We start from the raw sequence: 112,721 nt of genomic DNA, 5'->3' as shown, positions 1-112,721 counted from the left end.
AGCGAGCTGGCGGGCGTTGCCGACGTCGTCGCTGATGACGACACCGTCGAAGCCGAGCCGCGAGCGCAGCAGCGTGCGGATGATCGTGGGGGAGAAGAGCGCCGGGCGGTCGGGGTCGATCTTCGAGTAGCACGCGGAGGACATCATGACGAAGGGGGTGCCCGCGTCGACCGCGGCGGCGAAGGGGGCGATGACCCCCGAGGTCGTCGTCGTCACCGAGTCGGTCACCCCGCTCGTCGTGTCGGTGTTGCCCCGCACCCGGCCGAGCCCGGGGAAGTGCTTGACGGCCGTGGCGACGCCGGCCCGGTCCATCCCTGAGCGGAAGGCTCCCCCCTTCGCCGTGACGGTGGTGGTGAGGGGTCCGAACTCGCGGTCGTACCGTCCGATCGGCTCATTCGTCGCCTTGTCGGCCGTCGGGACGGTGTCGAGGACGGGCGCGAGGTCGGTGCTGACGCCTGACCGGCTGAGCTGGGTGCCCCAGCGCAGGGCGTCGGCGCGCAGGGCCGAGGTCGACCGGGTGCCCTGGACGAGCGCGGTCGGCATCGTCGAGTAGCCGGGGCCGCGCAGCACCTGGACCTGCCCGCCCTCCTGGTCGGCGGAGACGAAGGCCGGCACGCCGGCGGTCGCGGCGCTCGGCTCGGTCAGCCGCTGCACGGCCGTCGTCACGGAGCGGATGTGGTCGGCCCCGCGGGTGCTGCGACCCATGAGGATGACGTTGCCGACGTGCTGCCGCGCGACGACGTCTCGCAGTCCGCTGCTCACGGTGTCGGCTGGGGTGGCGACCATGAAGAGCTGGCCGATCCGCTGGTCCAGGGTCATCGCTGCCTGCACCTGCTCGGCGCGTGACGTCGCCGGCGCCGGCGACGTCGCGCTCGCCGGTCGGGCGGTCGAGGGATGCGCCGACGCCGTCAGGCACCCGCCCCAGAGCAGCGCCACCGTCAGCGGTCCTGCGGCCAGCCGCCGCGTGCGTCTCATGCCTCCACTGTGGACCCGCCGCGGTCACGACGCCAGGTGTCCTGACCTTGGTCACGACCGCGTCATGGGCTCCCCACGAGCCGGTCACGGGTTGGTGAGGGAGGCTGCCGCTGGTCGCGAAGGGCGACCGCTCACCTCGCTACCGGGCGGTCACCCCTTCGCCCGGGCGCGCTACCGGGCGGAGCCTGCGAGGACCACCGACAAAGGAGTCGACGATGGACCAGACACCCGAGAAGATGCCCAGCACCCTGCCCCGTCGAGCCTTCCTCGGGGGCATCGGCGTCTCTGCCCTCGGCGTCGCGACCGCTGGCGGCGCGGGTGCCTTCACCCGCTCGCCGCAACCGACGACGACCCTGTCCGGCGCGGCCATCCCGGCCGCCGACATGGACCCGCTCGACCTGCTCCAGCGGATGCTCTCCTTCGACACGCAGAACAGCGGCCAGGGCGGCAAGACCCGTCCTCACGCCGAGATGCTCAAGGCCGTGTGGGAGCGCGCGGGCGTGCCCGTCGAGATCATCGACACCCCGCAGCCCGACAACGTGCACCTCATCGCCCGGATCCCCGGGACCGGTGAGCAGGAGCCGCTGCTCCTGCTCGGTCACTCCGACGTCGTGCCGGTCGAGAGGGAGAACTGGGACGTCGACCCCTTCGCCGGTGAGGTCGTCGACGGCGAGGTCTACGGCCGCGGCGCGCTCGACATGAAGGGCGCGAACTCGGCGATGATCACCGCCCTCCTGCGCCACCTCGACGAGGGCGCGCGCTTCGACCGCGACATCATCGTGCTCACCGACTGCGACGAGGAGGCCGGGTCGTACGGCTCGGGCTGGCTGGCCGAGAACTACTGGGAAAAGATCGACGCGGGCAGCGTGCTCACCGAGGGCGGCTGGTTCATCGCCCAGAGCGACAAGACCTCGCCGATGCTCATCTCGGCGACCCGCCAGGACAAGGTCTACTTCAACCTCGAGCTCGTCGCGACGGGCACCGCCACCCACTCCTCGAAGCCCATCCCCGACGACTCGGCGATCGTCTCGATGTCCCGCGCGATCAGCGACCTCGGACGCTACGAGGCGCCCGTGCACCTCACCCGGGTGACCCGCGACTACTTCGAGGCCCTCGCGAGGGCGACCGACGACCGCCGCCTCGCCGCGGCCATCCGCCTGCTGCTCCGGGCCCGCAACGACCGGATGCGCGAGCGCGCGGCGAAGCTGGTGGAGCACCTCTCCGACTACCCCTACCTGCACCGGGCGCTGCTGCGCACGACGCACGCCTTCGTCATCCAGGAGGCGGGGTACAAGGAGAACGTCATCCCCTCCGAGGCGACGACGCGGATCAACTGCCGCGGCATCCCCGGTGGAGAGAAGCCGCGCGACTTCGTCGCCTCCGTGCGCCGGCTGCTGCGTCACCGGGACGTCGAGGTCCGGGTCGTCGGCACCCCCGGCGAGAGCGAGGCGCAGACCCTCGCCCGGCTCGACAAGACCTGGGCGACGCCCCCGGCCGACCTCGACACCGACCTGTGGCGCGCGCTGTCCGGTGCGTCGCGCAGGACCTACGAGGGCACGCCCTTCACGCCGGCGCTCTTCGAGGCCGGCACGAGCCTGGGCCCGTGGCGCGAGAAGGGGGTGCCGGGCTACGGCGTCTACCCCTACGTCATCAGCAACGAGCAGCTCATCGGCATGCACGGCAACAACGAGCGGATCTTCGTCGAGGCCCTCGAGCAGGGCAGCGCCTACATGTACGAGGTCTTTTCGGCCTTCCGCACGAAGGGGTGAGCGCGAGTCCTGGTCGCTGGCTGAGGTGCGAGGGCCCGCCAGGGCCCGAGCCTCGAAGCCACTCCGCAACGCCAGGTCACATCTGCGTCGAGACGAAAACCACGAGCAGCAGGCCGCCGAAGAGGACGGCGGCCAGCAGCGGGATCCACACGACGAGCATGATCAGGGGCTCACGCTTGTCCTCCAGGTACTGGGCGACCCACCCCTTCCGACCCGGCTCGCTCATCGCTGCTCCTCTCGCTCGGCCAGCTGCGTGTGGGCCATGATGCCCTGGCGGCCAGGTAGGTGCAGTGCTCGCGCGACGCGGTCGGCTACTCGCAAGCGACCCCGTCGTCGTCGCCGTCCATCCTCGAGGCGTATCCGGGATCGCCCCGGTGCAGCGGTGCGGCGCCCGCAGCACGGGCGGCGTCGCAGTTCTCGTAGCTCACAGTGCCTGTGGGAACGGGCGAGGAGGTCGGCGCGGGCGCGACCGGTGACGGCCGGCGCGACGGGGAGGTTGCCCCCTTCGCCCCGTCCACAGGCGGGACGGCTGTCGAAGCTGCCGTCGGCAGCCGCTGGCCCGGGCAGGTCGTGAGGACGCGCCGCAGCGCGTCCCGCTCGGGAGCGGTGACCCACAGGTGGTAGCGCTGCTTCACGGCGACCTGCCGAGCGGCGTAGGTGCAGCGGAAGGTCTTGCGTGGCGGGAGCCAGGTCGCGGCGTCGCCGTCCCCCTTCTGTGCGTTGAGGCGACCCTGCACGGCGAGCAGGTTGAGCGGGTCGTTGGCGAGGTCTTGGCGCTGCTGCACGGTGAGGTGCTGCGCGCCGGTCTGCCACGCGTTGGAGAGCGCGACGAGGTGGTCGACCTGGACGAGGCTCGACGTGCCGGGCCCGCGCTCGAAGTCGACGACCGCCCCGCCGAAGGGGTCGCGCAGCGCCCCGGTGAGGACGACGCAGCCGTTGGTGCCCGGCTTGAGCACGACGTCGGTGAGATCGCGGCGCAGGACGTCGTTGCGGGTGTCGCAGCCGTTGCGCCCGCCGCTCATCGCGTGGTCGTCGCTCCACGCCTGCCCGAACACCGCCCGGTCGTACCCGGTCTTGGGTGCGCGGCCCTTGAGCGGGAGGGCCGCGAGGACGGCGAGGGCGGGGGAGGAGGTCGTCGGCGAAGGGGGCGTGGCCCGGGTCGTCGAGGTAGCGGTCGGCGCCGAGACGGTGATGGTCACCTCGGGTGCCGAGACGGTGCTCAGCGCCCCGCACCCGGTGAGGGCGAGGAGCGCCGAGGTGACGGTGACGAAGGGGTACCAGCGGCGGCGCGTGGTGGGCGCGCCGGGCTGGGTCAGCGCTTCTCGCAGGCCACGCCGTCCTTGTCGCGGTCGTGCTTCTTGTTGGCGTTGTAGACCTTGGTGTTGACCCGGAAGTTCGTCACGGGCTTCGTGCCGCTCTTGGTCTTGTCGCGCGCGCCGGCCTTGCCGACGCCGTGCTTGTAGGTCTTGTTGAGCTCGGTGCAGTTCTTGTAGACCTTCACGCCGGCGGACGCGGTGGTCGGGGCCGGCGCTGCGAGCGCGACGGCGGCGGGGGTGAGGCAGACGAGAGACGCGGTGAGCGTCGCGAGGGTGCGGCGCATGAGGTGAGCGTAGATGCAGTGTGAACGGTGCGTCTGGCGTTTGCGCAGATCGGCGGCTCGTCAGGCCTTGTGATCCGACCGGGCTGTCACGTGTCGCAGCACCTCGGTAGCTGAAGGTGGGGTGTCGCGGTCCCACACGAGCTCGAAGGCTTGCTGGACGAATGGCCAGACCCTCTGCTGCCCTTCAGCGGCAGAGGTGATCGCCTCCGCGGGCGCACCTGCGAGCACGAACTCGTGGGGGATGACTCGCCCGGCGCTGTCGCGCCTGCCCAGGGGGTCGTCGATACGAAGTGCACGGGTTTGATCTGGGCCCTCATCGACGCCCGGTCCGTCGGGCATTGACGCGAAGGCGGCCTCGTATGTCGGGAGGGGGTCGACGTGGCCGCCGTCGAGGAGGAAACGGAAGCCCCAGGTGCGTCCACGGGTTGCCCAGATCAGCCCGCTGGGGATCTCGTCCGAGGTCACACTGCCGTCCTGATCACGCTGTCGGCTCGACCCTCTTCCAGGTCCTGCTTCATCTGGGTGAGCGTCGCGCGGAGGTAGTCGTGCTGAGCCCTCGCCTGCTCGTTCTGCTCCCGAAGGGCTGGGCCAGCCATCTTCGCTGCCATGGCCAGGAGCGGCGTGCCTCGCGTGATGACCTGACGAGCAACTCTGACCCGGCGGTCGGGCAGCATCGACAGTGCTTTGTCGAGCTTCGCGAAGTTGGATCCCGTGATTGCTTTGGCGATGAGATCTGCCCCGTCGGCGAGTGAGTCCAGGACCTTTCGTGGGACATCCATCTTCGAGGCCCACAGGACCCGTCGTTCGAGCGGCAGGAGGGACGCCACTGGAAGCACGAGATCAAGACCGACCCGTGCCGTGGTGTCGATCGAGGTGGTGTGCTGCGGGCCCTGGTCCAGCGAGAACTTCGCGGACGACAGGAGGAGGAAGTCCTCACCGAGCGAGAGCGCGTCGGGGGTCTCGACCAACTCTTGGATCGTCGACCTCAGCCTTTCGATGTCGTCAGCCGCGTTGAGGACGAGCAGGTCGCGGAAGTTGTCGACGTCCCAGTCTGGGTAGAGGTCGGCTTTGGAGAGAGCCAGGATCCAGATGCGTGGGAACTCCACAAGCCGGCCTTCCTCAGCGAGGAGGTCGTCCTTCAGGCGAAGCATTGCCTGGCGGAAATTGCCGAAGAGAGACTTCAGATAGCGGGCTTCCTCCCCTCGATGGTCAGCCAGCTTCTGACCGTCGACGAGCAGCAGGGCGACGTCTGAGCGAAGAAGGGACCGGAAGGTGTCGGTGCGTCGAGTCGCCTCGCTGAAACTGCTCGGCTCTGACTCGAACCACTCACCCGGGTAGTCGTGCCAGGCGAGACGGATCACGTCGAACGGACGCTTGTCTCGCGCCCGGTCGCCTGCGCTCTTCAGCTTGACCGAGAAGTTATACGTGTCGCTGGCGAAGCGGGTCGCCGGTGGCGCGACCGCCTTGTCACGCATCCCCAGGTAATTCTTGAGGAGTCGGTTGCCCTGACCGGCGTCATCGGCAACGAGATCCCAGAGGTCGCTCGCACCGGACGCGGACTGCGACGGGCCGAAGAACGAGGACACCAGGACCGTCTTCCCTGATCCGCTCTCACCGAAGACCGCGATGTGCTGCTCTTTGACCCGGGGGTATGTTGCCACACCGAGAACGTAGCCCAACCTATTCGGGTACACCCAGTCGAAACACGGGGATTTCGTCGGAGAGTGCAGCCTTTGAGAGCACTGCCCGGTCAGTGTTGAACGAGGCCCAGTCGCGCTCTTCGCTAGGCTCGATGTCGCGGTGCCTAGTACCCCTCGGCGTCCCGATCCACCACGAACACCTGACGTAGTGGAATTCGAGAGCGCCACCTTGGCGGGAGATCCGTGTAGTGGTCGAGCGTGAGGTCCACGATTTCCTCAGCGCCGAGCAGACGGAGGTCGTGCCGTTGGCGTTCAACTGCACGGGCCTGAGCCGAGTAGCCGCCTAACGAGACGAACAGCCCCGTCTCGCCCTGGCTCAGCGTCCCGGTCAGCTGGTTGACCTCGGGGATGCCCATCGTCGTGTTCGTCCTCTTGCACTGGACCTTGATGACCCCTTCAAGACCGAGCAGGTCTCGGTGGGCCACGACGTCGACACCCCCATCCCCTGAGTACTGCGTGACACGGGCTCGGTATCCGGTGGCTCGCAGTAGATCGGCGGTGAACTGCTCGAATTGGGCGGGTTCCAGTGTCAGGAGGGTACGAAGAACAAGGTCGCGTGTGTATTGCTCGACTCTCGCAGCGCTGGGCTCCTCGTCGGCGGCCCGTGTGACAGGAGAGTCGGCCCCGCCGGCGTCATCGTCGCCATGACCCTCCTCAATCACTGGGTCATCTGGCGTGTTCCCTGCGAGGAAGGCTTCGAAGAGGTGCCGGTTGTTGCGGACCTCGAACATAGTGACGGCGCTGCCGATCTCGTAGAGGGCCGGCTGCGGGAAGGTTGATCGGGGTACGTCGGTCTCCAGCCACTCGACTCGTCGGCGGTGCCGTTGAACCGCTCCGGACATAGCCCACTCGTAGGGGCCGACTAGTCGACCGAAGTTCACAGTGCTCTTGGCGCGGTTCGGAGCGATGATGAGGTCACCCGGTGCGGCGACGAAGGCGAAGCGGCGGAGAAGGCCGGCCCAGACCGGGATTGCCCCGGGTTTGGCATGGGGGTAGCGCTCGGAGACCGCACGCTTCATCGCGGCCTGATCGTTTCCGATCTCTCGTAGGTCTCCCATGTCGTCCCAACCGATTGCCACAAAACCTCGCTCGACCAATTCGTCGGCAGGAATGGTGTCGTTATGGATGCCCCACATCTGGGTCACGGGCTTGCTCCTCGGCGTCGGGGGTGTCACTTCATCCTTGCCGATTGGAAGGGTTGGGGTGCTGCTGACACCTCTGTAAGAAGTGATCCGGTTCTGCGCCGCGACCGATCTGGCGATCCTACTAGGACAGTGTTTTCCGCGCGTCGTCGCTTATCGCAACGGGCAGCTGACGACTTAACGCGCGATGCGGCGCGTATGGGTGGGCCATCGACTCAGCCGCGCTGTACGGCGTCGGGTGGACCCGGAAGGTGTCGTCGAGCGGCACGGTGGTGATGACCTTCACCTACCCGCACCAGGTGGCAGATCACGGGTGGGTGATCGAGTCAACCCGGTACCGGTGGAGCAACGGGGCGTGGGCGCGGACGAGCAGCGACATCCAGGTCATGGCCTCGGACCGCGCCGCGTACGACGCGATGGGCTGGCGAGTGCCGTACCTCAAGAGGTTCCCGACCTTCTGACCGGGCCTCTTACCCTCGGGACTTGCATCCGCCCGCGGCCCGCTCAGTCGATCAGCCGGGCCGCGCCCGGGTCAGGTCCGCCCACCCGGTCAGGGTGCAGGATCCCGGCCAACGCCTCCACCCCGTCGACGACCCGCGGCCCGGGTCGCGCGTAGGACCCGTTCGCGTCGACGGCCCACACGGGCACCCCGGGGAAGCGCTCTGCGACGACAGCCGCCTGCTCGGCAGCGCCGTCGAGGTCGTAGCCGCACGGCGCGCAGATGACGACGTCGGGTGCGGCGTCAACCGCGGCCTCCCACGTCGTCTGCTCCGACCTCTCGCCGGCGACCCCGAGCACCGGCTCGCCGCCCGCAGCGACGACCATCTCCGGGATCCAGTGGCCCGGCGCGAAGGGAGGGTCGGTCCACTCGAGGACGAGCACACGAGGTCGCTCGGCCCCGGCCACCGCGTCGGCGACAGCAGCCAGGCGCTCCCGCAGCGACCGGACCAGTGAGTCGGCCTCCGCCCGCCGTCCCACGGCATCGCCCACCGAGATCACCGAGGCCAGCACCTCGTCGATCGTGTGCGGGTCGAAGGTCAGCACATCCGCCCGGCACCCCAGGTAGGCCATCGCCTCGTCCACCGCGGTGACGTCGATCGCGCACACGGCGCACAGGTCCTGCGTGACGACCAGGTCGGGGTCGAGCTCGGCCAGGGCGTCGGCCTGCAGGTGGTACAGGTCGTCGCCGCGCCCCAGCGAGGCCTTGACGAAGTCGTCGATCTCCCGGGGCGACAGGCCCTCGGGCATTGCCGAGGTCGAGACCACCCGTCGCTCCCGGGCCTGCGCCGGGTGGTCGCACTCGAAGGTGACCCCCACGACGTCGTCTCCCGCGCCCAGCGCGAAGAGGATCTCGGTGGTCGAGGGCAGCAGGGAGACGACACGCACGAACCGATCCTAGGGACCGACCACCCGGCCCCCAGCCACCCGACGCCCCCTCAGGACCTCGCGGGGGCGGGGGACGCCCCTTCGCCCGGCTGGGCCGCTCGACCCGCGCTCTGAACGAGCTCGTCGATCTCGCCCCGGAGGGGAGAGGTGGCCGGCCCACGACGCGTCACCGCGATCGCCGCAGCGGCCGCAGCCCGTCGGACCGCCTCGAGGAGAGGCTCTCCCGCCACGATCCCGGCGCAGAGCACCCCCGTGTGCGCGTCACCTGCGCCGTTCGTGTCGACGGGCACCATCTCGAAGGCCGGCACGTGCACCGGCTCGGTCCCCGGCGCCGCGACCCAGCAGCCGTCGCGGTTCACCCGGACCACGACCGTGGCGTCGAGCGCCGCAGCCGTCTCGGTCGCGATCCCGGCGGGGTCGGACGTCGTGCCGATGCCGAGACGCGTGTGCAGAGCGCGGGCCTCCTCCTCGTTCGCCGTCCACAGGTCCGCGCGGGCGGCGATCAGGGCGAAGACGTCCGACGGCACCTGGGCGATCATCGGCGACGTGTCGACGACGACCATGACCTCGGCGGGCGCCCGGGGGAGCCACAACGTGATCGCCGCCGCGTTGCCCGGGTGGTAGAGCCCGTACCCGCTGACGTAGACGACGTCGCCCTCACGGACGTGCGCCTCGTCGAGGTGCCGCGCGTCGAGCTCGCCCTCGGCGCCCACCGTCGAGACGAAGGTCCGCTCGGCCGTCGCGTCGACGAGCGCGACGCAGAAGCCGGTGTCGAGAGCCGCCTCGGCCGCGTTGACGACCTCGACACCCTCCTCCTCCATCGCCGCCCGCACGATGTCGCCGAAGCGGCCGGTGCCGTGAGCCCCGGCGTAGACGACCTCGGCGCCGTCCCGCCGGGCGGCGGCCATGACGTTGAAGCCGCCGCCCGCGGTGAGGGTGTAGCTCGAAGCGAAGACGTCCTGCCCGGCGGCCGGCACCTCGTCGACGCTCATGACGAGGTCGACGATGGCCTGGCCGACGTGGACGACGCGGCCCGTCATCGTCGGGCGCTCTTCTCGCCGCGGGCCACGGCGCCCGCGCCTCGCGCCCCGCCGAGGGCGAGGTAGATCCCGCCGGCGACGACGAAGGACATGACCCAGCCGAGGCCGTTCTGGCCAATCCACGTGTCGTACAGGGCGCCGGTGAACCAGACCTCGTCGGCGGTGACCTGGGCGCGGGTGAAGAGGTAGCCGAGCACGATGGCCACCGCCCACGCGGTGAGCGCTCGCCACTCGACGCCTCCGCGGTACCAGTACGCCGAGCTCCGGCTGAGGTCCATGAGCCCCGCGGAGTCGTAGTCGGCGCGACGCGTGAGATCCACGAGGAAGACCGCGACCCACGCGGTGACCGGCACGGAGAGCAGGGCGATGAAGGTGATGAAGGGCCCGTAGAAGCTCGAGGCGAAGAGCATGAAGTAGATCGCCCCGGCGGTGGTCACGACGACGTCGACGATGACGGCGTAGACGCGCTTGATGCGGATGCCGAGGGTCAGCGTCGTCAGGCCGGCCGAGTACACGGAGAGGTGGTTCGACAGCAGCAGACCGCCGAAGGCCGCCAGCAGGTAAGGGACCGCGACCCACTCGGGCAGCAGGTCACGGATGGCCGCGACGGGGTCGCTCGCGGAGCCGAGCGAGGGATCGCCCACGGAGAGCAGGCTGCCGAGACCGATGAGCAGGACGAGCGGGATCCCCGCGCCCGCCGACGCCGATGCGACGAGCTGACCCGCCCGGACGCGCGGCGCCTGGTAGCGCGACATGTCGGCCCCGGCGTTGGCCCAGCCGATACCGGTGCCGCCGGCGATGATCCCCACGCCGACGACCATCGCGACGGCCGGGCCGGCCGGGGCGGACGTGACCGCCGACCAGTCGACGGTGGCGACGAGGAAGGCGGCGACGAAGACGTTGAGCGCGCCGAAGGCCCACGTGGCGTACTTCTGCACCCGCACGAGGAAGGAGTGACCCATCCCCGACACCGCGACGGTGAGGAAGACGAAGATGAGGATGCAGGCGATGGCGAGGACGGGCACCTGGTGCGCGTCGGCGTCGGTGCCGAAGAGCAGGGCCGAGAGCGAGAGCAGCGCGAAGGCGGCCGTCGCCGTGTTGACGGTCTCCCAGCCCAGGCGCGAGCCGAGGGACACCAGCGTCGGCAGGACGTTGCCGCGGACGCCGAAGACCGCGCGGCTGAGGGTCAGGCTCGGTGCTCCGCCCCGACGACCGGCGATCGAGATGAGCCCGACGAGCGCGAAGGAGCCGAAGGCGCCGATCGCCGCGACGACGAGCGCCTGCCACAGGTTGAGCCCGAGCGCGACGAGGGTGGCGCCCAGCGGGATGCCGAGGATCGAGATGTTCGCGGCGAACCACACCCAGAAGAGCTGCAGCGGGTGGCCGTCACGCTCCTCGACGGGCACCGGCTCGATGCCGCGCTGCTCGAAGGACGCGCGGACGCGAGTGCGCCCGCCGTCGTCTACCGGGGTGCTGACCTCATGAGGCGTGGACATGCGTGTGCTCCTTTGCATACGGGTGTGGCGGGCGGTCCGAAGGGGGATCGCGCCCGGGAGAGTCAGGAGGGGCGGGGTGCGGAGTCTCGGAGACGGGTGAGGGCCAGAGCCCTGGAGGCGAGGTCGACCTGCGACACGCGGAGCACGTCGTCGACGACCTCGGCCGGTGCGGGAGGGGCGTCGGCCGTGGCGCCGAGCATGGCGCCGGCGATGGCGGCGACGGTGTCAGTGTCGCCGCCGACGCTCGCCGCCTGGCACAGGGCCTCGAAGGGGCGGTCGACGAAGTGGTGAGCGAGGACGATCGCGGCGACGACCGACTCCTGGCTGCTCACGGAGGTGCCGATGATGTCGACGACGAAGTCGACGCACTCGTCGTCCGAGCCGAAGGTCTGGGCCAGCGCCCATCGAGCCTTGGCCGGTACCGATGCCCCGGCGCGCCAGTGGCCTCGCGCGAAGGCCGCCTCTCCTGCCCTCAGGCCGACGTCGAGCGCGGCGTCGAGGTCCGCGCCGTCGATCCCGGCGCTGATGACGGCGGCGACGGTGGTGGCCGCCGACAGGGCCAGACCGGTGTTGTGGGTCGGCCGGCTGGCGGCGACGACCGCCTCGAGCAGGGCGGCCGGCTCGCCGAAGGCGATGCCGACAGGCGCGATGCGCATCGCCGCGCCGTTCGTCGTGCCGAAGCGGCCGCTCTCCTCCGGCGAGGCGCCGGCGGCGAGCTCGACGAGCGCGGCCTTGGTCGACGGCCCGAGCAGGTCCGACGAGCCACGGGCGCGCATGTCGTCCTCCCATGCCTGGAGGGCGTCGGCGAGCGCGCGGGGCTCGAAGGTCCCCCCGCCCTCGACGAGGAGGTCGGCGAGGAGCAGGGCCTGCTCGGTGTCGTCGGTGATCGAGCCCGCCGGCATGCCCGGGGCGATGGGCTGGTCGGGGGCGCCGTCGAGGAGCCGGTCGACCCGCCCGTACCGTGCGGCGATGTCCGCCCGGCTCATGCTCTGGGTCGGCATGCCGAGGGCGTCGCCGACGGCGAGGCCGACGAGGGTGTTGAGGGCGCGGGTCATGCACGGTCTCCGAAGGTCGTGTGGAGGCGGAAGTGGCGAGGGTCGAGCGAGGAGACGACGTGCTCGACGACGTCGCCGCGCGCGCTGCGCGAGGTCCGCACGGAGCGCAGGAAGGGCTCGCCCTCGCTCCGGCCGAGCAGCTCGGCCTCGCGGGCGGGCAGCTCGACGAGGCTGACCTGCTGGTCGCCGCCGGTGGCGCGCAGGCCGGCCTGGGCGAGGGTCTTCGTGATCGACCCCTCGACCAGACCTGTGCGGGGGAGGTCGCGCAGGATCCCGGTGGCGGGGACGGACGCGCACTCGAAGGACACCGCCGTGCCGTCGCCCAGACGTCGCACACGGCGCACCGCGACGGCCTCGTCGAAGCCGATGTCACGAGGCGCGTCCGGGATCTCCTCCACCGAGATGAGGTCGATCGACAGGATGGTCACGTCGAGGTCGACCCCTCCGACCGCGAGCGCCTGCGCCCAGCCCAGGGGGCTGTTGAGCGCGACGCCGTCGAAGGTGACGAAGGAGCCGACCCCCATCTGGGTGTCGACGAGGTTCTGCCGCTGCAGCTCGGCGATGGCCTGGCGCACGGTCCCGCGGCTGACCCCGAGATCACGGGCGAGCTCGGCCTCACCGGGCAGCTTCTCGCCGTCGCTGAGGTCGCCGACGTGGATCTGCTCCCTCAGCAGGGAGGCGACGCGCTGGTACTTCGCGTTCACGGTGCTCCGTCCTGTCCATACCTGTCTATACCTGAATAGTCCTGACCAGGCGCTCGGTTGTCAACGGGGTCCCACGAATCTCTCTGCGAACAGCGAAGAGCCCGCCAGTCCTCTCGGACCGGCGGGCTCTCGTGCGGGGGTGGGGTCAGGCGTCGCCCTTCGCGCCCTTCCCGGCACGCTGGACGAGACCGGCAGCCGCCTCGCCGGCGGCCTGCTGGACCCTGCGGGCGCTCGGCGGCGGGGGCGTGGTTTCGAGGCTCGTACCTCGCACCTCAACCGACGAACGACGCGAGCCACCGCCCTCAACCATCGAGGGGAGGAGCTGGGCCATGAGCAGCGTCGAGAGCGCGGAGCTGTCCCCGCCAGACCCGTCGGTCTGCACGATGACCGGGCGCGGCGCCTGCTCGGCGAGAGCGGCACCGACGTCGAGCCGGCGACGGGCGAGCTCGTACCCGAGCACCGCGCGGTTGTCGCGGTAGGCCGTGGCGAGCTGCTCCTGGGCCTTCGCCTCGCCCTGGGCGGCGACGAGGTTGGTGCGCGCGCGCGTCTCGATCTCATAGCGCACCTTCTGCGCCTCGGTCTCGCGCTCCTCGAGCATCTGCGCGACGTCCTTGCGCGCCTTGTTCAGCGACGCCTGGACCTCGACGATCTTCGCGTCCCGCACCTTCTTCGACCGCTCGATCTCCATGAGCAGCGTGTCGATCCGGCGCTTGCGGGTGAGCTCCCACTCCTTCTCGTACGCGACGAGCTCCTTGGCCACGCGCTCGCGCGTCGCGAGGTGCTCGCGGTACTGGTCGGGCAGCTGCACGTCGGGGATGTTGCAGCCCATGATCTGCACGCCGTAGCGCGTCAGCTGCCGGTTGAGCAGGTCCTGCATGTCCTTGACGTCGCTGCCGCGCAGGTCATAGGCGCTCTCCGTGCGCACCTGGCGGCTGCGCTGGCGGATCGCGTCCTGCACCGAGTTGCTCAGCACGAGGTCGAAGTTGCCCGCGCCGATCGTCTGCACGAAGCGGATCGCGTCGACGATGCGGAAGCGCAGGAAGAACTCGATCGACTTCAGCGGCACGTTCTCGTGCGTCGGCGAGCTGAGCACCGGTGCGGTGTAGGGGATCTCGGTCGTGACATCGACGACGTACGCGACGCGCGCCCACGGGTGCCACAGGTAGTGCCGGCCGGGGGAGAGGCCCGGTCCGGAGATCGCGCCGAACTTCGTCAGCACCCCGACCGTGCCCTCCTCGATCTCGACGATCGAGCTGCGCCACCACCACAGGGCGGCGAGGACGAAGGAGAGCAGCGCGACGAAGATCGCCAGCCCGCCGAGACCGCCGTGGTCGACGGTCGTGAGGAGCAGCCCGCTGATGGCGGCCCACAGCCCGAACCACACGAGCGAGGTCCACCGCAGCCCGCGCTGGTCCTTGGGGATGACGACGGGCACGATCGCCCCGCCGTCGCCGCCGCGCAGCAGCCGTGCGACGTCGCCCCACCCGGAGACGGCCTCCTTGATCGAGCTCATCCCGCGGCCGCGCGCGGTCATCGTGTCCATGATCTGCTGGCTCATCGGGTGCCCCCGTCGTCAGTCGTGGCGGGAGTGGTCGGCGCGCCCTGCGGCGTCGCCGGAGGTGAGACCGGGGGACCGGACGGCGGCGAAGGGGGACCGCCCGCGGCCTCTCCCATCTGGGCCGCGACGGCCTCGTCGGTCACCGACTCGCGGATCTTGGCGATGGCCTCCTCGCCCTCGGGGCCGTCGGAGACCTCCGAGGCCGGGAGGATCTCGACGTCGGTCTCCTCGGGCGCCTGCAGCAGGTCGCCGATCTCCCCTTCGCGCTGCGCGACGCGCTCGGCGATGGCGCCGTGACGGTCGCGGATCGCGGCCATGTCCTCGTCGGTGAAGAGCGCGCCGCCCTGCCCGCCGACGAGCTCGCGAGCGATGCGCAGGTAGTCCACGCCGTCGCCCTGGTCGCCGACGCGCACGATCTGCGGCAGCGAGTCCGCGACGCTCTCCATCTTGTCGAGCATGTCCTGCTGGTAGCGGTAGTCGAGGATCTCGGGGGCCTGGGCCGCGCTCAGCGCACGGATGTCGAGCGCCTGGGCCTCGAGCAGCGCGGCGTTGGCGTTGGCCGTCGACTCCGACTCGACGAAGCGCTGACGGGCGAGCGCGTTCGCGCGGTTCGTCTCGCGCTCGAGCGCCGTGTCCATCTGCGCCTGGTAGCGCGCGATGTCGGCCTGGATCGCAGAGAGGCTCTCGTTGAGCGAGGCGAGGTCCTTGTTGAGATCTCCCTCGTTCTGCTCCTTCTTCAGCCCGAGCTCGTAGTCGTAGGTGTACGCCTCCTTCGCGACCCGGATCATCTCCGGCGCCGCGAGGTCCATGCGGTACTCCTGGGCCGAGGGCTCGGCGTGGGTGATGTTCGCCGTCGTCAGCTCGACCGCCGGCTGGAACTGCGCGTTGAGCTGCTCGAGCAGCCGCGCGGTGCTCTCGCCGACGAGGTCGTAGATGCCGCTGGCCTCCTGGTCGTAGATGAGCGAGCGCGTCGTCTCCGAGATCGCGTTGTTCAGCTTGTCCTGGAAGCCCTGGACGGCGCCGAGGACGAAGACGAACTCGCGCGCGTTGGCGATGCGGAACTGGAGGAAGAGGTCGACGCTCGCCTGCACGCCCGACTTCGTCGGGGCCTCGCGGATCGGGGCGTTGAAGGGGTACTCCCGCGTCGTGTTGACGATGTAGGAGACCCGCTTCCACGGGTTGAGCAGGGTGACGCGGCCCGGGCCGACCTCGGCCTCGACCTTGCCGAATCGGCTGATGAGCGCGGTGCACCCCTCGGGGACCATGACCATGCCCTGGCGCCACCACATGAAGGCGGCGAGCAGGAGCACGAGCAGCCAGTAGTGCGGCCCGAAGATGCCGAGCACGAGCCCGTCGAAGGGCAGCAGCACGATGCTGCCGGCGATGCCGAGCAGCGCGAGGGCGATGACCGGGAGCATCGCGCGCAGGCGGCGACCCTTCGGCATGACCATCGGCGTGATGACGTGGACCGGGCCGGCTGCGCCGGCCTCGTAGTGGCTGCGGCTCAGCGCCTCGGCGGCGTCGTCGAGGCTCACCGAGGCCGAGGTGATGCGGGTGCCGGCCGATGCCCCTTCGCCCCGGGCCGCCGGGAAGTCCGCGGCGTTGAGGTCGAAGCCGTCACCACCCCCGCCCGCGGCGCGGCCGACGGCCTGCCGGACCCCTGCGTTGCCGGCTGCCTGCCGGGCCATGTCCATGAACTGCTGCGGTGCGTTGCTCAAACCGTCTCCCCTGAAGGCGGTGGTGGGCTGGTTGCGCCCTACCCAACCACACGGCGACCCATCGATGGTCGAGGTGCGAGGGCCCCCAGGGCCCGAGCCTCGAGACCACGACACCCAGGGGCACCCGTTGTAGGCGACGCGTTCGCGCGAAGGGGGTGACATCGCACGGTCCGGGGTGCGACGTTGGTCCGATGGACGTGCTGCCGATGTTCCCGCTGGGGACGGCCCTGCTCCCCGGGCAGCCGCTGCCGCTGCAGGTCTTCGAGCCGCGGTACGTCGCGATGATGCGAGATGTCGTCGGCAGCGACCGGCGCTTCGGCGCGGTGCTCATCGAGCGAGGCTCCGAGGTCGGCGGGGGAGATCAGCGGTTCACGGTCGGCTGCGTGGCGAGCGTCGAGCAGATGGGCCGGCTGCCCGACGGCCGGCTCGTGCTGCTGGCCCGAGGGCAGGAACGCATCGAGATCGCACGGTGGCTGCCCGACGACCCGTACCCGCGGGCCGAGGTGCGTCCCCTGCCGGACCTCACGTGGACCGACGACGACGACCAGGGGCTCGCCGACACCGAGCGCGTCGTCAGGAGGGCCCTGGCGGTGATGAGCGAGCACCGCTCGCAGGTCTGGCCGGCCGACGTCGAGCTGGCCGACGACCCGGTCGCCCGGTGCTGGCAGCTGGCCTGGCTCTCGCCCCTGGGCTCCCTCGACCAGCTGACGCTGCTGCGCTCGACGTCGCCTCGCGAGCTGCTGGAGACGACGGCGCGGCTGACGAACGACGCGGTGGAGCTGCTGCACCTGCAGATGCCCGACGACCCGGCCTGAGCGTGGGCCGCGGCCACGGGGCGTCGCCCGGCGACTCTCCCGCACACTGGTGGCACCCCACCTCGAGGAGACCTGGATGGACCGCAAGACCGTCGTCATCACCGGTGCCAGCGACGGCATCGGCGCCGCCGCCGCGCGCGAGCTCGCCGAGCACGGGCACGAGGTCGCCGTCGTCGGGCGCTCCCGGGAGAAGACCGAGGCGGTCGCCGCCGAGGTGGGGGGCACCCCCTTCGTCGCCGACTTCGCCCGCCTCACCGAGGTGCGGGCGCTCGCCGACGCGCTCGGTGCGCAGTACCCGCGGATCGACGTCCTCGCGAACAACGCCGGGGGAGTCCTCGGCAGCCGGCGATTGACCGAGGACGGCTTCGAGGCGACCTTCCAGGTCAACCACCTCGCCGGGTACCTGCTGACGCGGCTGCTCCTGCCGACCCTCACCGCGAGCCGCGCGAGCGTCGTGCAGACCTCGAGCCTGGCGTCGCGGGTCATGGCGCGCTACGACCCCGACGACCTGCAGCTCGAGCACGGGTACTCCGAGCGCCGCGCCTACGGCAACGCCAAGCTGGCCAACATTCTTTTCACCCGCGAGCTGCAGCGACGGCACGGGGGAGACGGCATCTCCGCCGCGGCCTTCCACCCCGGCATCGTCGGGACGAACTTCGCCAGCGAGTCCTCCGTCGTCATGCGCGCCCTCTACCGCACGCCCCTGTCGAAGGTCCTCATGACCTCCCCGGCGAAGGGGGCCGACCAGCTCGTCTGGCTCGCCGAGGGCGAGCCGGGCATGGACTGGCCGGTGGGTCAGTACTTCGACGGCCGTCGCGTCTCCCGCACCTCCCGGGTGGCCTCGGACGAAGGGGTGGCCGCCCGCCTCTGGGACGAGTCCGCCGCGATGGTCGGCCTCGAGCCGTAGGTCGTCTCGCTGGTCGAGGTGCGACGAAGGAGCCTCGAGACCACGCCCTACGCCTCGGCGCCGCCGGCCTCCGCGGCCCGCGCCCGCGCCAGCTCGAGCAGCATGGCGTGGCTCTCCTGCACCTTCGCGGCGAGGACGAGCAACCCGTAGACGAGACCTGCGACCCCGGCGACCGCACCCCCTTCGCTATGGTCGTCGCTGACGCGGGGTGCCGCCTTCGAGCGGCTGAGAGCACACCCGTGGAACCTGATCTAGCTCGTACTAGCGAAGGGACGTCACCCATGAGCGTCGCCCTGCCCACCACCGCGCCGAGCGCGCACGACCTCGCCGACTGCTGGTCGCGCCTGCGCGCGGAGTCACCGCTGACCCAGTGCCTGACCAACATCGTCGTCGCACCCTTCACCGCGAACGTCCTGCTCGCCGCGGGAGCGTCGCCGGCCATGGTCGACAACCCGCACGAGGCGGGCCAGCTCGCCGCCGTCGCCGGAGCGGTCCTCGTCAACCTCGGGACCCCGTACGACGACACGGCCGCGGGCGCACGCGAAGGGGTGTCCGCCGCCCTGTCGTCCGGGACCCCCTGGGTCCTCGACCCCGTCGCCGTCGGCGGGCTCACTTGGCGCACGGGGCTGGCGCACGAGCTGCTCGCGCTCGGCTCGCCCGCCGTCATCCGGGGCAACGCCTCGGAGGTCCTCGCGCTCGGCGGCGGCAGCGGCGGCCGGGGAGTCGATTCCACCGACGACACCGCGTCCCAGGCCGTCCAGGACGGCGCCGGCGCGATCGCCCGCCGGCACCGCTGCGTCGTCGCCGTGAGCGGCGCGGTCGACCACCTCACCGACGGCGAGCGCACGGTGCGGCTCGCCCACGGCGACCCGCTGATGACACGGGTCACCGGTGTCGGGTGCGCGCTCGGCGCCCTCGTCGCGGCGTGCTGCGCGGCGACATCTGACCCGCTCGTCGCCGCGGCGACCGCGACGGCCGCGCTCACCCTCGCCGCCGACACCGCGGTGCAGACCGCGCGCGGGCCGGGCTCCTTCGCCGTCGGGCTGCTCGACGAGCTCGCGGCCCTCACGCCCGATCAGCTCGAGGAGCGGGTGGGGCTGTGCTGACCCGCCCGGTGCTCGACCTCGGCCTCTACCTCGTCACCGACCCGGTGATGACGCAGCGCCACGGGCTCCTCACCACGGTGAGCGCGGCGATCGACGGGGGAGCGAGCGTGGTCCAGCTGCGTGACCCCGACGCCGGTGACGACGAGGTCGTGGCCATGGGCCGGCTCGTGCTCACCGTCACCCGGCCGGCGGGCGTGCCCCTCATCATCAACGACCGGGCCCACCTCGTCGCCGAGATCGGCGCCGACGGCGCCCACATCGGCCAGGGCGACCTCGACGCGGTCGAGGCACGCCGGGTGGTCGGACCGCATGCGTCGCTCGGGCTGTCGTGTGCGCGGGTCGAGGAGGTGGAGCGGGCCGCGACGCTGCCGCCCGGCACCCTCGACTACCTCGGTCTCGGCCCCGTGTGGGCGACCCCGACCAAGCCCGACCACGACCCGGCGGTCGGGCTCGAGGGCCTGCGCGCGCTCGCCGCCGCGAGCCGGCTGCCGAGCGTGGCCATCGGAGGGATCGACCTCGACCGGGCGGCCGAGGTCATGGCCACGGGGGTCGACGGCGTCGCCGTCGTCAGCGCCGTCTGCGCCGCCGACGACCCACGGGCCGCCGCCGCGCGGCTGCGCGCCGTCGTCGACGGGGGTGCGGCATGAGCGTGCCCAACGTCCTGACGATCGCCGGGTCGGACCCGTCCGGCGGCGCCGGGGTCCAGGCCGACCTCAAGACCTTCGGCGCGCTCGGGGCGTACGGCTGCGCCGTCCTCACCTCGCTCACGGCGCAGAGCACGAAGGGGGTGACCGGGGTCCATCACGTACCGGCAGGCTTCGTGCGCGAGCAGGTCGAGACCCTCGTCGACGACGTCGAGCTCGCGGCGACGAAGATCGGGATGCTCGGCTCGGCCGAGGTCGTCGCCGTGGTGGGCGAGCTGGTGTGCAGGGGCGGGCTGGGCGAGGTCGTCCTCGACCCGGTGATGGTCTCGACGGCCGGCTCGCGGCTGCTCGACGAGGACGCCGTCGAGGGGGTGCGGGCCCTGCTGCCCGTCGTCGACCTCGTCACGCCCAACACCGCCGAGGCGGCCGTCCTGCTCGGCCTCACCCCGCACGCTGCGGCGCGCGACCTCGACGAGATGCACCGGCACGCGCAGGCGCTGCTCGACCTCGGGGCGGCCCGGGTGCTGCTCAAGGGCGGGCACGTCGCCGGGGACGAGTCGGTCGACCTGGTCGTCGACGGCACCGGGGTGCACGAGCTGTCGGCCCGACGGGTCCCGACACGTCACACCCATGGCACCGGGTGCACGCTGTCGTCGGCGATCGCCGCGCTGCGGCCGCGGGGGGACGCGTGGGCCGAGACCGTGGCACAGGCGAAGGACTGGTTGACCGGCGCGCTCACCCACGCCGACGAGCTCTCCGTCGGTCACGCAGCGGGCCCTGTGCATCACCACTGGGCGCTGTGGCCGCGTGGTTGACTGACGAGGCGGTCGTCGACCGACCCGGTCCGACCGCCACGCGATGACGGGAGTCACCATGGGTTTCCTCGACAAGCTCTTCGGACGGTCCGACCAGACGCAGCAGCACCAGCAGGCGTCGGGAGGCTACGGCCAGCAGGGGTACGGGCAGCAGGGGTACGGCCAGCCCGCTCCGGGGTACGCTCCCGGCCCGCCGGCCCAGGGGCAGCAGCAGGTGAGCGACGAGCAGGCGCTCGCCCGCTACCGCTACCTCCTGCGCACGGCCCCGCCCGAGACCATCGAGCAGACGCACGCCGAGGCCTTCGCGCAGCTCACCCCGGAGCAGCGCCAGCAGGTCCTCGCCCAGCTCTCGCAGGACCTGCCGCAGGGCGAGGCACCGCGCTCGGACGACCCGCGTGACATGGCGCGGGCCGCGACGCGCGCCGAGATGCGCCAGCCCGGCTACCTCCAGTCGAGCCTCGGCGGCATGGGCCGTGGCGGGCGTGGGGGCGTCATGGGCGGCGGCTTCGCGGGGTCGATGCTCGGCACCGTGGCCGGTGTCGTCGTCGGCTCGATGATCGCCAGCGCGATCTTCGACGGCTACGGCGACTCGCCCGAGGCGCAGGAGGCCGGCGACAGCGGCGAGGGCCTGGGGTCCGAGGGCGGCCGCGAGGGCGCCCTGCCCGACGACGGCGGGTCCGGTGACGCAGGTGGGGACGCCGGCGGTGATGCCGGTGGCGATGCAGGCTTCGCGGACGCCGGGTACGACGCCAGCGGTGGGGGCGGCGACCTCGGCGGTGGCGACTTCGGTGGAGGGGACTTCGGCGGTGGCTTCGACTTCTGAGGTCGGGCGCGTCCACTACCGCTGCTGACACCGGCGGAGGATGATCGAGGGACACGACGAAAGGTGTGGTGATGCAGGTGAGCGACGCAGCCATCCGGATCTCGACCGGTGACATCGACCCGGAGCACCTGCGCGGGGCGCAGATCATGCTCGGCGACGTCGAGCTCGGCCGCTTCGACGGCGAGAGCTCGGTGACGTACGACATCCCTGCCGGACGTCACGTGCTCATCATCCGCGAAGGGGTCGGCTGGGTGACGGCGACGAAGCTCGTCGTGCGCCACGGCTACTGCGCGAACCTCCACCTCGCCCGGCGGGACGACCCGGACGGCGTCGGCATCTCGCTCATCGGCGCGCACGTGCTCCGGCGAGACGGGCAGGAGCCGATTGCCGAGAGCGACGAGCCGGGCGCCGAGCTGCTGCCGCACGACGTGGCCTGACCCGTCGCCGGCGGGCACCGCCACGCTCCGGTGGACAGGTCTGCCCCGCAGGAGGAAGGTCGGCGCATGCGCCACCTCGCCGCCGCCGCGTCCGCCCTCGCCCTGGCCCTCGGGGTCACGACCGCGGCGACCGCGTCGCCGGGCAGTCCCCCTTCACCGCCGGGCGCGAAGGGGTGGCAGACCCAGGTCGTCGACACCGACCAGAGCTTCCGCGGGCTGGACGCGGTCGACGGGCGGACCGCGTGGGTCACCGGCGGGAGCGTCAGCGACGGGGGAGCCGGCTCGGTCTACCGGACCACCGACGCCGGCCGGACGTGGCAGGACGTGCGCCCTCCGGGGTCGCAGGGGCTGGCCTTCCGCGACGTCGAGGCGCGTGACGCGCGGACCGCGTCGGTGCTCGCCATCGGCCCCGGCGAGGCGTCGCGCATCTACCGCACGACCGACGGCGGGCAGACCTGGCGCGAGACCTTCCGCAACCGCGAGGAGGCCGCCTTCTACAACTGCATCGCCTTCGCGCCGGGCGGGCGGGTCGGGCTCGGGGTGAGCGACCCGGTCGACGGGCGCTTCCGGATCATCCGCACGACGGACGGCGGGGCGAGCTGGCGGGTGCTGCCGTCACGCGGGATGCCGGACTCGACCGGTGAGGCCAACTTCGCGGCCAGCGGCGACTGCCTGACGATGTCGGGCCGCACCGCCGTCTTCGGGTCGGGGGGAGAGCGATCGCGGGTCTTCCGCTCCGACGACCTCGGCACGACGTGGCGGGCGAGCAGCTCCGGCATCCCCGCCAGCGAGGCCGCGGGGGTCTTCGCCCTCGCGCTGCGCACCCCGCGGCAGGGCGTCGCCGTCGGCGGCGACTTCTCCGACCCGGCGGACGGCTCGCGGGCGAGCTCGGTGACGCGCGACGGGCGCACGTGGCGCACGGCGGGCGACCTGCCTCACCTCGGCGAGGACGTCGAGTGGCTCTCGCGCCACCGCCTCCTCGTCGTCGGCGAGGGCGGCGGCATCGGGGGCACCAGCGCCAGCGACGACGGCGGCCGCACCTGGCGTCTCGTCGACCCCACCGCCTGGCACACCCTCGACTGCGAGCGCGGCACCTGCTGGGCCGCCGGCGGAGGCGGTCGCGTCGGCCGCTGGTGACCCGCCGCTCCTCGCACCTCACGGGCGCTAGCTGGTCGAGGTGCGAGGGCCCCCGGGCCCGAGCCTCGAGACCACCGACCCGGGCCCAGGCGATGATGACCCCATGCGCGTGACTGACATCCGTCTCTACCCGGTGAAGTCCCTCGCCGGGCAGGCCGTGACCTCGGCCGCCGTCGAGCCGTGGGGGCTGGCGGGGGACCGACGGTGGGGGCTGGTCGACGAGAGCGGCCACAAGGTCACAGCGCTCATGGACCCCCGCCTCCTCGCGCTCAGCTCCGAGCCCCTCGCCGGCGGCGGCGTGCTCGTGCGCCACGCCGAGCAGAGCCGCCGGGTCCACCCACCCCGCGGCGTCACCGCCCGGCCGATCGGCGGCGCGGTCGGTGCGCACGCCGTCCCGGCCGACCCGGAGGTCGACGCCTGGCTCACCCGACGGGTGGGGCGCCCCCTTCGCCTCGTGTGGCAGCCCGACCCGGCCGCCCGGGGCATCCCCGCCGAGCGCGGCGGGCAGCCGCCGGACTCGCTGAGTCTGGCCTGGTCCTCCCCGCTCGTGCTCACGACCCAGCGCTCGCTCGAGCGGCTGCAGGAGTGGGTCGACGAGACCGCCGACGAGCGGGGCGAGCGGCGCGCCGAGCGCCTCGTCATGGAGCGCTTCCGGCCCAACGTCGTCGTCGACGGCGACGCCCCCTTCGCCGAGGACGGCTGGTCGCGGGTACGCATCGGCGACGTGGACCACCGGGTGAGCGCGCTGTGCGACCGGTGCGTCGTCACGGGCGTTGACCCGGTCACCCTGCGCACCGGCGCGGAGCCGCTGCGCACCCTCGCCGCCCGTCGACGGTGGGACGGAGCGCTGTGGTTCGGGGTGCGTCTCGTGCCGCTCGGGACGGGCGAGGTGCGGGTGGGGGACCCCGTGCGTGCAGTGGCTGCACGACCGACGCCTACGCTGGATCAGGCCCCCACCACCGTCTGAAGAGGCACGCGCATGAGCACCGGTCCCGCCGATCTCGACCTGGGTGGCCCCGGCGGTCTGCGACCCTCACGACGTACGGTCGTCTCGACCGCGGTCGTCCTCGTCGTCGTCGCCATCGGCCTCAGCTGGGCGAAGTGGTGGCCCTACGCGCACAAGATCGACGGTCTCGTCGGCACCGGTGCGTGGGAGGGCAGCAGCCCGCTCGACGTCGCACGTGACGCGCCGTCGGTGTGGACGGGCGCGTGGGACTTCACCGTCGCCTACACCCAGGCGGTGTGGAAGGCGCTGCTCGTCGGTCTCGTCCTCGCTGCCGGCATCGACGCGCTCGTGCCGCGGCGCTGGGTGCAGCGTCTGCTCACCCGTCGCTCGACGACGTCGAGCGGCCTGCTCGCCGGCGCGCTGTCCCTGCCGAGCATGATGTGCACCTGCTGCGCCGCGCCGGTCGCGGTCTCCCTGCGCCGCAGCGGGGTGCCCGCCCCCTCCGTCGTCGCCTACTGGCTCGGCAACCCCGTGCTCAACCCGGCCGTCCTCGTCTTCCTCGCGCTCGTCGGCCCGTGGCAGTGGGTCGCCGCCCGGCTGCTCGTCGGGCTGGGCCTCGTCGGCGGCGCGGCGGTCCTCGCCGGCCGCCTGCTGCCCGGGCGGGTCATGCCCCCTTCGGGTCTCGTCGAGGAGGCGAAGGGGGAGGACGACCGCCCCGGTGGTCCGGTCACCCGCTTCGCGCGCAGCCTCGGGCGGCTGTCGATCACGCTCGTGCCCGAGTACCTGCTGCTCGTGGCCCTCGTCGGCGCGGGCGCCCACCTCGCCCCGGCCGATCTCGACCTCGGCGCCGGTCCGCCCGCGCTCGTCGCGCTCGCCGTCGTCGCGCTGCTCGTCGTCATCCCGACAGCCGGCGAGATCCCCGTGCTCCTCGCCCTGGCCGCCGCCGGCGCCAGCCCGTGGGTCCTCGGGCTCGCGCTCCTGCTCCTGCCCGCCGTCAGCCTGCCCTCGCTCGCCATGGTCGGTCGCGCGCTCACCTGGCGGGTGACCGCCGCGGTGGCCGGGCTCACCGTCGTCTCGGGCGTCGCCGCCGGGGCCGTCATCGCGGTGCTGTGATGCCGATCTGGGCGCAGGCCGGGCTGTGGGGTCTCGTCGCGGGGGGTGCGCTCGTCGTCGGTGCGCTCGTCGCGTGGTTCGTCGACGTCCCCCGTCGGGTCGTCGCCTCGGTCATGGCCTTCGGTGCCGGGGTGCTCATCTCGGCGCTGTCCTTCGACCTCGTCGACGAGGCGGAGACGACCGGGGGCCTCGTGCCCACCGTCATCGGCTTCCTCGTCGGCGCCGTCCTCTACCTCCTGGCCAACATCGCGCTCGCCCGGCGCGGTGCGCGGCACCGCAAGCGCGCGGGCGACGAGCAGCCCGGCGAGGACGAGCAGGAGGGCAGCGGGTCGGCGATCGCCGTCGGCGCGCTCCTCGACGGCATCCCCGAGTCGGTCGTCCTCGGCCTGTCGCTGCTCGGCGGGGGAGGCGTCGGGGTGCCGGTGCTCGCCGCGATCTTCATCTCCAACCTGCCCGAGGGCCTGTCGAGCGCGGCGGGCATGAAGCGCAGCGGGCGCTCGGCGCGCTACGTCTTCGGGGTGTGGGGCGGGGTGGCCGTCGCGAGCGGCCTCGCCGGGCTGCTCGGGTGCCTGCTGCTCCAGGGTGCCTCGCCCGAGGTCGTCGCCGCGATCACCGCGCTCGCCGCCGGCGCCATCCTCACGATGGTCGCCGACACGATGATCCCCGAGGCCTTCGAGCGCACGCACATGTATGCGGGGCTCATCGCGACGCTCGGCTTCCTCACCGCCTTCGTCATCGGCCGGGCCGGCTGAGACCAGTGCGGTGAGGAGAGCCGGGTCTGTCAGAAGGTGCCGACGGCGAGACCGAGGCCCATGACGGCGAGGAGGCCGACCACCGGCACGACGACCGTCACGACGAAGATGTCCTTGTACGCCTCGCGGTGCGACAGCCCGCAGACGAGCAGCAGCGTGATGATCGCGCCGTTGTGGGGCAGCGAGTCGAAGCCGGTCGACGCCATCGCGGTGACGCGGTGCATGAGCTCCATGGGGATGCCCTGGTCGGTGGCCATCTGCGCCAGCTGCTCGCCGAAGGTCTGCAGCGTGATGGTGAGGCCGCCCGAGGCCGAGCCGGTGAGGCCCGAGATGCCCGAGGTTGACACGGCCGACACGACCACCGGGTTGTCGCTGATGCCGAACATCCCGTCGCGGACCACGGCGAAGACGGCAAGCGAGGCGATGACCGCCCCGTAGCCGACCTCGCTCGCGGTGTTGAAGACCGGGAGCACCGCGTTGCGCGCGCCCTCTGTGATCGCCTTGACGTAGGTCTTCCATGCGGCGACGCGCAGGACGAAGACGAGCGCGATGCCGGCGAGCATGGCCACGGTCACCGACCAGACGCCCGTGAGGGCCTCGACGGTCGTGCCGCCGAACTTCTCGTCCGCGAGGTAGCCGAATTCGAGGGCGGGGAGGACCACGTAGGTGCAGAGCGCGTTGACGAGGACGATCGCGAGGACCGGGCTGAGCCCGAGGAGCCCGGCGGCCGCGCCGGGGGCGGGCTGCGCCGGCGTGGTCGAGGTCGACCGCACGGCCGTCAGCGTGGCCGCAGGGGTCCGCGCCGCGCCGTCGGAGGCGGGCTCGTCAGGGTCGACCTGGGTCGCAGGAGCAGGCGTGGTGCCGCCGCCACGGCGCGCTGCGTCCTCCTCGAGCTCGGCGAGGGTGGGGTCCGAGAAGGACTCGCCGGCGGCGGCGAGCTGCTTCTGACGACGGTCCAGCCACAGCATGCCCAGCCCGAAGACGAGGACCGCGCCGAGCACGCCCAGTCCCGGCGCGGCGAAGGTGTTGGTGCCGAAGAACTTCGTCGGGATCGTGTTGTGGATCTGCGGCGACCCGGGCAGCGCGGCCGTGGCGAAGGTGAAGATGCCGAGCGCGATGGCCGCCGGCATGAGGCGACGCGGGATGTCGGCCTCGGCGAAGAGGGCGGTGGCGATGGGGAAGATCGTGAAGACGACGACCCAGGCGCTCACCCCGCCGTAGGTGAGCAGCGCCGTCGCGAGCACGGTCACGAGGATCGCGAAACGCGGACCGAGAAGCCCGGAGATCCACCCCGCGAGGTCCTGGGCGTACCCGCTGACGGTCATGAGCCGTCCGAAGATCGCACCGACGAGGAAGAGCGGGAAGAAGGCGGCCATGAAGCCGCCGAGCGCGGGCATGAAGATCTGCGTGTAGCTCGCCAGGAGCGGGGCCCCCGACATGATCACCGCGACGGTGGCGGCCAGCGGAGCCACCGCGATGACGGAGTGGCCGCGGTAGGCCAGGGTGATAAGGAGGGCCAGGGACAGCAAGATGCCCAGGAGTGCAAGCGTCATCGGTTGCCTTTGGTCGAAGGGGGGAGAGGGGGAGTCGGGTCAGAGGCCGAGCACGAGGCGGTCGCCCGCGGCGCGAGAGCAGCAGGCCATCATCCGGCTGCACTCCCGTCGCTCGGCGGCGGTGAGGACGACGTCGCGGTGGTCGACGTCGCCCCGCAGGACGGGCACCTCGCAGGTGCCGCACAGCCCCTCCTGGCAGTTCGAGGGGATCTGCACGCCGGCGTCGCGCAGCGTCTGCAGCAGCGTGCGGTCGCGGGGCACGACGAGGTCGACGTCCGAGTCCTCGAGGTGCACGGCGAACTCGTGCTCGTGCTCGGGGTCGAGCTCGCCGAGAGCAGACGCGAAGTGCTCGACGACGAGAGCGTCCTCGGGCCAGGTCTCGGTGCTTGTCGTGAGCACGTCGATCATGCGCTGCGGACCGCACGCGTAGACGTGCACGGCACCGTCGCGGGCGTCGTCGTCGAGATCGGACATGAGGGCCCGCAGGTCAGCGCGTGTGCCCTCTGAGGAGCAGTGCACGTGCAGGCGGTCGCCGTGCTCGAGGAGGAGCTCGTCGAGGAAGGCCATGGCGCTGCGGTCACGGCCGAGGTAGTGGATCTCGTACGGCACACCGTCGCGACGCGCCTGGCCGGCCATCGACCGGATCGGTGTGATGCCGATGCCGCCGGCGACGAAGACGTACCGACGGGCAGCCGAGGGCAGTCGGAAGTGGTTGCGCGGTCCGCGGACCGTGAGCACATCCCCTTCGGCCACCTCGTCGTGCACCCACGCCGAGCCGCCGCGCGACTCGTCCTCGCGTGCGACGGCGATCTCGTAGCGGTCGGGGCGGGGCACGTGAGGCAGCGGGCACCCGGGCGGCTGGACGGGCGACGGGGGCGTCCCGCACAGGGAGTACTGCCGCACGACCCCGGTGTCGCCGCACTCGACGTCGACGTGGGAGCCGGGGGTGAAGGCGGGCAGGGGGGTGCCGTCCGCGCTCTCGAGGACGAGGTGGCGGACGCCCTTCGCGACGTCCGCGACGCGCACGACCCGCATCGGACGGCTGTGGTGCGCGGACGTCGGCTCGCCGATGTTGACCTCGACCCGCGGCTGCAGCACCGTCGGGTCACGGCGTTCGGGGTTGGCCGTCGGGTCCCACTCGACCCAGAGGTGCTCCGGCCCGCGGAAGCTGGTGTTCGGCACGTAGGTGAAGTCCTGCTCGGCCAGCCTCATGTGCGGCAGCCGACCGGTGAGCTCCTCGAGGAAGATCTGCATCTCCATGCGGGCGAGGTTCTTGCCGAGGCACTGGTGGGCGCCGTACCCGAAGGTGAGGTGGTCGGCGGCGTCGTCACGGCGCACGTCGACGAGCTCCGGGTCCTCGAAGCGACGCGGGTCGTGGTTGCCCGACGCAGACACCATGAGGATGCGCGCCCCCTCGGGCAGAGCCACGCCGCCGACCTCGGTGGGCCGGGTGGTGATGCGCCGCCACGCCGCCTGCGACCCGTTGTGGCGCAGGCACTCCTCGACCGCGTTCGGGATGAGGCTCGGGTCGGCGCAGATCTGGTCCCAGACCTCGCGGTTCTCCAGCAGCAGCTTGACGGCGTTGGCGATGCCGTTGGCCGTCGTCTCGTGGGCCGCGACGATGCCGGCCATCATCATCGAGTGCAGATAGGAGTCGGTGACGACCTCGGGCAGCTCGCGCTGGGTCCGGATGCCGTACTGCATCCACCCCGTGTCGTCCGGGCGCTCGCGCATACGGTCGAGCACCTCGCCGGCGTACTGCCAGAAGTTGCCGACCGCGTGGGCGACCGCGACCTGCTCCTCGGGCTGCGGGCGGCCCCACGTGTTGACGGTGTGCGCGACCGAGTACTCCCGCAGCGTCGGCTTGTCGTCGTCGGGCACGCCGAGGAACTCCAGGGCCACGGTGAGCGGGATCTCCCAGAACATCTGGTTGACGAGCTCGGCTCGGCCGTCGTCGACGAAGCGGTCGACGTGCTCGCGCACGAGACGACGGACCATCGGCTCGTGGTGGGCGAGGTGCTCGGGTGAGAAGGGGCCCATGAGCGCCCGGCGACGCTCCATGTGCGCCGGCTCGTCCTCGTTCACCAGCGTGCGGGCCATGCCGTAGTCGTAGGACCGCAGGACGTCCTCGGCCTCGCGGCTCGTCGGCGTGATCTTCTCCAGCGCCACGGCCGGCGAGAAGGTGATGTTGTCGCGGAAGATCGCCTTGATGTCGTCGTAGCGCGTGACGACCCAGTAGTCGAGCACGGGGCTGTAGAAGACCGGTTCGCTCTCGCGCGACCACGCGACGTAGCCGGGTGGGTCCTGCTGGTATCCGTCGCCGAAGGGGTCGAAGGCGGCGGCGCGGCCTGAGACCTCGGTCGTGACAGGGCAATTCGTCATGCGGGGCACTTCCTTGTGCGGATATTGCACTTCTGTGTGCGTTCAGCGCACAACGTAGTGCGCGGGGAGTGCACCGTCAAGGGTGGGGACGTGCGGCGGGGGCCTCAGTACAGCCGGGCGATGCGCGCGCTGGCCTCGCGCAGGACCGGGAGCAGGTCGTCGACCGGGAGGTCGTCGGGCGAGCCGAGGGTGATGACGCCGATCGAGCTCTCGACCTCGGTCACCGAGGAGCCGCCGGTACCGACCGCGACGCCTGCGGTGCCGGGCTGCACCTCGCCCCGCGAGATCGCGTACCCGCGCTCGCGGGCCGTGCGCACCGCGTCACCGTCGGACGGGCCGGCCGGACGCTGGGCGAGGATGGCCACGCCGTCGGCGCCCTGGGTCAGCGGGTGGCGTCCGCCGACCTGATAGCTGATGCCGATCGAGCCGCGAGCGGCCGGCTCGGCGACCGCGATCGCGACCGACTCCTCACGGTCGGCGATCGCGACGAAGGCGGTGTGCCCGGTGCGGTCCGCGAGGTCCTGGACCACCGGCTGCGCCGCAGACCGGTACTGGCTCATGAAGCGCCCGGCGACGACGAGTGCCCCGCTGCCCAGCCGGTAGAGGCCGTCCTCCCCCTTCGTCACGAGGTGGCGCTGCTCGAGGGTGGCGAGGATGCGGTAGGCGCCGGCGCGATGCACGCCGAGCGCGTCCGCGAGGGCGGCGGGCGAGACGCCCCCGGCCCGGCGCGACACGATGTCGATCGCCTCGAGACCGCGGTCGAGCGTCTGGAGGGTGCTCATGGTCTGCGTCGTCCTTCCGCCGGCACGAGGCGGAGTCTACGCAGCGGCCTCGGGCGCGCTGCGGTGGTCGTCTCAGGCGTCGGCGCCGGCCTCCTGCGCGAGCAGCTCACGGACGCGGGGAGCGACGCTCGTGCCGAGGAGCTCGATCGAGCGCATCATGTGCTCGTGCGGCAGGCGGCCGTGCGAGTACTTGAGGTCGAAGCGCTGGACGCCGAGCAGGCGCACCGTCCGGGCGATCTTCTGCGCGACCGTCTCGGGGGAGCCGACGTAGAGAGCGCCGTGCTCGACCTCGCGCTCGAAGTCTCCCGGCTGGGCGGGCGGCCACCCGCGCTCGGCGCCGATCGTGTCGCGGTTATTCGTCCAGTGCTCGCGCAGCTCGTCGCGCGCCTGCTCGTCGGTGTCGGCGACGTGGCCGGGGGAGTGCAGACCGACGGGCAGCGCGGGGTTGCCGAGCTGGGCGTTGGCCTGGTGGTAGAGCTGGACGAAGGGAGCGAAGCGCTCGGCGTCGCCGCCGATGACGGCGAGCATCAGGGGCAGGCGGTAGCGCGCGGCCCGCACGACCGACTCCGGCGAGCCGCCGACGGCGATCCACGCCGTGAGCCCGGCGGCGGTGCGGGGGAAGACCTCCTGGTCGACGAGCGGCGCTCGGGTCGAGCCCTGCCAGGTCACCGGGGTCTCCTCGAGCAGCCGGGTGAAGAGGTCGAGCTTGTCGCTGAAGAGCTCGTCGTACTGGCGCAGGTCGTGACCGAAGAGAGGGAAGGACTCGGTGAAGGAGCCACGCCCGAGGATGACCTCGGCCCGTCCGCTCGAGATCGCGTCGAGGGTGGCGAAGCGCTGGAAGACGCGGATCGGGTCGTCCGAGCTGAGCACGGTGACGGCGGTGCCGAGACGGATGCGCTTCGTGGCGGTGGCCAGACCGGCGAGGACGACGTCAGGGGCCGAGATGGCGTAGTCGGGTCGGTGGTGCTCTCCGACGCCGAAGAAGTCCAGCCCCACCTGGTCGGCAAGGACGCCCTGCTCGACGACGTGCCGGATCACGTCCGGGTAGGTCTCCGTGCGCCCCTGCGCGTCCTGCGTCACGTCGCCGAAGGTGTCGATGCCGAGCTGCAGGCCGGCCCCCGTCTCGCTCGTCTCAGTCATGGCGGCCAGAACGGTGGCGGGGCCCCGCTCATTCCTCGCCGGGCGCCGGGTCGGCGGCGGCGGGGCCACCCCGACCGGTCGTCCGGGGCCTCTCGTAGCCGCCCTCGGGCGGCACCATCTCGGCTCGGATGCCGAGCAGCCGGATGGGTCGGTCGTCGTCGAGCGCGCGGAGGAGGTCGGCCGCGGTCTCGGCGATGACGAAGGGGTCGTCCGTCGCCGCAGCCAGTGTGCGGATGCGCGTCGTCGTGAAGAAGGGGGCGAAGCGCACCTTGAGGTGCACGCGCTGGCACGCGCGGCCCTCGGCCCGGATGTCCTCGACGACGTGCTCGGCGAGGGTGTGCAGGGCGGCCTCGACCTCGGCGGGGTCGGTGAGGTCGTGCTGGTAGGTCGTCTCGCGCCCGTGGGCGCGGGGCACCCACGGGGTGTCGTCGACGACGTCGGGTCCTTCGCCGCGTCCGAGCCGCCCGTAGTGCGGGCCCATCCGGGGTCCGAACTCGCCGGCGAGCACCGCGTCGTCGGCTGCGGCGAGCTGGTCGACGGTCTCGTAGCCGTGGGTCGCCAGGCGCGAGCCGATCCGGCTGCCGACGCCCCACAGGGCGGTCGTGGGGCGGGCCCCCATGACCTGCGACCAGTTACGACGGGTGAGGAGGAAGACGCCGCGCGGCTTCCCGAGGTCGGTGGCGATCTTCGCGCGGACCGTCGTGTCACCGACGCCGACCGAGCAGTGCAGCTGGGTGGCCTCGAGCACGGCCGCGCGGATCGCCTGGGCGTACGCGACCGCCTCTGCCTCGTCCTCCTCGACGTCATCCCCCTTCGTCGCGATGCCGACGAAGGCCTCGTCCCACCCGAGGACCTGCACCGTGGCTCCCGGCTGGGCGCGCAGGGTCTCCATGACGACGGCGGACGCGGCGTCGTAGGCGGGTGCGTCGACGGGGAGGAAGACGGCCTGCGGGCAGCGGCGGACGGCGATCTTCAGCGGCATGCCCGAGCGGATGCCGAACTCCCGTGCCTCGTACGACGCGGTCGAGACCACGGCCCGCTCGCTCGGGTTACCCCGCCCGCCGACGACGACCGGCAGCCCCGCGAGCTCGGGGCGCCGCAGCACCTCGACCGCCGCGATGAACTGGTCGAGGTCGACGTGGAGCACCCAGCGCGCCATGGGAGTCAGTGTGCCCCGAGCGCCCCGGCCCCACCCCCTCTCGCGAGGTATGGAGATCGGTCGTCAGATGGTCTGGATCTCGACCGATTGCCATACCTCGGCGAAGGGGGAGGGGCCGGAGCGCGGAGAAGGGCGGCGAAGGGGGGCGGCGGGCACGACGAAGGCCCGGCCCCCCCAACGGGGACCGGGCCTTCGTCAGCACTGCTCAGATGCTCGACTCAGATGTCGAAGTACATCTCGAACTCGTGCGGGTGGGGACGCAGCTGGAGCGGAGCGACCTCGTTCTCCTTCTTCCAGGTGATCCACGTCTCGATGAGGTCCTGGGTGAAGACGTCGCCCTCGAGCAGGAACTCGTGGTCTGCCTCGAGCGCGGCGAGGACGCCGGGGAGGGTCGTCGGGACCTGCTCGATGGCCTCGTGCTCCTCCGGGGGGAGCTCGTAGAGGTCCTTGTCGATCGGGTCCGGCGGCTCGATCCGGTTGCGGATGCCGTCGAGGCCGGCCATGAGCTGCGCGGCGAAGCACAGGTAGGGATTGCTCGACGGGTCCGGCACGCGGAACTCGACGCGCTTGGCCTTGGGGTTGCTGCCCGTGATCGGGATGCGGATGCAGGCCGAGCGGTTGCGCGCGGAGTACACGAGGTTGACCGGGGCCTCGAAGCCGGGCACGAGGCGGTGGTAGGAGTTCGCCGTCGGGTTGGTGAAGGCGAGCAGCGCCGGGGCGTGCTTGAGCAGACCGCCGATGTACCAGCGGGCGATGTCGGACAGGCCGCCGTAGCCCTGCTCGTCGTAGAAGAGCGGCTCGCCGTCCTTCCACAGGGACTGGTGGGTGTGCATGCCCGAGCCGTTGTCGCCGAAGATCGGCTTGGGCATGAAGGTGACGGTCTTGCCGAGGTCCCACGCGGTGTTCTTGATGACGTACTTGAACTTCATGACGTCGTCGCCCGCACGGAGCATCGTGTTGAAGCGGTAGTTGATCTCCTGCTGACCCGCGGTGCCGACCTCGTGGTGACTGCGCTCGACCTCGATGCCGACCTTGGCGAGGTTGACGCACATCTTGTCGCGGATGTCGGCGAAGTGGTCGACCGGCGGGACGGGGAAGTAGCCGCCCTTGAAGCGGGTCTTGTAGCCCTTGTTGCCGCCCTCCTCCTCACGACCGGAGTTCCACGCGGCCTCGATCGAGTCGAGGTGGTAGAAGCTGCTCTGCGCATCGGTCTTGAAGCGCACGTCGTCGAAGGCGTAGAACTCGGCCTCGGCGCCGAAGAAGGCGGTGTCGGCGATGCCGGTCGACTTTAGGTAGGCCTCGGCCTTGGCGGCGATGTTGCGCGGGTCGCGCGAGTACGGCTCACCGGTGAAGGGGTCGACGATGGAGAAGTTCATCACCAGCGTCTTCTCCTCGCGGAAGGGATCCACGAAGGCGGTCTTGACGTCGGGCACGAGCTTCATGTCGGACTCGTGGATCGCCTGGAAACCCCGGATGGAGCTGCCGTCGAACATCTGCCCCTCGGTGAAGAAGTCCTCGTCCACAGTCTCTGCCGGCACGTTGAAGTGCTGCATGATGCCCGGCAGGTCGCAGAAGCGGATGTCGACGAACTTGATGTCTTCGTCCTTGATGTACGACAGGACCTCGTCAGCGTTGCTGAACAATCCATCCTCCTGGTGATGTCGGCTGATCTGTCGGCCAGCCTCGCGTTGATGCGACCACCGTAGGTCGGGGCAGTTACCCGACCATGACTCGTGTGTTTCACAGGTGTTACGTGAGACGGCGGTCCCGATCCGTGAGACACACAGTACCGAGGAGGGGCCTGCGAAGGGGGAGCGGTCCCGTCATCCGGCACGGCTACCCTTCGTAGCCGTGACCTCCTCGACCTCCACGCCCCGGCCCGCGGGCCTCGGACGACGTCTCGTCGGCATCGTCATCGACTGGGCCGCGTGCCTGGCCATCACCTTCGGGCTCATCGGGCAGGTCGTCGACATCACCCCGACCGGGCAGAGCTTCTACCCGCTGCTCGTGCTCTTCGTCGAGCACGTGCTGCTCGTGACCTTCGCCGGCGGGTCCCTCGGGCACCGGGTGCTCGGCATGCAGGTCGTCCCGGTCGCCCGCCCCCGGATCTCGATCATCCAGGGGGTCGTGCGCGCCGCGCTGCTGTGCATCGTCATCCCCGCCGTCGTCACCGACCGCGACAACGTCGGCCTCCACGACCGCGCCGCCGGCACGAGGCTCGTCCGCGTCTGAGTCTTCGGTGGTCTCGAGGCTCGGGCCCTAGCGGGCCCGTCGCACCTCGACCAGTAGAAGGCCGCGCACCTCGACCAGCAAAAGACGAAGCCCCAAGACCAACGGTCTCGGGGCTTCGTCGACGTGCGGTGACGGTCAGCGGCCGCGGAGGGCCTTGCGGTTCATCCGGGCGGAGGTGGGGTCGACGCCGGCGGGGATGCCCTGGCGGATGCCGGGCAGCGACTTCAGGCGCTTGTTGACGACGATGAGCTCCTGCTTGGACAGCGCCGGCTTGAGGCGGGTGAGGGTCCAGCGCATCTTCTGCACGGGGAGCTCGCCCTCGCCGGTGCCCACGTGGTACGTGTACACGGGCACGCCGGGGGCGACGCGCACGACCTTCTTGCGCTCCTTCTCCAGCAGCTTGGCCGCGCGCCCCTTCGGGCCCTCGGCGAGCAGGACGACGCCGGGACGACCGAGCGCCCGGAAGACGATGGCCGCGTTGTCGAGCTCCTGGGCGCGGGCCGCGTCGGCCGCGACCGGCTCCTGGTCGTAGTACCAGCCACGACGCAGCGCGGACAGGCCACCGAGCGCGGCGCCCTTCTGGCCCTCCATCTGGCGGAAGGCGGCACGCTCACCACGACGGGCGAGGACGATCATCGCCGCGAGCATCGCTGCCGGTAAGGCGACGATCATCGTCAGCCACGGGTGGCCGAAGGCGAAGCCGATGAGCAGCCCGACCGCGATGACGAGCACGAAGGCCCCGAGCATCCACAGCGTGATCTTCGGGTCGATCGTGCGCACGGTGCGGTGCACCTGCGCGATGCGCTTGAAGGGGTTGCGGGTCTCGCTCGGAGCTGCCGGGGTGTCCTGTCGTGCCATAGTGCGCCCGATCCTACGCGGTGGCCGCGCCGGTCTTGCCCGCCGCGAGGAGAGACGAGGCCTCCTGGCGAGCGGACCCGGTGTCCTCGGCGAGGTGGGCGAGCTCGGCGGGGATCTCGCGACCCCAGCGGCGCATGGCCCCGACGTAGAGACGGCCGGCGCGGTAGCTGCTGCGCACGAGCGGCCCGGCCATGACGCCCTTGAAGCCGATCTCCTCGGCGAGCTCGCTCCAGTGGACGAACTCCTCGGGCTTGACCCACCGGTCGATCGGGTGGTGGGTCGGGGAGGGGCGCAGGTACTGGGTGATCGTGAGGATGTCGCAGCCGGCCTCGTGCAGGTCGCGGATCGCCTGCTCGATCTCGTGGTCCTCCTCGCCCATCCCGAGGATGAGGTTGGACTTCGTCACGAGCTCGGCCTCGCGGGCCATGGAGAGCACCTTGAGCGACTTGTCGTAGGTGAAGGCCGGGCGGATGCGCTTGAAGATGCGCGGCACGGTCTCGAGGTTGTGGGCGAAGACCTCGGGCCGGGCGTCGAAGACCTGGCCGACGAGCTCGGGCTTGGCGCCGAAGTCGGGCGGGAGGATCTCGACACCGGTGCCGGGGTTGAGCGCCTTGATCGCGCGGATCGTCTCGGCGTACAGGCGCGCGGCGCCGTCGGGCTGGTCGTCGCGGGCGACGCCGGTGACGGTGGAGTAGCGCAGACCCATCTGCTGAACGGACTCGGCGACGCGGCGCGGCTCGTCCATGTCGAGGCTCGTCGGGCGACCGGTGGCGATGTCGCAGAAGTCGCATCGTCGCGTGCACACGTCACCGCCGATGAGGAAAGTCGCCTCGCGGTCCTCCCAGCACTCGAAGATGTTGGGGCAGCCCGCCTCCTGGCAGACCGTGTGCAGGCCCTCGGACTTCACCATCGAGCTGAGCGCGGTGTACTCGGGGCCCATCTTCGCCGTCGTGCGGATCCAGCTCGGCTTGCGCTCGATCGGCGTCTCGGCGTTGCGCGCCTCGACGCGCAGCATGCGGCGGCCTTCGGGTGCGACGGTCAACGCAAACCCTCCTGGGTAGATCGGGTGTGGGCGGCGAAGGGGGTTCGTGGCCCAGGTCACCAGGGTACGCCCGGTGGGGGACACCCCTTCGCCCCGCGGTCGCGGAGCAGCCCGACAGGTACAGCGTCGACGGGGTCGCAGATCTTCCCTCCTAGTACTACAGTACGTAGTACTAGGAGGGACCCAGTCGAGGAGGCACCTGAGATGACCGACGTCACCACGAGGCTGAGCAGCCAGGAGTGCTGGGGGCTGCTGCGCCGTCACGAGCTCGGCCGGCTCGCCTTCCACCTCGCCGGAGAGGTCCACATCACCCCGGTGAACTACGCCGTCGACGGCGAGACGATCCTCTTCCGCACCGCCGAGGGCAACAAGCTGCTCGGTGTCGTCATGGACAGCGACGTCGCCTTCGAGATCGACGGGATCGGCGCGCACGAGGCCTGGTCGGTCGTCGTGCGCGGCTCCGCCCGCGTCCTCGAGGGCCAGGAGGCCTACCGGGCCGAGTCGATCCCCCTTCGTCCGTGGGTCGGCAGCGACAAGCACACGGTCGTCGAGATCTCCGCCGACGAGGTCACCGGACGACGCTTCGCGCTCGACAAGCCGTGGGAGCACATCGGGCGCGGCTGACGGTGGTGCGGCATAGCGTGGCCGCGTGAGCGAGCCGATCCCGCTGAGCCGTGTCGTCGAGGTCTCCCGCGCCGTGGGGGCCACCCGGTCGCGCACGGCCAAGACCGAGCTCGTCGCGCAGGTGCTGCGCGAGACGCCGCCCGCCCAGGTGCGCACCGTCGCCTCCTGGCTCGCCGGTGCCCTCCCGCAGGGACGGGTCGGCGTCGGCTGGCGCAGCCTGGCCGACCTCCCCGCGCCCGCGGCCACCCCCTCGCTCACGGTCGGCGAGGTCGACGACACCCTCTCCGCGCTCGCCGGCACGACGAGCCGCACCACGCGCACCCAGCTCCTCGCCGACCTCTTCGGCCGGGCGGGCGAGGACGAGCAGGACTACCTGCGCCGGCTGCTCCTCGGCGAGGTGCGGCAGGGCTCGCTCGAGGGGGTGCTCCTCGCGGCGGGTGCGCTCGCCGCCGACGTGCCCGAGCCGACGCTGCGACGTGCGGCGATGCTCGCCGGCGACCTGCCGCTCGCCGTCGAGATCGCGCTGACGTCGGGGGAGGAGGTCCGCCTCGAGCCCGGTCGGGCGATCCAGCCGATGCTTGCCGGCTCGGCCGCGGAGATCGAGGAGGTGCCCCAGCTCGTCGCCGGCACGCCGGTCGTGCTCGACACGAAGGTCGACGGCATCCGGGTGCAGGTGCACAAGGACCCCGCGGGCCGGGTGCGGGTCTACACGCGCAGCCTCGACGACATCACCGAGCGCGTCCCCGAGGTCGTCGAGGTCGCCGAGGCGCTCGACGCCACCACCCTCGTCCTCGACGGCGAGGCCATCGCGCTGCACCCCGACGGCCGGGCGCGTCCCTTCCAGGAGACCGGGGCGCGGACCGCGTCGAGCCGCTCCGTCGAGGCGCTGCGCGAGGCGACCCCGCTGACGACCTTCGTCTTCGACGTCCTGCACGTCGACGGCCGCGACCTGCTCGACGAGCCGTACGCGACCCGGCGCGAGGTGCTGCTCGAGCTCGTGCCGGAGTCGTCACGGGTGCCGGGGCTGCTCACCTCGGACCAGGGCGAGGCGCGGCGCTTCTTCGACGAGGCCGTCGCGTCCGGCCACGAGGGCGTCGTCGTCAAGGACCTCGACGCCCCGTACGCCGCCGGGCGGCGCGGCAGCGCGTGGACGAAGGTCAAGCCCCGCCACACCCTCGACCTCGTCGTCCTCGCGGTCGAGTGGGGCAGCGGCCGTCGTCGTGGGCTGCTGTCGAACATCCACCTCGGGGCGAAGGGGGAGGACGGCGAGCTCGTCATGGTCGGCAAGACCTTCAAGGGGATGGCCGACGAGACGCTCGCGTGGCAGACCGAGCGCTTCCTCGCGCTCGAGACCGGGCGTGAGGGCCACGTCGTGCACGTCGACCCGGTGCAGGTGGTCGAGATCGCCGTCGACGGGGTGCAGACCTCGCGGCGCTACCCGGGCGGGGTCGCGCTGCGCTTCGCGCGGGTGCTGCGATACCGCGAGGACAAGACCGCCGAGCAGGCCGACACCATCGAGACGGTCCGGGCGCTGGGGTAGCGCGTCACGGCGAGGGCGGGTGGTCTCGAGGCTCAGGCCTGGCGGCCCTCGCACCTCGACCAGCCAGGCCGCTCAGGACCGGCGGAGGACCGCGCAGGCGTCGGCGGGGACGACGAGGGTCGAGCCCTCGAGGCTCGCCTCCCACGCCGCGAGCAGCTCGACGTCACCGACCTCGAGACGCACCGGCTCGGTGCCGAGGTTGACGACGACGTCGCACGCGCCGCGGTGCATCGTCACGACGTCGCCGTCGCGCTCGACCGATCCGCTCGTGAGGTCGGCGTCGGAGAGGTCCGGCACGCCGCGGCGCAGGCCGACGAGGGTGCGGTACCACTCCAGCACCCGGGCGTGCGGCTCCTGCGTCGTCTCCTCCCAGCGCAGCTGCGAGTCGCGGTAGGTCTGCGGCGACTGCGGGTCGGGCACGTCACCGCCCCAGCCGTGCGCGGAGAACTCCGTCGCCCGACCGCGCGACACGGCCTCGGCGAGCTCGGGCTCGGTGTGATCGGTGAAGTACTGCCACGGGGTCGAGGCGCCCCACTCCTCACCCATGAAGAGCATCGGCGTCCACGGCCCGGTGAGCAGCAGCGCGGCCCCGCACGCGAGGCGACCGGTGCTCACGAGGTGGGTGAGGCGATCCCCCTTCGCGCGGTTGCCGACCTGGTCGTGAGTCTGCAGCGAGGCGACGAAGCGCCAGCCCGGCGTCCGCTCGGGGTCGACCGGACGCCCGTGCGTGCGCCCGCGGAAGCTCGAGTACGTCCCGGCGTGGAAGAAGGGGGTGGCGACGAGGGTGTCGAGAGCCTCGGGCGCGGCGAAGTCCTCGTAGTAGCCCTGGGTCTCGCCGGTGAGCAGGACGTGCAGCGTGTGATGCACGTCGTCGGCCCACTGCCCGGCCAGGCCGAGCCCGCCGAAGCCCCCGGCCGACCGCGGCACGACCGTCGCGGGGTCGTTGCGGTCGGACTCGGCGACGAGCAGCAGCTCGCGGCCGAGCTCGTCGGCGAGGTCGTCGACGGCCTCGGCGAGCTGCTCGAGCACGTGCACCGCGCTCTCGTCGACGAGCGCATGGACGGCGTCGAGCCGCAGCGCGTCGACGTGGAAGTCGCGCAGCCACATGCGCGAGTGGTCGACGAGGTAGCGGCGGACCTCGTCGGCGCGGGGGCCGTCGAGGTTGAGCGCCGGCCCCCACGGGGTCATGTGGGTGTCGGTGAAGTACGGCCCGAAGCGGATGAGCGTGTTGCCGCTCGGCCCGAGGTGGTTGTGCACGACGTCGAGGCAGACGGCGAGCCCGCGCGCGTGCGCGGCGTCGACGAAGCGCGCCAGCGCCTGCGGCCCGCCGAGGTCGGGGTGCACGGCCCAGATGTCGACGCCGTCGTAGCCCCAGCCGTGGTGCCCGGGGTAGGTCGCGACCGGCATGAGCTCGACGACGGTGACGCCGAGGTCGACGAGGTGGTCGAGCCGCTCGACCGCGGAGTCGAGCGTGCCCTCGGGCGTGAAGGTGCCGACGTGCAGCTCGTAGATCACGGCACTGCGAAGGGGGACCCCCTGCCAGTGCTCGTCGGTCCACGTGAAGGCGGAGGTGTCGACGACCTGGGACAGACCCATCGGCCCGTCCGGCTGCGCGAGCGAGCGCGGGTCGGGCGAGGTCTCGCCGCCGTCGAGCGCGAAGCCGTAGCGCTCGCCGTCGACCCGGTCGGCATCGCTGCGCCACCAGCCGCCCTCCTCGCGGACCATCGGCTCGCGGGTCTCACCGTCGTCACCTGCACGCACGAGCTCGACCTGCTCGGCGTCCGGCGCCCACACGCGGTGGGGGCCGAGGTCGGCCGGGGTCTGCTCCTGCGCGGCGGCGGCCGCGGTGCCGGTGGTGGCGACGTCCGCGTCCGGCTCCTCGAGCACCAGCAGCGCGACGGGGGCCTGCGCGAAGACGTCGGCGCAGCGCAGCGCACCGCCGTCGTGCACCGCACCGCTCAGCACGTCGGTCCACCGACCGGGGGAGAGGTCGACCCCTTCGTCGCCCCACCCGCCGGCGTGCTGGAGCCGCCCGGGCGCCCGGGTCACGAGGACCGCGACGCGGCCCGAGCGCACGAAGCCGGTGACGTGCTCGGAGCCCGTCGTGACCGGCTCGTACGTCGCCTCGCCGCCGAAGAGCTCGGGGTGGTCGTGCCGCAGCCGCAGGGCGGTCGCGGTGAGGTGCAGCTTCTCGAGGTGCAGGCTCGCCTGTGGGTCGGTCTCGGAGGCGTCGAGGTCCGCGAGGTCGGCGAAGCGACCGGCGAAGTCGACGGGGCGACGGTTGTCGGGGTCGACGAGGGAGAGGTCGACACCGGCGCAGCCCTGGTAGACGTCGGGCATGCCCGGCAGGGTGAGCTGTAGGAGCTTGGCCGCGAGCACGTAGGCGCGCACGTCGTCGCCGAGCTGGTCCTCGGCCGCGTCGAGCGCCTCGCGCACCGGACCGCCGCGGTTGGCCCGGGTCGCGAAGTCGATGACCCGCGCCTCGTGCTCGGGGTCGCCGTCGACCCAGGCGGTGCGCTCCTTGCCCTCGCGCATCGCCTTCGTGAGGTACTCGCCGAGGCGCTCGTCGGTGAGACCGCGCGCCCCGAGGAGGGTCTGCCACACGAGGTGCGCGGTGGGCCGGTCGACGCCGGCCTCGTCGGCGGCGCTCGCCGCGACCTCGGAGAGCCGGCGCCACAGCTGCGGGCGCCCGGAGGCGGCGAGCACGCGGGCTCGCACGTCCTCGCTGCGCTTCGTGTCGTGGGTCGACAGCGTCGTCATCGTGCGCGGCCAGTGGGCCTGCGCGTGCCGGGCCCAGTCGTGCATGAGCTCGGGAGAGGCGTCCGCGACGACGTCGGGGTCGCTGCCCACCTCGTTGAGCGCGACGAGACGGTGCCAGCGGTAGAAGGTCGTGTCCTCGATCCCCTTCGCCATCACCGGGCCCCACGTCTGCTGCAGGCGCACGCCGAAGTCCGTCGCCGCGGCCTCGTCGTCGGCGAGCAGGGTGAGGGGGCGAAGGGAGTCGAGCTCGGCCGCGAGGTCGGGGCGGGACGCGAGCGCCCGCTCGAAGGCCTCGTCGATGCGCTCGCGGTCGCCCGGCGCCGGGCGCTCGTCGGGCCGCACGTAGGCGCGGTAGACCTCGCCGGCGACGAGGATCTCGACGACGGCGGCGCGCAGCCGGTCCGGCGCGAGACCCGGCAGGGCCTCACGGGCGCGTCGGGTGAGCCGCTCGACCTCGGGGGCGAGCGAGCGGTCGACGACGTGCCGCTTCGCGGTCTCGACGGCGTCGTCGAGCGAGGCGGTGCCGCCGGTCGCGGCCCACGTCTCGTCGAGCGTCGGCGCCGAGGCGGGGTCGGTGAGCGCGGCCTGCACGACGCGCAGCGCGTCGTAGCCGGTCGTGCCGGCGCAGCGCCAGTCGTCGGGCAGGCGCTCGGTGCCCTCGAGGATCTTCTCGACCCAGATGGGGGTGCCGGGGCGGCACGCGGCGGTCAGCTGGTCGAGGTACCCCGTGGGGTCGGCCAGACCGTCCGGGTGGTCGACGCGGAAGCCGTCGATCGCCCCTTCGTGGTGGAGCTCGAGGAGCAGCGCGTGCGTCGCGTCGAAGACGTCGTCGAGCTCGACGCGCACGGCGATGAGCTGGTCGACCTCGAAGAAGCGGCGGTAGTTGAGCCACTCGTCCTTGTGCCGCCAGTGCTCGAGCCGGTAGTGCTGGCGCGAGAGCAGCTCGGGCAGGTCCTCGGTGTCCTCGCTGCCGAGCACGAGGGGCAGGACGTGGTCGCCGTAGCGGATGACGGGGCGACCCTCGTGGACGTCGCGGGTGATCTGGCCGTCGGCGACGAGCTCCTCGAGCGGGGCGCCGAGGACGGGCAGGCCGAGACGACCGCCGCCGGCCTTCCAGTCGATGTCGAACCAGTGCGCGGTCGGGGCGTCGCGCCCCTCGGTGAGGACCTGCCACAGCGGGGCGTTGAGGTGCTCCGGCGAGGGCAGCGCCATGTGGTTGGGGACGACGTCGACGACGACACCGAGGTCGTGCTCGTGGGCGGTCGCGACGAGAGCGCGGAAGCCCTCGACGCCGCCGAGGTCTGCGCTGACCCGGGTGTGGTCGACGACGTCGTAGCCGTGGGCGCTGCCCGGTGAGGCCTGGAGGATCGGCGAGAGGTAGAGGTGGCTGACGCCGAGCGTCGCGAGCATCGGCACCTGGGTCGCCGCGTCGGCGAAGGTGAAGCCCGCGTGCAGCTGGAGTCGGTAGGTGCCGGTGACGGGCCGGCTCACGCGGCGCCCGTCGCGGAGGCGGTGGCGGTGGGGGCCGACGCGGTGGCGTCCGGCGCGGTGCTGATCTGACTCGACCAGTCGAGGACCTCGGCGAGGTGGCGCTCGACGAGCGGCAGCACCTCGGCGACGGTGATCTCGCGGCCGGCCTCGCGGGAGAGCGTGGAGACGTCGGCGTCGGGGATGCCGCACGGCACGATCGACTGCGCCCAGGACAGGTCGCAGTCGCAGTTGAGCGCGAAGCCGTGCATCGCGACGTCGCGGCTCACGCGGATGCCGATCTGCCCGACCTTGCGGTCACGGCCGCGCTCGTCGGCGAGCACCCAGATGCCCGAGCGACCCTCGACGCGGGTCGTCTCGACGCCCACGTCACGCGCGACGCGGATCATCATCTCCTCGAGCCGGCGCACGTAGGCGACGACGTCGACGGGGTCGGGCAGGTGGACGATCGGGTAGCCGACGACCTGGCCCGGCCCGTGCCAGGTGATCTTGCCGCCGCGGTCGACGTCGATGACCGGGGTCCCGTCGAAGGGACGCTCGTGCGAGACGGTCCGCTTGCCGGCGGTGTAGACCGCGGCGTGCTCGAGCAGGAGCACGGTGTCCTCGCGCTCGCCGGCGACGACCTGCGCGTGCACCTGCTTCTGACGCTCCCAGGCGTCCATGTAGTCGACGAGATCAGGGGAAAAGCCGAGGTGCTCGAAGCGCATGTCTCGGAGCCTACGCCGCTACCGGGCGGTCATCTGCCGCCGTCTACCGGGCAAGCTCGACGGTCGGCAGCGCGACCTCGACGGCCGCGCCGTCGTCCCCCTTCGTCACGCGGTAGCAGCGCGCCCCGGGCCGCTCCGTGACGCACCCGACGAGCTCGGTGCCCTCGTAGTGCAGGCCGGCGCCGTCGTCGGTGCAGTGCGTCTCGCCGAAGGTGCCGTCGGCGACGAGACGGTGGATCGTGGGGCGCCGGCGTGCCTCGGAGTCGTGGTGCACGCCGTTGTCGAAGGGGAGCAGCCCGAGACCGTCGCGCACGGCCCGCAGCTCGGGGCCGAAGGAGTCGGTCGTCCCGCCGCGGAACCAGCAGATCGAGCCCGCGCTCACCCCGGCGAGGACGACGCCCGCCTCCCACACCCGGCGGAAGGTCTGCTCGAGCCCGTGGACCCGCCACACCGCGAGGAGGTTGGCGACCGACCCGCCGCCGACCCACACGACGTCCTGCGCGAGGAGGTGGGCCTCGACGTCGTCGAGCGTCGGCATGGGGAAGAGGTTGACGTGGGTGAGCTCGACACCCGCGCGAGAGGCGGCCTCGCCGAGCTGGGCGTTGAAGGAGCGCTGGTCCCCGCTCGCCGTGCCGAGGTGCGCGACCCGGGGGCGACCCTGCGGGCGGGAGAGCCCGATGGCGTGGTGGACGAGCGGGCCGAGGGCGAGGTCACCGCGCTCGGGACGGGCGTAGCCGCCGGAGGTGGCGAGGATCGTCGGCTCGGCAGCGGTCATGCTCCTGTCCTACCAGGCCTGTGGATGACTCCGCGGCGAGGTCGGCCCCCTCGGGCAGCCTGGAGGCATGGACGAGTCGCCGCACCCCGTGAGCACGCTCGACCCCACCGCCGACCTGCCGCACGTGCCCGGCTACCGGGTCACCCGGCGGGTGGCGCGGGGCGGCACCTCGACCGTCTACCGCGCCCGGCGCGAGAGCGACGACTCCCTCGTCGCGCTCAAGGTGCTCGACGCGAACGCCGACGAGCGCGCCCTGCGCGAGCACGAGCTGCTCGCGCAGAGCGCCCTGGAGCACTGCGTCGGCGTCCACGGGTGGGCGACGACGCAGGGCGAAGGGGGACCCCGCCCCGTCCTCGTCCTCGACTGGATGGCGGGCGGCAGCCTTCGAGACGTGGTCGGCGCTCGCGGCTTCCTCAGCGCGGGGGAGTGCGTGACCGTGCTCGTGCCGCTCGCCACCGCGCTGGGGCAGCTGCACCGGCGCGGCGTCGTGCACGGCGACGTCAGCCCCGGCAACGTCCTGCTCGACTCGACCGGGCGCCCGGTGTGGTCTGACCTCGGCTGGTCGCGGCTCGTCGGGGTCGACCCCGGTGAGGCCGACCTGTGGGGCACCGAGGGGTACGTCGCGCCCGAGGTGACCCTCGGCCGGCAGCCCTCGGAGGCGAGCGACGTCTTCGGGCTCGGCGCGATCGCCTGGGCCTGCCTGACCGGCGCGGCTCCGGGCCACCGGGCGACCCGGCCGGTCCTCGCCGAGGTGGCGCCGCAGGCGCCGCCGGAGCTGCGGGCCGTCGTCGAGGAGTGCCTCGAGCCGGACCCCGCCGCCCGGCCCGACGTCGACGACGTCGCCGCTCGGGTCTTCGCCGCTGCGGACGCGGAGCCGCTCGTCCTCGTCGTGCCCTGCGACGTCGACAGCTCGCTCACCCGGCGCATCCGCGAGGCGGCGGTGGCCGACATCCACCCCGACGACCTGCCCGTGTGGGAGCGCGACCTCACCCTCGAGGAGCCGCGGCGCTGGTGGCGGCCCTGGCGGCGCGACGACGAGATCGACCTGAGCCGCGACGAGCCGGCGCCGGCGTCGACGTCACGGACGGGTCGGCGGCCCGCTCCGGCCGGTCGGCGTCACGCCGCGCGGGAGCGGGGCGGGGGTGCGCACGCCGGTGCGGTGGACCGCTCGGCGGTGCGCTCGTGGGTGCTGCCCGGAGCGGCTCTCGCGCTCGCCGTCGTGCTCTCGGTGCTCGTGCCGTGGGAGCGGCTCGCCCAGGCCGAGCAGGCGCCGGGGGCGTCGACGTCGAGCACGTCGGGCTCCGGAGGCGGTGCCGCGGCGGGGGAGCCAGCAGAGGGCGAGGCCGCGCTCGACCCCCGCGCTGCGCGGGAGCGACCGGCCGAGCTCATGACGGAGCTGGCGAGGCTGCGCGCCCGGGTGCTCACCGAGCAGGACACCGACCTGCTCGCCCGTCTCGTCGTGCCTGGGTCGCCGGCCGAGCGGGCCGACCGCGTCGTGCTGCGCCGGCTCGCCGAGGGCGGGCACCGCTACACGGGGCTGGCCCACCGCGTGAGCGGCGTGTCGCTCGTGCGCAGCTCGAGCAGCACCGACGTCGTGCTCCGCGCGAGCATCGCCACCTCGGCGTACTCCGTGAGCGGACCGGCGGCGCGACGACGCCCGGCGCAGCCGGCCGTCATCACCGACGTGCACCTGACCTACCGCGACGGGCGATGGCGGGTGGTCGACCTGCGCCAGCCCTGACCCGAGTGGTCATCAGCGGGTGGTCGTCAGCGGGTCGACGTCGCGTGGAGGAGGTTGACGACGAAGGCCGTGCCGGCGTCGTCGAGACTGGCACCGCCGTGCGCGAAGCCGGTCACCCAGCCGCGGGCGAGGAGGTCCTCGTCGGCAAGCCGGTGCAGGCCCGACGGGTCTGCGCGCCATGCCTCGTGGACGGCCGCTGCCCAGGTCCGGCTGACGGCCGAGGGCGCGCTGCGCCCGGCGAGGCGCTGGCGCGCCTTGCGGGCGACCCGACCGGCGAGCAGACGGGAGCGCTGCACCTGACGCGCCGGGCCCGTGCGCAGGTTGACGATCGGCGGCGGCCGTCCGTCGAGCGGCACGAGGGCGAGGTCGCGGTCGAGCTCGACGAGGACCCGGGTGAGGAAGGTCGAGGACGCCCGCTCGCGCGGTGGCAGGGCGAGAGCCTGCTCGGCGACAGCGGGGTGCATCATCGGGTTGACGACGAGCCGGCGGTCGAGCGTCGCCGAGCCGAGGACACCGGCCCACCGGCGCATCCGCTGGTGGAGGTAGAAGAGGTCCGTGGCCTGACGCCACCCCGGGTCCTCGTCGAGCACGAGCGGCGTTAGCCGGGCGATCGTGCTCTCCTCACGGCCGTCCAGACGGGGGCCGAGCACCTCGGGGGCGACCGACTCGTTGGGGAAGAGGCGCCACCGCGCGAGGCGCGCGACGGTGCGGGGGCCGGGGCGCGGCACCGGCTCGGCGTAGTAGAAGCCGCGCATCGTCTCCCCGCCCAGGCCGACGAGCCTCGGGCGCGAGGCCCACTCGCCCTCGGTGGCGTGCAGGGAGGCCACGGAGACGGGGTCGGCCATCGCGTCGAGCCGGTGCGCTGCCGACATCACCTCGGGCATGACGTCGGGCCCGGGCGGCTGCGGCTCGAGGACCACGTGCCGCATCCCGTGGGCGGCGGCCAGCGAGGCAGCCATCGGTGCGTCCTGAGAGCCCGGCACGGCGATCGTCAGCGCGGTCACCTCGGGCCGGCGCGACGGTGGCACCGCCGCGAGCAGGATGCGCGAGTCGTGGCCGCCGGTGAGCTGGAGGGCAGCACTCGGCTCGGCGGTCAAGAAGGCGTCGACCTGCTCGCGGATGATGTCGGCGACCCGGACGGCAGCCTCACGCGGGTCGTCCGTCGGGGGAGGTGCGGTTGGGGCGCCCAGGGGGACGAGCTCGCTGCGTCCCTCCCGCAGGCGCACCCCGTGCCCGTGGGGCGGGGTGGAGATGCCCTCCCACGGCGTGGCCTCTCCCGCCTGCCAGCCGAGCAGGCTCTGGGTCTGCAGGGCCTGGGAGTCGACGGGTGCTCGGGTGAGGTGGGCCAGTGCCGTCGCGGAGGTGGACACGGCCGCTGCACCCGCTGTCGACGCGAGGTAGACCTGTCGGAAGCCGAGGACGTCCGTCGTCACGGTGAGGGTGCCGTCCTGATCGAGGCGGGCCTGCGCGAAGGGGGGCACCTCCGCCCCTGCGCCCGGCCAGGGCTGCGGGGACAGGGGGACGACGAGGGTGTCGCCCTCGGTCCTCGGCTCGACGCCGGCGAGGAGGAGCGTCGTCGCGCCGCGGCGGACGACCTCGAGGCCTGGCCGGTGCGCGTGCAGGCGGCTCAGGTCCCACCCGTCGTCGGGCCCGCGCTGCGTGAGACCGACGACGACGTGCGGACGGTCGGGCATGCCCATCGTCTCCCCCCAGGCCACGGCGACCGACGGTCGCCACAAGTGTCTGGGCCCGAGGCTAGTGCGGGGTCAGCCCTGCTCGCGGAGCATCCAGCGAACCAGCGTCTCCAGATCGGGGTGCTCCCACGCGAAGCCGCCGTCGGACAGCCGGGTGGGCAGTACACGGGTGGAGGAGAGGATCTCGCCGGCGAACTCGCCGAGGACGACCCGCAGGGCCGGCGAGGGGGCCGGGAGCAGGGCGGGACGGTGCAGCTGGTGCCCGATCTCGCGCGCGACGTCACGCTGACGGTAGGGCTGCGGCGGGGCGAGGTTGACCGGGCCCTCGACGTCGGAGTCGAGGAGCCACACGAGCGCCGCGACCTCGTCGTCGAGGGAGATGAGCGGCCACCACTGGCGGCCGCGGCCGAGCGGCCCGCCGAGACCGAGACGGCCCAGACGCAGCAGCGGCCCGGTCGCGCCGCCGTCGCGGGTGGCGACGAGCCCGGTGCGGGCGTGGGCGACCCGGACGCCGCCGTCACGCGCGGGGTCGGCGGCCTCCTCCCAGGCCCGGACGACCTCGGTGAGGAAGCCGTGGCCCGGTGCGGAGTCCTCGGTGAGCACCTCGTCGGCGCGGTCTCCGTAGATGCCGATGGCAGACCCGGCGACCATCCGGGGCACGCCGGCCGAGGCGGCGGCCCGGGCGAGGGTGCGGGTGGTCTCGACCCGCGAGGTGAGGATGAGCTGCTTGTACGACGGGGTCCACCGCTGGTCGCCGACCCCGGCGCCGGAGAGGCAGACGACCGCGTCGGCGCCCTCGAGCACGGCCGGGTCGAGCTCACCGCTCGAGGGGTCCCAGCGTCGCTCGTCGGCGGACTGCGGCTCGCGCCGCACGAGACGGACGACCTCGGTGCCGCGCTCGCGCAGAGACGCCGAGAGCGCGCTGCCGATCAGACCGGAGGACCCGGCGACGACGACGCGCTCTCGGACGTGCATGCTGCTCAGGCCTCGAAGCTGCCCTCCTCGAGACGCGCCTTGACGGTCCCGAGGAAACGAGCGGCGTCGGCGCCGTCGACGACACGGTGGTCGTACGACAGGGCCAGGTACATCATCGAGCGCACGGCGATCGTCTCGCCGCCGTCGGCGTCGGTGACGACGATCGGACGCTTGACGATCGCGCCGGTGCCGAGCATGGCCACCTGCGGCTGGTTGAGGATCGGGGTGTCGAAGAGCGCACCCCGGCTGCCGGTGTTGGTGATCGTGAAGGTGCCGCCGGACAGGTCGTCCGGGGTGATCTTGTTGGCGCGGGTGCGCTCGGCGACGTCGGCGATGGCGCGCGCCAGACCGGCGACGTTGAGGTCGCCGGCGTTCTTCACGACCGGGGTGAGCAGACCGCGCTCGGTGTCCACCGCGATGGAGAGGTTCTCCGAGCCGTGGTAGACGATCTCCTCGCCCTCGACGCTGGAGTTGACGACCGGGTGCTGCTTGAGCGCCTCGGCCGTCGCGAGCGCGATGAAGGGCAGGAAGGACAGCTTCGTGCCCTCGCGGCGCTCGAAGTCGGCCTTGGTGCGGGCACGGACCCGGGCGATCTTGGTCATGTCGACCTCGACGACCGTCGTCAGCTGGGCCGAGACCTGGAGCGACTCGACCATCCGCTGGGCGATGACCTTGCGCAGGCGGGTCATCTTCTCGCGGGTGCCGCGCTTGCTCGGCGAGACGCTGCTCTCCATGCCGCGGGGCGGGGTGCTCGAGGACGCCGGGGCCTGCGCCGCCGGGGCCTGGGCCGCGGGAGCGCTCGGCTGCTCGGCGGGGGCGTTCTTCGCACGGGCCGCCTCGAGGACGTCCTCCTTGCGGATGCGGCCGCCGACGCCCGAGCCCTGCACGTCGGCGAGGTCGATGCCGTTGTCGGCCGCGAGCTTGCGCACGAGCGGGGTGACGTACTTCGACGCGTCCTGGGGGGCGCTGTCGCCGGAGGCGGGAGCCGAGGTGCTCGAGCCCGAGGCCGGGGCCTGCTGGGTCGCCGCGGACTCGCCACCGGTGGAGGGGGCGGACTGACCGGCCGGCTGGTCGGCGACGTCGCCGCCCTCGCCGTCCTCGGGGAGGGACTCGTCCTTCTGGGCGCTGTCGTCGGTGTCCTCGGAGGAGGCGCTCTCCTGCGTCTCCTGCGCCGGCTGCTCCTTCGGGGCCTCCTGCTTCGGGGCCTCTTCCTTCGGGGCCTCCTGCTGGGGCTCCTCCGCGGAGGCGGAGCCGCCGCCGGACCCGCCGATGACCGCGAGGTCGGCGCCGACCTCGACCGTCTCGTCCTCCTGGACGAGGATCGAGGTGAGCGTGCCCGCGACGGGCGAGGGGATCTCGGTGTCGACCTTGTCGGTGGAGACCTCGAGGAGCGGCTCGTCGACCTCGACCTCGTCGCCCTCGGCCTTGAGCCAACGGGTGACGGTGCCCTCGGTGACGGACTCGCCGAGCGCCGGCATCTGGACCTTCTGGCCCTCGTCGGTGCTCGCGGTCTCGGCCTGGGGCTTCTTGGCGGGCTCGTCCTCGGCGGTGCTCGGCGCGGTGGCCTCCTCCTCCGCCTCGGCCTGCTGCTCCTGCGTGTCGGCGGCGTCCTCGCTCGCGGCGGGGGACTCGGCCTGCTCGTCGGCGCTGTCGTCGGCGCCGCCCTCGTCGGAGCCGGAGCTCGCGGGGGCGTCGCCGTCACCGATGACGGCGAGGTCCGCGCCGACCTCGACGGTCTCGTCCTCCTCGACGAGGATCTCCTGCAGGGTGCCCGCGACGGGCGAGGGGATCTCGGTGTCGACCTTGTCGGTCGAGACCTCGAGGAGCGGCTCGTCCACCTCGACGCTGTCGCCGACGCTCTTGAGCCATCGAGTCACGGTGCCCTCGGTGACGGACTCCCCGAGGGCCGGCATGGTCACGCGCTCTGACATGGCGTTGTTTCTCCTTCGTCGACATCACGCTGGTCGCGGTCGTTGGGTCTCACACTCTCACGCGGACAGGCTCGATGGAGAGCCAGGTCACGTGCTGGCTGCCCATCTTGTCAGGGCGATCAGGCGTGGGCGTGGAGGGGTCGCCCGGCGGCGAGCATCGCCGCCTCGCCGAGGGCCTCGCCCTGCGTCGGGTGGGCGTGCACGAGCGAGGCGACCTCCTCGGGGTGGGCCTCCCAGCCGACCATGAGCTGGGCCTCGCCGACGAGCTCGCTGACGCCGGCGCCGATCATGTGGACGCCGAGCACCGGGCCGTCGACCTCGCGCACGACGGTGATCGACCCGCTCGTGCCGCGGATGATGCTGCGGCCGTTGCCGCCGAGCGGGTAGGTCGAGCTGGCCACCTCGTGACCGGCGGCCTTCGCCTGCGCCGAGGTGAGGCCGACCGAGGCGATCTCGGGGTCGCAGTACGTGACGCGCGGGATCTGCACGTCGACCACGGGCGCGGGCTCCAGCCCCGCGACGTCCTCGGCGACGAAGATCCCGTGCGCGAAGCCGCGGTGGGCCAGCTGCAGGCCGGGGACGAGGTCGCCGACGGCGCGCACCCCGTCGACGTCGGTGCGCAGCCGCTCGTCGGTCGGCACGAAGCCGCGCTCAGTGCGCACGCCGACCTCCTCGAGCCCGAGGTCCTGGGTGCGCGGACCGCGGCCGACGGCGACGACGACGAGCTCGACCTCGAGCGGGTCGCCCTCCTCGAGACGCACGACGACGGTGTCCGCGCCGGCCTCGACCGAGGCGACGCGGGCGCCGGTGCGGGTGGTGATGCCGCGCTTCTTGAAGCTGCGCTCGAGCACCTTGCTGATCGCGGGCTCCTCGCCCGCGACGAGACGGTCGAGCGCCTCGACGATCGTGACGCGCGACCCGAGGCCGGCGAAGACCGACGCGAGCTCGGACCCGATGACGCCGCCGCCGAGCACGGCGACGCGCTCGGGGATCTCCTCGATGCGCAGGACGCCGTCGCTCGTCATGACCCGCGGGCCGAGCTCGACGCCCGGCAGGGTGCGGGCCTGGCTGCCCGTCGCGAGGACGACGGTGCGACCGGTGACCCGGCGGCCCTCGACCTCGACGGTCGTCGCGTCGACGAGCCGGCCCCGCCCGGGCACGACCTCGGTGCCCGACTGGGTGACGAGACCGACGAGACCCTTGTGCAGCTGCCCGACGACCTTGTCCTTGTACGCGTGCAGAGCCGGCACGTCGACCCCCTCGAAGGAGGTCCGCAGCCCCATCCCCGCCCCGTGGCGCGAGGCCTCGGCGACCTCCGCGGCGTGGAGCATCGCCTTGGTCGGGATGCACCCGCGGTGCAGGCAGGTCCCGCCCACCTCGGCCTCCTCGACGAGGGCGACGGTGAGCCCGAGCTGGCGCGCGCGCAGCGCGCAGGCGTACCCGCCGCTGCCGGCTCCGAGGATCACGAGGTCGAAGGGGGTCGTGGGGTCTGCCACGGTGTGCTCCTTTGCATCAGTGGTGCCCGGGGTGACGGACGGGGCACAGCGTAGAGGCTGCGCCGAGAGCGCCCGACCACGGCCGGGACGCACGGAGCCCGACCACGGCCGGGACGCACGACGCCCCGCACCCGGAGCCGGGTGCGGGGCGTCGTGCTCGGCGGTGCCGGGTCAGGCGAGGTCCTCGAGGTAGCGCAGCATCGTCGCGACGCCGACACCGGTCCCGCCCTTGGGCAGGTGGTCTCGCGCACCGCCGTCGCGGAAGGACGGGCCGGCGATGTCGAGGTGCGCCCACGGGATGGTCTCGCCGTCCTTCGTGCGGGCGAACTCCTCGAGGAAGATGCCCGCCGTGAGGGCGCCGCCCATCCGGTCGGCCTTGTGCGCGATGTCGGCGACGAAGGAGTCCAGGCCCGGGCGCAGGTCGCGCGGGAGCGGCAGCGGCCACGACGGCTCGTCGGTCGCGGCCGACGCGACGCCGACGGCGTCGCGCACGGACTCGTCGTTGCTCATGACGCCGTAGATGTCCGGGCCGAGGGCAACCATGCAGGCGCCGGTGAGGGTCGCGATGTCGAGGATGACCTCCGCGCCCTGCTCGGCGGCCAGCGACATGCCGTCGGCGAGCACCATGCGGCCCTCGGCGTCGGTGTCGAGGATCTCGACGGTCATGCCGTTGCGCATCGTCACGACGTCGCCGGGGCGCTGGGCGTTGCCGCCCGGCATGTTCTCGGCGAGGCACAGGTAGCCCGAGACGGCGACGGGGACCTCGAGCTCGGCGGCGGCGACGACGGTCGCCGCGACGGCGGCGGCGCCGGCCATGTCGGACTTCATCGTCGCCATCGAGGCGGCCGGCTTGATGCAGACGCCGCCGGTGTCGAAGGTGATGCCCTTGCCGACGAGCCCGACGTGGGGGGCCTTGCGCGAGCGCGACGGGGTGTAGGTCATCTGCACGATGCGCGGCGGGCGAGAGGAGCCCTGGCCGACGCCGACGATGCCGCCGAAGCCCCCCTTCGCCAGGTCCTTCTCGTCGAGGACGGTGAGGCTGATCTTGCCCGGGCTGGCCTTGACGGTCTCCGCGACGCGGTCGGCGAAGGACTGGGGGTAGAGCAGGTTGGGCGCGGTGTTGACGAGGTCGCGCGCCCAGGCGACGGCGCGGCCGAGGACCTCGGCGCGGGCGAGGACGTCCTTGGGGGCGTGCTCCTTGCCCAGGGTCGTGCCGATCTCGACGGTCTCGAGCCCGCCCTCGGCGTCCGCGGACTTGTGCGCGGTGAAGGAGTAGGAGCCGCTGAGCGCACCCTCGGCGATCGCCGCGAGCTGCGCGGGGCCGTCATGGGGGAGCAGCAGGCGCACGGAGCTGGCCTTGGGCAGGGCGCGGGTGGCGGCGCCGGCGGCACGACGCAGGGTCTCGGTGGTCGGCGCGTCGTCGCCGAGGCCGACGAGCAGGAGGGTGCGGGCGCGCAGACCGGCGGGCGCGGCGGCGAGCGTCGTGCTGCCGAGCGCGGTCTTCGGGGCGAGCACCTCGACGAGCGAGGCGATCTCGTCGGCCAGCGCGGCGTCGAGCTCGACGCCGGTGGCGACCTGCGCGGCGGGCGCCGCGTCCTTGCGGCGGCGGCCCCCCTTCGGGCTCTCCGCGGGGCGGAGGCCGACGACGACGGTGTCGCCGGAGTAGCCGGCCAGGGAGGTGTTGCCGAGGGCGAGACGGGGCACGGGTGTCCTTCCGGTGGGGTGCGATCCGTCACCACGCTATCCCGGATCCTGAGACGAGTAGCCTTCGCCGCATGACGCAGACCCAGCGCACCTCACCGCTGCACCAGGCCCATGTCGACCTCGGCGCGAAGATGGCCGACTTCGGCGGCTGGCAGATGCCCATCGAGTACCCCGGCGGCGGTGTCGTCGCCGAGCACACGGCGGTGCGCGAGCGCGTCGGCGTCTTCGACGTCAGCCACCTCGGCAAGGCGAGCGTCACCGGCCCGGGGGCCGCCGCCTTCGTCAACCGCTGCCTCACCAACGACCTCGGCCGGATCGAGCCGGGCAAGGCGCAGTACACGCTGTGCTGCTCCGAGACCGGGGGCGTCGTCGACGACCTCATCGCCTACCTGCGCTCGGAGGACGACGTCTTCCTCATCCCCAACGCCGCCAACACCGCGACCGTCGTGCAGATGCTGCGCGACGAGGCGCCCGAGGGCGTGAGCGTCACCGACCAGCACGAGGACTACGCCGTGCTCGCCGTCCAGGGCCCGCTGAGCGACGAGGTCCTCACCGCGCTCGGGCTGCCCGTCGACCACGAGTACATGTCTTTCGAGGAGGCGGACTTCCAGGGCACGCCGATCACCGTGTGCCGCACGGGCTACACGGGTGAGCGCGGCTACGAGCTCGTCGCCCCGAGCTCGGCGGCCCCGGCCCTGTGGGCGGCCCTCATGGAGCAGGTCACGCAGCGCGGCGGTCTGCCCGCCGGTCTCGGGGCGCGCGACACCCTGCGCACCGAGATGGGCTACCCGCTGCACGGCAACGACCTCAGCCTCGACATCACCCCCGTCATGGCCGGCTCCGCGTGGGCGGTCGGCTGGGAGAAGGAGAGCTTCTGGGGGAAGGAGGCACTCGTCGCCCAGCGCGTCGCGAAGGAGTCGCGCGTGCTCAAGGGTCTCGTCGTCACCGGCCGCGGCATCCCCCGCGCGCACTGCGCGGTGAAGGACGCCGAGGGCACCGTCGTCGGCGAGGTCACCTCGGGCACCTTCAGCCCGACGCGCAAGGAGGGGATCGCCCTCGCGCTCCTCGACCGCTCGGTGAGCCTCGGCTCCCAGGTCGTCGTCGACGTCCGCGGCCGCGACCTGCCCGCCGAGGTCGTCAAGCCCCCCTTCGTCCAGGTGCAGGTGCGCGCGTCATGACCGAGCGCTGGCGCTTCCGTTACGAGGGCGGCGAGGGCGCGCCCTCGTCCTCGACCGACTTCCCGACGCAGGCCGACGCCGAGTCGTGGTTCGCGGGGGAGTGGTCCGAGCTCGCCGAGCAGGGCGTCACCGCGGTGACCCTGCTGCACGAGGACGCCGAGGTCTACGGCCCGATGCCGCTCGACCCCGCCTGACCGCACCGCACCCCGCACCGCTCATGACGAAGGGGTGCCCCGGACCGCTCGGTCCGGGGCACCCCTTCGTGGTGCGGGCGAGAGGTCAGGACAGCGGCGCGCCGCGCTCGACCTGGGGCTTGGGCATCCGGGTCCGGCGCATCTGGAAGCTGCGCATCCCCGCGTACATCGGCAGGCCCTTGAGATCGGTGTCCTCGCCGAACTTCGCGAGGATGCCCTTCTTCGTGCGGCGCCACAGCAGGACCGCGTCGAGGACGGCGAGGGCGAAGAGGACGTAGACGCCGAGGAAGAAGAGCGTGGCGATGCTCGGCGCGATGACCGACATGACGAGCACGGCGAGCATGAGGAGCAGAAGCATCTCGCCGAGGTTGAAGCGGCGGTCGACGGCGTCGCGCACGTAGCGGCGCACCGGGCCCTTGTCGCGCGGGGGCAGGTTGCGGTCGTCGCCGGTCATCATCGCCTGGCGCATCTTCATGCTCTGCTCGCGGCGCGCGGCCCGGTCGGCGCTCTTCGCGGCCTTGGGGTCGTTCTGCACCAGCGGGCGCCGGCGGGCGGCCTCCTGGTCACGCCGCTTCGGGGTCGGTCGACCCTTCGCCCCGTCGCCCCGAGGGCGATCCGACAGCGCGGCCTGCTCCTGGAGCTCCTGCTCGCTCTTGCTCTTGCGTCCGAACACGACGTGAAGTCTAGGTGCACGCACCACCCGCTCCCCGCCGCCCCGACGGCGCGGCCCGCCGCGGGGGCGCGCGCACGCCCTCGCGGTAGCGTCCCCCACGTGACTTCGCCCGACGTGCTCAGCCAGGACCAGATCCAGACCATCCGCGACCGCGTGCGTGACCTCATGCCCGGTGTGCGCGCCGACCTCGAGGCGCTCACCCGCATCCCGAGCGTCAGCCTCGACTCCTTCGACCAGGCCCAGGTGCAGCGCAGCGCCGAGGCGACCGCGGAGCTGCTGCGGGCGGAGGGCCTCGACGTCGAGATCGTCAGCGAAGGGGGACGCCCCGCCGTCATCGGCCACGTCGCCGGCCCCGAGGGCTCGCCGACCGTCCTGCTCTACGCGCACCACGACGTCCAGCCCCCCGGGGCCCTCGAGGACTGGGACACCGACCCCTTCGAGCCCACCGAGCGCGACGGGCGGCTCTACGGCCGGGGCGCCGCGGACGACAAGGCCGGCGTCATGGCCCACGTCGCCGCGCTGCGCGCGCACGCCGGCGATCTGCCGTGCAGCGTGCGCATCTTCGTCGAGGGCGAGGAGGAGATCGCCTCGGAGTCGCTGCCGCGGATCCTCTCCGAGCACGGCGACAAGCTCGAGGCCGACGCGATCGTCCTGGCCGACTCGCTCAACTGGGCGATCGGCACCCCGGCGCTCACGACGACCCTGCGCGGCTCGATCCGCGCCGTCGTCACCGTGCGCACGCTCGACCACGGCGTGCACTCCGGCATGTTCGGCGGGGCCTGCCCCGACGCCCTGACCACCCTCGCCCGGCTGCTCGCCACCCTCCACGACGACCAGGGCGACGTCGCGATCGAGGGCCTCAAGGCCACCGACGCCCCCGAGCTCGACTACGACGAGGCGCGCCTGCGCGAGGAGTCCGGCCTGCTGCCGGGCACCGAGCTCATCGGCACCGGCTCGATCCTCTCGCGGCTGTGGACCAAGCCGGCCGCCGTCGTCATCGGCATCGACGCCCCCGCGGTCGACGAGGCGGGCAACGTGCTCAACGCGTCGGCGCGGGCGAAGATCAACCTGCGCCTGCACCCGCAGGAGGACCCGCAGGACGCGTGGGCCGCGCTGCAGCGCCACCTCGCCGACTACGCCCCGTGGGGCGCCACCGTCGAGGTCGAGCTCGACGAGCAGGGCTGGGGCTTCGCCGCCGACGCGCAGGGGCCGGTCTACGACCAGGCCCGCGCCGCCTTCGCCGACGCGTGGGGCACCGACCCGGTCGACGTCGGCATCGGCGGGTCCATCCCCTTCGTCCAGGCCTTCGCCGAGCGCTTCCCCGACGCGGCGATCCTCGTCACCGGCGTCGAGGACCCCGACACCCGCGCCCACGGCGCGAACGAGTCCCTGCACCTCGGCGAGTTCGAGCGCACCTGCGCGGCGGAGGCGCTGCTCTTGGCCCGTCTCGGCGCGATGCCCCGCGGCTGAGCGCACTCGGCCCGCTCGCCCCTCCTCCGGGATCCCACGACATCCACCGGGATCCCACGAGACCCGGGCGCGCACCTCACCCGGCGCGGGGTTGTCCTCAGCCGGCGCGGGGCAGGATCGTCAGCGCCTGGTCGTAGGAGCCGGGGGTGAGGTCCCAGATCACGTGTGGTGGCCCGTTGTCGGGTGGGTCGGTGTCGAGGTGTCCGTGGAGGCGGCGGGTGTGGACGATCGTGTGGTGGCGGGCGCAGAGCAGGGCGGCGTTGCTGAGGTCGGTGGGTCCGCCGTCGGCCCAGTGGATGAGGTGGTGGGCGTCGGTCCACCGGGCGGGGGCGGTGCATCCGGGGTAGGTGCAGCCGCCGTCGCGCAGCCACAGCTGGCGGGTCATGGCGGGGGTGAAGAGGCGGACGGCGGTGCCTTGGTCGAGGACCTGGCTGCGGCTGCCCAGGACGACGGGGATGACCTCGGCGTCACAGGCCAGGCGGCGGATGGTGTCGGGCGCGAGGAGGGTGCCGGTGTCCAGGCCGCCCAACGTCCGGGCCGCACCCGTGCGTGCACGGAGGTCCTCGAAGGTCATCGTCAGCAGCAGTGTGGCCTTGGCGCCGCGGCCGGCCCTGGTGTCCATGCCTGCCACCGCGGTGCGGACGAGGTCGAGGAGAGCGTCGGCGCGGCGCTGGTCGCTGGTGCGCAGGTCGGGCTCGCGGATGCCGGTGTCCTCGTCCTGGGTCGGGGCTGGTGCGGACAGGGCCTCGATGGCGGCCTCGAGGACGGCGGCGCCCTCGGGGTCGAGGACGAGGCGGTACTCGTGCAGCCCGTCGTCGACGACGGGCCGGGACAGGGCCCGGGCGCGGCGGAGCCGGTCGTGCTCGGTGTCGAGCTCGCCGGGGATCCCGTGGCGGGCGAGGAGCTCGGGGCACACGGATCGCACCCCGGGGGAGCCGTGCAGGTGGCCCATCTCGATCATCGCGGTCAGGACGCTGTCGCGGGCTCCGTCGACCAGGCGGGACTCGATCCGGGAGATCTCGGTGATGACGGTGCGCGCGACGGGCAGCGTCAGGGTGCCGTCCTCGACGGCGTCGCGCAGCAGGGTGTTGGCGGGTCGGGACAGGTCGAGCACGGCCTGGGCGATGGTGCCGCACCCACCTTGGCGGGTGCTCGGCGCGTGCTCCCTGACCCAGGCGGGCAGGGACGGGGCGTCTGACTGGGCGACCTCACCACGCTCGTGGGCTTGCGCGGTGACGACGTAGCGCCCAGCGGCGGCCAGGGTGGTCAGCTCGTCCAGGACGCCCATGACCTCCATGAGCTCGGGTCCGTTGGCCTGGTGGATCGCGCTGCTCAGACCGCGCAGGGCCCGCACCGCGGCGTCGAGGACGTCGCGGCGCTCGGCCCAGGTGAGCGGGTCGTCGGGCGCGGTGCCGGCACCAGCAGCGGTCGCCTGTCGGATCGGGACGCCGGGAGCCGGACCAGCACAGGTCCAGCCGCCCGCGGCACTGCCCGTGGGCACGGACCACACACCCCTGATCGGGGTGGTCGGAGCCGGCGTCGGTGCCATGGACCAACGCTAGGGGCAACCACCGACAACGGGCGGCGCGCGACCGGCGAGGCGACCGGTCACGACATCTAGGGTGAGCGGCATGGCACAGGGCAGCTACGTCGAGCAGGACTTCACCCGGGACACCAACTACATCGGCGACCGCATCCTCGCCGAGCCCGACCCCGCGAAGGGGCCCGGGAGCGACATGCCGGTGGGGGAGCAGGAGTGGCCGGTCGAGGCCGGTCGCTACCACCTCGTCGTGGCCCGCGCCTGCCCGTGGGCCAACCGCGCGATCATCGTGCGCCGCCTGCTGGGGCTCGAGGACGCCATCTCCATGGGGGTGGCCGGTCCGACCCACGACGCCGACAGCTGGACCTTCGACCTCGACGAGGGGCACCTCGACCCGGTGCTGCAGATCCCGCGGATCAAGGACGCGTACGAGGCGCGGGTGCCCGGCTACCCGCGCGGCATCACGGTCCCGGCCGTCGTCGACATCCCCTCCGGCCAGGTCGTGACCAACGACTTCCCGTGGATCACCTACGACATGTCTGGGCAGTGGCGTGAGCACCACCGCGAGGGAGCGCCCGACCTGTGGCCCGAGGAGCTGCGGGCCGAGATGGACGAGGTCAACAAGCGGGTCTACACCGAGGTCAACAACGGGGTGTACCGCTGCGGCTTCGCCGGCACGCAGGAGTCCTACGACGCCGCCTACGAGCGGCTGTGGACGGCCATGGACTGGCTCGAGGAGCGTCTGTCCACCCGGCGCTACCTCGTCGGCGAGCACATCACCGAGGCCGACGTGCGGCTCTTCACGACCCTCGCCCGCTTCGACGCCGCGTACCACGGTCACTTCAAGTGCAACCGCTCGAAGCTCACCGAGATGCCCGTCCTGTGGGCGTACGCGCGCGACCTCTTCACCACGCCCGGCTTCGGCGACACGACGGACTTCGTGCACATCAAGGCGCACTACTACGGCGTCCACCGCGACATCAACCCCACCGGCGTCGTGCCCCTCGGGCCGGACCTGTCGGGCTGGGCCGAGCCGCACGGACGCGAGGCGCTCGGGGGGTCCCCCTTCGCTCCGGGGGCGACCGCCCCCGGTCCGGTGCCCGAGGGCGAGCGGGTGCCGGTCGAGCACAACCCGCACGTCGACCCGGCGACCGGGCTCGTGCGCACCACCTGACGACTTCTTTGTCAACGAGACGTTGACGCTCCGCCGTGCGTCAACTTAAGGTTGACGCATGACTCCTCGGCACGTCTCCCTCCTCACGCGGTCGGGCCTGACCTTCGTGGCCCTCGGGGCGCTCACCTTCGTCGGCAGCCTCGTCGTCGACTCGGGGTTCGTCCATGGCGCCTTCCAGGGCGCGACCGTCGCGCTCATGGTCGGCGGCGCCTACCTCCTCGGCCGTCGGCTGTGGTCCTCGGACGCAGACCCGGACGAGGACGGCATGTGGCTGCCCAGCCGTGACGGGGCGGACGAGCGGTGAGCGACCGGGTGCAGGTCGTCGACCCGGGGCTCGCCGACCGGGTCGGGCGGGCCGTCCTCGGCGAAGGGGTCGACCCCGAGCGGGCTGACGATCACCTCGCCATCGTCGGTCGGGCCGCCCAGGCCGACGAGGTGACCCGAGACCTGCTGCGCCAGGCGGTCGCCGCCGCCCGGGCCCACGGGCACAGCTGGGCGGCCATCGGGGGAGTGCTCGGCCTGAGCCGTCAGGCGGTGCAGCAGCGCTTCGGATCCGAGACCGACCCCGGTGGCGGCGCCGCAGAGCCCGGCGCGGGGACGACCGGGCAGCGACGCCGGCTCGGTCCGGTGACCGCGCTCGACGAGCTCGCCGAGCTCGAGATCGCCGGTCGGCAGGGCTGGCGCACCGTCGGCGCGGGCATGTTCTACCACCTCGTCGAGCGCACGGACACGCAGTGGGAGCACCGCCGCGTCGTGTGGAGCCGTCCCGCCGAGCACTACGCCAGGGACGGGTGGCAGGTCGGCTGCCGGGCCTTCCCGTGGCTCTACCTCGTCCGCGACACCGGACGACCTGCCGAGCGCGGCGGCGCCCTGGGGCCGGACGCAGGCTGAGCCCGCTCGGTACAGTCACCTCCCGTGCACGTCCTCATCGCCCCCGACGCCTTCACCGGCACGCTCACCGCGACCCAGGCGGCGGAGGCGATGGCACAGGGGTGGCGCCGCGCCGCCCCTGACGACCTGCTGACCCTGCTGCCCCTGTCCGACGGCGGTCCAGGATTCCTCGACGTCCTCGCCGGTGCCATCGGCGGCGAGAGCGTGCTCGTCACCGTCGGCGACCCGCTCGGCCGGCCGGTGCCCGCGACGGTCCTCGTGACGACCGACGGCGAGCGGCGCACGGCCTGGGTCGAGAGCGCCCAGGCCGTTGGGCTGCACCTCCTCGAGGCCAACGAGCGCGACCCCGCGGTGACGACCTCCGCCGGTCTGGGCGAGCTCGTCCTCGCCGCGGTCGAGACGGGCGCCGACCGGGTCGTCGTCGGGCTCGGCGGGTCGGCCACCAACGACGCCGGCGCCGGGATGCTCGCCGTCCTCGCCGGGCTCGAGGAGGGCACGCTCACCCGTGGGGGGCTGGCCCTCGGCGCGGTGGCGCCCGACGACCTCGTCGACGTCGTGCCCCGGGCCCGCGAGGCCCTGCGCGACGTCGAGCTCGTCGCGGCGACCGACGTCGACGTGCCGCTGCTCGGTCTCGACGGGGCGAGCGCGAGCCACGCCGAGGACAAGGGCGCCAGCCCGCAGCTCGCCCAGGACCTCGAGGGCGCCCTCGGGCACCTCGTCGCCGCCGTGACCGCGGCGCACCCGGCGCCGACCGACCTGCTGACCGGCCGACCTCGCCGGCTCGACCGCGAGCCAGGGGCCGGCGCCGCCGGTGGGATCGGCTACGCGCTGCTCGTCCTCGGCGCCCGGCGCGTGAGCGGCGTCGACACGACGCTGGAGGCGGTCGGGGTCGACATGCTCGTCGGCGCGGCCGACCTCGTCCTCACCGGCGAGGGCTGCCTGGACTGGCAGTCGCGCCAGGGCACGGTCGTCAGCGGCGTGTGCACCGCGGCGGGCCGCCACGGCACGCCCGTCGTCGTCGTCGCCGGCCGGGTGCTCCTCGGTCGGCGCGAGGCGATGGCGATGGGGGCGAGCGGGGTCTACGCCGTCGCCGAGTCGCTCGCCGACCTCGACGCCTCGCTCGCCGACCCGGTGCCACGGCTCACCGCCCGGGTCAGCCGTGTCGCGGCCACGTGGTCACCGGGTCGCTGACCGCGCGCTGCGACCCCGGGGCTGCCGCCCTCGGCTCGCCCTGACGTACATTGGGGGTGCGGGAAGATCTCCGGCACCGCCGGTGTTCACCCCGCTGACGGGATCTACGCCCGCCCCCCGAGACACGTGAGGATCACCATGAGCGTCCAGGACGAGACGGTCACGACGACCACCGAGCAGGCCACCGCCGAGGAGACCCACGGCGTGCTGCTCACCGACCTCGCGGCTGGCAAGGTCAAGTCCCTCCTCGAGCAGGAGGGTCGCGACGACCTCCGCCTGCGCGTGGGTGTGCAGCCCGGTGGCTGCTCCGGCCTGATCTACCAGCTGTACTTCGACGAGCGCACCCTCGACGGCGACCTCGTCCGCGACTTCGACGGCGTCGGCGTCGTCGTCGACCGGATGTCGGCCCCGTACCTCACCGGTGCGACGATCGACTTCGCCGACACGATCGAGAAGCAGGGCTTCACGATCGACAACCCCAACGCCGGCAGCTCCTGCGCCTGCGGCGACTCCTTCAGCTGATCGAGCGCTGCCGGTGAGCGAGCACGAGCTCACCACGCACGACGGGCCCCTCACCTCGCGGTGAGGGGCCCGTCGTCGTCTGCGGGTCCGGGGCCTCGGCTCGAGCTCTCAGGCCCGCGGGCTGGAGGCCGCGGGCGCGCGGTGGCCCCGGCGCAGCAGCCGCCACGGCTGGGCGACAAGCACGAAGGTGAGCAGCGGCAGCCCGAGGAGGTACCCGCCGATGCCCCCTGCGCCGGCGGAGTAGCTGCGGCCGGGGTCGACCTGGGCGGTGTAGTCGACCCCGAACCACGGGAAGACCGTGCCGCTCACCTCGCGCCCCGTCGCCCCGCTCGCCTCGACGCCCGAGGTGAAGGCGATCGCCGTGAGCACGCAGCCGAAGAGGACGACGGTGAAGACGGCGGCCGCGGCCATCGCGGCCTGAGACCACCGCGGGCGGGTCGGGTCGGTCTCCGTGGCGCCGAAGGCGAGCTCCTTGGGGGAGCCGATGCCGAAGAGCGCGCGGGTCGTGCCGACGTCGGTGCTCGCCTCGGCGAGGTTGGCGCGCAGCTCGCGTCGCAGGTCGCGGCGTCGCGACCCGCGCACGCCGCGCATCTCGAGCCAGAAGTCGTAGCGCAGGATCGCGGACTCGATCCGGGCCCGGTCGATGATCGTCATGCTCTCTCCCCTGAGGTGGGCGACACGGTGGTCGCGGTCTGGACGGACGAGACGAGGTGCTCCCAGGCGGAGCGCCGCGCGACGAGCTCGGCCCGGCCGGCCTCGGTGAGGCCGTAGTACTTGCGGGCCGGGCCGGACTCGCTGCGCACGAGGTGCGACGCGAGGAGACCGGCGCCCTCGAGCCGGGTGAGGGCCGGGTAGACCGTGCCCTCGGCGAGGTCGTCGAAGCCGGCCTCGCGCAGCTGGGTGACGAGGCCGTAGCCGTAGCTGTCGCCGGTCGACAGCACGCTGAGCAGCAGCAGCCCGAGGACTCCCTTGAGCATCTGCGGGTCGTGGGTGGGCATGGCGCAACTGTCCACCCGCTACCTAGCGATGTCAAGTACCAGACGGTGCACAGCACAGAGCGGCGACGGTGGCGGTCCGACGACCCCGGGTGGTGGGCCGTGGGTGCGGCGACCCGCCGGATACAGTGCGGCGGTGCGCATCGCCATCGCCGGATCCATCGCCACCGACCACCTCATGACCTTCTCGGGCCGTTTCGCCGACTCCCTCGTCGTCGACCAGCTCGACAAGATCTCGCTGAGCTTCCTCGCTCACAAGCTCGACATCCGACGAGGGGGCGTCGCCGCGAACATCTGCTTCGGCATGGCGCGCCTGGGCCAGCACCCGGTGCTCGTCGGGGCCGTAGGCGAGGACTTCGCCGACTACCGCTCGTGGCTGGAGCGCCACGGCGTCGACTGCGCCTCCGTGCGCGTCTCCCAGACGCAGCACACGGCTCGCTTCGTGTGCACGACCGACGACGACATGGCCCAGATCGCGACCTTCTACGCGGGCGCGATGTCCGAGGCCCGCGAGATCGAGCTCGGGCCCGTGGCCGACCGCCTCGGGGGCCTCGACCTCGTGCTCGTCGGCCCCGACGACCCCGAGGCCATGCGCCGGCACACCGACGAGTGCCGCAAGCGCGGCATCCCCTTCGTCGCCGACCCGAGCCAGCAGCTCGCCTTCAGCGACGGCGCCTTCATCCGCGACCTCGTCGAGGGGGCCGAGTACCTCATCACCAACGAGTACGAGTCGCACCTCACCGAGCAGAAGACCGGCTGGAGCCAGGACGAGATCACCGCGCGCGTGCGCTTCCGGGTGACGACCCTGGGCAAGGACGGCGTGCGGATCACCGGCGCCGAGCTGCCCGAGCCGGTCGTCGTCCCCGCTGCCCGTGAGGTGCGCAAGGCCGACCCGACCGGGGTCGGCGACGCCTTCCGTGCCGGCTTCATCACCGGCATCGCCATCGGCCTGCCGCTGCGCGAGTCGGCCGAGGTGGGCTCGATGCTCGCGACCTACGTCATCGAGACCGTCGGCACCCAGGAGTACGAGCTGGGGCGCGAGGACTTCGTCGCCCGCTTCCGCGAGGCGTACGGCGACGCGAGCGCCGACCTGCTCGTCGACGCCCTGGCGGCCGCGGCCTGAGCGTCGTGACGCCCGGGGCGAGCGGCTCTGCGCCGCGGTCCCCGCAGGTCCCGTACCCGCCGGGGGGGGGGGGGGGGGGCCCGGGGGGGCGGGGGGGGGGGGGGGGGGGCGCCCCCGCCCCCCGCGGGGGGGGGCGGCGCGGGCGCGGCGGGGGGCCCCCCGGGGCCCCCCGGCTGGCCCGGGCGCCCCCCCGGGGGCCCCCCCCCCCGGGCCCCCCCCCCCCCCGCGGGGCCCCCCCTCGCCTCGGTCCGCGACACGCCGGGGGAGGACCTCGTGGCGATCGGCGCCGACCTGCGCCCCGGCACCGTGCTCGAGGCCTACCGGCACGGTCTCTTCCCCATGGGGGTGGGCGACCTCGGTGGCCCGCCCGTCGGCTGGTGGCGCCCCGAGGAGCGGGGGGTGCTGCTGCCCGGCGCGCTGCGGATGACCCGCTCGCTGCGCCGCTCCTGCCGGCGGCTGCGCGTGAGCGTCGACCTCGCCTTCGACGCCGTCGTCGCCGCGTGCGCCGATCCCGACCGACCCGGTGCGTGGATCACCGACGACGTCCGCCTGTCCTACGGGGCCCTCCACCTCCTCGGCTGGGCGCACTCCGTCGAGGTGTGGGAGGGGGAACCCGGCGAAGGGGATCTCGTCGGGGGTCTCTACGGCCTGGCGATCGGCGGCCTCTTCGCGGGAGAGTCGATGTTCCACCGGGTGAACGACGCCTCGAAGGTCGCCCTCGTCGCCCTCGACGGGCTGGTGCTCACCCCTTCGCGTCCTGCTGCTCTCGTCGACACCCAGTGGCCCACCGAGCACCTCGAGTCTCTCGGCGTGACGACCCTGTCACGGACCGCCTACGCGAGGCGCCTGGCCGCCGCCCTGCGCGAGCCCCAGCCCGACCTCGCCCGGGCCGTCCTGCCGGCGCCGTGGGGCTCGTGACGGCGCGGCCGACGACCGCTCGGCGACAGGGGGCCGACAGGGGCTCGCCACACCCCTGCGGGCGGCGCCCCCGGTCCCGGACCTCCCAGCCGGCTGGGGTACCTTTGCTGGTGTTCCACTGTCCGTCCCGTCCCAGGTTGGTGTCCCTTGCCTCGTCCTGACCGCCACATCGGTCGAGCTCGTCGCCGGATCGGCGTCGTCGGTCTTGCCGTCGCCGCTCTCGCGCTCTCGGCCTGCAGCGCCGTCGGTATCCACACCGACCCTGCCAACGGCTACCTGCCCCAGGGGGCGACGGAGCAGTCCAAGCTCGTCGAGAACCTCTGGATCGGCTCCTGGATCGCCGCGCTGGCCGTCGGCGTCCTCGTGTGGGGCCTGACGATCTGGTGCATGGTGGCGTACCGCCGTCGCAAGGACGACGACGGCAGCCTGCCCGTCCAGCTCCAGTACAACGTCCCGCTCGAGATCCTCTACACGGTCGTCCCGATCCTCATGGTCGGTGCGCTCTTCTACTTCACCGAGGAGGCGCAGTCCGAGCTGCACGACGTCTCGCAGACGCCCGACGTGACGATCAACGTCGCCGCGAAGCAGTGGAGCTGGGACTTCAACTACGTCGACGCCGACGTCCACGAGAGCGGCCTCATGGCCGAGCTCGACGGCAAGCCGGGTGTCGAGGAGACGCTGCCGACGCTCTACGTGCCGGTCGACAAGCGCGTCGAGTTCCAGCTCACCTCGCGTGACGTCATCCACTCCTTCTGGGTCCCCGCCTTCCTCGAGAAGATGGACCTCAACCCCTCCCTGGTCAACCGCCTCCAGGTCACCCCGACCGAGACCGGCACCTTCCAGGGCAAGTGCGCCGAGCTCTGCGGCGCCTACCACAGCCAGATGCTCTTCAACGTCAAGGTCGTCAGCCAGGAGGAGTTCGACCAGCACATGGCCGACCTCGAGGCGAAGGGCCAGACCGGGCTGCTGCCCACCGACCTCAACCGCGAGAAGCTCGCGCCGGGCGAGGCCGAACTGCTCGAGGAAGGGGCACGCTGATGTCCGGCATCACCGGGATCGTCAACCGGACGACCGACTCCGAGGACCGCCGCGTCATGAGGCGCGAGCGGGCCGGCACGCAGGCCTACAAGTACCTGACGACGACCGACCACAAGGTCATCGGCAACCTCTACCTCGTCACCTCCTTCCTGTGGTTCCTCATCGGTGGCGTGATGGCCCTCGTCATCCGCGCCGAGCTGTGGGCCCCCGGTCTGCAGGTGGTCGACAACCCCGAGCAGTTCAACCAGATGTTCACCATGCACGGCACGGTGATGCTCCTGCTCTTCGCGACCCCGGCCTTCGCCGGCTTCGCCAACGCGCTCATGCCGCTGCAGATCGGCGCCCCTGACGTCGCCTTCCCGCGGCTGAACATGTTCGCGTACTGGCTCTACCTCTTCGGCGGTGTCATCGCCGGCGCCGGTCTGCTCACCCCGGGCGGCGCCGCGAGCTTCGGCTGGACCGCGTACACCCCGCTGTCGAACCCGACCTACAGCCCCGGTCTCGGCGGCGACCTGTGGGTCTGGGGCCTCGCGCTCGGTGGCTTCGGCACGATCCTCGGTGCCGTCAACTTCATCACGACGATCCTGTGCATGCGCGCACCCGGCATGACGATGTTCCGGATGCCGATCTTCACGTGGACCGTGCTCATCACCTCGATCCTCATCCTCATGGCCTTCCCGGTCCTCGCGGCCGCGCTCATCGGCCTGGGCGTGGACCGGCGCTTCGGCGGGCACATCTTCCAGCCGGAGAGCGGGGGGACGTTGCTCTGGCAGCACCTCTTCTGGTTCTTCGGGCACCCAGAGGTCTACGTGCTCGCCCTGCCGTTCTTCGGCATCGTCTCCGAGATCATCCCGGTCTTCTCGCGCAAGCCGATCTTCGGCTACAAGACGCTCGTCTTCGCGACGATCGCCATCGCGGCGCTGTCGGTCTCGGTGTGGGCCCACCACATGTACGTCACCGGCCAGGTCTTCCTGCCGTTCTTCGCGATCATGACGATGCTCATCGCGGTCCCGACAGGCGTGAAGTTCTTCAACTGGATCGGCACGATGTGGGGCGGCAAGCTCGTCTTCGACACGCCGATGATCTGGACGATCGGCTTCCTCGTGACCTTCCTCTTCGGTGGTCTGACGGGCATCATCCTTGCCAGCCCCGCCCTGGACTTCCACGTGTCGGACACGTACTTCGTCGTCGCGCACTTCCACTACGTGCTCTTCGGCACCATCGTCTTCAGCTTCTTCGCGGCGATGTACTTCTGGTGGCCGAAGTTCACCGGCAAGATGCTCGACGAGGCCCTCGGCAAGTGGCACTTCTGGCTGCTCTTCATCGGCTTCCACATGACCTTCCTCATCCAGCACTGGCTGGGTGTGCAGAACATGCCGCGTCGTTACGCCGACTACATGCCCGAGGACAACATCCAGCTGGCCAACCAGATCTCCACGGTCGGCGCCTTCATCCTCGCGATCTCGTTCTTCCCCTTCTTCTACAACGTGTGGAAGACGCAGACGACCGCACCGGACGTCAACCAGGACGACCCGTGGGGCTACGGCGCCTCGCTGGAGTGGGCCACCTCGTGCCCGCCCCCGCGGCACAACTTCACCTCGATCCCCCGGATCCGCTCCGAGCGCCCGGCCTTCGACCTGCACCACCCGGAGTACGCGCCCCGTGCGCTCACCCCGAGCGCTGCCGGCGACCCGGCGACGGCCACGGTCCGCTCGACCCGTGAGGACAACGCATGAAGCCCGAGTACAAGCTCTTCGGCATCCTCGCCGTCTTCTTCTTCCTCGTCGCCACGATCTACGGCCTGGTGACGCAGTGGGACGAGCCGGTCGGGTTCGTCGGGCTCTACCTCGCCGGTGGTCTCGGCGTGATGATCGCCTTCTACCTGGCCAAGACGGCCGCGAAGCTCCCCCTTCGCCCCGAGGACGACCTCGACGGCGAGATCGAGCAGCAGGCCGGCAGCTACGGCTCCTTCGCCCCGTACTCGTGGTGGCCGCTGTGGCTGGCGCTGTCCGGGTCGATCATCTTCCTCGGTGTCGCCGTCGGCATCTGGGTCGCGGTCCTGGGCGCGGTCTTCGGCGTCTTCGCCCTCGTCGGCTGGGTCTTCGAGTACTACAAGGGCGAGCACGCCCACTGAGCACGCATGCCGGCTGACGCCGCGGCGACCACGACCACCGGTCGAGGTCGCCGCGGCGTCGTCGTCCGGCGGACCGGGCCCGCAGGGGCCGCACGAGCAGGGGAGAGGGGCACCTCGATGAGCAGGGGAGCGAAGGGCGGCCGCTGGGCCGCGTACGGTGCGGCAGCAGGCCTGCTGCTGGCCGGGTGCACGTCGGGGGCCGAGGGCACCGGGACGGCGGGCGCGACGGGCTCGGGCACGAGCGGGTCGACCGACGGGCAGACGTCCAGCACGACGTCGGCACCCGCCCGGCCCGCCCGGCTCAAGCTCTCACCTGCTGACGGGGCCCGTGACGTCATGCCCGACCAGCCGGTGACCGTCCAGGCGATGACCGGGCAGCTCGACGGCGTGACGGTGCGCACCGCTGGCGGGAGCGCGGTCGAAGGACGCGTCACGGGCTCGCAGTGGACGAGCACGGGTCGTCTTGCGCCGGGGTCGAGGTACTCCGTGACGACGCGCAGCACCGGCCCGGACGGCGTCGAGCGCACCTCGCGCTCGACCTTCCGCACCCACGAGCCCGCGGTCACCGCGACCTACGGGATGGTCTACGACGGGCAGACCGTCGGCGTCGCGATGCCGGTGAGCCTCCAGTTCGACTCCGCCGTGACCTCCGCCCGCTACCGTCGCGCGATCGAGAAGGCCGTCACGGTGACGACCTCGCCGCGCACGCAGGGGTCGTGGGGGTGGCTCGACGACCGCCAGCTCATGTGGCGCCCGAAGAGCTTCTGGAAGCCCGGCACGACGGTGACCCTCGACGCCCCGCTCACCGGCTTCCAGACCGGCGAGGACAAGTGGGTCGGCAGCGACGTCTCCGGCACGATGACCATCGGTCGGGAGCAGCTGACGACGGTCGACATCGCGAAGCACCGCCTGCGCGTCACGCGTGGCGGCGAGACGGTGCGCTCCTTCCCCGTCTCCAGCGGCAAGCCGGGCCCGCAGACCGAGACCCGGTCGGGGATGAAGGTCGTCATCGGCAAGCAGGCGGAGATGACGATGGATTCCGAGACGATCGGGATCCACAAGGGCGAGCCGGGCTACTACAAGATCGACACCGACTGGAACGTCCGGGTGACCTGGACGGGGGAGTTCCTGCACTCCGCGCCGTGGTCGGTCGACGCGCAGGGCTCGAGCAACGTCTCGCACGGGTGCGTCAACCTCGCGCCCGCCGCCGCTCGCTGGATGTACGAGAGCTCCATCCCGGGCGACCCGGTGGACTTCACCGGCTCCTCGCGGGAGTTCCAGCCCACCGAGGGCATCGGGGTGTGGCAGTACGACTACGCCGGGTGGCAGGAGCAGAGCGCCCTGCGCTGATCGGGGCTAGCCCCAGCCGAGGGCGTGGAGGCGGGCGTCGTCGATCCCGAAGTGGTGCGCGATCTCGTGCACGACGGTGATCGCGACCTCCTCGCGCAGCTCGTCGAGGTCCTCGCACATCCGGGTGAGCGGCCCCCGGAAGAGGACGACCCGGTCCGGCAGCGACCCAGCCGCCCACCAGGCGTCGCGCTCCGTGAGCGGGGTGCCGAGGTAGATGCCGAGCAGGTCGGCCGCCTCGGCGGGGGGCAGCGTGGGGTCGAGGTGCTCCTCGGTGGGCTCGTCCTCGACGAAGATCGCGAGGTTGTCGGCCATCCGCATCAGCTGCTCGGGCACGGCGTCGAGCGCCTCGTGCACGACCGTCTCGAAGGTCGCGTCGTCGACGGCCTCCACTACGCCGCCGCCCGCTCGGTGGCGGGTTGCGCACGCCGGTCGGGGTCCGCCCACCGGTGCAGCCACCACAGGGCCACCCCGAGGAGCAGCAGACCGAGGCTGGTGGAGGTGAAGGCGAGCATCGACACCCCGGCGAGCGGCGCGACGAGACCGGCGAGCGCCGAGTTGAGCAGCAGCATGAGGAAGGTGCTCACGGACGCGGCGGTGCCCCGCGCGCGCGGGAAGGCGTCGAGCAGAGCGATCTGGTAGACGGGCAGCGACAGACCGGTCGCGAAGGAGACCATGACGAGACCGACGAGGGCGTAGGGCATCTGCGCCGACGTGCCCGGGGTGGCGGCGAGGACGACGGCCACGACCGCACCGGTGACGGCGACGACCTGGGCGCTGGCGACGAGCCGGGGGCCGGGCACGCGCTCGGCGAGCCGTCCGCCGACGAAGGAGCCGCTCACCATCGCGACGACCATCGGCACGAAGAGCTGCCAGAAGTCCTGCTCCCCGAGCCCGAGGATCTCGACCACGACGATCGGTGCTCCGGCGATGTAGAGGAACTGCGCGGCGAAGGAGAAGGCGTTGGCCCCGCACAGGACGAGGAAGCGTCCGTCTCGGGCGGCCGCGGCGACGTTGCCCAGGACGCTCCCGACGCGAAGGGGGGTGCGCCGCTCGACGGGGTGGCTCTCGGGCAGGAGGAGCACGACCGCGGCAGCGATGAGGACACCGAAGAGCGCGAGGAACCAGAAGATCACCGGCCACGGGCCGAGGTGGAGCAACCAGCCGCCGATGAGGGGGGCGATCGCCGGGCCGACGCCGAAGACCATGGCGATGACGCTCATCAGCTGCTGGGCCCGGGGTCCCTCGTAGAGGTCGCGCACGACCGTGCGCGAGACGATGGTGCCCGCACCCGCCGAGGCGCCCTGGAGGGCGCGGCACAGCAGCAGGACGGGCAGCGAGGGGGAGAGGGCGGCACCGACGGAGGCGAGGGCGTAGACGACCGCCCCGCCGACCATGACGGGCTTGCGCCCCACCGCGTCGCTCAGCGGGCCGTGGAAGAGGCTCATGGCGGCGAAGGAGAGCAGGTAGACGCTGACGACCTGCTGCAGCGCGGTGCTGCCGACACCGAGGTCACGGCCCATCTGGGTGAAGGCGGGGAAGGGGGTGTCGATCGACAGCGGCCCGAACATGCCGAGCACCGCGAGGACGACGACCATGACCGCCACCGGCGCGCTCGAGGCCGCCTGGGCACGACGAAGGGGCCCGGAGGTGGTCACCTCCGGGCCCCCTGCGTCGGGATGGCCGCTCAGCGCTCGCCGGCCTCGACGGTGCGCCGCTCCTGCTCCTGCGCCGGCTCGATGGCCTCGTGGCTGCGACCGTCGTGGTGCGCCGCCTCGAGCTCGGCCGGGGTGACGGGGTTGACCGCACCGGAGTAGTAGAAGCGGGACAGCGCCGCACGGGCCTTGCGCTTGCCCGCACCCTTGCGCTCGACGCCGTTGGCGTCGACACCGGACTCGAGCTCCAGCGGGGTGGCCGGGTCGTGCTGCACGAGCGTCCAGCGGGTGTACGGGTCGAGCGGCTCGTGCACCTCGTGGAAGTCGCCACCAGGGCCACGCACGATGCGACCGGTCTCGCGACCGTGGAGCACGGTCTCGCGGTCGTGACGCTGCAGCGCCAGGCAGATCCGCTTCGTCGCCCAGAAGGCGATGATCGGGCCGACGAAGACGAGCACCCGCAGGATGTGGGTGATGTCGTTGATCGACATGTGGAACTTGATCGCCATGATGTCGTTGCTCGCGGCGAAGAGGAGCACGCCGTAGAAGGTCAGACCGGCCATGCCGATGCCCGTGCGCACCGGACGGTTGCGCGGGCGGTCGAGCAGGTGGTGCTCGCGCTTGTCACCGGTGACCCACGACTCGATGAAGGGGTAGGCGCCCATGACGCCGTACATCACCGGGATGAGCAGCAGCGCGCCGATGGCGACGTTGAGGCTCCACGTGTATCCGAAGGTCGTGAACTCCAGCCAGCCGGGCAGCAGACGCAGCGCGCCGTCGGCGAAGCCCATGTACCAGTCGGGCTGGGCACCGGCGGTCGTCGCGTTCGGGTCGTAGGGCCCGTGGACCCACACCGCGTTGATCTGCACGAGGGAGGACATCAGGGCCAGGGCACCGAAGACGATGAAGAAGAAGCCACCGGCCTTGGCCGCGTAGACCGGCATGACGGGGAAGCCGACGACGTTGTCGTTCGTGCGACCCGGACCGGGGTACTGGGTGTGCTTCTGCAGCGCGACGAGCACGATGTGCGCCGTGAAGAGCGCGACGAGGATCGCCGGGAGCAGCAGGATGTGCACCGAGTACAGGCGCGGGATGATGTCCTCGCCCGGGAAGCCGCCGCCGAAGACCGCGTAGCTGAGGTAGCTGCCGATGACCGGCGCGCTGAGCATGAAGCCCTGCGCCGCGCGAAGACCGGTGCCCGAGAGCAGGTCGTCGGGCAGGGAGTAGCCGGCGAAGCCCTCGATGAGGGCGAGCATCGACAGCAGGCAGCCGATGGTCCAGTTGATCTCACGGGGCTTGCGGAAGGCGCCGGTGAAGAAGACGCGCAGCATGTGAACCGAGAGCGAGACGATGAAGAGCAGGGCCGCCCAGTGGTGGATCTGCCGGATGAGCAGACCGCCCTTGACGTCGAAGGAGATGTCGAGCGTCGAGGCGTAGGCCCGCGACATCTCGACGCCCTGCAGCGGCACGTACGAGCCGTCGTAGATGACCTCGCCGTGCGTGGGGTCGTACCACAGGGTGAGGAAGACACCGGTCAGCAGGCAGATGATCATCGAGTACATCGCGATCTCGCCGAGCATGAAGGACCAGTGGTCGGGGAAGACCTTCTTCATGAGGTAGCCCACGCCCTTGGCGGAGCCGGTGCGGTCGTCGATCCAGCCGGCGACGCCGCCGACCTTCTTCAGACCGGGTGAGGTGGAGGTGCTGCGGGGGCTGTCGCCTGCACGCAGGGCGTCGGCAGGTCGTGCTGTGGTGCTCATCAGGACTCACGCTCCCAGAAGCTCGGTCCGACCGGTTCCTGGAAGGGCTGGTCGGCGACGAGGTAGCCGTTCTCGACGGTGATCTTCAGCTGCGGCAGCGGACGCTTGGCCGGTCCGAAGATGACTTCGCAGTCATTGGTGACGTCGAAGGTGGACTGGTGGCACGGGCAGAGGAGGTGGTGCGTGGTCTGCTCGTACAACCCGACGGGGCACCCGACATGGGTGCAGATCTTGGAGTAGGCGACGATGCCCTGGTAACCCCACTCCTGTGCCTTGCGGCCCCCAGGGGTGTCCTGGAAGTCCTCCGGCTTGAGACGCATGAGCAAGACCGCGGCCTTGCCCTTCTCGGTGAGCTTCTGCGTCCCGTGCTCCTCCAGCAGGCCTTCCGGCATGACGTGGAAGACCGAGCCGATCGTCACCTCGCCGGGACGGATCGGCTTGTTCTCGGGGTCCGTCATCAGGCGGAGCTTCTTCTCCGGCTTGACGATGAGACCGGTCTGCTCGTCACGGCGGCCGTTCCACCACGTGACGGACAGGTCGTTCTTGGGCAGGGGCCCCAGGCTGCCGGCGACCTGGAGGACGAGCGGCAGCGGGAAGAGGGCCATGGAGCCCAGGAAGGCGCCCTTGAGGATCGGACGACGGGTCAGCTGGGCCTTCTCGCCGCCCTCCATCATCGTCTCGACGAAGCCGTCACGGGCCTCCTGGCTGCTGCGCAGCGGGTGGCGCTCCTCGACGCTCTCCTCGTCGGGCATGAGCGTCTTGGCCCACTGGACGGCACCGAGACCGATGCCGAGCAGCGCGAGCGCCAGGCCCACGCCGAGCAGGACGTTCGACAGGCTCGTGCGGCCGACGACGGGCACGAAGGTCTGGGTCTCGACGTCGACGAGGAAGTAGGCGACGAGGAAGATCAGGGTGCCGACCATCGACAGGCCGAAGAGCCCGGCGACGATGCGCTCGGCGCGGCGAGCGGCTCGGTCGTCGAGGTCGGCGGCGCGGTGGACGTGCGGCGGCAGGCCGGGGTTCTCGAAGCGGTCCGGCACCCCGCCGGTGCCCTGCACGTGGCCCTGGTCCAGGCGCACCGCGGTCCCCGCGGTGTGCTCTGACTCGGGAGTGTGGTCGGTCATCGTCTTGGTCCTTCTCTGATCAGTCGTGGCGGGGGCTCAGGCGGACTTCTGCCCGAGCCAGACGGCGGCGGCGACGAGGCCGCCGAGGCCGATCGTCCAGATGAAGAGACCCTCGGGGACGGGACCGAGCGACCCGAGCGGGTTGCCGCCGGGGTTGCCCGCGTCCTGCTGGGCCTGGATGTAGGCGATGACGTCGCGCTTGTCCTCGGGGGTGAGGTTCGCGTCGTTGAAGACGGGCATCGACTGGGGGCCGGTGAGCATGGCCTCGTAGACGTGGCGACCCTCGACGCCCGCGACGGCGGGGGCGTACTTGCCACGGGTCAGCGCGCCACCGGCGCCGGCGGAGTTGTGGCACATGGCGCAGTTGACGCGGAAGATCTCGCCGCCCTTGCCGGCATCCCCCTTCGAGGCGTCGGTGTACTCCTCCTCGGGCACCGCGGGACCGGCGCCGAGGGAGGCGACGTAGGCCCCCATCTGGTCGATCTCCTCCTGGGTGAACTTCACCTGCTCCACGCGGGGGGCCTGCACACCGGGCTTGGCCAGGGGCATGCGACCGGTGGCGACCTGGAAGTCAACGGAGGCGGCGCCGACGCCGGCCAGGCTCGGGCCCTTCTCGTCGATGCCGAGGCCGTTCGTGCCGTGGCACGTGGCGCAGTTGGCGGTGAAGAGCTTCTTGCCCTCGGCGACGTCGTCGACCGAGCTGCGGCTCGTCGCGCTGGCGTCGGCCTGCGAGGGGGAGACCGCGGCGTACGCGGTGCCGGCGAAGAAGAGGCCGAAGAGGATCAGCAGCGCCAGGGCAGCGGGGTGGCGGCGGTTGATCGAGGGCATGCGTCGTCCTGTCCTGGTGGGGGAGTCGGTCGAGGTCATGGCGCTGCTCAGCCCAGCAGGTAGATCGCGGCGAAGAGCGCGATCCACACGACGTCGACGAAGTGCCAGTAGTACGAGGTGACGACCGCTCCCGTGGCCTGGGAGTGGCTGTAGTGCCTCGTCGTGAAGGTGCGGCCGATGATGAGCAGGAAGGCGATGAGCCCGCCCGTCACGTGGATGCCGTGCAGACCGGTCGTGAGGTAGAAGACCGAGCTCCACGCGTCGGCGGACATCGTCACCCCTTCGCTCACGAGCTTCGCGTACTCCGTCACCTGACCGGCGACGAAGACCGAGCCGAAGATGTAGGTGAGCACGTACCACTCACGCATGCCCCACTGGCCGACCTGCAGCAGGCTGCCGGTGCGCGAGGGGATGCCGTCCTCGGCCTTGAGCACGCCGAGCTGGCACCACACCGAGGAGACCACGAGGATCAGGGTGTTGATCGCGGCGTACTGGACGTCGAGGATCGGGACCCGCTCGGCCCAGAGGTCCGGTCGGGTCGCGCGCAGCGTGAAGAACATCGCGAAGAGACCCGCGAAGAACATCAGCTCGCTGGAGAGCCACACGATCGTCCCGACGGAGACCATGTTGGGCCGGCTGACCGGTCCCGTCATGGGGTCCGACGGCAGCGGCGCGGGCGCGGTCGGGGAGAGTGATTGAGCAGTGGCCACGTCGTCATTATGTCCGACGGGGCGGGCCATGTGCGCGCACCCCCCGTGTGACGTGCGGCGAACGGCTCGCGGGTACCATCTGGGCCCATGAGCGCTTCCTCTGCGACGCCCGGCAGCACCGTGGCGACCACCGGTCCCACCGCCGCGGCGCGGCAGGTCACCGTCCTGCTCCACAGCGACGACATCACGGTGCGCGACACCGTCCGCGCGGCGGTCGGTCGCCGACCGGCACGCGACGTCGAGGTCGTCTCCTGGCACGAGTGCGCGACGGCCCCCGCGGTGGTCGAGGCGGTCGACGCCGGCGGCTTCGACCTGCTGATCCTCGACGGCGAGGCGGCCAAGACCGGTGGCATGGGTCTGTGCCGCCAGCTGAAGTCCGAGGTCTACCGCTGCCCGCCCGTCCTCGTCCTCACCGGGCGCCCCCAGGACGGCTGGCTCGCGACGTGGTCGCTCGCCGACGCCGTCGTGCCGCACCCGCTCGACCCGATCGCCCTCGCCGACGCCGTGGCCGCCCTGGCCCGTGGCGGCTCGGACGACGTGGCCCGGCCGGTCGACGGCCCCGACGCGGGCTGACCGCGTGACCCAGGTCCCGGCGGCGTCCTCTACGAGCACCGTCCCGGACGAGAGCTGGCCCGACATCCTCACGACCCTCATCGAGGGCGAGGACCTCACGACCCAGCGCGCCCGCTGGGCGATGGACCAGGTGATGGCCGGCGAGGCCGACCCGATCGCCGTCGCCGGCTTCCTCGTGGCCCTGCGGGCGAAGGGGGAGAGCGTCGCCGAGCTCGAGGGTCTCGTCGACGCGATGCTCGCGCGCGCCGTGCGCATCGACGTGCCCGGTGAGACCGTCGACATCGTCGGCACCGGTGGCGACCGGCTCAACACCGTCAACATCTCGACGATGTCGGCCATCGCCCTCGCCGGCGCCGGGCTCACGGTCGTCAAGCACGGCAACCGTGCGGTGTCGTCCTCGTCCGGCTCCGCCGACGTCCTCGAGCGGCTCGGCGTCTCGCTCACGCTCTCGCACGACGCAGTCCGCGCCGTCGCGCTCGAGGCGGGCATCACCTTCTGCTTCGCCAACGCCTTCCACCCCTCGATGCGGCACGCCGCACCGGCTCGCGCCGGGCTCGCCGTGCCCACGGCCTTCAACCTGCTCGGCCCGATGACGAACCCGGCGCAGCCGCGCTACTCCGCCATCGGTGTCGCCAACGCGCGCTTCGCCCCGCTCATCGCCGGGGTCTTCGCCGCGCGCGGGCGCGAGGCCGTCGTCTTCCGCGGCGAGGACGGCCTCGACGAGCTGAGCCCCGCCGGGCCCTCGCAGCTGTGGTGGGTGCACGACGGCGAGGTCACCCCCGGACGCGTCGAGCCGGAGGACGTCGGGGTGACCCGGCGCTCCCTGGCCGAGCTGCGCGGCGGTGACGGCGCCGCGAACGCCGAGGTGGCCCGGGCCGTCCTGCGCGGCGAGCAGGTGCCGGCGCGCGACGCGGTGCTGCTCAACGCCGGTGCGGCGCACGCCCTCGCGAGTGCCGGCGGCTCCGCGGTCGAGGACCCGGTCGCTGCCATCGCGCGCTCGGTCGAGACGATCGCCGAGGTCCTCGACGACGGGCGGGGCGAGGCCGCGCTCGGTCGGTGGGCCGAGGCCAGCCGCCGTCTCGCGGGCTGACGAACCCCGCCGGAGCGGGTGCCCGGTGCGCCCGCGGGCTCAGCCCTCGAGGCCGAGGCTGAAGGCCGCGTCGAGGTCGTGACGGCTGTAGGTGCGGAATGCGATGTGCGTCGACGTGCCGATGATGCCCGTGACCTTGTTGAGCCGGTCGGCGATGACGTCGTTGAGCTCCTCGTGCTGGCTGACCCGCACCATCGCGATGAGGTCGGCGTCCCCGGCGACGGAGTAGACCTCGCTCACGCCGTCGATCTCGGCGATGCTCTGCGCGACCTCGGGGATGCGGTCGACGTCGGCGTTGATGAGGACGATGGCGGTGATCACGACGCCCAGCCTAGGGCAGGGGCCAGCTCGTCCTGCGCTGCCGCGGCGCCCCCCACGGGGCAGGTCCACGTGCCCTCGATGTCGACGACCCGGGTGCCCGGCTCCTCGAGCCAGCGCAGCAGCAGCTCGGTCTCGTCGGGCAGGGCGGAGTCGCCCGGGACGGCCGGCGGGGGCACGACCTCGGCGCTCGCGCGCAGGGCCTCGACGTACGGCATCGGGTCGGCGCCGCGCGGGGCGCTCGTGCTGCCGGCCAGGCGTCCGTGCCGGATGCACACGAGGTCCCACCCGCCCACCGGCGAGCGCCGGGCGGCGACGAGCTCGGCGGTCGCGAGCAGCGGGCTGGCGCGCTGGCTGCGGGCGACGCCGCGCACGAGAGCCGCGAGCCGGTCGCGCACGGTGCCGGCGTCCTCGTAGCGCTCCTGCCCGGACAGCTCGCTCATCCGGGCCTGGAGCCCGGCGAGGACGGGACGGGCGTCGCCGCGCAGCGCGGTGCGGGCCTGGGCGACCGTGCGGCCGTATCCCTCGACGTCGACCCCGCCGATGCACGGCGCGGCGCAGCGGCCCATGTCGGCGAGCACGCACGGCGAGCTGCGCCGGGTGGGGCTGATCCGGACCAGGCACTGCCGCAGCGGGACGACCTCGTGCAGGGCCTGGACCGCCTCGTCGGCCGAGCTCTTCGAGCGGAAGGGGCCCATCCACTCCTCGTCGCCGGCGTGCACCCGCTTGACGACGGACAGGCGGGGGAAGGGCTCGTCGGTGAGCCGGACCCACCACGCCCGCTCGGGGTGACGGGAGCGCCGGTTGTAGCGGGGCTTGGCCGAGGCGATGAGACGCAGCTCGCGCACCCGCGCCTCGAGGGTCGTCGCGCAGGGGATCGGGGTCACGGACTCGGCGATGCGCACCATCTCCGACATCCGCGAGCGCTGCTCGGAGGCGGTGAAGTACGAGCCCACCCGGGTGCGGATGTCGACGGAGACCCCGACGTAGAGCGGGCGGCCCTGGCCGTCCTTGAAGACGTAGACGCCGGGCACGTTGGGCAGGTCGCGGGCGAGGTGGCGCTTGCGGCGCTGCTCGGGGGTGACCCGGCTCGTGTACGACGCGAGCTCCTCGAAGGTCGTCACGCCGAGCGACCCGAGCCGGCCGATGAGCCCGTGGAGCACGTCGACGGTCGCCCGCGCGTCGTGCAGCGCGCGGTGGTCGGGGGTCGTCGTCGCCCCGAAGGCGACCGCCAGCGTCGAGAGCTTGTGGTTGCGCACCTCGTCGCGCCGCATCACCTGACGGGCGAGGTGGACGGTGTCGAGGACGTCGTGGCGCGGCCACGGCATCTCGGCGGCGGCGCACGCCGCCTTGAGGAAGGAGATGTCGAAGCGCGCGTTGTGCGCGACGAGGACCGCCCCCTTCGCGAACTCGAGGAAGGAGGTGACGGCGGCCGCCGACCGGGGGGCGTCGCGCACCATCGCGTCGGTGATGCCGGTGAGGCTCTGGATGAAGGGCGGGATCGGCTCGCCGGGGTTGACGAAGGTCTGCAGCTCGCCGATCACCTCGCCGCCGCGCACCTTGACCGCGCCGATCTCGGTGATGCCGCAGTCGCGCGGCGACCCGCCGGTGGTCTCGAGGTCGACGACGACGAAGGTGACGTCGCGCAGGTCGGTGCCCAGGCCGAGCGTCTCCTGCACGGCCAGGGCCGGTGCACGTGTCGCCTCGGTGGTCATGGTGGAACCGTAGGCAGAGCCGGTGACAACGCCACGGACGACACACGGGACCTAGCCTGATCGTGTGCTGCCCACGAGCGACCTCACCCAGACCGCGGACTTCTACCGCTCCTTCGCCCGCGACCAGGCGGAGGGGGAGTCGGCCACCTACGTCGAGTGGGGCGAGGGGGTCGCGGCCGACGAGGAGCTCCTCGGCCGTCTCGCCGAGCTCGAGCCGCCGCGGCGCCAGCCCAACCTGCTCTTCGCCGCGGCCCGCTGGCACGGCGCGCCCGCGCCCGGCGGGTACCGCCCGATGCGCGACCTCGTGCTACGGCAGTGGCCGCAGGTGAGCGCGACGATGCGCCGGCGCTCGACCCAGACCAACGAGCCGGGCCGGTGCGCGACGCTCCTGCCGGTGCTCGCCGAGATCGCCGACGGCGCGCCGCTCGCCCTGCTCGAGGTCGGCGTGAGCGGCGGGCTGTGCCTCTACCCGGACCGGTACGCCTACCGCTACCTCGACGAGGACGGGCACGAGGTCGCCGAGGTCGGCGAGGGCAGCCCGACCTTCGAGTGCGTCGTCGACCCCGTCGCCGCCGCTCACCTGCCGGACGCGTCGCCGCTCGTGAGGTGGCGCGGTGGTCTCGACCTCTCTCCGCTCGACGTCACCGACCCGCAGACCCTTGACTGGCTGCGCGTGCTCGTCTGGCCCGAGGACGTCGCCCGGCGCGTGCGTCTCGACGAGGCGGTCGCCGTCGTCGGCCGTGAGCCCCGGACGACGGTGCAGGGGGACGCGGCCCACGACCTCGGTCCGCTCATGGCCCGGGCCCGCGAGGAGGCACCGGACGCCCGGCTCGTCGTCTTCCACACGGCGGTTGCGGCGTACTTCGACGATGCCCTGCGGTCGGCCTGGCCGGAGCAGGTGGCGCGGCTGTGCGCCGAGCACGACGCGGTGTGGGTGAGCAACGAGGGTCCCACGGTGCTCCCCGGGGTGGCCGCGTCGGCGGCCGCTCCGCCGCCGAGCGCCCGGCACTTCTGCCTGGGCGTCGACGGACAGGCGCGAGCGTGGACCCACGGTCACGGGCGCAGCCTCACCTGGGTATGACCGGTCTGACCGGTCTGACGAGGTGCGCCGGGTCGGACCGGTGTGCCGGGTCCACCGGGTCCGGTCCGGTCTCGCCTCGTCGGGGCAGCGGGCGAAGGGGGTGCCGCCCCCCCTCGGGCGGACGTCCACCAACGCTGTCGGTGCTCGCTCGTAGCGTGCGTCGTGCCTGGTCGGACGACCGGGCGAGCACGAGCACACCGGGTCGAAGCGACGCACAGGAGGACACGATGAAGCCAGACGTCATGCGTGTGGACTGCCGCACCTGCCCCGTCCAGGGGATCGGGTGCGACGACTGCATGGTCACCGCCCTGCTCGACCCGCGCTCCGCGGGCGTCGAGCCCGAGCTGGCCGGGCAGGTGCCGCTCGACGCGGCCGAGCGCGAGGCGGTGGGGCGCCTCGTCGCCGCAGGGCTCGTGTCGGCGGGCACCGCCGACCGCGCCGTCGCCCAGCGCGAGCCGTGGTCGCAGTGGGAGCTGCTGCACCGCGGGGTGGGCTGAGCCGGGACGGCCGCCCGACGCACCTCGACGGGCGAGGTGCGTCGTCACGGGTCAGCCGTAGAGCGCCTCGACCTGGTCCTCGTAGTCGCGCATGACGACGTTGCGCTTGAGCTTCAGCGAGGGGGTGAGGGTGCCGTTCTCCTCGGTGAAGTCCTCCTCGAGGACCGCGAACTTGCGGATCGACTCGGCCTTCGAGACCGCCTTGTTCGCGTCGTCGACCGCACGCTGGATCTCGGCGAGCACCGTCTCGTCGGTGCGGGCCTGGGCGACGGTGATCGCGCCGAGACCGTTGTTCGCGGCCCAGCCGGGGAGCATCTCCTCGTCGATCGTCACGAGCGCGGCGATGAAGGGCTTGCCGTCGCCGACGACCATGCACTGGCTGACGAGCGGGTGGGCGCGCAGGCGGTCCTCGAGCACCGCCGGGGCGACGTTCTTGCCGCCCGCGGTCACGAGGATCTCCTTCTTGCGGCCGGTGATGCGCAGGTAGCCGTCCTCGTCGAGCTCGCCGAGGTCGCCGGTGTGGAACCAGCCGTCGACGACCGCCTCGGCGCTCGCCTGCTCGTTGCCGCGGTAGCCGCGCAGGACGTTGAGGCCCTGCACGAGGATCTCGCCGTCCTCCTCGATGCGTACCGAGACACCGGGCAGGGGCGGGCCGACCGTGCCGATCTTGACCTTCTCCGGGATGTTGACGCTCAGCGGTGCGGTCGTCTCGGTGAGCCCGTAGCCCTCGAGGATCGTCACGCCGACGCCGCGGAAGAAGTGACCCAGACGGGTGCCCAAAGGGGCGCCGCCGGACACGGCGTACTGGACCCGACCACCCATCTTCGTGCGCAGCTTCGCGTAGACGAGCTTGTCGAAGACGGCGTGCTTGATCTTCAGACCCAGCGGCACCGAGCCCTTGTCGAGCGCCTCGGAGTACGCGACGGCCGTGTCGGCGGCGCGCTCGAAGATCGCGCCCTTGCCGTCGGCGGTCGCCGTCTCGTTGGCCTTGTTGTAGATCTTCTCGAAGACCCGGGGGACAGCGAGGATGAAGCTGGGCTGGAAGGCCTGGAAGTCGTCGAGGATGTTCGCGATGTCGGCGCTGTGGCCCATCTTCGCCTCCGCGGTGACGCACAGGACCTCGATGAAGCGGGCGAAGACGTGCGCGAGCGGGAGGAAGAGCAACGTCGAGGCGCCGTCACGGGCGACGACGTCGCCGAGCTTGGCGATGGCGTTCTCGGCCAGCCCGAGGAAGTTGTCGTGGGTGAGCTCGCACCCCTTCGGCCGACCGGTCGTGCCCGAGGTGTAGATGATCGTCGCGAGGCTGTCGCGCCCGGTCGCGTCGAGACGCGCCTCGAGCTCGGAGTCCTCGATCTCTGCACCGCGCTCGCTCACCGAGGTGAGGTCGCCGTTGTCGATGACCCACGTGTGCTGCAGCGTCGGCACGCCGTCGGCGACCTGGCGCACCGTCGCCGCGTGGGCGGCGGTCTCGACGACGAGGGCGCTCGCCCCGGAGTCGGCGATGATCCACTCGACCTGCTCGGCCGAGCTCGTCTCGTAGATCGGCACCGGCACCGCGGCGGCCATCCACGCGGCGAAGTCGACGAGGGTCCACTCGTAGCGGGTGCGCGCCATGATCGCGACACGGTCGCCCGGCTCGATCCCGGCGGCGACGAAACCCTTGGCCAGACCCCGGACGTCGTCGAGGAATTGCGACGTCGTGACGTCGCGCCACGACCCGTGCTCCTTGATCGCGAAGGCCACGCGCTGCGGCGCGTTGTCGGCGTTGCGCTGGGGCAGCCGGCCCAGGGAGTCACGAGGATCTCCCTCGACCAGCCGGGGCATCACGCTGTCTTGCACGGGATCTCCTTCGTCGACGACGGCGTCAGGGTGTGGGCCTCAACCTAGACCAGTGGGTAGCGTCCTCGACAGCAGACTCGGCAGATGGTGACGAGGTCCACCCCTGGCCGGGCACGTGGCGCACGAGGTGGGAGGACGCGATGCGGGTCGGCCGGGTCGACGTCGTCGACGACACCTTCGTGCGGGGGGCCGCCGAGGACGTCCGCGCCGCCCTCGACGCGCGGGGCCTGCCGGACCCGGGCGCGACGGGCTGGCCGCGGGGGTGCGGGGTCGGCGAGGTCGAGGACCGCGGGCCGAAGGGGGTGCGCTGGGTCTCGACGGGCAGGCTCGTCGGGAGCATGGAGATCTGGCTCGAGCCGGTGCCCGGCGGGACCCTCGTGCACCACTACGTCCGCGGCACGGGCAGGCACCCGTGGCGCTCGCCGGCGACCCTCGCCCGGGACCACACGGTGGGGTGGAAACGGCTCGTCCACGAGGTCAAGGACGAGATCGAGGGACGGGCGCAGAGCGCCGGGTAGTCTCGCCGCCATGGCAGACAGCACCCGCTCGACGATCGTCATCCAGGCCCCCGCGGGCGAGGTCCTCGACGTCATCGCCGACCTCGAGGCCTACCCGCAGTGGGCCAAGGAGATCAGGGAGGTCGAGATCCTCTCCGAGGACGGCGACGGGTGGCCCGACCGGGCTCGCTTCCGCCTCGACGCCAGCCCGATCAAGGACACCTACACGCTCGACTACTCGTGGGACGTCGACGAGGCAGGCCTGGGCGTCGCGTCGTGGACCCTCGTCGAGGCGACGATCCTCAAGGCGATGGACGGCTCCTACACGCTCGAGGACGAGGGCGAGGGCATGACCCGGGTGACCTACGACCTGCTCGTCGACGTCACCATCCCGATGCTCGGGATGATCAAGCGCAAGGCCGCGAAGGTCATCACCGACACCGCGCTCAAGGACCTCAAGAAGCGGTGCGAGGCCTGACCGGGGCCGACCGGGGGTGAGCGCGCTGCACCTCGTCACCGGTGGCGACGAGCCCCGACGACGGGTGCTCGTCGCCGACCTCGTGGCGCGCCGTCCGGGCGCCCGGGTCCTCACCTGGGGCGACGACAGCATCCACGAGGACGCCCGCGACCACGCGCCGGCAGCCCTCGCCGTGCTCACGACGAGCGCCGAGGACCTGCTGCTCGCCGCCGAGCTGCCCGGCGAGGTCGTCCGCGACCTCACCGCCGTGCTGCGCGACGGCGACCTGCTCGCCCTGCTCGGGGCCGCGGCGGTGCTCGCCAGCGCCCCGGGCGAGGACCTCGAGGACGTCGTGCTCCTCGTGCCCCCCGGCAGCGACCCGGCCCGTCTCGTCGCCCTGCCCGACCGCGCAGCCCGCCTCGCGCGCTCCCTCGTGCCCCTCGTCGCCCGCTGGGACGCCGTCGTCGCCCCGGCCGGCATCGGGCTGCCCCGCCCACCGGCCGCGACGATCGACGCGCTGCGCGCCGTCACCCACCTCATGGACCTCCTCGACGCCCGGCTGTGCGGCGACGCGACCGTCCACCACCTGCCCGCCGACGGGCTCGTCGAGGCCGGCCGCACCGCCGAGCTCGCGCTGGCGCTCGCCCTCATGGGCCGCCGGGTCGCCGACCCCACCGCGGCCGTGGACCAGGCCATGGACCCGGCCCGGGACGGCTCGAGACACGACGGGTCGTCACCCGACGCCTCGGCGGCGGGCGCGCCGGACCCTGACGGTGCGGCGGCCGCCGCGCCGGATGCCGCCGGTGCCGCCGGTGCGGCGGGGGAGGCGTCCCCCTTCGTCCTGCGGCTGTCCCTGCCCGGGCTCACCGCGCGCGACATCACCCTCGAGCGCGAGGACGACGACCTCGTCGTCACGGCCGGCCGGCGCAGCCGGTGCACCCGTCTGAGCCCGCTGCACCGCCGGTGCCGGGTCGTCGACGCGAGCATGCGCGCCGGCGTCCTCACCGTCGAGCTCGAGCCCGACGAGAGCGTGTGGCCGCGATGAGCGCGCCCGACCCGCTCGCCGGGATCCTCGAGGCGCTGCTCGAGCAGGTGCGCGCGGCCGACGCCGACGACCTGCTCGACCGCCTGCGGCGCGTCGACCCGGCGAGCGCCGACCGCGTCCTCGCGGGCCTCGTCCTCGCCGGCGAGGGTGTCGCCCACCTCCTCGGCGAGGGCACCGAGCCCCCGCCCCGCCCCCCTCGCGCGCGCGTGGTCGTGCCCGTGCGTGACGAGGACCTCCCCGACCACGGCAGGATGACCTCGTGAGCGAGCACGCACCGACCATCGGCATCGACATCGGCGGCACGAAGATCGCCGGAGCGCTCGTCGCGCCCGACGGCGCCGTCCTCGCCCGGGCGAGGGTCGCGACCCCGGCCGACAGCACCGAGGACATCATCACGGCCACGAGCGGCGTCATCGCCGAGCTCGTCGCGGCCGCCGACGAGCCGGTCTCCGCGGTGGGTCTCGCGTGCGCAGCCTTCGTCGACGGCGCCCGCGGCCACGTGTGGTTCGCCCCCAACATCGCCTGGCGCGACGTCGACCTCGGCGAGCGGGTCGAGCGCCTCGTCGGCCTGCCGGTCGTCGTCGAGAACGACGCGAACGCCGCGGCCTGGGGCGAGCACGTCTTCGGCGCCGGGCGCGACGTCGACGACATGGTCCTGCTCACCCTCGGCACGGGGGTCGGCGGCGGCTGCGTCTCGCACGGGCGCCTGCTCACCGGGGCCTTCGGCATCGGCGGCGAGCTCGGCCACGTCGTCCTCGACCCGGACGGCCCGCGCTGCGGCTGCGGCAACCGTGGCTGCCTCGAGGTCTACGCCTCCGGCAGCGCGCTCACCCGCTCGGCCCGCGAGCTCGTCGAGTCGGCCTCGCCGATCGGCGAGGCGCTGCGCCGACGCTGCGGGGGAGACGCGTCACAGCTCAAGGGCACCGACGTCACCGAGCTGGCCGAAGGGGGAGACCTCGCCAGCGTCGAGCTCCTCGAGGAGGTCGGCACCCGGCTCGGCCACGGCATCGCGACCGTGTGCGCCGTGCTCGACCCCCGCCTCGTCGTCATCGGCGGCGGTCTGTCCGCCGCGGGTGACCTCGTCCTGGCCCCGGTGCGCACGGCCTTCGCCCGCCACCAGATCGGGCGGGGTCACCGCCCGTCGCCCTCGATCGTCCTCGCCGAGCTCGGTGACGACGCCGGGGTCGTCGGCGCGGCCCACCGAGCGCGCACCGTCCTCGCCGAGCGCACCGGGGGAGCGGCATGAGCGGCGGGCTCACCGTCGGCGTCGACATCGGCGGCACGAAGGTCTCCGGAGGGCTCGTCGACGAGACCGGCACGATCGTCGGGCGCACCCGGCGCGACACCCCGCACCGCTCGACCGCCCCGTCTGTCGTCGAGGACGCGATCGTCTCCGTCGTCGAGGAGCTGCTCGCCCAGACCGAGCGCGACGCCGTGCGTGCCGTCGGCATCGGCGCCGCGGGCTTCGTCTCGGCCGACCGCAGCCGGGTCGTCTTCGCCCCGCACCTGTCGTGGCGCGACGAGCCGCTGCGCGAGTCGCTCTCGCGCCGGGTCCACCTGCCGATCACCGTCGACAACGACGCCAACGCCGCCCTGTGGGCCGAGCACCGCTTCGGCGTGGCCCAGGACACCAGCCACGCCGTGATGATCACGCTCGGCACCGGCATCGGCGGGGCGCTGCTCGTCGACGGCGTGCTCATGCGCGGCCGCTACGGCATCGCCGGGGAGTTCGGGCACATGCAGGTCGTGCCGAGCGGCCTGCGCTGCGAGTGCGGCAACCGCGGCTGCTGGGAGCAGTACTCGTCGGGCAACGCGCTCGTGCGCGAGGCGCGTGGCCTCGTCGGCGCCCGCTCGCCGGTCGCGAGCGACCTGCTCGCCCGCGCCGACGGCGACCCCGCCAACCTCACCGGCCCGATGATCACCGAGGCCGCCCGGGCCGGCGACCGCACGTCGGTCGAGCTGCTCGCCGAGATCGGCACGTGGCTCGGCATCGGCATGGCCAACCTCGCCGCGGCCATCGACCCCGAGGTCTTCGTCGTCGGCGGAGGGGTGAGCGCGGCCCAGGACCTGCTGCTCGGCCCGGCCCGCGAGGCCTTCGGTCGCCAGCTCACCGGGCGCGGCTACCGCCCGCAGGCACGCATCGAGGTCGCGACGCTCGGCCCCGACGCCGGTCTCATCGGCGCGGCCGCGCTCGCCTCGGACTCCCTCGACCACCCCGGCCCGGCGGGCCGGCCGGCATGAGGCTGCGCGTCGCGTCGTACAACCTGCGTGCGCTGCAGGACGACGTCGCGGCGCTGGCCCGCACCGTGCGGGCGGTCGACCCGGACGTCCTGTGCCTGCAGGAGGTGCCGTGGATCCCGCCGGTGGCCACCCGGGTCACCGATCTCGCGCGGCGGTGCGGCCTCGTGTGGTCGGGCCGCGACCACCGCAGCGGGCAGACCTCGATGCTCACGAGCCTGCGCACGCAGGTCCTCTCGGTGACCCACCACCCCCTGCCCGCCCGCCGCGGGGACCGGCGCGGCTACGCGGTGACGCGGGTCGCCCCCTTCGGCGGTCCGGCCGTGAGCGTCGTCAGCGTCCACCTCTCGCTCGACGCCCCGGAGCGGGTGCGTCACGCTCGCCAGATCCTCGCCTCGCTCGACGCGCTCCCCGGCCCCGCGGTCCTCGCGGGCGACCTCAACGAGCAGGAGGACGGGCAGGCCTGGCAGCTCTTCGGCCAGCGGATGCGGGTGGTCAGCCCGCTCACCCCCACCTACCCGGCGAACCTGCCCGACCGCGTCCTCGACGTCGTCTTCGCGACCCCCGACCTCACGGTGCTGCCGCACCAGGAGGTGCCGTGGCTCTACGAGGACCTCGTCGCCGCGAGCGACCACCGACCCGTGTGGGTCGACCTCGAGGTGCCGGGCGCCCCGACCGCGTCCGGCGCCGGCTGAGCCGGCGCGAGGTCAGAGCCGGGCGCCGTCGTCGCCGTCGTCGCGCTCGCGCGGCAGGCGGGTGACGAGCGCGCCGAAGCCGACGACCATGAGACCGATGCCGAGCCAGGCCCACCACGGAGAGACACCGTCGCGCCCGAGGACGGCGACGACGAGCATCACCGGGCCGAGGACGAGACCGACGACCGCGAGCCAGAAGGTGCGGTCGGTCGCCGGCGGCAGGGCCGCCGTCGGACCGGGCACGAAGGGCTCGGCGTCGTCGTCGCCGAGCACCGCGTCGACGACCGAGGTGGCGTCGGCACGCCACGGGGTCGGGGGCACGGCGGGCGCTGCCGGCCGGGGCGGGTCGACGTCGTCGTCCTCACGCGCCTCGCGCGCCGGGGGAGGGCTGCGGAAGCTGCGCGGGTCGACGGCGCGGGGGTAGTCGAGAGGTCGCTGCGGGGTGCTGGGGGCGGGTCGTCCGGTCTCGTCGTGCTCGTCGGCAGGCCCGGGATCGGTGTCCTCATCGGCACGAGGGGCATCACGAGGACCACGCTCGGCCTCCAGCCGGGCGACGATGTCGGCGAAGGCGGCGTCGACCTCGTCGGGTTCCATCGAGGACGGGCTCACGCCTGTCATCGTCGCACGTCCGTCGCGCCGCGTCAGCGGCCGGTAGAGTGCGAGCCGCCGACGAGGAGGGAAGCACCGTTGCTCTACTGGATACTCAAGCGAGTCGTCCTCGGCCCGTTGCTCCGGGTGCTCTTCCGGCCCCAGGTCGAGGGGCTCGAGCACGTCCCCGCCGACGGCGCGGCCATCCTCGCGAGCAACCACCTGTCCTTCTCGGACTCGATCTTCCTGCCGCTCGTGGTCGACCGACGGGTGACCTTCCTCGCCAAGGCCGACTACTTCACCGGCACCGGGGTCAAGGGCCGGCTCACCGCCTTCTTCTTCCGGGCCGTCGGCCAGCTGCCCATCGACCGCTCCGGCGGCAAGGCGAGCGAGGCGGCGCTGCGCTCCGGCCTGCGGGTGCTCGAGCGCGGTGAGCTGCTCGGCCTGTACCCGGAGGGGACCCGCTCGCCGGACTCGCGCCTCTACCGCGGGCGCACGGGGGTCGCCCGCATGGCCCTCACCGCCGGGGTGCCCGTCATCCCGGTCGCGATGATCGACACCGACAAGGCCCAGCCCACGGGCCAGCTCGTCCCGAACATCATGAGGATCGGCGTGCGCATCGGGGCCCCGCTCGACTTCTCGCGCTACGAGGGCATGGAGGGCGACCGCTTCGTCCTGCGCTCGGTGACCGACGAGCTCATGTACGAGCTCATGCAGCTCTCCGAGCAGGAGTACGTCGACATGTACGCGACGGCGATGAAGGAGCGCCTGCTCACCCGCGCCCGCAACCGGGCGCGTCAGCTGCAGGAGGCGGCCAAGCCCGGCCGGGCCGCCAAGGAGCTCGAGGAGGCCCTGGACGCGGCCGACCAGCCCCAGGGCACCCCGTCGCCCTGGGCCGAGGGCTCCTGAGGCAGGCAGAGGTGCCCCCCGCCGTGCCGGCCACCCGGTACGCCCCCTCGCCCCTCATCGACTCCGCCGCGGGCCGTGGCCTGGCGATCTACCGGCTGCTGTCCCTGCTCTACGCGAGCGTCGTCGTGTGGACCCACCGCGCCGACCTCGACGCCCCGTGGGTGGCCGTCGCCGTGCTCCTCGTGCTCCTCGCGTGGTCGCTCGTCGCGCCCCTGCTGCCCCGGCCCACCCGTCTGGCGATCGTCGTCGAGACCGCGATCGCCGTCGGCGCGGTCCTCGCGACGAACCTCGCCTACAGCCCCGACGCCGTGGCCGGCGGGGTGCCGACGATCCCGACGAACTGGTCGGCGAGCGCGGTCATGGCCGGTGCCCTGTACTCCGGCATCCGCGGCGGTCTGCTCGTCGCCGTCGTCGTCGCCGCCTCCAACCTCCTGCAGGCCGAGCCCGAGAGCGCGTTGACCTACCACAACATCGTCCTGCTCCTCCTGCTCGGCGCCCTCGTCGGCCTGGCCGTCAACCTCGCCCGGGAGTCGCAGGTGCGCCTCGAGGCCGCGATCACCGCCTCGGAGCGGCTCGCCGAGCGCGAGCGGATCGGGCGCCAGGTGCACGACGGCGTCCTGCAGGCCCTCGCCCTCATCAACCGGCGGGGCCGCGAGATCGGGGGGGAGTCGCTCGCCCTCGCCGAGCTCGCCGCCGACCAGGAGCGGGCCCTGCGCACCCTCATCACGCGGGTCGAGCCCGCGCTCCTCGACGCGGCCCACCCGGACGTGCGCGCCGGGCGGGGGCACGTCCCCTTCGCCACGTCCCCCGCGACCCCGTCCCGTGACGAGCACGACGACCGCGCCGACCTCGCCAGCCGGCTGGCCGAGCGACGCACCGCGGCCGTCGAGGTCGTCCTGCCGGCCCGCACGGTCGTGCTGCCGGCCCACCACGTCGACGAGATCGACGCCGCCGTGGCCGCCGCGCTCGACAACGTCGAGCGGCACGCGGGGGAGGGCGCGCGGGCCTGGGTCCTGCTCGACGACACGGGCGAGGAGGTCGTCGTCACCGTGCGCGACAACGGGGCGGGCATGACCGACGAGCGCCTCGCCGAGGCCGCCGACCAGGGTCGTCTGGGCTGCTCGTCGTCGATCGCCGGACGCGTGCGCGACCTCGGTGGCAGCGCGGGCTGGAGGTCACGGCCCGGCTCCGGGTGCACCGTGACCCTGCGTGTGCCGCGCCCCGACGTGGCAGGCTCACGGCCATGAGCGAGCAGCCGACCACCGTCCTCGTCGCCGACGACCACCCGCTGTGGCGGGACGCCCTCGTCGCCGATCTCGAGGACCACGGGCTGCGCGTCGTCGGCACCGCCGGCGACGGGCCCTCGACGGTCGCGCGCACCCGGGCGACGACGCCGGACGTCCTCGTCCTCGACCTCAACCTGCCGGGCCTGCGCGGCGACGAGGTGTGCGCCGCCATCGCCGACCTGCCGACCCGCATCCTCATCCTCTCCGCGTCCGGTGAGGAGCGCGACGTCCTCGCGACGATCAAGGCGGGGGCGTCGGGCTACCTCGTGAAGTCCGCCTCCGGCGAGGAGATCCGCCGCGCCGTGCACGAGACGGCGCAGGGCCAGGCCGTCTTCACCCCCGGTCTGGCCGGGATGGTCCTCGGCGAGTTCCGCGACATGAAGGCCCGCTCGGGGCAGCCCGAGCCGGAGCCGAAGGGGCAGGGCAGCGCGGTCCCCGAGCTCACCGAGCGCGAGACCGAGATCCTGCGCTACGTCGCGATGGGCATGACCGCCAAGGAGATCGCCGCCGACCTCGTCCTCTCGCACCGCACGGTGCAGAACCACGTGCAGAACATCCTCGGCAAGCTCCACCTGCACAACCGGGTCGAGCTCACGCGCTTCGCGATCAGCCGCGGCTTGGACACCCCGGGCTGAGCTCTGCGGCGGTACCTAGACTGTGCCGGTGACCACCGCAGCACCTTCCGCTCAGATCCGCGCGGCCCTGTCCGCAGACCTGCCCGCCGCGCAGCAGCCGACCTGGCCCGACCAGGCCGCGCTCGCCGACGTCGTGGCGACCCTCGAGAGCTACCCCCCGCTCGTCTTCGCGGGGGAGTGCGACGACCTGCGCGACCGGCTCGCGTCCGCCGCCATCGGCGAGGCCTTCGTGCTCCAGGGCGGCGACTGCGCGGAGACCTTCGTCAACGCGACCGCCGACAACATCCGTGACCGCGTCAAGACGATCCTGCAGATGGCCGCCGTCCTCACCTACGGCGCCGGCATGCCCGTCGTGAAGATCGGGCGCATGGCCGGGCAGTACGCCAAGCCCCGCAGCAAGGACACCGAGACCCGCGAGGGCGTCGAGCTGCCGGCCTACCGCGGCGACATGGTCAACGACTTCGAGTTCACCCCGGAGGCCCGTCGCCCCGACCCCCAGCGCCTCCTGCGCGGCTACCACAGCAGCGCCGCGACGATGAACCTCGTGCGCGCCTTCACCCGCGGGGGCTTCGCCGACCTGCGCCACGTCCACGACTGGAACCGCGGCTTCGTCGCCAACGCCGCCAACGCCCGCTACGAGGGCCTGGCGCGCGACATCGACAAGGCGATGAAGTTCATGGCCGCGTGCGGCGTCGACTTCGACGCGCTCAAGGGCACCGAGTTCTGGTCTGCCCACGAGGCGCTCCTCCTCGACTACGAGCGCCCGATGACCCGGGTCGACTCGCGCACCGGCGACCTCTACAACACCTCCGGCCACTTCGTGTGGGTCGGCGAGCGCACGCGCCAGACCGACCACGCGCACCTCGACTTCGTCTCGCGCATCCGCAACCCCATCGGTCTCAAGGTCAGCGACAAGCTCGCCCCCGAGGACCTGCTCGGCATCATCGACCGGCTCGACCCGCGTCGCGAGCCCGGCCGCCTCACGCTCATCACCCGCATGGGCGCCGGCCGGATCCGCGAGGCGCTCCCGCCGCTGCTCGAGGCGGTCAAGACGAGCGGCTCGATGGTCACGTGGATCTGCGACCCGATGCACGGCAACACCTTCGAGTCGGCGTCGGGCTACAAGACCCGCGACTTCGACGACGTCGTCGACGAGGTCCGCGGCTTCTTCCACGCCCACCGCGAGGTCGGCACCGTGCCCGGCGGCATCCACGTCGAGCTCACCGGCAACGACGTCACCGAGTGCCTCGGCGGCGCCGAGCGGATCCTCGACGAGGACCTCAACAAGCGCTACGAGAGCGTGTGCGACCCGCGTCTGAACCACCAGCAGAGCCTCGAGCTGTCCTTCCTCGTCGCGGAGATGCTCAGCGCCCGCTGAGCACCCCCCGGGGGCTGAGCCCGCTCAGCCCCCGACGAGGCGGCGCAGCGCGCTGCCGGCCAGCGGCCGGTAGATCGCGACGAGCGGCGCCGGGAGGTGCACGTCGGCCCACGCGGTCGTGCCCTCCGGCCCCTCGTCGACGCCGTGGTCGAGGCGCACCCCGACCGGGCCCACCCCGACCCACCAGGACCACCGGCGCAGGGCGTCGTCCCGCTCGAGGATCGTGTACGGCACGAGGCTGACGAGCGGCCCGAGGACGACCCCGCGGTCACCGGGGCGGATCTCGCCCTCAGGACGCACCCGACGGATGTGCGGCGCCCACGTCGGCCACGCCTCGCGGGTCACGTAGCGCGACCACGCGGTGCTCGCCGGGGCCGGCCCGGTGGCGCTGATCCGGGTCACCATCACGCACCCGCCCGTCGCGAGGCCGCGTGCGCCGCGGCGCCGGTCGCGGCCGTGAGCACCCCGCCCCAGACCGTGTCGACGACGGCGAGCCGAACGGGCCACCCCTCGACGATCGCGAGGTCGGTGAAGCCGAAGGTCGCGTACGCGGCGACCCCGAGCACTGCCCCCTTCGCCGCGGCGGTCCCGGTCGTGCCGGTGTCGAGCTCCGGACGCACGACGAGCACGGTGACCGCGACGGCGTAGACGACGTAGAAGACCCCGGCCGCCCAGCCGACGAGCGGGTCGGCGAGCAGGTCGCCGAGCCCGTCCTCGTACAGGCCCCGCGCCACGAGCGAGATCCACAGCGCGTCGAGGACGCCGAGGACCACCGCGGTGGCCGCGAGGGGGACGAGCCAGCGGCGGGGCCGGCTCACGGGAGGGCGCGGGTCGGGCGTCATGAGCCCAGTGTGGGGCCGGATCACACGACGAGGATGGTGACGGTGCTCCCCTTCGGCACGCTCGTGCCGGCCCGCGGGCTCGTCGCGCGGACCTGGTCCAGCGGGCTGCCGAAGAAGCGCTGGACCTTCACCGCGAGCCCGGCGCCCTCGAGGGCGCTCTTCGCATCGCTCTCGCTCTTGCCCTCGACGTCGGGGATCGTCACCATGACCGGCCCCTTGGACACCGCGAGCGTCACGGTGTCGCCACGCACGCCGGTGCCGCCGCTGGCGGGGTCCTGCGAGACGACCGACCCCTTCGGCACGGACTGGTCGTTGACGTCCGCCGCCCGCTCGACGACGAAGCCGGCCTCCTCGAGCGTGGTCTTCGCGCTCTCGTAGGGCTGACCGGTGACGGAGGGGATGGCGACGGGCTGCGGGCCCTTCGAGAGCACGAGGGCGACCTTCGCGTCGCGGCGCATCTTCGTGCCGGTCGTCGGGTCCGTGCGGATGACCTGGCCCTGCGGCACGGACTCGTGGTGCTCGCTCGTCGTCGAGCCGACGACGAGGTGGTCGCGGGCCAGGCGGGCGCTCGCCGCGTCCTTCGTCAGGCGGGTGAGGTAGGGCACCTCGTAGCGCTCCGGCCCCTTCGAGAAGGTCACGACGACCTCGTCGCCGCGCCGCCCCTCCTGGCCGGCGGCCGGGGTCGAGCCGATGGCGACGCCGGGGGCGACGTCCTCGTCGAAGGCCTGCTTCGTGCTCAGCCGCAGGTCGGCGCCCGTGAGGCGCGCCTCGACGGTGCTCGCGTCGGCGCCGGCGACCTCGGGCACCGTGGTGCGCTGGCCGAGCGTGCCCCACCACAGACCTCCGGCGAGCGCGGCGACGAGCAGGGCGAGACCGATGAGGGCGAAGGGGGAGCGGCGTCGCCCGGGCGGGTCCTGCGGCCCGGTCGCGAGGTCGGTCGCCGTGGTCGGGCTCGTGCGCGTCGCCTCGGTCGCCCCCGACCGCTCGGCCCGGGGACCCACGACGTCCGGACGGCGCGAGCTGCCGGCCGTCGCGTCGAGCAGCGCCGTCTCGTCGCTGCGGGTGCTGCGCTCGTGCGCGCTGCCCGGTGCCGGCCGGGCGTCGAGCTCGGCGTCGCCGAGCTGCCGACGCACGCGGGTCACGAGCCCGAGGTAGGTCGAGGCGTCCCGAGGACGCTCGTCGGGGTCCCGCGCGACCGCCGCGGCGACGAGCTCGTCGAGGGCGACGGGCAGGTCGGGGCGGGTGGTGCGCAGGCTCGGGAGGTCGCCGTGCACGTGCTGGAAGGCGACGTGGATCGGGGTCTCGCCGTCGACGGCCTTGCGGCCGGTGAGCATCTCGAAGAGGAGCAGCCCGGCGGCGTAGACGTCGCTGCGCGGGTCGGCGATGCCGCGCTCGACCTGCTCGGGCGAGAGATAGCTCACCGTGCCGAGGAGCACCCCGGTCGTGCCGGTCGCGGTCTGCGAGGAGACGGCCCGGGCGAGCCCGAAGTCGGCGACCTTGACCGTGCCGTCGTCGCGGATGAGGACGTTCTCGGGCTTGACGTCGCGGTGGACGAGGCCGGCGTCGTGCGCGGCGGCCAGTCCGGCGAGGACCGGCTCGAGGAGGTCGAGCGCCGCGCGCGGGCTCAGCGCCCCCTCGGTGCGCAGCACCTCGCGCAGGGTCTGCCCGGGCACGTGCTCCATGACGAGGAAGACGAGGCCGTCGCTCTCGCCCTGGTCGTGGACGCCGACGACGTGCGGGTGCGCCAGGCGGGCCGCGCTGCGGGCCTCACGCCGGAAGCGGGAGACGAAGGTGTCGTCGGCCGCGAGGTCGGGGCGCATGACCTTGATCGCGACATCGCGCTCGAGACGGGTGTCGAGCCCGCGGTAGACCGAGGCCATGCCGCCGTCGGCGAGGTGCTCGAGCACGCGGTAGCGCCCGTCGAGCGTGATGCCGACGAGGTCCTCGACGCCGCTGCGTGCCCCCATGACCTCACATTGTGGCGCGCAGTGCCTGCACGTTCTTCACGTACCCCCGCGTGTCGGCGTACATCCCGTGCTTCTGCACCGAGCCCAGCCCCTGGTAGTACCCGGCGATCGCCTGCGAGTCGCTCGACGCCATCCGGGTCAGCTGCTGCAGGAGCACGACGCCGGCGGTGATGTTGTCGTCGGTGTCGAGCAGGTCGAGGCGGCGCCCGACGAGGCCCGAGGTCCATTCGCCCGAGGACGGGATGACCTGCATGACGCCGACGGCGTTGGCGACGGAGACCTGGCGCTGGTCCCACCCGGACTCCTGGTAGGAGATCGCGAGGGCGAGCGAGGGGTCGACGCCGTAGCGCTGGGCGGTCGCGACGATCTTCGCGCGGACCTGCGAGCGGCTCGGCACCGGGCGTCCGGCGAGGGTCTGACGGTTGCGGCTGGCCGCGGAGACGATCTCGCTGGGGTAGGTACGCCCGGCGAAGGTGTTGTGGTCGAAGCCGGCCCCGCCGGTCGTCGTCGCAGCGGGGCGGCTCGTGCCGGCGACGCGCAGGCGCTGACCGGGGTAGATGAAGGAGCGGGCGGACAGCCCGTTGATCTTGGCCAGGCGCGTCACCGACATGCCGTGCTGGGAGGCGATGCCCGACAGCGTCTGGCCGGCGGCCACGGTGTGGCGCGACCCGCTGGTGCGGGCGGCCGGACGCTTCGCGGGGCGTGCGGCGGTGCCGTGCACGCGCAGCGTCTGACCCGGGTGGATGAAGGACTCGCTGGAGACGCCGTTGAGGGAGGCGAGGCGCCCGACGGACATGCCGTGGCGCGCCGCGATGCCGTAGAGGGTGTCGCCGCTGCGCACGGTGTACCCGCGGGTCGCGGCGCTGCGGGCGGGCTTCGCCGCGGGGCTCGAGGCGCCGCCGGAGGGGATGCGCAGGTGCTGACCGGGGTAGATGAAGCCCGCGTCGAGCTGGTTGTGCCGGCGCAGCGCGCCGACGCTCGTGCCGTAGCGCTCGGCGATGTCGTAGAGGGTCTCGCCGCTGCGCACGGTGTGGGTGCGGCCGGCCCGCTCCTCGCTGTGGACGGAGGCCGGCAGCGCGGGCAGGTCGAGCGCGGGCGGGACGGTGGCAGGGGGGACGACGATCGGCAGGACCATGGTGCTCTCCTCGGTACCCGAGGTCACTCGCCGCGGGCGGTGGTCGCGACGTCGGTCGAAGGGGGGGGCGCGTCGCGTCCGCGAGCCGGTGGCGACCGTCGGGACTGTGTGTGGCGGGTGTGGCGTGTGCTGACTCGTGTGAATCGTTCGCGCGAGACGCTACCCCAGCTCGGCCGACCTCGCGCGGCGACGCGAGGCCCGGTGCGGCGTGCGGACGGGGGCCCGGGCTCTGGGAGACTGGTCCGATGAGCACCGAGCAGCCCCAGGACCTCGCCCAGCCGGGCGCCCCCGTCCCCGGTCACGACGCCCTCGAGGACCTCGTCGGCGAGTGGCTCGCCATCCCCGACGTCGCGCAGCGGCTCGGTGTCCGTCTCACCGACGTGCGCCGGATGATCGAGGAGGGCGACCTCGTCGCCGTCCGGGTCGGGGAGCGCCGCGTGCTGCAGGTGCCGGCGGCCTTCGTCGACGACGACGGGCCGCTCCCGGCGCTGCGCGGCACCTTCACCGTGCTGCGCGACGCCCGGATGAGCGACGACGAGGTCGTCGCCTGGCTCTTCGCCCGCGACGAGACGCTGCCCGGGGGCGCGACCACCCCGGTCGAGGCCATCCGCGCGGGCTTCAAGACCGAGGTGCGTCGCCGGGCGATGGAAGAGGCGCTCTAGCCGGTCGGCAGGGCCCGCGCCGTCACGGCGCGGGCGAGAGCGACCCGACGACGACCGTGGTCGCGTCGCCCCTCAGCTGGTGACCGCCGCGGTCGTGCAGGACCCGCCGCGCGGCCGGGATGCGTGCGCTCAGCAGGTCGAGGTGCCCGGCCGGCACGACCTCGTCGTCGGCGCAGTGGTGCAGGGTGACCCGCAGCGCGGGGTCGAGCCGCTCTGCGGCGTCGTCCGGCAGCGCGTAGTCGGCGACGTCCCATCCCTTCGGCCCCCAGTCCGGCGCGGCGAGCAGCACGAGGTGGTCGACGCCGAGGTCGGCCTGGGTCGCCATGCGCAGCACGGTCGACCCGCCGAAGGAGTGGCCGACGACCGAGCGCACCTGCGGGGTGATCGCGTCGCGGACGCACGCGGCCCACGCGTCGTGGCTCATGTCCTCGTCGGGCAGCCGCGGGGCGAGGACGGGCTCGGCGAGCCCCTCCCGCAGGGCGCGCACGAGGACCTGGTCCTCGTCGTGCCCGCCGGCCCCGTGGAGGAAGAGCAGCGCCACCCCCTCAGGGTAGGGGTCAGGCGGTGCGCGCGGTGGCGAGCTCGACGAGCTCGGCGAGGGCCTCGACCGCCTCCGGCCGCGCGCCCGGCAGGCCCGAGACCTCGTCGAGGGCGGTGCGGGAGGCGTCGACCAGCCGGGTGATCTCGGCCTCGACCTCGGCCACCGCGCCGGTGCTCGTCAGCAGCTCGCGGAAGCGCGCCACCTGCGCGTCCTCGAGATCGGGGTCGCCGAGGTGCTCCTCGAGCCAGGCCCGCTGCGCGACGTCGGCGGCCAGCCAGGCCCGGGCGACGAGGACCGTGCGCTTGCCCTCGCGCAGGTCGTCGCCGGCCGGCTTGCCCGTCTCGTCGGGGTCGCCGAAGACGCCGAGGAGGTCGTCGCGCAGCTGGAAGGCCTCGCCGAGGGCGAGCCCGTGGCGCGAGAGCGCCTCGCGCGTCGCCGGCGAGGCTCCCGCGGCGGCCGCGCCGATGAGCAGGGGGTGCTCGACGGAGTACTTCGCGCTCTTGTAGCGCAGCACGCGCCGGGCCCGCTCGACGCGCTCCGGGCCGTCGGCGGCCGACCAGGGCTGCATCGACTCGACGACGTCGATGAACTGGCCGGCCATGAGCTGGGTGCGCATCCGCTCGAGGACCTCCCACGCCGCGGCGAGACGGTCGGCCGGCAGGCCCGAGCGCACGACGAGGTCGTCGCACCAGTCGAGGCAGAGGTTGCCGGCGAGGATCGCCCCGGACAGGCCGAAGCGGTCGGCGTCGCCGCGCCACCCGCGCTGCGCGTGCGCGGCGGCGAGCGCCCGGTGCGCCGCGGGGGCGCCGCGGCGGGTGTCGGAGTCGTCCATGACGTCGTCGTGGAGCAGGGCCGCGGCCTGGAAGAGCTCCATCGCCGAGGCGAGGGCCACCGGCACGTGCCCGTCCTCGCCGCCCCCCGCGCGCCAGCCCCAGTAGGCGAAGGCGGCGCGCAGCCGCTTGCCGCCGCGCACGAGCGAGCTGATCGCGTCGGTGAGGTCGGCGACGTCCGGACCCATCTCGTCGAGATGACGCTGCTGACGGGCGATCTCGGCGTCGAGCTGGGCCTGGACCCGGCCCCGCAGGTCGGCGGCGAAGGGGTCGGGCACGTCGGCTCCTCGAGGGTGGGGTCGGGCGGTGCGGTCGGTGCTGCGAGCGGCGACGTCGGCGGCGGTCTCAGCAGCAGGTACGCGCCAGCCTACGGGCAGGCCCGCGGGCTATCGTCGCCGCCATGACGTCGCCCAGCGCACCCGGCGGGACCATCCCGCAGCGGCTCTCCTCGACGCGTCCCTCGATCAGCTTCGAGTTCATGCCGCCCAAGGACGACGCGGGCGAGGCGGTGCTGTGGGAGGCGATCGCGCGCCTCGAGCCCTTCGCCCCCGACTTCGTGTCGGTGACCTACGGCGCGGGCGGCTCGAGCCAGGACCGCACGCTGCGCGTCACCGAGCAGATCGGTCAGCGCACCTCGCTCACCGCGATGGCGCACCTCACGTGCGTCAGCCAGAGCGTCGACGACCTGCGCGAGGTGCTCGCCGGGTACGCCGCCGCCGGCATCGACCACGTCCTCGCCCTGCGCGGCGACCCGCCCGGTGACCCCGGCGGCGAGTGGACCGCCCACCCGCAGGGGCTCGATCACGCCGAGGACCTCGTCGCCCTCGTGCGCGAGGTCGGCGGCTTCGAGGTCGGCGTCGCGGCCTTCCCCGACGTGCACCCGAGCTCTGCCTCGTTGCGCGACGACGTCGAGACCCTCGTGCGCAAGGCCGACGCCGGCGCGAGCTTCGCCGTGACCCAGATGGTCTTCGACGCCGAGTCCTACCTGCGGCTGCGCGACGAGGTCGCCGCCCGTCGCGACCTGCCGATCACCCCCGGTCTCATGCCGGTGACGAGCGTCAAGCAGATCCGGCGGATGGCCCAGCTCATGGGCACGCCCCTGCCCGCGGCCGTCGTCGACCGCCTCCAGGCCGTCGACGGCGACCCCGCGGCGGTGCGGGCCGTGGGCGTCGAGATCGCCACCGAGCTCGCCGACCGGATGCTCGGGGAGGGCGCCCCGGGCCTGCACCTCATCACGATGAACCGCTCGACGGCGAGCCTCGAGGTGTTGCAGAACCTCTCGCACCTGCGCGCCTGAGCGACCGCTCGGCGCACGCCCCGCCCCCGCGCCCCGGTGGGCTTGACCACCTCGACGTCACCCGCGCTAGTGTGGCTACCAGTTCGAACAGGTGTTCGATCACGGGTGACGGCGACGAGCGGAGGACGCGGTGACGACGCGGGTGGCGGGCGAGAGCATCGAGGTGCGAGGGGCCCCGGGCGGTGACTCCTTGGGTGACGGGGGAGCGCCCCGGGCCTTCCTGTGGAGGGGGCGCCTCCACCGGGTGAGCCGGGTCGTCGACCGCTGGCAGGAGGACTGCCGCGGCGAGGTCTGGCGGGTCTGCGCGAGCTCGGGCCGAGGCGCTGACGAGGTCTTCGACCTGCGGGCGGACCGCGAGGACGGCGGGGCGGCCGTCGCCTGGTCGCTCGTGGCGGCGCGGGGCTGAGGGTGGTCGTGCACGGCATGGCAGACATCGAGGAGGTCGGCCGGCTCCTCGCCGACGCCGCCGACGCCCTCACCGAGGCGCACTGGGTGCGCGAGGCCCCCGAGCGGCTCGCCGCCACCCGGCTCGGCACGCTGCGGGTGGCGGCGGCCGTCCTCGCGGCGCGCGGGCGCCCGGGCCAGGCGGCGGGCAGCCCGAGCAGCACGTGGCAGGTGCTCGCACGGGTCGCCCCCGAGCTCTCGGAGTGGGCGGCGCACCTCGAGCGGGCCGAGCGTCGACCTCCCCACGACGTCCGCGGGGTCGACGACCTGCTGCGCGCGGGCGAGGACTTCCTCCTCGTCGCCGCGGCGACGCTCGGGCTGCCGGCGCCGAGCCTGCCCGCCACCCTCGTGCCCGTCAGCCTGAGCAGCACCGGTCTGCCCGCGACGGGCCCGGGCGGCGCCGGGCGGGTCGAGGACGCCGAGGCGTCATGACCCCGCCCGCGGGGTGGTCGCACCCGTGGCCCGGGCCGAACTAGGGTTGGGGCATCCACGTGCCGCACCCGTGGCGCACGAAGGGAGCACCGTGAGCGACGAACGCCGACCCGCCCGCCGCCGGGGGGTCGAGAGCAACCTGCGGACCGCCGCCGTGTGGTCCGAGGTCTCCACGCTGACCGCCGAGCGGCAGCGCGAGCTCGGTCGTGCCCTGCGCGTCCTCGACCTCGGAGGTGGCACCGGAGGGCTGGCCGTGCCGCTCGCCGAGCAGGGGCACACCGTGACCGTCGTCGACCCGAGCGCCGACGCTCTCGCCTCGCTGCGACGGCGCAGCGCCGAGTCGAGCGCCTCGGCCCGCATCAGCGCCGTCCAGGGCGACGCCGACACCCTCTCGGAGGTGCTCGCCGCCGGCAGCGTCGACCTCGTGTGCTGCCACGGGACCCTCGAGGTCGTCGACGACCCCGACACCACGCTGTGCCGGATCGCCGACGTCCTCGCGCCCGGCGGCTACCTCAGCCTCGTGACCGCGCAGCGCCTGGCCGCCGTCGTCGCCCGGGCGCTCGCCGGTCGCTTCGACCAGGCCCGGGCCGCGCTCGCCAGCCCGGACGGGCGCTGGGGGAGCGGCGACCCGATGCCGCGTCGCTTCGACCAGGGCGACGTCGTGGCCCGGCTCGGTCGGGCCGGTTTCACCGTCGAGGCGATCCACGGCGTGCGGATCTTCAGCGACCTCGTGCCCGGGGCGCTGCTCGACTCCGAGGCCGACCGCGCCGACGTGCTCGCGCTCGAGCAGGCGAGCGTCGCCGACGAGGAGCGCTCGGTGCTCAGCCACCTCGGCTCGCAGCTGCACGCCCTCGCCCGCAAGGACTGACGGCGTGATCCGGGGTGCACGGCGATGAGCCGGCGGCAGTTCCGGGTCCCCGAGCGCCCGCACGACCGCCCGCTCGACGAGACCGGCTGCGGCGTCATGCACGTCGACATGGACGCCTTCTACGCCTCCGTCACCCTGCGCCACCACCCGGAGCTCGTCGGGACCCCGGTGATCATCGGCGGGGGGGAGCGCGGCGTCGTGCTGTCGGCGACCTACGAGGCCCGCGCCTTCGGCGTGACCTCGGCGATGCCCATGGTCCGGGCCCGACGGCTGTGCCCCCGGGCGACCGTCCTCGCCCCCGACCACCACGAGTACTCCGCGGTCTCGAAGGGGGTCATGCGGATCTTCGAGGGGATCACCCCCTTCGTCGAGCCGATCAGCCTCGACGAGGCCTTCCTCGACGTCTCGGGGGCCACGCGCCTGCTCGGGGCGCCGACGGCGATCGCGGAGCGGATCCGTGCCCAGGTGCGGGCCGAGCAGGGGATCACCTGCTCCGTCGGCATCGCGAGCACGAAGTTCGTCGCCAAGCTCGCGTCCGGCCTGGCCAAGCCCGACGGGGTACTGCTCGTGCCGGCGGACGAGGTCGTCGACTTCGTCCAGCAGCTCCCCGTCGGCGCGCTGTGGGGCGTCGGCGACCGCACGGAGGAGACGCTGGCCCGGCTCGGGCTGCGCACCGTCGCCGACATCGCCCGGACCCCGCGCGAGCAGCTCGTGCGCGACCTCGGCGCCGCGACCGGCGCCCACCTGCACGACCTCGCGTGGGGCCGGGACCCGCGCCACGTCCAGCCCGTGCACCGCGAGCGCAGCATCGGGCACGAGCGCACCTTCTCCAGCGACGTCGGCGACCCGGAGGTCGTGCGCCGGGTGCTCCTCGGCCTGGCGGAGAAGGCTGCCGCACGTCTGCGTGCGCAGGCCCTCGTCGGGCGCACGGTGAGCATCAAGGTGCGCTTCTCGGACTTCACGACGATCACCCGGTCGCGCTCGCTGTCCACCCCGACCGACGTCAGCCGCGACATCTACGCCGTCGCCCGCGAGCTCTACGACGGCCAGGGGGTGCAGAAGGCGCGGATCCGTCTCGTCGGGGTCCGGGTCGAGGGGCTCAGCGACTCTGCGAGCACCCCTGTCCAGGGTCTGCTCGACGAGCCCGAGCACGGCTGGCGCGACGCGGACCGGGCGGTGGACAGGGCCTCCGCGCGCTTCGGCACGGGCAGCGTGCAGCCCGCCAGCCTGATCAGGGGTGGCCGGTCTACCACGAGCGGCGAGCGCGACCTAGACTGATCGGTACCGACCAAGGTCGTGGGTCGCAGACGTGCAGGAGGATCAGTGGCTCTGTCAGAGCGCGAGCAGCAGATGCTCGAGGAGATGGAACAGGCCCTCTACGCGGAGGACCCACGCTTCGCGACGAGCATGAAGGGCGGGCCCCTCGGGGGTGACCTGCGCCGCCGTCGCATCATCGGCGCCGTCGGCGTCGTCGCCGGTCTCGGCCTCGTCCTCCTCGGGGTCTCGACCTCGGTGTGGGTCGGCGTCGTCGGTTTCGTCGTCATCGTCGCCTCCCTCGCCGTGGCCCTGGCGCCGCGCCGCGAGGGCGGGCTCCAGGCCGTGCAGGCCGACGGCTCGCTCGCCGCCCCGCGCAAGCCCGGCGGTCGCGTCCCCCGGGGTGCACGCACAGGACGACCGGCGAAGGGGGCCGCACGACCCGGTCGGGCCGCCCGCCCCCAGAAGTCCGGGACCTTCATGCAGCGTCTCGAGCAGCGCTGGGAGCAGCGCCGTCACGGCGGCAGCGGGTACTGATCACCAGGAGGTGCTGATCACCAGGGGGTGCTGATCACCTCGGCAGCCTCGCCTGCTGCACACGCACGACGAGCCGGGCCCTGTCGGGCCCGGCTCGTGCGCGTCGTGCGACCGTTCTGCCGTGCGGGTCGGGTGGACGGGCCGCCCTGCGGCTCAGACGGAGTGGCTCACGATGCCGACGCCCCAGGTGATCGCGATGAGCATCGCGGCGCTCAGCTCGACACCCATGCTGCGCAACACGCCCTTGAGGGCGGAGCGGGTCGCGGCCCACGCCCGCTGGCCGTCGCGGTAGCGCGAGAGCTCGACGAGGTAGATCCCCGCGACGAAGAAGAGCGGCGCCCCGACGACCGGGACGACGAAGAAGCCGACGACCGCGGCCGCGAGACCGAGGAGGATGGTGGCCCCGCCCACCCCTTCGGCCTTCATCTTGCGGCCGGGGATGGTGATCTGGAGCACGACGGCGAGCAGGTAGATCGCGGCGGCGACGCCGAAGGTCACCCAGGCGCGGGTGCCGCCGACCTCGAGGGCCCAGACGAGCACCGTGCCGAGGCAGATGATGAGGCCGGGCAGGATCGGGAAGACGATCCCGAAGACCCCCACGGCGAAGAGGGGGACGAGCAGCCACAGAGCGGCCGGCGTGGCATCAGGTGCCACGCCGGCCAGGTCGAGCAGACCGGTCACGCTCAGCGCTCGTCGTCAGCGGCGAGAGCCGGCGTCACCTCGAGTCGCTCGCTCTGGTCGTCGATGTCGGCCAGGTCGCGCAGCTTGGGCAGGTGCTCACGTCCGTGGTGGGCGCAGAAGAAGAGCTCACCGCCGGCGTGGAGCCGGGCGCGGACGTAGGCCTGAGCCCCGCAGCGGTCGCAGCGGTCGGCCGCGGTCAGGGGAGAGACCAGGGTCGCGTTCACGTCGTTCCTTCTTTCGGTGACACTTGCTCGAGACCGGGGGGTCTCGAGGTGTCCAACAGTCAAGCACGCCGATCCCTTCCCGAGGGGCATCGGCCGCGTGAGGCGCGTCCCTTGTCCAGGCTCCGGGACGGCTCCGCGCCGTCGAGGGGCCGGCCGAGGTGACCGCCGAGGGGTGGCCGAGGGTCCCCCTTCGCGCGCCTGCTCGGGTTGTCAGAGGGGCCGGACTACCCTGCACGTGGCGGACGCATCCACCCCGCCGACCGAGCCGAAGGACGTACCGACCCCGTGCCAGCCGCGACCAGGACCGCCGCCAAGAGGGCGAGCAGCAAGACCGCCCAGGACTACACCGCGCACCACCTCCAGGTGCTCGAGGGGCTCGAGGCGGTCCGCAAACGGCCCGGCATGTACATCGGCAGCACCGACAGCCGCGGTCTCATGCACTGCCTGTGGGAGATCATCGACAACGCCGTCGACGAGGCCCTGGGCGGCCACGGCGACCGGATCGACGTCGTCCTGCACCGTGACGGCTCCGTCGAGGTCCGCGACCAGGCGCGCGGCATCCCCGTCGACATCGAGCCGCGCACGGGGCTCACCGGTGTCGAGGTCGTCTTCACCAAGCTGCACGCGGGCGGCAAGTTCGGCGGGGGCAGCTACACCGCGTCCGGCGGGTTGCACGGCGTCGGCGCCTCCGTCGTCAACGCGCTCTCGGCGCGGCTCGACGTCGAGGTCGACCGGGCGGGCAAGACCTACGCGATGTCCTTCCGCCGCGGCGAGCCCGGTGTCTTCTCCGACGTCGCGGGCTCGGAGGGCGCGAAGGACCCCGAGCACGACTTCACGCCGTACGAGAAGGGCAGCGAGCTCGCCGTCGTCGGCAAGGCGAAGCGGGGCGCCACCGGCACCCGGATCCGCTACTGGGCCGACCCGCACATCTTCCCCACCGAGTCCGGCTTCGACTACGACGCGCTCGTCGCCCGGGCCCGGCAGACCTCCTTCCTCGTGCCCGGGCTCACCCTCGTCATCCGTGACGAGCGCCGCCTGCCCGGGACGAAGGGGGAGGACGGCCCGGTCGAGGAGGTCTTCGTCCACGACGGCGGCATCGCCGAGTTCGTCGACTTCCTCGCCCCCGACCCTGCGGTCACGGACGTGTGGCGGCTCCAGGGCAGCGGCACCTTCACCGAGACCGTCCCCGTGCTCGACGCCTCGGGGCACATGTCCCCGACCGAGGTCGAGCGCGAGTGCGGTGTCGACATCGCGCTGCGGTGGGGCACCGGCTACGACACCCGGGTGTCGAGCTTCGTCAACATCATCGCGACGCCGAAGGGGGGTACCCACCTCACCGGCTTCGACCAGGCGCTGCTCAAGGTCTTCCGCAAGCAGCTCGAGGTCAACGCGCGCAAGCTCAAGGTCGGCTCGGACAAGGTCGAGAAGGACGACGTGCTCGCCGGCATGACGGCGGTCGTCACCGTCCGCCTCGCCGAGCCGCAGTTCGAGGGCCAGACCAAGGAGGTGCTCGGCACGTCGGCGGTGCGCACCATCGTCGCCAAGGTCGTCGAGACCGAGCTCACGGCGCAGCTGACGAGCACGAAGCGGGGCGAGAAGCAGCAGTCCGCCCAGCTGCTCGAGAAGGTCGTCGCCGAGATGAAGTCGCGCATCAGCGCGCGGGTGCACAAGGAGACGCAGCGCCGCAAGAACGCGCTCGAGAGCTCGACCCTGCCGCCGAAGCTGCGCGACTGCCGCAGCAACGACGTCGAGGCGACCGAGCTCTTCATCGTCGAGGGCGACTCGGCGATGGGCACGGCGAAGGAGGCCCGCAACAGCGAGTTCCAGGCGCTGCTGCCGATCCGGGGCAAGATCCTCAACGTCCAGAAGGCCGCGATCGGCGACATGCTCAAGAACGCCGAGTGCGCCTCGATCATCCAGGTCATCGGCGCCGGCTCGGGGCGATCCTTCGACCTCGACGCGGCCCGCTACGGCAAGGTCGTCATCATGACCGACGCCGACGTCGACGGCGCCCACATCCGCACGCTGCTGCTCACCCTCTTCTTCAACCACATGCGGCCGCTCGTCGCGGCCGGGCGGGTCTATGCCGCGGTGCCCCCGCTGCACCGCATCGAGGTCGTGCACCCCGGGTCGAAGAAGAACGAGCTCATCTACACCTACTCCGAGGCCGAGATGCGCTCGACGCTCGCCGGCCTGCAGAAGAAGGGCCGATCGATCAAGCAGCCCATCCAGCGCTACAAGGGCCTGGGCGAGATGGACGCCGACCAGCTCGCCGAGACGACGATGGACCCCGCCTACCGCACGCTGCGCCGGGTCACCCTGGCCGACGTCGACGCGGTCGCCGAGGTCTTCGAGCTGCTCATGGGCAAGGACGTCGACCCGCGTCGCGAGTTCATCGTCTCCTCGGCCAGCGAGCTCGACCGCGAGCGCATCGACGCCTAGGCCATGACGGACCCGGGGCCCGCGGCGGTCGCCCTGCTCGAGCAGCTCGTCGCCGTCGACAGCGTCAACCCGGGGCTCGTGCCCGGAGCTGCGGGTGAGCGGCGCGTGGTCGCGCACCTGCGCGACCGGCTCGAGGCCGCCGGTCTGGTGACGACCGTCGTCCCGGCGCCGGGCCTGGACGACCGGCCGAGCCTGCTCGCCATGCCCCGAGGTGGCGCGGACCTGCCCACCGTCGTGCTCAACGGGCATCTCGACACCGTGGGGGTGAGCGGGATGGACGCGCCCTTCGAGGCGCGGGTCGAGGGCGACCGGCTGCTCGGGCGCGGCGCTGCGGACATGAAGGGCGGCATCGCCGCGGTCGTGGCGGTGGCCGAGCACCTCGTCGCCTCCGGGGCGCCGGTGCGACCCGTCCTCGCGCTCGTCGCCGACGAGGAGGACGCGAACCTCGGCAGCCAGGCCGTCATCGACGTCCTGCGGCACCGGGACGTCCGGCCGGACGTGTGCCTCGTCGCCGAGCCCACGGACCTCGCCCTGTGCCGCTCGTTGCGCGGCTTCGCCGTCGTCCGGGTCGAGCTGCCCGGGCGCGCCGCGCACAGCTCTCAGGCCGAGCTCGGCGTCAATGCCGTGACCCACCTCGGTCGGCTCCTGCACGCCGTGGACGCACGGGCCGACGCCGTGCGCGCGGCCGGCGGCGACCTCATGGTGACCGTCGTCAGCGGGGGGTCGTCTCCCTTCGTCGTCCCGGACCGTGCGTCGTGCGTCGTCGAGATGCGGCTGCCCCCGGACCGGGGGAGCGAGGAGGCGCTCGACGACGTCCGGGCGCTCCTCGACCCCGCGTGGAGCGCGACCGCCGAGCTCGTCGCGCACCGCGACGGCTGGCGGCTGGACGCCGACGGGCCGGCCGCCGACCTCGCGCGACGGCTGGGCGGGGCGCTCGGCACGGGAGCGACCTTCGACGCGCCGTACTGGATGGAGGCGCCGATGTGGCAGCAGCTGTGCCCCACGCTCGTGTGCGGGCCGTCGGGCGGCGGGCTCCACGCCGTCGACGAGTGGGTCGACCTGGGTCAGGTGCGCGCGCTCGCCAGGACCCTCGGCGACGTCCTCGTCGGGTGGGCGCGCGATGCCGGCTGACCCCCGCGGCCTGCGCGCCGACGCCCCCCTGCTCGACGCGTGGCTGCGCCAGCGCGAGCACCCGCCCACGCCCTTCACCATCCCCGGCCACAAGCAGCGCACCGATCTCGTCGGCGACGTCGTCGCCGGTGACGTGCCGCTCTACGCCGGCCTCGACACGATGAAGCTCACGACGGGCGTGCTCGTCGAGGCCGAGCGGCGGGCCGCGCGGCTGTGGGGAGCCGACGTGTGCCGCTTCTCCACCGGCGGCGCGACGCACGCCAACCAGGCGGCGGTGCTCGCCGTGGCCGGGGACGGCGACGAGGTGGTCGTCAGCCGGACCCTGCACCGCTCCGTGCTCGTCGGGCTCGTCCTCGCCGGGCTCACGCCCGTGTGGGTGCGGCCCGATGTCGACGCGACCACGGGGCTGCCGGCCGGGGTGTCGCCGTCCAGCGTGCGCCGGGCGCTCGCCGAGCACCCCCGGGCTCGCGCAGTCCTCGTCGGCGACCCGTCGTACGTAGGCACGACCGGCGACGTGGCCGGGCTGGCCGCGGTCGCCCACGAGCACGACGTGCCGCTCGTCGTCGACGCGGCGTGGGCCGCGCACTTCGGCTTCCACCCCGACCTGCCGCGGCACGCCCTGCAGCTGGGGGCCGACCTCGTCGTGACGAGCGCGCACAAGACCCTGCCCGCGTGGAGCCAGGCCGCCCTCGTCCTCGCCCGCACCGAGCGGGTCGACCCGGCCCGGCTCGACGCCGCGGTCGAGGCCGGGGCGACGACAAGCCCCGCGGGCGCGGTGCTCGCGAGCACCGATGCCGCCAGGGCGCTGCTGGAGCGCGACGGCGGGGAGCTGCTCGGTCGCGCGATCGAGGGCACGGCGCGGGTGCGCGACCGGCTCCGGGGGGTCGAGGGGCTCGTCGTGCTCGACGGGCCCGACGTCGACCCGCTCAAGCTCACCCTCGTCCTCTCCGGTGCCGGGGTCGACGGCAACGCCGTCGAGGCCGACCTCATCGCCCGGGGCATGCCCGTCGAGTCCGCCGACCGCGACGTGCTCGTCGCGGTCGTCTCGCTCGCCGACGACGCCTCGACGCTCGAGCCGCTGGGCGACGCGCTCCTCGCGTCGTTGAGCAGGCACCGGGGCGCGCCGCGCGCCGTCACCGGGCCGGCGATGTACCGCGTCGAGCCGGTCGTCGCGATGTCTCCTCGGGCGGCGTGGTTCGCCCCGGAGGAGGCGGTGCCGCTCGCCGCGGCGGTGGGCCGGGTGTGCGCCGAGCTCGTCGCGCCCTACCCGCCGGGCATCCCGGTGCTCGCCCCTGGTGAGCTCGTGACCCAGGACAGCCTCGACGCGCTCGACCAGGCGCGGCGGGCAGGGGTCCGCATCGCCTACGCCGCCGACCCCACCCTCGCCACCCTGCGCGTCGTGTCCCGCTGAGCCCCCGCGACGGGGCATCAGTCCCGGCGGGTCGGGGTGCGACGGTGGAGCCCTCGGTGGTCGAGGTGCGACGGGGGAGCCTCGAGACCCCCTTCGTCGGGACCGGTGGTCTCGAGGCTCGGGCGCTGCGCGCCCTTCGCACCTCGACCAGCGAAGGGCTCGGCCACCGTGGGGGTCACGAGTGCGACACGCCGGGCGCGACGTTGTTGCCCCGACCGGTGATCTGGGCCACGGTTAGCCACACTCCGGACGTCCGTCTGCGAGCACGCACACCTGGGAGGCCACATGTCCGAGACCGCCACGTCGGACCCCGGTACCGGGGAGGAGCGCACCGAGCTGCGCCGGGTGATGGGGCCCAAGCTCCTCCTGCTCTTCATCGTCGGCGACATCCTCGGCACCGGCGTCTACGCGCTGACCGGACAGGTCGCGGCCGAGGTCGGCGGCGCCGCCTGGGCGCCCTTCCTCGCGGCCTTCGTCGTCGCGACGATCACCGCCTTCTCCTACCTCGAGCTCGTGACGAAGTACCCGCAGGCCGGTGGAGCCGCCACCTTCATCCACAAGGCCTTCGGCATCCACTTCGTCACCTTCATCGTCGCCTTCGCCGTCATGTGCTCGGGCATCACCTCGGCCTCCACCGCGTCGAACGCCTTCGCCGGCTTCCTGCGCGACGGGATCGGTGCCGACTGGGCGGCCGGCTCGACGCCGCTGCTGCTCATCGCGCTCGGCTTCATGGCCCTCGTCGCGGCGATCAACTTCCGCGGCGTCGGCGAGAGCGTCAAGGCCAACGTCGTGCTCACGCTCGTCGAGCTCTCCGGTCTGCTCCTCATCATCTTCATCGGTCTCTACGCCGTCACCCAGGGCAAGGCCGACTTCAGCCGGGTCGTCGTCTTCGAGAGCCCGAGCGACAAGTCCACCTTCTTCGCCGTCACGGCGGCCACCTCGCTGGCCTTCTTCGCGATGGTCGGCTTCGAGGACTCGGTCAACATGGCCGAGGAGACCCAGGACCCCGTGCGGATCTTCCCGAAGGTCATGCTCACCGGCCTGGGCATCACCGGTCTGATCTACGTGCTCGTCGCGATCACCGCGGTCGCGCTCGTGCCGGTCGGCTCGCTCATCGACCCGGAGAAGCCCTCGGCGCTCACCCAGGTCGTCGCCGCGGGAGCCCCGGGCATCCCCTTCGACAAGATCTTCCCGTGGATCGGCATGTTCGCCGTGGCGAACTCAGCCCTCATCAACATGCTCATGGCCAGCCGGCTCGTCTACGGCATGGCGCGCCAGGAGGTGCTGCCGCGTCCGCTCGGCATGGTCCACCGCGGCCGCCAGACCCCGTGGCTGGCGATCGTCTTCACGACCGTCCTCGCCTTCGGCCTCATCACCTACGTCGTGCGGGCCAACGGCAGCGAGGAGGGCGCCAGCACGGTCTCGCTGCTCGGCGGCACCACCGCGCTGCTCCTGCTGTGCGTCTTCACCGTCGTCAACATCGCCGTCCTCGTGCTGCGGCGCGACCACGTCGGCCGCGCGCACTTCAACGCGCCGACGGTCCTGCCCGTCATCGGCGCCGTGCTCTGCGCCTTCCTCGCCGGTCCGTGGGCCCGTAGCGAGGAGCAGCAGCAGCAGTACGAGATCGCCGGCGGCCTGCTCGCCGTCGGTGTCGTCCTCTGGGCGATCACCTGGGTGGTCAACCGGGCGGTCTACGGCAAGCGCACCTTCATGCGCGACCCGGAGCACATCGACCACGACTGATCCACCGATCGCACGACGACGGGCCGGGGCATCTGCCCCGGCCCGTCGTCATGTCCGCCCGTCGGGCGCGGCCGTCACCAGCCCCCGGCGCTCACCAACCTCCGATGCCCCCGATGGCGCGCTGGGCAGGCGTGCCCGAGCCGTCGCGGCGGCCGTCGGCCTCGGGCAGGTCGACGGCGACGCCGTTCGACGCGCTCGCGCGCGCGTCGGCCCGACCGGCCCAGGCGAGGAGCAGCGTGTCCTCGCCGCCGCGGAAGCGGTGCGCCCGCACGCCCGCGGTCGCGCGGCCCTTGCCCGGGTACTCGGCGAAGGGGGTGACCTTGATCGCGCCCGGGTCGGTCCCGGGCAGCGCGTCGGAGGACCCGCTCACGGTGACGACGACGTTGTCACGCGCGGGGTCGACCGCCCCGAAGTGGATCACCCGAGCGCCGGACGAGAGGCGGATGCCGGCCATGCCGCCGGCGCCGCGACCCTGCGGTCGGACGGTCGAGGCGGAGAAGTGGAGCAGCTGGGCGTCGCTCGTCACGAAGACGAGCTCCTCCTCGCCGGTGCGCAGCTCGACGGCCCCGACGACCTCGTCGCCGTCCTTGAGCGACACGACCTCCCACAGCGCCCCCTTCGGCACCTCCGGGGAGACCCGCTTGACGACACCGCTCGCGGTGCCCAGAGCCAGGCCGGGGGAGTCCTCGGCGAGGGAGAGCAGCGTGAGCACCCGCTCGTCGGCGCCGAGGTCGACGTAGGCGCCGACCGGCG

Annotated in this window: 111 protein-coding genes and 1 riboswitch (2 of these 112 only partly in view); of the genes, 57 read left to right on the top strand and 54 right to left on the bottom strand. The window is 72.9% G+C overall.

Annotated elements, in window-relative coordinates; genetic code table 11:
* Positions 1–975, bottom strand: the 5' portion of a protein-coding gene (locus LIV55_RS02640) for a glycoside hydrolase family 3 N-terminal domain-containing protein (protein ID WP_229299092.1). The gene continues 462 nt to the left of window position 1, outside the view; 975 of the gene's 1,437 nt are visible here — the first part of the coding sequence; it begins with the start codon at positions 973–975; its stop codon lies beyond the left edge, outside the window.
* A 215-nt stretch (positions 976–1,190) separates the two neighbouring features.
* Here LIV55_RS02640 and LIV55_RS02635 point away from each other — a divergent pair, with 215 nt between their 5' ends.
* Positions 1,191–2,744: a M20/M25/M40 family metallo-hydrolase gene (locus LIV55_RS02635; protein WP_229299091.1), complete on the top strand. Its 1,554-nt coding sequence runs from the start codon at positions 1,191–1,193 to the stop codon at positions 2,742–2,744.
* Positions 2,745–2,820: 76 nt separating this feature from the next.
* On the opposite strand, the gene LIV55_RS02630 is transcribed toward LIV55_RS02635, so the two are convergent.
* From LIV55_RS02630 to LIV55_RS02600, 7 genes are all read right to left on the bottom strand, one after another.
* Complete coding sequence (locus LIV55_RS02630) at positions 2,821–2,970, bottom strand: hypothetical protein (RefSeq protein WP_229299090.1); 150 nt, start codon at positions 2,968–2,970, stop codon at positions 2,821–2,823.
* 85 nt (positions 2,971–3,055) lie between these two features.
* A complete protein-coding gene (locus LIV55_RS02625; RefSeq protein ID WP_229299089.1) occupies positions 3,056–3,943 on the bottom strand; it encodes a GmrSD restriction endonuclease domain-containing protein in 888 nt (295 codons plus the stop codon).
* A gap of 113 nt (positions 3,944–4,056) precedes the next feature.
* The gene (locus LIV55_RS02620) at positions 4,057–4,344 is read right to left on the bottom strand and encodes an excalibur calcium-binding domain-containing protein (protein ID WP_229299088.1); all 288 of its coding nucleotides are present in this window, start codon (positions 4,342–4,344) and stop codon (positions 4,057–4,059) included.
* Positions 4,345–4,404: 60 nt separating this feature from the next.
* Positions 4,405–4,809, bottom strand: a complete 405-nt coding sequence (locus LIV55_RS02615; RefSeq protein WP_229299087.1) for a hypothetical protein — start codon at positions 4,807–4,809, stop codon at positions 4,405–4,407.
* A complete protein-coding gene (locus LIV55_RS02610) occupies positions 4,806–6,005 on the bottom strand; it encodes a TRAFAC clade GTPase domain-containing protein (RefSeq protein ID WP_229299086.1) in 1,200 nt (399 codons plus the stop codon). The genes LIV55_RS02615 and LIV55_RS02610 overlap by 4 nt, the downstream gene beginning before the upstream one ends.
* A 143-nt stretch (positions 6,006–6,148) precedes the next feature.
* Entirely contained in the window at positions 6,149–7,180 is a 1,032-nt protein-coding gene (locus LIV55_RS02605; protein WP_229299563.1) for a restriction endonuclease, read from the bottom strand.
* Positions 7,181–7,310: 130 nt separating this feature from the next.
* Complete coding sequence (locus LIV55_RS02600) at positions 7,311–7,472, bottom strand: hypothetical protein (RefSeq protein WP_229299085.1); 162 nt, start codon at positions 7,470–7,472, stop codon at positions 7,311–7,313.
* 31 nt (positions 7,473–7,503) lie between these two features.
* On the opposite strand from LIV55_RS02600, the gene LIV55_RS02595 reads away from it, so the two are divergent.
* Entirely contained in the window at positions 7,504–7,647 is a 144-nt protein-coding gene (locus LIV55_RS02595) for a hypothetical protein (RefSeq protein WP_229299084.1), read from the top strand.
* Positions 7,648–7,690: 43 nt separating this feature from the next.
* On the opposite strand, the gene LIV55_RS02590 is transcribed toward LIV55_RS02595, so the two are convergent.
* From LIV55_RS02590 to LIV55_RS02560, 7 genes are all read right to left on the bottom strand, one after another.
* Positions 7,691–8,572: a cobalamin-binding protein gene (locus LIV55_RS02590; RefSeq protein WP_229299083.1), complete on the bottom strand. Its 882-nt coding sequence runs from the start codon at positions 8,570–8,572 to the stop codon at positions 7,691–7,693.
* A gap of 50 nt (positions 8,573–8,622) precedes the next feature.
* Positions 8,623–9,612, bottom strand: a complete 990-nt coding sequence (locus LIV55_RS02585; protein ID WP_229299082.1) for a PfkB family carbohydrate kinase — start codon at positions 9,610–9,612, stop codon at positions 8,623–8,625.
* Entirely contained in the window at positions 9,609–11,108 is a 1,500-nt protein-coding gene (locus LIV55_RS02580; RefSeq protein WP_229299081.1) for a purine-cytosine permease family protein, read from the bottom strand. The genes LIV55_RS02585 and LIV55_RS02580 overlap by 4 nt, the downstream gene beginning before the upstream one ends.
* A gap of 62 nt (positions 11,109–11,170) precedes the next feature.
* The gene (locus tag LIV55_RS02575) at positions 11,171–12,163 is read right to left on the bottom strand and encodes an ADP-ribosylglycohydrolase family protein (protein WP_229299080.1); all 993 of its coding nucleotides are present in this window, start codon (positions 12,161–12,163) and stop codon (positions 11,171–11,173) included.
* Positions 12,160–12,867, bottom strand: coding sequence for a GntR family transcriptional regulator (locus LIV55_RS02570; protein WP_229299079.1), 708 nt, complete (start codon positions 12,865–12,867; stop codon positions 12,160–12,162). Before LIV55_RS02570 ends, LIV55_RS02575 begins: the two co-directional genes overlap by 4 nt.
* A gap of 145 nt (positions 12,868–13,012) precedes the next feature.
* On the bottom strand, positions 13,013–14,425 hold the full coding sequence (locus LIV55_RS02565) for an SPFH domain-containing protein (RefSeq protein ID WP_229299078.1): 1,413 nt from the start codon (positions 14,423–14,425) through the stop codon (positions 13,013–13,015).
* Complete coding sequence (locus LIV55_RS02560; RefSeq protein WP_229299077.1) at positions 14,422–16,143, bottom strand: SPFH domain-containing protein; 1,722 nt, start codon at positions 16,141–16,143, stop codon at positions 14,422–14,424. Before LIV55_RS02560 ends, LIV55_RS02565 begins: the two co-directional genes overlap by 4 nt.
* A gap of 191 nt (positions 16,144–16,334) precedes the next feature.
* Between LIV55_RS02560 and LIV55_RS02555 the strand changes: the two genes are divergently transcribed.
* The 11 genes from LIV55_RS02555 to LIV55_RS02505 all read left to right on the top strand — a co-directional run bounded on the left by LIV55_RS02555 (position 16,335) and on the right by LIV55_RS02505 (position 25,638).
* Positions 16,335–16,958: an LON peptidase substrate-binding domain-containing protein gene (locus LIV55_RS02555; RefSeq protein WP_229299076.1), complete on the top strand. Its 624-nt coding sequence runs from the start codon at positions 16,335–16,337 to the stop codon at positions 16,956–16,958.
* A gap of 76 nt (positions 16,959–17,034) precedes the next feature.
* The gene (locus tag LIV55_RS02550) at positions 17,035–17,865 is read left to right on the top strand and encodes an SDR family NAD(P)-dependent oxidoreductase (protein WP_229299075.1); all 831 of its coding nucleotides are present in this window, start codon (positions 17,035–17,037) and stop codon (positions 17,863–17,865) included.
* Between the two features lie 194 nt (positions 17,866–18,059).
* Positions 18,060–18,155, top strand: a riboswitch (TPP riboswitch).
* Positions 18,147–18,971, top strand: coding sequence for a hydroxyethylthiazole kinase (gene thiM, locus LIV55_RS02545; protein ID WP_123093368.1), 825 nt, complete (start codon positions 18,147–18,149; stop codon positions 18,969–18,971). It overlaps the preceding riboswitch by 9 nt.
* Positions 18,965–19,618, top strand: coding sequence for a thiamine phosphate synthase (gene thiE, locus LIV55_RS02540; protein ID WP_229299074.1), 654 nt, complete (start codon positions 18,965–18,967; stop codon positions 19,616–19,618). Before thiM ends, thiE begins: the two co-directional genes overlap by 7 nt.
* Positions 19,615–20,430 (top strand): bifunctional hydroxymethylpyrimidine kinase/phosphomethylpyrimidine kinase, encoded by an 816-nt coding sequence (thiD, locus tag LIV55_RS02535; protein WP_229299073.1) that lies wholly within the window; start codon positions 19,615–19,617, stop codon positions 20,428–20,430. Before thiE ends, thiD begins: the two co-directional genes overlap by 4 nt.
* A 58-nt stretch (positions 20,431–20,488) precedes the next feature.
* Positions 20,489–21,253: a hypothetical protein gene (locus tag LIV55_RS02530; protein WP_229299072.1), complete on the top strand. Its 765-nt coding sequence runs from the start codon at positions 20,489–20,491 to the stop codon at positions 21,251–21,253.
* Positions 21,254–21,330: 77 nt separating this feature from the next.
* Positions 21,331–21,690, top strand: a complete 360-nt coding sequence (locus LIV55_RS02525; protein ID WP_148041620.1) for a hypothetical protein — start codon at positions 21,331–21,333, stop codon at positions 21,688–21,690.
* A 66-nt stretch (positions 21,691–21,756) separates the two neighbouring features.
* Positions 21,757–22,827, top strand: coding sequence for a WD40/YVTN/BNR-like repeat-containing protein (locus LIV55_RS02520; protein WP_123093365.1), 1,071 nt, complete (start codon positions 21,757–21,759; stop codon positions 22,825–22,827).
* A 103-nt stretch (positions 22,828–22,930) separates the two neighbouring features.
* A complete protein-coding gene (locus LIV55_RS02515) occupies positions 22,931–23,794 on the top strand; it encodes an MOSC domain-containing protein (protein ID WP_123093364.1) in 864 nt (287 codons plus the stop codon).
* Between the two features lie 12 nt (positions 23,795–23,806).
* Entirely contained in the window at positions 23,807–24,886 is a 1,080-nt protein-coding gene (locus tag LIV55_RS02510) for a permease (protein WP_229299071.1), read from the top strand.
* A complete protein-coding gene (locus tag LIV55_RS02505; RefSeq protein WP_123093362.1) occupies positions 24,886–25,638 on the top strand; it encodes a ZIP family metal transporter in 753 nt (250 codons plus the stop codon). Before LIV55_RS02510 ends, LIV55_RS02505 begins: the two co-directional genes overlap by 1 nt.
* A gap of 29 nt (positions 25,639–25,667) precedes the next feature.
* On the opposite strand, the gene LIV55_RS02500 is transcribed toward LIV55_RS02505, so the two are convergent.
* The 6 genes from LIV55_RS02500 to glnA all read right to left on the bottom strand — a co-directional run bounded on the left by LIV55_RS02500 (position 25,668) and on the right by glnA (position 34,297).
* Complete coding sequence (locus LIV55_RS02500) at positions 25,668–27,191, bottom strand: GntP family permease (protein ID WP_123093361.1); 1,524 nt, start codon at positions 27,189–27,191, stop codon at positions 25,668–25,670.
* A 39-nt stretch (positions 27,192–27,230) separates the two neighbouring features.
* Complete coding sequence (locus LIV55_RS02495) at positions 27,231–29,573, bottom strand: cytochrome P450/oxidoreductase (RefSeq protein WP_229299070.1); 2,343 nt, start codon at positions 29,571–29,573, stop codon at positions 27,231–27,233.
* A gap of 104 nt (positions 29,574–29,677) precedes the next feature.
* Positions 29,678–30,355: an IclR family transcriptional regulator gene (locus LIV55_RS02490; RefSeq protein WP_201467196.1), complete on the bottom strand. Its 678-nt coding sequence runs from the start codon at positions 30,353–30,355 to the stop codon at positions 29,678–29,680.
* A gap of 72 nt (positions 30,356–30,427) precedes the next feature.
* Positions 30,428–31,495, bottom strand: a complete 1,068-nt coding sequence (locus LIV55_RS02485) for an LLM class flavin-dependent oxidoreductase (protein WP_229299069.1) — start codon at positions 31,493–31,495, stop codon at positions 30,428–30,430.
* 28 nt (positions 31,496–31,523) lie between these two features.
* The gene (locus tag LIV55_RS02480; RefSeq protein WP_229299068.1) at positions 31,524–32,654 is read right to left on the bottom strand and encodes a DNA polymerase IV; all 1,131 of its coding nucleotides are present in this window, start codon (positions 32,652–32,654) and stop codon (positions 31,524–31,526) included.
* Between the two features lie 218 nt (positions 32,655–32,872).
* On the bottom strand, positions 32,873–34,297 hold the full coding sequence (gene glnA, locus LIV55_RS02475; protein WP_123093358.1) for a type I glutamate--ammonia ligase: 1,425 nt from the start codon (positions 34,295–34,297) through the stop codon (positions 32,873–32,875).
* Positions 34,298–34,505: 208 nt separating this feature from the next.
* Between glnA and LIV55_RS02470 the strand changes: the two genes are divergently transcribed.
* The gene (locus LIV55_RS02470; protein WP_229299067.1) at positions 34,506–34,886 is read left to right on the top strand and encodes an RDD family protein; all 381 of its coding nucleotides are present in this window, start codon (positions 34,506–34,508) and stop codon (positions 34,884–34,886) included.
* 135 nt (positions 34,887–35,021) lie between these two features.
* On the opposite strand, the gene LIV55_RS02465 is transcribed toward LIV55_RS02470, so the two are convergent.
* Together LIV55_RS02465 and lipA are read right to left on the bottom strand one after the other, a co-directional pair.
* Complete coding sequence (locus tag LIV55_RS02465) at positions 35,022–35,744, bottom strand: DUF4191 domain-containing protein (RefSeq protein WP_229299066.1); 723 nt, start codon at positions 35,742–35,744, stop codon at positions 35,022–35,024.
* A gap of 13 nt (positions 35,745–35,757) precedes the next feature.
* Positions 35,758–36,786, bottom strand: coding sequence for a lipoyl synthase (gene lipA / locus LIV55_RS02460; protein WP_083968789.1), 1,029 nt, complete (start codon positions 36,784–36,786; stop codon positions 35,758–35,760).
* A 204-nt stretch (positions 36,787–36,990) separates the two neighbouring features.
* Here lipA and LIV55_RS02455 point away from each other — a divergent pair, with 204 nt between their 5' ends.
* On the top strand, positions 36,991–37,410 hold the full coding sequence (locus LIV55_RS02455; RefSeq protein ID WP_201467191.1) for a pyridoxamine 5'-phosphate oxidase family protein: 420 nt from the start codon (positions 36,991–36,993) through the stop codon (positions 37,408–37,410).
* A gap of 25 nt (positions 37,411–37,435) precedes the next feature.
* Complete coding sequence (locus LIV55_RS02450) at positions 37,436–38,950, top strand: ATP-dependent DNA ligase (RefSeq protein ID WP_229299065.1); 1,515 nt, start codon at positions 37,436–37,438, stop codon at positions 38,948–38,950.
* Positions 38,951–39,022: 72 nt separating this feature from the next.
* Here LIV55_RS02450 and treY read toward each other — a convergent pair whose 3' ends face one another.
* From treY to LIV55_RS02430, 3 genes are read right to left on the bottom strand one after another with little or no spacing between them, the layout of a single operon-like run.
* Positions 39,023–43,201, bottom strand: coding sequence for a malto-oligosyltrehalose synthase (gene treY, locus LIV55_RS17085; RefSeq protein WP_308012864.1), 4,179 nt, complete (start codon positions 43,199–43,201; stop codon positions 39,023–39,025).
* A complete protein-coding gene (gene lipB, locus LIV55_RS02435) occupies positions 43,198–43,905 on the bottom strand; it encodes a lipoyl(octanoyl) transferase LipB (RefSeq protein WP_123093354.1) in 708 nt (235 codons plus the stop codon). Before lipB ends, treY begins: the two co-directional genes overlap by 4 nt.
* Before the next feature lie 43 nt (positions 43,906–43,948).
* Positions 43,949–44,680: a Type 1 glutamine amidotransferase-like domain-containing protein gene (locus tag LIV55_RS02430; protein WP_123093353.1), complete on the bottom strand. Its 732-nt coding sequence runs from the start codon at positions 44,678–44,680 to the stop codon at positions 43,949–43,951.
* 67 nt (positions 44,681–44,747) lie between these two features.
* Between LIV55_RS02430 and LIV55_RS02425 the strand changes: the two genes are divergently transcribed.
* Positions 44,748–46,421: a serine/threonine-protein kinase gene (locus LIV55_RS02425; protein WP_229299064.1), complete on the top strand. Its 1,674-nt coding sequence runs from the start codon at positions 44,748–44,750 to the stop codon at positions 46,419–46,421.
* 26 nt (positions 46,422–46,447) lie between these two features.
* Here LIV55_RS02425 and LIV55_RS02420 read toward each other — a convergent pair whose 3' ends face one another.
* The 5 genes from LIV55_RS02420 to LIV55_RS02400 all read right to left on the bottom strand — a co-directional run bounded on the left by LIV55_RS02420 (position 46,448) and on the right by LIV55_RS02400 (position 54,221).
* A complete protein-coding gene (locus LIV55_RS02420) occupies positions 46,448–48,139 on the bottom strand; it encodes an asparagine synthase-related protein (RefSeq protein WP_229299063.1) in 1,692 nt (563 codons plus the stop codon).
* Between the two features lie 48 nt (positions 48,140–48,187).
* Positions 48,188–49,090 carry a TIGR01777 family oxidoreductase gene (locus LIV55_RS02415; protein WP_229299062.1) on the bottom strand — a complete coding sequence of 301 codons (903 nt, stop codon included), beginning with the start codon at positions 49,088–49,090 and terminating at the stop codon, positions 48,188–48,190.
* A 5-nt stretch (positions 49,091–49,095) separates the two neighbouring features.
* Positions 49,096–51,021 carry a 2-oxoglutarate dehydrogenase, E2 component, dihydrolipoamide succinyltransferase gene (gene sucB / locus LIV55_RS02410; protein WP_229299061.1) on the bottom strand — a complete coding sequence of 642 codons (1,926 nt, stop codon included), beginning with the start codon at positions 51,019–51,021 and terminating at the stop codon, positions 49,096–49,098.
* A 119-nt stretch (positions 51,022–51,140) separates the two neighbouring features.
* Complete coding sequence (gene lpdA, locus LIV55_RS02405) at positions 51,141–52,517, bottom strand: dihydrolipoyl dehydrogenase (protein WP_229299060.1); 1,377 nt, start codon at positions 52,515–52,517, stop codon at positions 51,141–51,143.
* A 171-nt stretch (positions 52,518–52,688) separates the two neighbouring features.
* Complete coding sequence (locus LIV55_RS02400; protein ID WP_191564160.1) at positions 52,689–54,221, bottom strand: leucyl aminopeptidase; 1,533 nt, start codon at positions 54,219–54,221, stop codon at positions 52,689–52,691.
* Between the two features lie 71 nt (positions 54,222–54,292).
* Here LIV55_RS02400 and gcvT point away from each other — a divergent pair, with 71 nt between their 5' ends.
* Both gcvT and LIV55_RS02390 read left to right on the top strand, forming a co-directional pair.
* Positions 54,293–55,399, top strand: coding sequence for a glycine cleavage system aminomethyltransferase GcvT (gene gcvT / locus LIV55_RS02395; protein ID WP_123093347.1), 1,107 nt, complete (start codon positions 54,293–54,295; stop codon positions 55,397–55,399).
* The gene (locus LIV55_RS02390) at positions 55,396–55,593 is read left to right on the top strand and encodes a hypothetical protein (RefSeq protein ID WP_201467182.1); all 198 of its coding nucleotides are present in this window, start codon (positions 55,396–55,398) and stop codon (positions 55,591–55,593) included. The genes gcvT and LIV55_RS02390 overlap by 4 nt, the downstream gene beginning before the upstream one ends.
* Before the next feature lie 85 nt (positions 55,594–55,678).
* Here the strand turns inward: LIV55_RS02390 and LIV55_RS02385 are convergent, their stop codons facing one another.
* Positions 55,679–56,266 carry a DUF3043 domain-containing protein gene (locus LIV55_RS02385; RefSeq protein ID WP_068275200.1) on the bottom strand — a complete coding sequence of 196 codons (588 nt, stop codon included), beginning with the start codon at positions 56,264–56,266 and terminating at the stop codon, positions 55,679–55,681.
* Between the two features lie 99 nt (positions 56,267–56,365).
* On the opposite strand from LIV55_RS02385, the gene LIV55_RS02380 reads away from it, so the two are divergent.
* Positions 56,366–57,736, top strand: a complete 1,371-nt coding sequence (locus LIV55_RS02380; RefSeq protein WP_123093345.1) for a dipeptidase — start codon at positions 56,366–56,368, stop codon at positions 57,734–57,736.
* A 97-nt stretch (positions 57,737–57,833) separates the two neighbouring features.
* Here the strand turns inward: LIV55_RS02380 and LIV55_RS02375 are convergent, their stop codons facing one another.
* Positions 57,834–59,285 carry an HNH endonuclease signature motif containing protein gene (locus LIV55_RS02375; protein WP_229299059.1) on the bottom strand — a complete coding sequence of 484 codons (1,452 nt, stop codon included), beginning with the start codon at positions 59,283–59,285 and terminating at the stop codon, positions 57,834–57,836.
* 82 nt (positions 59,286–59,367) lie between these two features.
* Between LIV55_RS02375 and LIV55_RS02370 the strand changes: the two genes are divergently transcribed.
* The 5 genes from LIV55_RS02370 to LIV55_RS02350 all read left to right on the top strand — a co-directional run bounded on the left by LIV55_RS02370 (position 59,368) and on the right by LIV55_RS02350 (position 63,054).
* Positions 59,368–60,450 carry a glutathione S-transferase family protein gene (locus LIV55_RS02370; protein WP_229299058.1) on the top strand — a complete coding sequence of 361 codons (1,083 nt, stop codon included), beginning with the start codon at positions 59,368–59,370 and terminating at the stop codon, positions 60,448–60,450.
* 58 nt (positions 60,451–60,508) lie between these two features.
* Complete coding sequence (locus LIV55_RS02365) at positions 60,509–60,754, top strand: hypothetical protein (RefSeq protein WP_229299057.1); 246 nt, start codon at positions 60,509–60,511, stop codon at positions 60,752–60,754.
* The gene (locus LIV55_RS02360; RefSeq protein ID WP_225985031.1) at positions 60,751–61,341 is read left to right on the top strand and encodes a hypothetical protein; all 591 of its coding nucleotides are present in this window, start codon (positions 60,751–60,753) and stop codon (positions 61,339–61,341) included. Before LIV55_RS02365 ends, LIV55_RS02360 begins: the two co-directional genes overlap by 4 nt.
* 24 nt (positions 61,342–61,365) lie before the next feature.
* Complete coding sequence (locus LIV55_RS02355; RefSeq protein WP_229299056.1) at positions 61,366–62,532, top strand: glycerate kinase family protein; 1,167 nt, start codon at positions 61,366–61,368, stop codon at positions 62,530–62,532.
* Positions 62,533–62,670: 138 nt separating this feature from the next.
* The gene (locus tag LIV55_RS02350; RefSeq protein WP_068275223.1) at positions 62,671–63,054 is read left to right on the top strand and encodes a HesB/IscA family protein; all 384 of its coding nucleotides are present in this window, start codon (positions 62,671–62,673) and stop codon (positions 63,052–63,054) included.
* Between the two features lie 108 nt (positions 63,055–63,162).
* Here the strand turns inward: LIV55_RS02350 and LIV55_RS02345 are convergent, their stop codons facing one another.
* Positions 63,163–63,708 (bottom strand): hypothetical protein, encoded by a 546-nt coding sequence (locus tag LIV55_RS02345; RefSeq protein WP_123091948.1) that lies wholly within the window; start codon positions 63,706–63,708, stop codon positions 63,163–63,165.
* Complete coding sequence (locus LIV55_RS02340) at positions 63,705–64,052, bottom strand: PadR family transcriptional regulator (RefSeq protein WP_123091947.1); 348 nt, start codon at positions 64,050–64,052, stop codon at positions 63,705–63,707. Before LIV55_RS02340 ends, LIV55_RS02345 begins: the two co-directional genes overlap by 4 nt.
* A 133-nt stretch (positions 64,053–64,185) precedes the next feature.
* Here LIV55_RS02340 and LIV55_RS02335 point away from each other — a divergent pair, with 133 nt between their 5' ends.
* The 6 genes from LIV55_RS02335 (at position 64,186) to LIV55_RS02310 (ending at position 70,612) form a co-directional block, all read left to right on the top strand.
* Positions 64,186–65,172, top strand: coding sequence for a carbohydrate kinase family protein (locus LIV55_RS02335; protein WP_123091946.1), 987 nt, complete (start codon positions 64,186–64,188; stop codon positions 65,170–65,172).
* 273 nt (positions 65,173–65,445) lie between these two features.
* Positions 65,446–66,090, top strand: coding sequence for a leucyl/phenylalanyl-tRNA--protein transferase (gene aat / locus LIV55_RS02330; protein WP_229299055.1), 645 nt, complete (start codon positions 65,446–65,448; stop codon positions 66,088–66,090).
* A 147-nt stretch (positions 66,091–66,237) separates the two neighbouring features.
* Complete coding sequence (gene ctaC / locus LIV55_RS02325; RefSeq protein WP_068275237.1) at positions 66,238–67,128, top strand: aa3-type cytochrome oxidase subunit II; 891 nt, start codon at positions 66,238–66,240, stop codon at positions 67,126–67,128.
* Between the two features lie 56 nt (positions 67,129–67,184).
* Positions 67,185–68,864 carry an aa3-type cytochrome oxidase subunit I gene (ctaD, locus tag LIV55_RS02320; protein ID WP_229299559.1) on the top strand — a complete coding sequence of 560 codons (1,680 nt, stop codon included), beginning with the start codon at positions 67,185–67,187 and terminating at the stop codon, positions 68,862–68,864.
* Positions 68,861–69,262 carry a cytochrome c oxidase subunit 4 gene (locus LIV55_RS02315; RefSeq protein WP_123091944.1) on the top strand — a complete coding sequence of 134 codons (402 nt, stop codon included), beginning with the start codon at positions 68,861–68,863 and terminating at the stop codon, positions 69,260–69,262. The genes ctaD and LIV55_RS02315 overlap by 4 nt, the downstream gene beginning before the upstream one ends.
* 117 nt (positions 69,263–69,379) lie before the next feature.
* Complete coding sequence (locus LIV55_RS02310) at positions 69,380–70,612, top strand: L,D-transpeptidase (protein ID WP_229299054.1); 1,233 nt, start codon at positions 69,380–69,382, stop codon at positions 70,610–70,612.
* A gap of 6 nt (positions 70,613–70,618) precedes the next feature.
* Here LIV55_RS02310 and LIV55_RS02305 read toward each other — a convergent pair whose 3' ends face one another.
* From LIV55_RS02305 to ctaE, 6 genes are read right to left on the bottom strand one after another with little or no spacing between them, the layout of a single operon-like run.
* Positions 70,619–71,002 carry a metallopeptidase family protein gene (locus tag LIV55_RS02305; protein WP_068275244.1) on the bottom strand — a complete coding sequence of 128 codons (384 nt, stop codon included), beginning with the start codon at positions 71,000–71,002 and terminating at the stop codon, positions 70,619–70,621.
* Positions 71,002–72,267, bottom strand: coding sequence for a multidrug effflux MFS transporter (locus tag LIV55_RS02300; RefSeq protein ID WP_229299053.1), 1,266 nt, complete (start codon positions 72,265–72,267; stop codon positions 71,002–71,004). The genes LIV55_RS02305 and LIV55_RS02300 overlap by 1 nt, the downstream gene beginning before the upstream one ends.
* Positions 72,268–72,296: 29 nt before the next feature.
* Complete coding sequence (gene qcrB / locus LIV55_RS02295) at positions 72,297–74,024, bottom strand: cytochrome bc1 complex cytochrome b subunit (protein ID WP_123091942.1); 1,728 nt, start codon at positions 74,022–74,024, stop codon at positions 72,297–72,299.
* The gene (gene qcrA, locus LIV55_RS02290; RefSeq protein ID WP_123091941.1) at positions 74,024–75,148 is read right to left on the bottom strand and encodes a cytochrome bc1 complex Rieske iron-sulfur subunit; all 1,125 of its coding nucleotides are present in this window, start codon (positions 75,146–75,148) and stop codon (positions 74,024–74,026) included. Before qcrA ends, qcrB begins: the two co-directional genes overlap by 1 nt.
* A 36-nt stretch (positions 75,149–75,184) precedes the next feature.
* On the bottom strand, positions 75,185–75,976 hold the full coding sequence (gene qcrC, locus LIV55_RS02285; RefSeq protein ID WP_068275252.1) for a cytochrome bc1 complex diheme cytochrome c subunit: 792 nt from the start codon (positions 75,974–75,976) through the stop codon (positions 75,185–75,187).
* 47 nt (positions 75,977–76,023) lie between these two features.
* Positions 76,024–76,629, bottom strand: a complete 606-nt coding sequence (gene ctaE / locus LIV55_RS02280; protein ID WP_068275255.1) for an aa3-type cytochrome oxidase subunit III — start codon at positions 76,627–76,629, stop codon at positions 76,024–76,026.
* A 144-nt stretch (positions 76,630–76,773) separates the two neighbouring features.
* Here ctaE and LIV55_RS02275 point away from each other — a divergent pair, with 144 nt between their 5' ends.
* Positions 76,774–77,259 (top strand): response regulator, encoded by a 486-nt coding sequence (locus LIV55_RS02275; RefSeq protein WP_068275258.1) that lies wholly within the window; start codon positions 76,774–76,776, stop codon positions 77,257–77,259.
* 4 nt (positions 77,260–77,263) lie between these two features.
* Positions 77,264–78,349 carry an anthranilate phosphoribosyltransferase gene (gene trpD, locus LIV55_RS02270; RefSeq protein WP_229299052.1) on the top strand — a complete coding sequence of 362 codons (1,086 nt, stop codon included), beginning with the start codon at positions 77,264–77,266 and terminating at the stop codon, positions 78,347–78,349.
* Positions 78,350–78,388: 39 nt separating this feature from the next.
* Here the strand turns inward: trpD and LIV55_RS02265 are convergent, their stop codons facing one another.
* Positions 78,389–78,670 (bottom strand): Lrp/AsnC family transcriptional regulator, encoded by a 282-nt coding sequence (locus LIV55_RS02265; protein ID WP_068275261.1) that lies wholly within the window; start codon positions 78,668–78,670, stop codon positions 78,389–78,391.
* Positions 78,667–80,382 (bottom strand): DEDD exonuclease domain-containing protein, encoded by a 1,716-nt coding sequence (locus LIV55_RS02260; protein WP_123091939.1) that lies wholly within the window; start codon positions 80,380–80,382, stop codon positions 78,667–78,669. Before LIV55_RS02260 ends, LIV55_RS02265 begins: the two co-directional genes overlap by 4 nt.
* A 64-nt stretch (positions 80,383–80,446) precedes the next feature.
* On the opposite strand from LIV55_RS02260, the gene LIV55_RS02255 reads away from it, so the two are divergent.
* Together LIV55_RS02255 and LIV55_RS02250 are read left to right on the top strand one after the other, a co-directional pair.
* Positions 80,447–81,463, top strand: coding sequence for a DUF2332 domain-containing protein (locus LIV55_RS02255; protein WP_229299051.1), 1,017 nt, complete (start codon positions 80,447–80,449; stop codon positions 81,461–81,463).
* Positions 81,464–81,690: 227 nt separating this feature from the next.
* Positions 81,691–81,960, top strand: a complete 270-nt coding sequence (locus LIV55_RS02250; RefSeq protein WP_068275271.1) for a hypothetical protein — start codon at positions 81,691–81,693, stop codon at positions 81,958–81,960.
* Positions 81,961–82,011: 51 nt separating this feature from the next.
* On the opposite strand, the gene LIV55_RS02245 is transcribed toward LIV55_RS02250, so the two are convergent.
* Entirely contained in the window at positions 82,012–83,799 is a 1,788-nt protein-coding gene (locus LIV55_RS02245; protein WP_372456484.1) for an AMP-dependent synthetase/ligase, read from the bottom strand.
* A 140-nt stretch (positions 83,800–83,939) separates the two neighbouring features.
* On the opposite strand from LIV55_RS02245, the gene LIV55_RS02240 reads away from it, so the two are divergent.
* Genes LIV55_RS02240 through LIV55_RS02210 form a run of 7 tightly spaced genes read left to right on the top strand, consistent with a single transcriptional unit; the run spans position 83,940 to position 88,731 of the window.
* Complete coding sequence (locus LIV55_RS02240; protein WP_123091937.1) at positions 83,940–84,317, top strand: polyketide cyclase / dehydrase and lipid transport; 378 nt, start codon at positions 83,940–83,942, stop codon at positions 84,315–84,317.
* Between the two features lie 10 nt (positions 84,318–84,327).
* Positions 84,328–84,774, top strand: coding sequence for an SRPBCC family protein (locus LIV55_RS02235; RefSeq protein WP_123091936.1), 447 nt, complete (start codon positions 84,328–84,330; stop codon positions 84,772–84,774).
* 16 nt (positions 84,775–84,790) lie between these two features.
* Positions 84,791–85,798 carry a hypothetical protein gene (locus LIV55_RS02230; RefSeq protein WP_229299050.1) on the top strand — a complete coding sequence of 336 codons (1,008 nt, stop codon included), beginning with the start codon at positions 84,791–84,793 and terminating at the stop codon, positions 85,796–85,798.
* On the top strand, positions 85,795–86,061 hold the full coding sequence (locus LIV55_RS02225; RefSeq protein ID WP_148041577.1) for a hypothetical protein: 267 nt from the start codon (positions 85,795–85,797) through the stop codon (positions 86,059–86,061). The genes LIV55_RS02230 and LIV55_RS02225 overlap by 4 nt, the downstream gene beginning before the upstream one ends.
* A complete protein-coding gene (locus tag LIV55_RS02220) occupies positions 86,058–87,044 on the top strand; it encodes an ROK family glucokinase (protein ID WP_123091933.1) in 987 nt (328 codons plus the stop codon). The genes LIV55_RS02225 and LIV55_RS02220 overlap by 4 nt, the downstream gene beginning before the upstream one ends.
* Positions 87,041–88,039, top strand: coding sequence for an ROK family glucokinase (locus tag LIV55_RS02215; RefSeq protein WP_068275292.1), 999 nt, complete (start codon positions 87,041–87,043; stop codon positions 88,037–88,039). Before LIV55_RS02220 ends, LIV55_RS02215 begins: the two co-directional genes overlap by 4 nt.
* Positions 88,036–88,731, top strand: a complete 696-nt coding sequence (locus LIV55_RS02210; RefSeq protein WP_229299049.1) for an endonuclease/exonuclease/phosphatase family protein — start codon at positions 88,036–88,038, stop codon at positions 88,729–88,731. The genes LIV55_RS02215 and LIV55_RS02210 overlap by 4 nt, the downstream gene beginning before the upstream one ends.
* A 12-nt stretch (positions 88,732–88,743) precedes the next feature.
* Here the strand turns inward: LIV55_RS02210 and LIV55_RS02205 are convergent, their stop codons facing one another.
* Positions 88,744–89,349 (bottom strand): hypothetical protein, encoded by a 606-nt coding sequence (locus LIV55_RS02205; protein WP_229299048.1) that lies wholly within the window; start codon positions 89,347–89,349, stop codon positions 88,744–88,746.
* A 69-nt stretch (positions 89,350–89,418) separates the two neighbouring features.
* Between LIV55_RS02205 and LIV55_RS02200 the strand changes: the two genes are divergently transcribed.
* From LIV55_RS02200 to LIV55_RS02185, 4 genes are read left to right on the top strand one after another with little or no spacing between them, the layout of a single operon-like run.
* Positions 89,419–90,228 (top strand): lysophospholipid acyltransferase family protein, encoded by an 810-nt coding sequence (locus LIV55_RS02200; protein ID WP_229299047.1) that lies wholly within the window; start codon positions 89,419–89,421, stop codon positions 90,226–90,228.
* Positions 90,229–90,239: 11 nt separating this feature from the next.
* Positions 90,240–91,475, top strand: a complete 1,236-nt coding sequence (gene macS / locus LIV55_RS02195; protein ID WP_191564022.1) for a MacS family sensor histidine kinase — start codon at positions 90,240–90,242, stop codon at positions 91,473–91,475.
* A complete protein-coding gene (locus LIV55_RS02190; RefSeq protein WP_191564021.1) occupies positions 91,472–92,149 on the top strand; it encodes a response regulator in 678 nt (225 codons plus the stop codon). The genes macS and LIV55_RS02190 overlap by 4 nt, the downstream gene beginning before the upstream one ends.
* Before the next feature lie 28 nt (positions 92,150–92,177).
* The gene (locus LIV55_RS02185; RefSeq protein ID WP_372456483.1) at positions 92,178–93,527 is read left to right on the top strand and encodes a class II 3-deoxy-7-phosphoheptulonate synthase; all 1,350 of its coding nucleotides are present in this window, start codon (positions 92,178–92,180) and stop codon (positions 93,525–93,527) included.
* A gap of 24 nt (positions 93,528–93,551) precedes the next feature.
* On the opposite strand, the gene LIV55_RS02180 is transcribed toward LIV55_RS02185, so the two are convergent.
* The 4 genes from LIV55_RS02180 to LIV55_RS02165 are packed head-to-tail and all read right to left on the bottom strand — an operon-like array spanning position 93,552 to position 97,471.
* Positions 93,552–93,932: an SRPBCC family protein gene (locus LIV55_RS02180; RefSeq protein WP_123091927.1), complete on the bottom strand. Its 381-nt coding sequence runs from the start codon at positions 93,930–93,932 to the stop codon at positions 93,552–93,554.
* The gene (locus LIV55_RS02175) at positions 93,932–94,369 is read right to left on the bottom strand and encodes a DUF2177 family protein (RefSeq protein WP_229299046.1); all 438 of its coding nucleotides are present in this window, start codon (positions 94,367–94,369) and stop codon (positions 93,932–93,934) included. The genes LIV55_RS02180 and LIV55_RS02175 overlap by 1 nt, the downstream gene beginning before the upstream one ends.
* A 20-nt stretch (positions 94,370–94,389) precedes the next feature.
* Positions 94,390–96,336 (bottom strand): Stk1 family PASTA domain-containing Ser/Thr kinase, encoded by a 1,947-nt coding sequence (gene pknB / locus LIV55_RS02170; RefSeq protein ID WP_229299045.1) that lies wholly within the window; start codon positions 96,334–96,336, stop codon positions 94,390–94,392.
* Between the two features lie 4 nt (positions 96,337–96,340).
* On the bottom strand, positions 96,341–97,471 hold the full coding sequence (locus LIV55_RS02165) for a LysM peptidoglycan-binding domain-containing protein (protein WP_229299044.1): 1,131 nt from the start codon (positions 97,469–97,471) through the stop codon (positions 96,341–96,343).
* Positions 97,472–97,716: 245 nt separating this feature from the next.
* Between LIV55_RS02165 and LIV55_RS02160 the strand changes: the two genes are divergently transcribed.
* On the top strand, positions 97,717–98,133 hold the full coding sequence (locus LIV55_RS02160) for an Rv2175c family DNA-binding protein (protein WP_191564018.1): 417 nt from the start codon (positions 97,717–97,719) through the stop codon (positions 98,131–98,133).
* Between the two features lie 22 nt (positions 98,134–98,155).
* Here the strand turns inward: LIV55_RS02160 and LIV55_RS02155 are convergent, their stop codons facing one another.
* Positions 98,156–98,674 carry an alpha/beta fold hydrolase gene (locus LIV55_RS02155; protein ID WP_229299043.1) on the bottom strand — a complete coding sequence of 173 codons (519 nt, stop codon included), beginning with the start codon at positions 98,672–98,674 and terminating at the stop codon, positions 98,156–98,158.
* Between the two features lie 16 nt (positions 98,675–98,690).
* On the bottom strand, positions 98,691–99,782 hold the full coding sequence (locus LIV55_RS02150) for a polyprenyl synthetase family protein (protein ID WP_229299042.1): 1,092 nt from the start codon (positions 99,780–99,782) through the stop codon (positions 98,691–98,693).
* 122 nt (positions 99,783–99,904) lie between these two features.
* Between LIV55_RS02150 and metF the strand changes: the two genes are divergently transcribed.
* The 6 genes from metF to LIV55_RS02120 all read left to right on the top strand — a co-directional run bounded on the left by metF (position 99,905) and on the right by LIV55_RS02120 (position 104,336).
* Entirely contained in the window at positions 99,905–100,801 is an 897-nt protein-coding gene (gene metF, locus LIV55_RS02145) for a methylenetetrahydrofolate reductase [NAD(P)H] (protein WP_123091922.1), read from the top strand.
* A gap of 130 nt (positions 100,802–100,931) precedes the next feature.
* Positions 100,932–101,207, top strand: a complete 276-nt coding sequence (locus LIV55_RS16810; protein WP_308012863.1) for a DUF6504 family protein — start codon at positions 100,932–100,934, stop codon at positions 101,205–101,207.
* A 17-nt stretch (positions 101,208–101,224) separates the two neighbouring features.
* Positions 101,225–101,677: an SAV_6107 family HEPN domain-containing protein gene (locus LIV55_RS02135; RefSeq protein ID WP_229299041.1), complete on the top strand. Its 453-nt coding sequence runs from the start codon at positions 101,225–101,227 to the stop codon at positions 101,675–101,677.
* A gap of 91 nt (positions 101,678–101,768) precedes the next feature.
* A complete protein-coding gene (locus LIV55_RS02130; RefSeq protein ID WP_123092002.1) occupies positions 101,769–102,545 on the top strand; it encodes a methyltransferase domain-containing protein in 777 nt (258 codons plus the stop codon).
* Positions 102,546–102,569: 24 nt separating this feature from the next.
* Positions 102,570–103,823 (top strand): DNA polymerase IV, encoded by a 1,254-nt coding sequence (locus LIV55_RS02125; protein WP_191564015.1) that lies wholly within the window; start codon positions 102,570–102,572, stop codon positions 103,821–103,823.
* A gap of 45 nt (positions 103,824–103,868) precedes the next feature.
* Positions 103,869–104,336: an SCO2097 family morphological protein gene (locus tag LIV55_RS02120; RefSeq protein ID WP_229299040.1), complete on the top strand. Its 468-nt coding sequence runs from the start codon at positions 103,869–103,871 to the stop codon at positions 104,334–104,336.
* Positions 104,337–104,489: 153 nt separating this feature from the next.
* Here the strand turns inward: LIV55_RS02120 and LIV55_RS02115 are convergent, their stop codons facing one another.
* The gene (locus LIV55_RS02115; protein WP_229299039.1) at positions 104,490–105,017 is read right to left on the bottom strand and encodes a DUF456 domain-containing protein; all 528 of its coding nucleotides are present in this window, start codon (positions 105,015–105,017) and stop codon (positions 104,490–104,492) included.
* A 2-nt stretch (positions 105,018–105,019) separates the two neighbouring features.
* Positions 105,020–105,241 (bottom strand): DUF7455 domain-containing protein, encoded by a 222-nt coding sequence (locus tag LIV55_RS02110; RefSeq protein ID WP_123091918.1) that lies wholly within the window; start codon positions 105,239–105,241, stop codon positions 105,020–105,022.
* A gap of 285 nt (positions 105,242–105,526) precedes the next feature.
* On the opposite strand from LIV55_RS02110, the gene LIV55_RS02105 reads away from it, so the two are divergent.
* The 4 genes from LIV55_RS02105 to LIV55_RS02090 all read left to right on the top strand — a co-directional run bounded on the left by LIV55_RS02105 (position 105,527) and on the right by LIV55_RS02090 (position 111,968).
* Complete coding sequence (locus LIV55_RS02105; RefSeq protein ID WP_191564013.1) at positions 105,527–107,683, top strand: DNA gyrase/topoisomerase IV subunit B; 2,157 nt, start codon at positions 105,527–105,529, stop codon at positions 107,681–107,683.
* A gap of 3 nt (positions 107,684–107,686) precedes the next feature.
* Complete coding sequence (locus LIV55_RS02100; RefSeq protein WP_229299038.1) at positions 107,687–108,814, top strand: M20 family metallopeptidase; 1,128 nt, start codon at positions 107,687–107,689, stop codon at positions 108,812–108,814.
* Positions 108,804–110,225 (top strand): aminotransferase class I/II-fold pyridoxal phosphate-dependent enzyme, encoded by a 1,422-nt coding sequence (locus LIV55_RS02095; protein ID WP_229299037.1) that lies wholly within the window; start codon positions 108,804–108,806, stop codon positions 110,223–110,225. Before LIV55_RS02100 ends, LIV55_RS02095 begins: the two co-directional genes overlap by 11 nt.
* Positions 110,226–110,510: 285 nt before the next feature.
* Positions 110,511–111,968, top strand: coding sequence for an APC family permease (locus tag LIV55_RS02090; protein WP_123091914.1), 1,458 nt, complete (start codon positions 110,511–110,513; stop codon positions 111,966–111,968).
* A 91-nt stretch (positions 111,969–112,059) separates the two neighbouring features.
* Here LIV55_RS02090 and LIV55_RS02085 read toward each other — a convergent pair whose 3' ends face one another.
* On the bottom strand, positions 112,060–112,721 hold the 3' portion of the coding sequence (locus LIV55_RS02085; protein ID WP_229299036.1) for a DNA gyrase/topoisomerase IV subunit A. It continues 1,774 nt past the right edge of the window; only the last 662 of its 2,436 coding nucleotides appear in the window; the start codon falls outside the window, past its right edge; the stop codon is at positions 112,060–112,062.

Origin of the sequence: Janibacter melonis (genome assembly GCF_020567375.1) — a bacterium.
Classification (GTDB): domain Bacteria; phylum Actinomycetota; class Actinomycetes; order Actinomycetales; family Dermatophilaceae; genus Marihabitans; species Marihabitans melonis.
The sequence above is the reverse complement of the archived record's forward strand: the minus strand, read 5'-3'. Positions and strand labels throughout refer to the sequence as shown.

Excerpts from the sequence above, each read along its gene's own strand:
- LIV55_RS02135 (WP_229299041.1), top strand. The coding sequence starts at position 101,225 with ATGGCAGACATCGAGGAGGTCGGCCGGCTCCTCGCCGACGCCGCCGAC.
- LIV55_RS02275 (WP_068275258.1), top strand. The coding sequence starts at position 76,774 with ATGAGCGCTTCCTCTGCGACGCCCGGCAGCACCGTGGCGACCACCGGT.
- LIV55_RS02370 (WP_229299058.1), top strand. The coding sequence starts at position 59,368 with ATGGCACAGGGCAGCTACGTCGAGCAGGACTTCACCCGGGACACCAAC.
- LIV55_RS02100 (WP_229299038.1), top strand. The coding sequence starts at position 107,687 with ATGACGGACCCGGGGCCCGCGGCGGTCGCCCTGCTCGAGCAGCTCGTC.
- LIV55_RS02565 (WP_229299078.1), bottom strand. The coding sequence starts at position 14,425 with ATGAGCCAGCAGATCATGGACACGATGACCGCGCGCGGCCGCGGGATG.
- LIV55_RS02530 (WP_229299072.1), top strand. The coding sequence starts at position 20,489 with ATGGGTTTCCTCGACAAGCTCTTCGGACGGTCCGACCAGACGCAGCAG.
- LIV55_RS02205 (WP_229299048.1), bottom strand. The coding sequence starts at position 89,349 with ATGACAGGCGTGAGCCCGTCCTCGATGGAACCCGACGAGGTCGACGCC.
- LIV55_RS02160 (WP_191564018.1), top strand. The coding sequence starts at position 97,717 with ATGAGCACCGAGCAGCCCCAGGACCTCGCCCAGCCGGGCGCCCCCGTC.
- LIV55_RS02510 (WP_229299071.1), top strand. The coding sequence starts at position 23,807 with ATGAGCACCGGTCCCGCCGATCTCGACCTGGGTGGCCCCGGCGGTCTG.
- LIV55_RS02495 (WP_229299070.1), bottom strand. The coding sequence starts at position 29,573 with ATGACGAATTGCCCTGTCACGACCGAGGTCTCAGGCCGCGCCGCCGCC.
- sucB (WP_229299061.1), bottom strand. The coding sequence starts at position 51,021 with ATGTCAGAGCGCGTGACCATGCCGGCCCTCGGGGAGTCCGTCACCGAG.
- LIV55_RS02605 (WP_229299563.1), bottom strand. The coding sequence starts at position 7,180 with ATGTGGGGCATCCATAACGACACCATTCCTGCCGACGAATTGGTCGAG.
- LIV55_RS02210 (WP_229299049.1), top strand. The coding sequence starts at position 88,036 with ATGAGGCTGCGCGTCGCGTCGTACAACCTGCGTGCGCTGCAGGACGAC.
- LIV55_RS02500 (WP_123093361.1), bottom strand. The coding sequence starts at position 27,191 with ATGACGCTTGCACTCCTGGGCATCTTGCTGTCCCTGGCCCTCCTTATC.
- qcrA (WP_123091941.1), bottom strand. The coding sequence starts at position 75,148 with ATGACCGACCACACTCCCGAGTCAGAGCACACCGCGGGGACCGCGGTG.
- LIV55_RS02095 (WP_229299037.1), top strand. The coding sequence starts at position 108,804 with ATGCCGGCTGACCCCCGCGGCCTGCGCGCCGACGCCCCCCTGCTCGAC.
- LIV55_RS02365 (WP_229299057.1), top strand. The coding sequence starts at position 60,509 with ATGACTCCTCGGCACGTCTCCCTCCTCACGCGGTCGGGCCTGACCTTC.
- LIV55_RS02425 (WP_229299064.1), top strand. The coding sequence starts at position 44,748 with ATGGACGAGTCGCCGCACCCCGTGAGCACGCTCGACCCCACCGCCGAC.
- LIV55_RS02165 (WP_229299044.1), bottom strand. The coding sequence starts at position 97,471 with ATGGTCCTGCCGATCGTCGTCCCCCCTGCCACCGTCCCGCCCGCGCTC.
- LIV55_RS02630 (WP_229299090.1), bottom strand. The coding sequence starts at position 2,970 with ATGAGCGAGCCGGGTCGGAAGGGGTGGGTCGCCCAGTACCTGGAGGAC.
- LIV55_RS02480 (WP_229299068.1), bottom strand. The coding sequence starts at position 32,654 with ATGGCGCGCTGGGTGCTCCACGTCGACCTCGACCAGTTCATCGCGGCG.
- LIV55_RS02340 (WP_123091947.1), bottom strand. The coding sequence starts at position 64,052 with ATGCCCACCCACGACCCGCAGATGCTCAAGGGAGTCCTCGGGCTGCTG.
- pknB (WP_229299045.1), bottom strand. The coding sequence starts at position 96,336 with ATGGGGGCACGCAGCGGCGTCGAGGACCTCGTCGGCATCACGCTCGAC.
- qcrC (WP_068275252.1), bottom strand. The coding sequence starts at position 75,976 with ATGCCCTCGATCAACCGCCGCCACCCCGCTGCCCTGGCGCTGCTGATC.
- ctaE (WP_068275255.1), bottom strand. The coding sequence starts at position 76,629 with ATGACGGGACCGGTCAGCCGGCCCAACATGGTCTCCGTCGGGACGATC.
- LIV55_RS02515 (WP_123093364.1), top strand. The coding sequence starts at position 22,931 with ATGCGCGTGACTGACATCCGTCTCTACCCGGTGAAGTCCCTCGCCGGG.
- LIV55_RS02315 (WP_123091944.1), top strand. The coding sequence starts at position 68,861 with ATGAAGCCCGAGTACAAGCTCTTCGGCATCCTCGCCGTCTTCTTCTTC.
- thiD (WP_229299073.1), top strand. The coding sequence starts at position 19,615 with ATGAGCGTGCCCAACGTCCTGACGATCGCCGGGTCGGACCCGTCCGGC.
- LIV55_RS02345 (WP_123091948.1), bottom strand. The coding sequence starts at position 63,708 with ATGACGATCATCGACCGGGCCCGGATCGAGTCCGCGATCCTGCGCTAC.
- LIV55_RS02465 (WP_229299066.1), bottom strand. The coding sequence starts at position 35,744 with ATGGCACGACAGGACACCCCGGCAGCTCCGAGCGAGACCCGCAACCCC.
- LIV55_RS02175 (WP_229299046.1), bottom strand. The coding sequence starts at position 94,369 with ATGACGCCCGACCCGCGCCCTCCCGTGAGCCGGCCCCGCCGCTGGCTC.
- LIV55_RS02240 (WP_123091937.1), top strand. The coding sequence starts at position 83,940 with ATGCGGGTCGGCCGGGTCGACGTCGTCGACGACACCTTCGTGCGGGGG.
- qcrB (WP_123091942.1), bottom strand. The coding sequence starts at position 74,024 with ATGAGCACCACAGCACGACCTGCCGACGCCCTGCGTGCAGGCGACAGC.
- LIV55_RS02580 (WP_229299081.1), bottom strand. The coding sequence starts at position 11,108 with ATGTCCACGCCTCATGAGGTCAGCACCCCGGTAGACGACGGCGGGCGC.
- LIV55_RS02225 (WP_148041577.1), top strand. The coding sequence starts at position 85,795 with ATGAGCGCGCCCGACCCGCTCGCCGGGATCCTCGAGGCGCTGCTCGAG.
- lipB (WP_123093354.1), bottom strand. The coding sequence starts at position 43,905 with ATGCGCTTCGAGCACCTCGGCTTTTCCCCTGATCTCGTCGACTACATG.
- LIV55_RS02505 (WP_123093362.1), top strand. The coding sequence starts at position 24,886 with ATGCCGATCTGGGCGCAGGCCGGGCTGTGGGGTCTCGTCGCGGGGGGT.
- thiM (WP_123093368.1), top strand. The coding sequence starts at position 18,147 with ATGAGCGTCGCCCTGCCCACCACCGCGCCGAGCGCGCACGACCTCGCC.
- LIV55_RS02635 (WP_229299091.1), top strand. The coding sequence starts at position 1,191 with ATGGACCAGACACCCGAGAAGATGCCCAGCACCCTGCCCCGTCGAGCC.
- metF (WP_123091922.1), top strand. The coding sequence starts at position 99,905 with ATGACGTCGCCCAGCGCACCCGGCGGGACCATCCCGCAGCGGCTCTCC.
- LIV55_RS02250 (WP_068275271.1), top strand. The coding sequence starts at position 81,691 with ATGAAGCCAGACGTCATGCGTGTGGACTGCCGCACCTGCCCCGTCCAG.
- LIV55_RS02585 (WP_229299082.1), bottom strand. The coding sequence starts at position 9,612 with ATGACGGGCCGCGTCGTCCACGTCGGCCAGGCCATCGTCGACCTCGTC.
- LIV55_RS02090 (WP_123091914.1), top strand. The coding sequence starts at position 110,511 with ATGTCCGAGACCGCCACGTCGGACCCCGGTACCGGGGAGGAGCGCACC.
- LIV55_RS02350 (WP_068275223.1), top strand. The coding sequence starts at position 62,671 with ATGAGCGTCCAGGACGAGACGGTCACGACGACCACCGAGCAGGCCACC.
- LIV55_RS02520 (WP_123093365.1), top strand. The coding sequence starts at position 21,757 with ATGCGCCACCTCGCCGCCGCCGCGTCCGCCCTCGCCCTGGCCCTCGGG.
- LIV55_RS02390 (WP_201467182.1), top strand. The coding sequence starts at position 55,396 with ATGACCGAGCGCTGGCGCTTCCGTTACGAGGGCGGCGAGGGCGCGCCC.
- LIV55_RS02180 (WP_123091927.1), bottom strand. The coding sequence starts at position 93,932 with ATGGTGACCCGGATCAGCGCCACCGGGCCGGCCCCGGCGAGCACCGCG.
- LIV55_RS02190 (WP_191564021.1), top strand. The coding sequence starts at position 91,472 with ATGAGCGAGCAGCCGACCACCGTCCTCGTCGCCGACGACCACCCGCTG.
- gcvT (WP_123093347.1), top strand. The coding sequence starts at position 54,293 with ATGACGCAGACCCAGCGCACCTCACCGCTGCACCAGGCCCATGTCGAC.
- LIV55_RS02235 (WP_123091936.1), top strand. The coding sequence starts at position 84,328 with ATGGCAGACAGCACCCGCTCGACGATCGTCATCCAGGCCCCCGCGGGC.
- LIV55_RS02485 (WP_229299069.1), bottom strand. The coding sequence starts at position 31,495 with ATGACTGAGACGAGCGAGACGGGGGCCGGCCTGCAGCTCGGCATCGAC.
- LIV55_RS02575 (WP_229299080.1), bottom strand. The coding sequence starts at position 12,163 with ATGACCCGCGCCCTCAACACCCTCGTCGGCCTCGCCGTCGGCGACGCC.
- LIV55_RS02375 (WP_229299059.1), bottom strand. The coding sequence starts at position 59,285 with ATGGCACCGACGCCGGCTCCGACCACCCCGATCAGGGGTGTGTGGTCC.
- LIV55_RS02125 (WP_191564015.1), top strand. The coding sequence starts at position 102,570 with ATGAGCCGGCGGCAGTTCCGGGTCCCCGAGCGCCCGCACGACCGCCCG.
- LIV55_RS02310 (WP_229299054.1), top strand. The coding sequence starts at position 69,380 with ATGAGCAGGGGAGCGAAGGGCGGCCGCTGGGCCGCGTACGGTGCGGCA.
- LIV55_RS02555 (WP_229299076.1), top strand. The coding sequence starts at position 16,335 with ATGGACGTGCTGCCGATGTTCCCGCTGGGGACGGCCCTGCTCCCCGGG.
- LIV55_RS02620 (WP_229299088.1), bottom strand. The coding sequence starts at position 4,344 with ATGCGCCGCACCCTCGCGACGCTCACCGCGTCTCTCGTCTGCCTCACC.
- LIV55_RS02490 (WP_201467196.1), bottom strand. The coding sequence starts at position 30,355 with ATGAGCACCCTCCAGACGCTCGACCGCGGTCTCGAGGCGATCGACATC.
- LIV55_RS02455 (WP_201467191.1), top strand. The coding sequence starts at position 36,991 with ATGACCGACGTCACCACGAGGCTGAGCAGCCAGGAGTGCTGGGGGCTG.
- LIV55_RS02430 (WP_123093353.1), bottom strand. The coding sequence starts at position 44,680 with ATGACCGCTGCCGAGCCGACGATCCTCGCCACCTCCGGCGGCTACGCC.
- LIV55_RS02550 (WP_229299075.1), top strand. The coding sequence starts at position 17,035 with ATGGACCGCAAGACCGTCGTCATCACCGGTGCCAGCGACGGCATCGGC.
- LIV55_RS02215 (WP_068275292.1), top strand. The coding sequence starts at position 87,041 with ATGAGCGGCGGGCTCACCGTCGGCGTCGACATCGGCGGCACGAAGGTC.
- LIV55_RS02415 (WP_229299062.1), bottom strand. The coding sequence starts at position 49,090 with ATGCACGTCCGAGAGCGCGTCGTCGTCGCCGGGTCCTCCGGTCTGATC.
- ctaD (WP_229299559.1), top strand. The coding sequence starts at position 67,185 with ATGAGGCGCGAGCGGGCCGGCACGCAGGCCTACAAGTACCTGACGACG.
- LIV55_RS02260 (WP_123091939.1), bottom strand. The coding sequence starts at position 80,382 with ATGACCACCGAGGCGACACGTGCACCGGCCCTGGCCGTGCAGGAGACG.